General features: G+C 70.5%; 104 protein-coding genes and 3 pseudogenes (2 of these 107 only partly in view). 49 read left to right on the forward strand and 58 right to left on the reverse strand.

What is annotated here, in order from left to right:
- Window positions 1-95, forward strand: the 3' portion of a protein-coding gene (locus tag EV375_RS13485; RefSeq protein WP_165434729.1) for an ANTAR domain-containing protein. It extends 133 nt beyond the left edge of the window; 95 of the gene's 228 nt are visible here — the last part of the coding sequence; its start codon lies off the left edge, out of view; its stop codon occupies window positions 93-95.
- Window positions 96-182: 87 nt separating this feature from the next.
- On the opposite strand, the gene EV375_RS29700 is transcribed toward EV375_RS13485, so the two are convergent.
- The 8 genes from EV375_RS29700 to EV375_RS13525 all read right to left on the reverse strand — a co-directional run bounded on the left by EV375_RS29700 (window position 183) and on the right by EV375_RS13525 (window position 8429).
- Window positions 183-362, reverse strand: a complete 180-nt coding sequence (locus EV375_RS29700; protein ID WP_130301825.1) for a hypothetical protein — start codon at window positions 360-362, stop codon at window positions 183-185.
- 128 nt (window positions 363-490) lie between these two features.
- A complete protein-coding gene (locus tag EV375_RS13495) occupies window positions 491-1465 on the reverse strand; it encodes an SPFH domain-containing protein (protein WP_130299657.1) in 975 nt (324 codons plus the stop codon).
- 173 nt (window positions 1466-1638) lie between these two features.
- The gene (locus EV375_RS13500) at window positions 1639-3882 is read right to left on the reverse strand and encodes an ABC transporter permease (RefSeq protein ID WP_486588462.1); all 2244 of its coding nucleotides are present in this window, start codon (window positions 3880-3882) and stop codon (window positions 1639-1641) included.
- A 227-nt stretch (window positions 3883-4109) separates the two neighbouring features.
- On the reverse strand, window positions 4110-4877 hold the full coding sequence (locus EV375_RS13505) for an ABC transporter ATP-binding protein (RefSeq protein WP_130299659.1): 768 nt from the start codon (window positions 4875-4877) through the stop codon (window positions 4110-4112).
- A complete protein-coding gene (locus EV375_RS13510; protein WP_130299660.1) occupies window positions 4874-5401 on the reverse strand; it encodes a PadR family transcriptional regulator in 528 nt (175 codons plus the stop codon). The genes EV375_RS13505 and EV375_RS13510 overlap by 4 nt, the downstream gene beginning before the upstream one ends.
- 202 nt (window positions 5402-5603) lie before the next feature.
- Window positions 5604-7055: a catalase gene (locus tag EV375_RS13515; protein ID WP_130299661.1), complete on the reverse strand. Its 1452-nt coding sequence runs from the start codon at window positions 7053-7055 to the stop codon at window positions 5604-5606.
- A 205-nt stretch (window positions 7056-7260) separates the two neighbouring features.
- Window positions 7261-7560 (reverse strand): DUF397 domain-containing protein, encoded by a 300-nt coding sequence (locus tag EV375_RS13520; protein WP_130299662.1) that lies wholly within the window; start codon window positions 7558-7560, stop codon window positions 7261-7263.
- Window positions 7557-8429: a Scr1 family TA system antitoxin-like transcriptional regulator gene (locus tag EV375_RS13525; protein WP_165434731.1), complete on the reverse strand. Its 873-nt coding sequence runs from the start codon at window positions 8427-8429 to the stop codon at window positions 7557-7559. The genes EV375_RS13520 and EV375_RS13525 overlap by 4 nt, the downstream gene beginning before the upstream one ends.
- Before the next feature lie 166 nt (window positions 8430-8595).
- On the opposite strand from EV375_RS13525, the gene EV375_RS13530 reads away from it, so the two are divergent.
- Window positions 8596-10686, forward strand: a complete 2091-nt coding sequence (locus tag EV375_RS13530; RefSeq protein ID WP_207228105.1) for an alpha/beta-hydrolase family protein — start codon at window positions 8596-8598, stop codon at window positions 10684-10686.
- Window positions 10687-11009: 323 nt separating this feature from the next.
- On the opposite strand, the gene EV375_RS13535 is transcribed toward EV375_RS13530, so the two are convergent.
- The 4 genes from EV375_RS13535 to EV375_RS13550 form a co-directional block, all read right to left on the reverse strand.
- On the reverse strand, window positions 11010-12581 hold the full coding sequence (locus EV375_RS13535) for an AI-2E family transporter (RefSeq protein ID WP_130299664.1): 1572 nt from the start codon (window positions 12579-12581) through the stop codon (window positions 11010-11012).
- Window positions 12582-12786: 205 nt separating this feature from the next.
- Window positions 12787-13467, reverse strand: coding sequence for an aggregation-promoting factor C-terminal-like domain-containing protein (locus tag EV375_RS13540; RefSeq protein WP_130299665.1), 681 nt, complete (start codon window positions 13465-13467; stop codon window positions 12787-12789).
- 478 nt (window positions 13468-13945) lie between these two features.
- Entirely contained in the window at window positions 13946-15268 is a 1323-nt protein-coding gene (gene phoH2, locus EV375_RS13545; protein ID WP_130299666.1) for an RNA 5'-3' helicase PhoH2, read from the reverse strand.
- Between the two features lie 371 nt (window positions 15269-15639).
- Complete coding sequence (locus EV375_RS13550) at window positions 15640-16440, reverse strand: isoprenyl transferase (RefSeq protein WP_130299667.1); 801 nt, start codon at window positions 16438-16440, stop codon at window positions 15640-15642.
- Between the two features lie 83 nt (window positions 16441-16523).
- Between EV375_RS13550 and mgrA the strand changes: the two genes are divergently transcribed.
- Both mgrA and EV375_RS29110 read left to right on the forward strand, forming a co-directional pair.
- Complete coding sequence (gene mgrA, locus EV375_RS13555; protein WP_130299668.1) at window positions 16524-17576, forward strand: L-glyceraldehyde 3-phosphate reductase; 1053 nt, start codon at window positions 16524-16526, stop codon at window positions 17574-17576.
- A gap of 683 nt (window positions 17577-18259) precedes the next feature.
- Complete coding sequence (locus EV375_RS29110) at window positions 18260-18436, forward strand: hypothetical protein (protein ID WP_165434732.1); 177 nt, start codon at window positions 18260-18262, stop codon at window positions 18434-18436.
- Between the two features lie 166 nt (window positions 18437-18602).
- On the opposite strand, the gene EV375_RS13565 is transcribed toward EV375_RS29110, so the two are convergent.
- From EV375_RS13565 to EV375_RS13620, 12 genes are all read right to left on the reverse strand, one after another.
- Window positions 18603-19355: an OmpA family protein gene (locus tag EV375_RS13565; RefSeq protein WP_130299670.1), complete on the reverse strand. Its 753-nt coding sequence runs from the start codon at window positions 19353-19355 to the stop codon at window positions 18603-18605.
- Between the two features lie 4 nt (window positions 19356-19359).
- Window positions 19360-19941, reverse strand: coding sequence for a hypothetical protein (locus EV375_RS13570; protein ID WP_130299671.1), 582 nt, complete (start codon window positions 19939-19941; stop codon window positions 19360-19362).
- A gap of 32 nt (window positions 19942-19973) precedes the next feature.
- Window positions 19974-20507, reverse strand: coding sequence for a hypothetical protein (locus tag EV375_RS13575; RefSeq protein WP_130299672.1), 534 nt, complete (start codon window positions 20505-20507; stop codon window positions 19974-19976).
- 65 nt (window positions 20508-20572) lie between these two features.
- The gene (locus tag EV375_RS13580) at window positions 20573-20770 is read right to left on the reverse strand and encodes a hypothetical protein (protein ID WP_130299673.1); all 198 of its coding nucleotides are present in this window, start codon (window positions 20768-20770) and stop codon (window positions 20573-20575) included.
- 295 nt (window positions 20771-21065) lie between these two features.
- Window positions 21066-21965 carry a type II secretion system F family protein gene (locus EV375_RS13585; protein ID WP_165434733.1) on the reverse strand — a complete coding sequence of 300 codons (900 nt, stop codon included), beginning with the start codon at window positions 21963-21965 and terminating at the stop codon, window positions 21066-21068.
- An 11-nt stretch (window positions 21966-21976) separates the two neighbouring features.
- Entirely contained in the window at window positions 21977-22921 is a 945-nt protein-coding gene (locus EV375_RS13590) for a type II secretion system F family protein (RefSeq protein ID WP_130299674.1), read from the reverse strand.
- Between the two features lie 210 nt (window positions 22922-23131).
- On the reverse strand, window positions 23132-24484 hold the full coding sequence (locus EV375_RS13595) for a TadA family conjugal transfer-associated ATPase (protein WP_207228107.1): 1353 nt from the start codon (window positions 24482-24484) through the stop codon (window positions 23132-23134).
- 31 nt (window positions 24485-24515) lie between these two features.
- Window positions 24516-24875, reverse strand: a complete 360-nt coding sequence (locus EV375_RS13600) for a TadE family protein (protein ID WP_486588731.1) — start codon at window positions 24873-24875, stop codon at window positions 24516-24518.
- Window positions 24876-25020: 145 nt separating this feature from the next.
- A complete protein-coding gene (locus tag EV375_RS13605) occupies window positions 25021-27090 on the reverse strand; it encodes an AAA family ATPase (protein ID WP_130299677.1) in 2070 nt (689 codons plus the stop codon).
- 16 nt (window positions 27091-27106) lie between these two features.
- A complete protein-coding gene (gene cpaB, locus EV375_RS13610) occupies window positions 27107-27838 on the reverse strand; it encodes a Flp pilus assembly protein CpaB (protein ID WP_130299678.1) in 732 nt (243 codons plus the stop codon).
- Window positions 27839-27841: 3 nt separating this feature from the next.
- A complete protein-coding gene (locus EV375_RS13615; protein ID WP_207228109.1) occupies window positions 27842-28939 on the reverse strand; it encodes a hypothetical protein in 1098 nt (365 codons plus the stop codon).
- A gap of 215 nt (window positions 28940-29154) precedes the next feature.
- Window positions 29155-30531, reverse strand: coding sequence for an Nramp family divalent metal transporter (locus EV375_RS13620; RefSeq protein WP_130299679.1), 1377 nt, complete (start codon window positions 30529-30531; stop codon window positions 29155-29157).
- Between the two features lie 202 nt (window positions 30532-30733).
- Here EV375_RS13620 and EV375_RS13625 point away from each other — a divergent pair, with 202 nt between their 5' ends.
- On the forward strand, window positions 30734-31774 hold the full coding sequence (locus EV375_RS13625; RefSeq protein WP_207228111.1) for a chitinase: 1041 nt from the start codon (window positions 30734-30736) through the stop codon (window positions 31772-31774).
- A gap of 221 nt (window positions 31775-31995) precedes the next feature.
- Here the strand turns inward: EV375_RS13625 and EV375_RS13630 are convergent, their stop codons facing one another.
- From EV375_RS13630 to EV375_RS13650, 5 genes are all read right to left on the reverse strand, one after another.
- On the reverse strand, window positions 31996-32898 hold the full coding sequence (locus tag EV375_RS13630; RefSeq protein ID WP_130299680.1) for a trypsin-like peptidase domain-containing protein: 903 nt from the start codon (window positions 32896-32898) through the stop codon (window positions 31996-31998).
- 161 nt (window positions 32899-33059) lie between these two features.
- Entirely contained in the window at window positions 33060-34526 is a 1467-nt protein-coding gene (locus tag EV375_RS13635; protein WP_130299681.1) for a GntT/GntP/DsdX family permease, read from the reverse strand.
- Window positions 34527-34701: 175 nt separating this feature from the next.
- On the reverse strand, window positions 34702-35115 hold the full coding sequence (locus tag EV375_RS13640) for a RidA family protein (protein ID WP_130299682.1): 414 nt from the start codon (window positions 35113-35115) through the stop codon (window positions 34702-34704).
- Window positions 35112-35876 (reverse strand): IclR family transcriptional regulator, encoded by a 765-nt coding sequence (locus tag EV375_RS13645; protein ID WP_130299683.1) that lies wholly within the window; start codon window positions 35874-35876, stop codon window positions 35112-35114. Before EV375_RS13645 ends, EV375_RS13640 begins: the two co-directional genes overlap by 4 nt.
- Entirely contained in the window at window positions 35873-36961 is a 1089-nt protein-coding gene (locus EV375_RS13650; RefSeq protein ID WP_486588463.1) for a sugar kinase, read from the reverse strand. Before EV375_RS13650 ends, EV375_RS13645 begins: the two co-directional genes overlap by 4 nt.
- Window positions 36962-37079: 118 nt before the next feature.
- Here EV375_RS13650 and EV375_RS13655 point away from each other — a divergent pair, with 118 nt between their 5' ends.
- On the forward strand, window positions 37080-38351 hold the full coding sequence (locus tag EV375_RS13655) for an alanine racemase (RefSeq protein ID WP_130299685.1): 1272 nt from the start codon (window positions 37080-37082) through the stop codon (window positions 38349-38351).
- A gap of 40 nt (window positions 38352-38391) precedes the next feature.
- A complete protein-coding gene (locus EV375_RS13660) occupies window positions 38392-40032 on the forward strand; it encodes a D-aminoacylase (protein ID WP_130299686.1) in 1641 nt (546 codons plus the stop codon).
- Between the two features lie 163 nt (window positions 40033-40195).
- Here the strand turns inward: EV375_RS13660 and EV375_RS13665 are convergent, their stop codons facing one another.
- Both EV375_RS13665 and trhA read right to left on the reverse strand, forming a co-directional pair.
- Complete coding sequence (locus EV375_RS13665; RefSeq protein ID WP_130299687.1) at window positions 40196-40576, reverse strand: VOC family protein; 381 nt, start codon at window positions 40574-40576, stop codon at window positions 40196-40198.
- 297 nt (window positions 40577-40873) lie between these two features.
- Entirely contained in the window at window positions 40874-41509 is a 636-nt protein-coding gene (gene trhA / locus EV375_RS13670) for a PAQR family membrane homeostasis protein TrhA (RefSeq protein WP_130301829.1), read from the reverse strand.
- A gap of 470 nt (window positions 41510-41979) precedes the next feature.
- Between trhA and EV375_RS13675 the strand changes: the two genes are divergently transcribed.
- Window positions 41980-43818, forward strand: coding sequence for a phosphoenolpyruvate carboxykinase (GTP) (locus EV375_RS13675; RefSeq protein ID WP_130299688.1), 1839 nt, complete (start codon window positions 41980-41982; stop codon window positions 43816-43818).
- 238 nt (window positions 43819-44056) lie between these two features.
- Window positions 44057-44464 (forward strand): SCO4983 family protein, encoded by a 408-nt coding sequence (locus tag EV375_RS13680; protein WP_130299689.1) that lies wholly within the window; start codon window positions 44057-44059, stop codon window positions 44462-44464.
- Window positions 44465-44631: 167 nt separating this feature from the next.
- Here the strand turns inward: EV375_RS13680 and EV375_RS13685 are convergent, their stop codons facing one another.
- The gene (locus EV375_RS13685) at window positions 44632-45843 is read right to left on the reverse strand and encodes a pyridoxal phosphate-dependent aminotransferase (RefSeq protein WP_130299690.1); all 1212 of its coding nucleotides are present in this window, start codon (window positions 45841-45843) and stop codon (window positions 44632-44634) included.
- 133 nt (window positions 45844-45976) lie between these two features.
- Between EV375_RS13685 and EV375_RS13690 the strand changes: the two genes are divergently transcribed.
- Together EV375_RS13690 and EV375_RS13695 are read left to right on the forward strand one after the other, a co-directional pair.
- Window positions 45977-47551: an MFS transporter gene (locus tag EV375_RS13690; RefSeq protein ID WP_130299691.1), complete on the forward strand. Its 1575-nt coding sequence runs from the start codon at window positions 45977-45979 to the stop codon at window positions 47549-47551.
- Between the two features lie 38 nt (window positions 47552-47589).
- Entirely contained in the window at window positions 47590-48273 is a 684-nt protein-coding gene (locus EV375_RS13695; protein WP_130299692.1) for an acyl-CoA-like ligand-binding transcription factor, read from the forward strand.
- A 70-nt stretch (window positions 48274-48343) separates the two neighbouring features.
- Here the strand turns inward: EV375_RS13695 and EV375_RS13700 are convergent, their stop codons facing one another.
- Together EV375_RS13700 and EV375_RS13705 are read right to left on the reverse strand one after the other, a co-directional pair.
- Complete coding sequence (locus tag EV375_RS13700; protein WP_130299693.1) at window positions 48344-50401, reverse strand: thioredoxin domain-containing protein; 2058 nt, start codon at window positions 50399-50401, stop codon at window positions 48344-48346.
- A gap of 178 nt (window positions 50402-50579) precedes the next feature.
- Window positions 50580-51752: a hypothetical protein gene (locus EV375_RS13705; protein WP_130299694.1), complete on the reverse strand. Its 1173-nt coding sequence runs from the start codon at window positions 51750-51752 to the stop codon at window positions 50580-50582.
- A 109-nt stretch (window positions 51753-51861) separates the two neighbouring features.
- Here EV375_RS13705 and EV375_RS13710 point away from each other — a divergent pair, with 109 nt between their 5' ends.
- Window positions 51862-53028, forward strand: coding sequence for a cystathionine gamma-synthase (locus EV375_RS13710; protein WP_130299695.1), 1167 nt, complete (start codon window positions 51862-51864; stop codon window positions 53026-53028).
- Between the two features lie 151 nt (window positions 53029-53179).
- Here EV375_RS13710 and EV375_RS13715 read toward each other — a convergent pair whose 3' ends face one another.
- From EV375_RS13715 to EV375_RS13725, 3 genes are read right to left on the reverse strand one after another with little or no spacing between them, the layout of a single operon-like run.
- Window positions 53180-53428 (reverse strand): hypothetical protein, encoded by a 249-nt coding sequence (locus tag EV375_RS13715; protein WP_130299696.1) that lies wholly within the window; start codon window positions 53426-53428, stop codon window positions 53180-53182.
- A complete protein-coding gene (locus EV375_RS13720; RefSeq protein WP_130299697.1) occupies window positions 53425-54030 on the reverse strand; it encodes a sigma factor-like helix-turn-helix DNA-binding protein in 606 nt (201 codons plus the stop codon). Before EV375_RS13720 ends, EV375_RS13715 begins: the two co-directional genes overlap by 4 nt.
- A gap of 45 nt (window positions 54031-54075) precedes the next feature.
- Window positions 54076-54642: a MarR family transcriptional regulator gene (locus EV375_RS13725; protein WP_130301830.1), complete on the reverse strand. Its 567-nt coding sequence runs from the start codon at window positions 54640-54642 to the stop codon at window positions 54076-54078.
- Between the two features lie 173 nt (window positions 54643-54815).
- On the opposite strand from EV375_RS13725, the gene ilvA reads away from it, so the two are divergent.
- The 3 genes from ilvA to EV375_RS13740 all read left to right on the forward strand — a co-directional run bounded on the left by ilvA (window position 54816) and on the right by EV375_RS13740 (window position 58221).
- Window positions 54816-56060: a threonine ammonia-lyase gene (gene ilvA / locus EV375_RS13730; protein ID WP_130299698.1), complete on the forward strand. Its 1245-nt coding sequence runs from the start codon at window positions 54816-54818 to the stop codon at window positions 56058-56060.
- Between the two features lie 242 nt (window positions 56061-56302).
- The gene (locus tag EV375_RS13735) at window positions 56303-57358 is read left to right on the forward strand and encodes an ATP-binding cassette domain-containing protein (RefSeq protein WP_130299699.1); all 1056 of its coding nucleotides are present in this window, start codon (window positions 56303-56305) and stop codon (window positions 57356-57358) included.
- Window positions 57355-58221, forward strand: a complete 867-nt coding sequence (locus tag EV375_RS13740) for an ABC transporter permease (RefSeq protein WP_130299700.1) — start codon at window positions 57355-57357, stop codon at window positions 58219-58221. Before EV375_RS13735 ends, EV375_RS13740 begins: the two co-directional genes overlap by 4 nt.
- A gap of 134 nt (window positions 58222-58355) precedes the next feature.
- Here EV375_RS13740 and greA read toward each other — a convergent pair whose 3' ends face one another.
- Together greA and EV375_RS13750 are read right to left on the reverse strand one after the other, a co-directional pair.
- Window positions 58356-58853 carry a transcription elongation factor GreA gene (gene greA, locus EV375_RS13745; protein WP_055485721.1) on the reverse strand — a complete coding sequence of 166 codons (498 nt, stop codon included), beginning with the start codon at window positions 58851-58853 and terminating at the stop codon, window positions 58356-58358.
- A 131-nt stretch (window positions 58854-58984) separates the two neighbouring features.
- Window positions 58985-59443: a DUF4307 domain-containing protein gene (locus tag EV375_RS13750; RefSeq protein WP_130299701.1), complete on the reverse strand. Its 459-nt coding sequence runs from the start codon at window positions 59441-59443 to the stop codon at window positions 58985-58987.
- A 113-nt stretch (window positions 59444-59556) separates the two neighbouring features.
- On the opposite strand from EV375_RS13750, the gene mca reads away from it, so the two are divergent.
- From mca to EV375_RS13780, 6 genes are all read left to right on the forward strand, one after another.
- On the forward strand, window positions 59557-60426 hold the full coding sequence (gene mca / locus EV375_RS13755) for a mycothiol conjugate amidase Mca (RefSeq protein WP_130299702.1): 870 nt from the start codon (window positions 59557-59559) through the stop codon (window positions 60424-60426).
- Window positions 60427-60430: 4 nt separating this feature from the next.
- Entirely contained in the window at window positions 60431-60724 is a 294-nt protein-coding gene (locus tag EV375_RS13760; protein WP_130299703.1) for a hypothetical protein, read from the forward strand.
- Window positions 60725-60755: 31 nt separating this feature from the next.
- Complete coding sequence (gene msrA, locus EV375_RS13765) at window positions 60756-61421, forward strand: peptide-methionine (S)-S-oxide reductase MsrA (RefSeq protein ID WP_130299704.1); 666 nt, start codon at window positions 60756-60758, stop codon at window positions 61419-61421.
- 228 nt (window positions 61422-61649) lie between these two features.
- The gene (locus EV375_RS13770) at window positions 61650-62003 is read left to right on the forward strand and encodes a hypothetical protein (RefSeq protein WP_130299705.1); all 354 of its coding nucleotides are present in this window, start codon (window positions 61650-61652) and stop codon (window positions 62001-62003) included.
- Window positions 62000-62272: a hypothetical protein gene (locus EV375_RS13775; protein ID WP_130299706.1), complete on the forward strand. Its 273-nt coding sequence runs from the start codon at window positions 62000-62002 to the stop codon at window positions 62270-62272. Before EV375_RS13770 ends, EV375_RS13775 begins: the two co-directional genes overlap by 4 nt.
- Window positions 62273-62476: 204 nt before the next feature.
- The gene (locus EV375_RS13780; RefSeq protein WP_130299707.1) at window positions 62477-62968 is read left to right on the forward strand and encodes a GNAT family N-acetyltransferase; all 492 of its coding nucleotides are present in this window, start codon (window positions 62477-62479) and stop codon (window positions 62966-62968) included.
- Window positions 62969-63653: 685 nt separating this feature from the next.
- Here EV375_RS13780 and EV375_RS13785 read toward each other — a convergent pair.
- Complete coding sequence (locus EV375_RS13785; protein ID WP_130299708.1) at window positions 63654-64376, reverse strand: FCD domain-containing protein; 723 nt, start codon at window positions 64374-64376, stop codon at window positions 63654-63656.
- 239 nt (window positions 64377-64615) lie between these two features.
- Here EV375_RS13785 and EV375_RS13790 point away from each other — a divergent pair, with 239 nt between their 5' ends.
- The 4 genes from EV375_RS13790 to EV375_RS13805 all read left to right on the forward strand — a co-directional run bounded on the left by EV375_RS13790 (window position 64616) and on the right by EV375_RS13805 (window position 69067).
- Window positions 64616-65836: an aminotransferase class V-fold PLP-dependent enzyme gene (locus EV375_RS13790; RefSeq protein WP_130299709.1), complete on the forward strand. Its 1221-nt coding sequence runs from the start codon at window positions 64616-64618 to the stop codon at window positions 65834-65836.
- Between the two features lie 68 nt (window positions 65837-65904).
- Entirely contained in the window at window positions 65905-67206 is a 1302-nt protein-coding gene (locus EV375_RS13795; protein ID WP_130299710.1) for an ABC transporter substrate-binding protein, read from the forward strand.
- Window positions 67164-68234 carry a carbohydrate ABC transporter permease gene (locus tag EV375_RS13800; RefSeq protein ID WP_130299711.1) on the forward strand — a complete coding sequence of 357 codons (1071 nt, stop codon included), beginning with the start codon at window positions 67164-67166 and terminating at the stop codon, window positions 68232-68234. The genes EV375_RS13795 and EV375_RS13800 overlap by 43 nt, the downstream gene beginning before the upstream one ends.
- A complete protein-coding gene (locus tag EV375_RS13805; RefSeq protein ID WP_130299712.1) occupies window positions 68231-69067 on the forward strand; it encodes a carbohydrate ABC transporter permease in 837 nt (278 codons plus the stop codon). The genes EV375_RS13800 and EV375_RS13805 overlap by 4 nt, the downstream gene beginning before the upstream one ends.
- Before the next feature lie 269 nt (window positions 69068-69336).
- Here EV375_RS13805 and EV375_RS13810 read toward each other — a convergent pair whose 3' ends face one another.
- A complete protein-coding gene (locus EV375_RS13810) occupies window positions 69337-70428 on the reverse strand; it encodes a DUF5937 family protein (RefSeq protein WP_130299713.1) in 1092 nt (363 codons plus the stop codon).
- A gap of 19 nt (window positions 70429-70447) precedes the next feature.
- Window positions 70448-72022, reverse strand: coding sequence for an AbgT family transporter (locus EV375_RS13815; RefSeq protein WP_130299714.1), 1575 nt, complete (start codon window positions 72020-72022; stop codon window positions 70448-70450).
- 242 nt (window positions 72023-72264) lie between these two features.
- On the opposite strand from EV375_RS13815, the gene EV375_RS13820 reads away from it, so the two are divergent.
- The 5 genes from EV375_RS13820 (at window position 72265) to EV375_RS13840 (ending at window position 79091) form a co-directional block, all read left to right on the forward strand.
- Window positions 72265-74175 carry a CocE/NonD family hydrolase gene (locus EV375_RS13820; RefSeq protein WP_130299715.1) on the forward strand — a complete coding sequence of 637 codons (1911 nt, stop codon included), beginning with the start codon at window positions 72265-72267 and terminating at the stop codon, window positions 74173-74175.
- Between the two features lie 275 nt (window positions 74176-74450).
- On the forward strand, window positions 74451-76115 hold the full coding sequence (locus EV375_RS13825; protein WP_130299716.1) for a PP2C family protein-serine/threonine phosphatase: 1665 nt from the start codon (window positions 74451-74453) through the stop codon (window positions 76113-76115).
- Window positions 76112-77173, forward strand: a complete 1062-nt coding sequence (locus tag EV375_RS13830) for a cobalamin-dependent protein (protein WP_130299717.1) — start codon at window positions 76112-76114, stop codon at window positions 77171-77173. Before EV375_RS13825 ends, EV375_RS13830 begins: the two co-directional genes overlap by 4 nt.
- Before the next feature lie 651 nt (window positions 77174-77824).
- On the forward strand, window positions 77825-78478 hold the full coding sequence (locus EV375_RS13835) for an ATP-dependent Clp protease proteolytic subunit (protein ID WP_130299718.1): 654 nt from the start codon (window positions 77825-77827) through the stop codon (window positions 78476-78478).
- A gap of 1 nt (window position 78479) precedes the next feature.
- The gene (locus tag EV375_RS13840) at window positions 78480-79091 is read left to right on the forward strand and encodes an ATP-dependent Clp protease proteolytic subunit (protein WP_130299719.1); all 612 of its coding nucleotides are present in this window, start codon (window positions 78480-78482) and stop codon (window positions 79089-79091) included.
- 365 nt (window positions 79092-79456) lie between these two features.
- Here EV375_RS13840 and EV375_RS13845 read toward each other — a convergent pair.
- A pseudogene (locus EV375_RS13845) lies at window positions 79457-79855 on the reverse strand (helix-turn-helix domain-containing protein); the annotation flags it as partial.
- 161 nt (window positions 79856-80016) lie between these two features.
- Here EV375_RS13845 and EV375_RS13850 point away from each other — a divergent pair.
- The 3 genes and pseudogenes from EV375_RS13850 to EV375_RS13860 all read left to right on the forward strand — a co-directional run bounded on the left by EV375_RS13850 (window position 80017) and on the right by EV375_RS13860 (window position 81393).
- Window positions 80017-80601 (forward strand): DinB family protein, encoded by a 585-nt coding sequence (locus EV375_RS13850; protein ID WP_486588464.1) that lies wholly within the window; start codon window positions 80017-80019, stop codon window positions 80599-80601.
- A 101-nt stretch (window positions 80602-80702) separates the two neighbouring features.
- Window positions 80703-80795: pseudogene (locus EV375_RS13855) on the forward strand (MerR family DNA-binding transcriptional regulator); the annotation flags it as partial.
- Between the two features lie 229 nt (window positions 80796-81024).
- Entirely contained in the window at window positions 81025-81393 is a 369-nt protein-coding gene (locus tag EV375_RS13860; protein WP_130299720.1) for a low affinity iron permease family protein, read from the forward strand.
- A gap of 333 nt (window positions 81394-81726) precedes the next feature.
- Here EV375_RS13860 and EV375_RS13865 read toward each other — a convergent pair whose 3' ends face one another.
- Complete coding sequence (locus EV375_RS13865) at window positions 81727-82281, reverse strand: hypothetical protein (RefSeq protein WP_130299721.1); 555 nt, start codon at window positions 82279-82281, stop codon at window positions 81727-81729.
- 842 nt (window positions 82282-83123) lie between these two features.
- Here EV375_RS13865 and EV375_RS13870 point away from each other — a divergent pair.
- Window positions 83124-83654 carry a type 1 glutamine amidotransferase domain-containing protein gene (locus tag EV375_RS13870; RefSeq protein WP_130299722.1) on the forward strand — a complete coding sequence of 177 codons (531 nt, stop codon included), beginning with the start codon at window positions 83124-83126 and terminating at the stop codon, window positions 83652-83654.
- A 136-nt stretch (window positions 83655-83790) separates the two neighbouring features.
- Here the strand turns inward: EV375_RS13870 and EV375_RS13875 are convergent, their stop codons facing one another.
- Entirely contained in the window at window positions 83791-85038 is a 1248-nt protein-coding gene (locus tag EV375_RS13875) for an Ig-like domain-containing protein (RefSeq protein WP_165434734.1), read from the reverse strand.
- 231 nt (window positions 85039-85269) lie between these two features.
- Window positions 85270-85833, reverse strand: coding sequence for a hypothetical protein (locus tag EV375_RS13880; RefSeq protein ID WP_130299724.1), 564 nt, complete (start codon window positions 85831-85833; stop codon window positions 85270-85272).
- 127 nt (window positions 85834-85960) lie between these two features.
- On the opposite strand from EV375_RS13880, the gene EV375_RS13885 reads away from it, so the two are divergent.
- Entirely contained in the window at window positions 85961-86299 is a 339-nt protein-coding gene (locus EV375_RS13885; RefSeq protein ID WP_130299725.1) for a hypothetical protein, read from the forward strand.
- Between the two features lie 36 nt (window positions 86300-86335).
- Here the strand turns inward: EV375_RS13885 and EV375_RS13890 are convergent, their stop codons facing one another.
- The 6 genes and pseudogenes from EV375_RS13890 to EV375_RS13915 all read right to left on the reverse strand — a co-directional run bounded on the left by EV375_RS13890 (window position 86336) and on the right by EV375_RS13915 (window position 94959).
- Window positions 86336-87559 (reverse strand): aromatic acid exporter family protein, encoded by a 1224-nt coding sequence (locus EV375_RS13890; RefSeq protein WP_130299726.1) that lies wholly within the window; start codon window positions 87557-87559, stop codon window positions 86336-86338.
- A 243-nt stretch (window positions 87560-87802) separates the two neighbouring features.
- Window positions 87803-89350, reverse strand: coding sequence for a histidine ammonia-lyase (hutH, locus tag EV375_RS13895; protein WP_130301832.1), 1548 nt, complete (start codon window positions 89348-89350; stop codon window positions 87803-87805).
- A 737-nt stretch (window positions 89351-90087) separates the two neighbouring features.
- Window positions 90088-91302, reverse strand: a pseudogene (locus EV375_RS13900) (GGDEF domain-containing protein); the annotation flags it as partial.
- Window positions 91303-91517: 215 nt separating this feature from the next.
- The gene (locus tag EV375_RS13905) at window positions 91518-92327 is read right to left on the reverse strand and encodes an enoyl-CoA hydratase-related protein (protein ID WP_207228113.1); all 810 of its coding nucleotides are present in this window, start codon (window positions 92325-92327) and stop codon (window positions 91518-91520) included.
- 117 nt (window positions 92328-92444) lie between these two features.
- Entirely contained in the window at window positions 92445-93689 is a 1245-nt protein-coding gene (locus EV375_RS13910) for an adenylate/guanylate cyclase domain-containing protein (protein ID WP_130299727.1), read from the reverse strand.
- 331 nt (window positions 93690-94020) lie between these two features.
- The gene (locus tag EV375_RS13915; protein WP_130299728.1) at window positions 94021-94959 is read right to left on the reverse strand and encodes a biotin--[acetyl-CoA-carboxylase] ligase; all 939 of its coding nucleotides are present in this window, start codon (window positions 94957-94959) and stop codon (window positions 94021-94023) included.
- Window positions 94960-95134: 175 nt separating this feature from the next.
- On the opposite strand from EV375_RS13915, the gene EV375_RS13920 reads away from it, so the two are divergent.
- The 4 genes from EV375_RS13920 (at window position 95135) to EV375_RS13930 (ending at window position 97947) form a co-directional block, all read left to right on the forward strand.
- Window positions 95135-96727: an acyl-CoA carboxylase subunit beta gene (locus EV375_RS13920; protein WP_130299729.1), complete on the forward strand. Its 1593-nt coding sequence runs from the start codon at window positions 95135-95137 to the stop codon at window positions 96725-96727.
- A gap of 14 nt (window positions 96728-96741) precedes the next feature.
- Window positions 96742-96993 carry an acyl-CoA carboxylase epsilon subunit gene (locus EV375_RS13925; RefSeq protein WP_055485753.1) on the forward strand — a complete coding sequence of 84 codons (252 nt, stop codon included), beginning with the start codon at window positions 96742-96744 and terminating at the stop codon, window positions 96991-96993.
- Window positions 96994-97114: 121 nt separating this feature from the next.
- Window positions 97115-97252 carry a morphogenic membrane protein MmpB gene (gene mmpB / locus EV375_RS29115; RefSeq protein WP_165434735.1) on the forward strand — a complete coding sequence of 46 codons (138 nt, stop codon included), beginning with the start codon at window positions 97115-97117 and terminating at the stop codon, window positions 97250-97252.
- Between the two features lie 47 nt (window positions 97253-97299).
- Window positions 97300-97947: a Maf family nucleotide pyrophosphatase gene (locus tag EV375_RS13930; RefSeq protein ID WP_130299730.1), complete on the forward strand. Its 648-nt coding sequence runs from the start codon at window positions 97300-97302 to the stop codon at window positions 97945-97947.
- 115 nt (window positions 97948-98062) lie between these two features.
- Here EV375_RS13930 and EV375_RS13935 read toward each other — a convergent pair whose 3' ends face one another.
- Window positions 98063-98578 carry a hypothetical protein gene (locus EV375_RS13935; protein ID WP_486588465.1) on the reverse strand — a complete coding sequence of 172 codons (516 nt, stop codon included), beginning with the start codon at window positions 98576-98578 and terminating at the stop codon, window positions 98063-98065.
- A gap of 379 nt (window positions 98579-98957) precedes the next feature.
- On the opposite strand from EV375_RS13935, the gene EV375_RS13940 reads away from it, so the two are divergent.
- On the forward strand, window positions 98958-100733 hold the full coding sequence (locus EV375_RS13940; protein WP_130299731.1) for an ATP-binding protein: 1776 nt from the start codon (window positions 98958-98960) through the stop codon (window positions 100731-100733).
- Window positions 100734-100823: 90 nt separating this feature from the next.
- Here the strand turns inward: EV375_RS13940 and EV375_RS13945 are convergent, their stop codons facing one another.
- Both EV375_RS13945 and EV375_RS13950 read right to left on the reverse strand, forming a co-directional pair.
- Window positions 100824-101798, reverse strand: a complete 975-nt coding sequence (locus EV375_RS13945; protein WP_486588732.1) for a DeoR/GlpR family DNA-binding transcription regulator — start codon at window positions 101796-101798, stop codon at window positions 100824-100826.
- 157 nt (window positions 101799-101955) lie between these two features.
- On the reverse strand, window positions 101956-103416 hold the full coding sequence (locus tag EV375_RS13950) for an NAD(P)H-quinone dehydrogenase (RefSeq protein ID WP_130299733.1): 1461 nt from the start codon (window positions 103414-103416) through the stop codon (window positions 101956-101958).
- Window positions 103417-103526: 110 nt separating this feature from the next.
- On the opposite strand from EV375_RS13950, the gene EV375_RS13955 reads away from it, so the two are divergent.
- The 3 genes from EV375_RS13955 to EV375_RS13965 all read left to right on the forward strand — a co-directional run bounded on the left by EV375_RS13955 (window position 103527) and on the right by EV375_RS13965 (window position 107457).
- Complete coding sequence (locus EV375_RS13955; RefSeq protein ID WP_130301835.1) at window positions 103527-103964, forward strand: gamma-glutamylcyclotransferase family protein; 438 nt, start codon at window positions 103527-103529, stop codon at window positions 103962-103964.
- Between the two features lie 844 nt (window positions 103965-104808).
- On the forward strand, window positions 104809-105627 hold the full coding sequence (locus EV375_RS13960) for a purine-nucleoside phosphorylase (protein WP_130299734.1): 819 nt from the start codon (window positions 104809-104811) through the stop codon (window positions 105625-105627).
- A gap of 81 nt (window positions 105628-105708) precedes the next feature.
- Entirely contained in the window at window positions 105709-107457 is a 1749-nt protein-coding gene (locus tag EV375_RS13965; RefSeq protein ID WP_130299735.1) for a phospho-sugar mutase, read from the forward strand.
- Between the two features lie 36 nt (window positions 107458-107493).
- Here the strand turns inward: EV375_RS13965 and EV375_RS13970 are convergent, their stop codons facing one another.
- From EV375_RS13970 to EV375_RS13980, 3 genes are all read right to left on the reverse strand, one after another.
- Window positions 107494-107985, reverse strand: a complete 492-nt coding sequence (locus EV375_RS13970) for a hypothetical protein (protein WP_130299736.1) — start codon at window positions 107983-107985, stop codon at window positions 107494-107496.
- Window positions 107986-108210: 225 nt separating this feature from the next.
- Window positions 108211-108627, reverse strand: a complete 417-nt coding sequence (locus tag EV375_RS13975; RefSeq protein WP_130299737.1) for a hypothetical protein — start codon at window positions 108625-108627, stop codon at window positions 108211-108213.
- Window positions 108628-109142: 515 nt separating this feature from the next.
- A complete protein-coding gene (locus EV375_RS13980) occupies window positions 109143-109943 on the reverse strand; it encodes a PH domain-containing protein (RefSeq protein WP_130299738.1) in 801 nt (266 codons plus the stop codon).
- Between the two features lie 125 nt (window positions 109944-110068).
- Between EV375_RS13980 and deoC the strand changes: the two genes are divergently transcribed.
- From deoC to EV375_RS14010, 6 genes are all read left to right on the forward strand, one after another.
- Entirely contained in the window at window positions 110069-111076 is a 1008-nt protein-coding gene (gene deoC, locus EV375_RS13985) for a deoxyribose-phosphate aldolase (RefSeq protein WP_130301836.1), read from the forward strand.
- Window positions 111077-111083: 7 nt separating this feature from the next.
- Entirely contained in the window at window positions 111084-112523 is a 1440-nt protein-coding gene (locus EV375_RS13990; RefSeq protein WP_130299739.1) for an aldehyde dehydrogenase family protein, read from the forward strand.
- Entirely contained in the window at window positions 112516-113562 is a 1047-nt protein-coding gene (locus EV375_RS13995) for an aldehyde dehydrogenase family protein (protein ID WP_486588466.1), read from the forward strand. The genes EV375_RS13990 and EV375_RS13995 overlap by 8 nt, the downstream gene beginning before the upstream one ends.
- A 112-nt stretch (window positions 113563-113674) precedes the next feature.
- Window positions 113675-113932 carry a type II toxin-antitoxin system Phd/YefM family antitoxin gene (locus tag EV375_RS14000; protein ID WP_254665959.1) on the forward strand — a complete coding sequence of 86 codons (258 nt, stop codon included), beginning with the start codon at window positions 113675-113677 and terminating at the stop codon, window positions 113930-113932.
- Window positions 113929-114180 carry a type II toxin-antitoxin system RelE/ParE family toxin gene (locus tag EV375_RS14005; RefSeq protein ID WP_130299740.1) on the forward strand — a complete coding sequence of 84 codons (252 nt, stop codon included), beginning with the start codon at window positions 113929-113931 and terminating at the stop codon, window positions 114178-114180. The genes EV375_RS14000 and EV375_RS14005 overlap by 4 nt, the downstream gene beginning before the upstream one ends.
- A 63-nt stretch (window positions 114181-114243) precedes the next feature.
- Window positions 114244-114293 carry the 5' end (the start) of a hypothetical protein gene (locus EV375_RS14010; RefSeq protein ID WP_486588467.1) on the forward strand. Its footprint extends 586 nt past the window's final position, so only the first 50 of its 636 coding nucleotides appear in the window; the start codon lies at window positions 114244-114246; its stop codon lies off the right edge, out of view.

Genomic DNA, 114293 nt, shown 5'->3' on the forward strand with positions numbered 1-114293 from the left:
AAAATGTCCTGGTGGTTGCCGAGCGGAACTCCCAGTCCCCGCCCGAGGCGCTGCGGGCCGCGATCACCTGTGCACTGCGCAAGGTCCTTCAGTAGGGGCCGGCGACAGCGGCCGGCGCTGCCCGCACTGTTTCGTGCGGGTGACTGCGCCCCGCCCTCCGTGAGCCGCACTGCGGGCCCGGGTCACTCCTCGCGCGGCGGACGGCCCCTGCGCGGGTGGGGCCGGACGTTGCGGGGCAGCCGCCGCGCCTCGGAGAGCGCCTTGCGCAGCAGGTAGTCGATCTGCGCGTTGGTGGAACGCAGTTCGTCGGCGGCCCAGCGCGCGATCGCCTCGTACATCGCCGGGTCGAGCCTCAACAGCACCTGCTTGCGCTGGCGTTGAGCTCTGCCAGTGCTCTCGCGGGAAGCGTCCGCGGGCCCGCCGTCCGTGCCGTCCGGGGACGGCACGGACTCCGCGGGTGGCGCGGACCCGTCGCGTTCAGGGGGGTCGGTCACTGGTAGAGGGTCCCCGTGTTCATCACCGGCTGCGGCGAGCGGTCACCGCAGAGCACGACGAGCAGATTGCTGACCATCGAGGCCCGGCGCTCCCCGTCCAGCTCGACGAAGTCCTGAGCCGCGATGCGGGTCATGGCGTCCTCGACCATGCCGCATGCACCCTCGACGATCGTCTTGCGGGCCGCGACCACCGCGCCAGCCTGCTGCCGCTGGAGCATGGCCGAGGCGATCTCCGGTGCGTAAGCGAGATGCGTGAAGCGGGACTCGATGATCCGCACTCCCGCCGCCTCCACCCGCAGGGTCAGTTCCGCGGCGAGCTTCTCCGTGATCTCCTCGGCGTTGCCGCGCAGTGAGAGGCCGTCCTCTTCGTGCGCGTCGTAGGGGTACTCGATGGCGATGTGCCGGACGGCCGCCTCGGTCTGGGTGGAGACGAACTCGACGAAGTCGTCCACCGCGAAGGTCGCCTGAGCGGTGTCCTTGACCTGCCACACGACGACCGACGCGAGCTCGATCGGGTTCCCGTAGGCGTCGTTGACCTTCAGGACGGCGGTCTCGTGGTTCCGCACGCGCGTGGAGACCTTGCGGCGGCTGGTGAGCGGATTGACCCAACGCAGCCCCTCCGTGCGGATCGTTCCCGTGTAGCGCCCGAAGAGCTGGACGACGCGAGCCTCGCCCGGCGCCACCATGTTCAGGCCGCACATCGCGAACACCGAGCCGATGAGCACCAGTACGCCGACGACGATCAGCGTCGCGCCCGTCCCCACCGTGCCGTCCGAGGCGAGGCCGCCGCCGAGCACTATGCCTCCGACGCCCAGGAGGAAGCCGATCAGGCCGAGGAGGAGGGCGAGGCCCCCGGGGATGCTGTGCGCGGTGACTTCGCGGACCTCGGGATCGGGCATGTCGGGAACGTCCTGCGGTTCCACGTCGGGCGTCTTCTTCGGTGTGCCGGGTGTCGGGTCGTGCGCTGACATAGGGGTTCCCCCGTATCCGTGTCGGGCGAGCGGCGGCGGGGTGCCGTCCTCACTGTCTAGCAAAGTGATATCACTTTAGCGCGAAAACACGGTTCCGGCCAGCATGGGGGCCTGGCCGGAACCGTGCGCCGGGGGCGGAGGCCCAGATCAACTCCCGAGGCCTCCCGGCGGATTCACTCCGTACGCAGGCCGTCCGGACGCATCATCCGCCACAGGAACGGCAGGCTGACCAGCGTCACAAGGGCAATCAGCGCGACACCGGCGCCTGCCGAAGGCAGGAAGACGAGCCAGTCCGCGTCCGTCCGACCGACGATGCGCAGCAGCACCCACCCGAGGCCCAGCCCGAAGACCACCGCAAGGCCGACGCCCAGCACGACCGGCACCGCCGTCTGCCACAGCACCGAGGCGCCGAGCGTGGAGCGCTTGGTGCCGAAGGCGACCAGGACCGACAACTGCCGCTTGCGCTCGCGCAGTTGCTCCAGCATGGAGACGGTCATGCTGGCGCCGATCAGCAGCAGCACCGCAACTGACGCCGCCATGATGGCCCGCCCGAGGGTGTCGAGCTGTTCGGCCGCCTCCTGGTCGGCCGACTCCCAGATGGTGTAGGAGGGGTCGACCTCGAAGACCGTGGTGCGCAGCCGCTCCAGGGCCGCACCGTTCCGCTCCGTCATGACCCAGCCGTTGAACGTCGGCCTCTCCAGCCGCTTCTGGGGAAGCACCGAGGGCGTGATCAGGACGGCCCCTTCCGCATGACCTTGAGGCGAGGGCAGCGCCCGCACCGTGCGGGCGGAGCCGGGGACCCGCCAGATGTTCCTCTCCTTCGCACCCTCGGGCGAGGCGCCGTCCAGAATCACCTCGGTGCCCCTGCCGACACGGTCGCCGGTCTTCGCCGGCGCCGGCGCCATGCCGGTGTCCTGGCCCGCCGTGGGGGGCACGAGGAAGACGTCACCGTCGCGGCAGTCGCCGATGCGGGCCGCCCCGCGCAGCGTCCCGCAGGTTCCGATCACGATCTCCACACCGTTCTCCAGGTCCCTGGCCTCCTGCCACGTCTGAAGGTGGCCGTGGGCCTTCGTCACGCCCTCGGTGCGCGTCAGCTTCCCGGCGAGGGCCTCGGAGTGGGCGAGCGTGGAGCTCGGGCCCCAGATGCTCAGCCGGGACTCGTTCCGCTGAAGATGCTCGTTGTGCTCCTGGTCCCGCTGCACGACGGAGAAGAGCAGCTGCAGCGCGATCGCCCCCGCCACCGCGACGGTGATGCCGCTGACCGCCCTGGAGGCATTGCCGCTGCTGAGCTGGAGACGGCGGGTGGCCAGCTGCCACGCGAGCGGCCCGCCGCGCAACCGTCCCACGATGCGCTCCACGAGCCACGGCAGCAGAAGCACCACTCCGCTGAGGAGCAGCACGACGCCGGCGGTGACCTGCACCTCACTGAAGCTGCCGCCACCGCCGCCCGCCAGGTCCACCGGAAGCAGCAGCGCCGTACCGCCCACCGGCGGAAGCAGCCGCCACCACAGGCGCCGCCTGCGCAACTGGCTCTTGCGCACCAGGCCCAGCGGCTCGATGGCGACGCCGCGCAGCGCGAAGATGGTCACGGCGACCGCCGTCGACGGGACGCCGGCGGCGATCAGCAGCCCGAGAGCAGGACCGGGCGTGACGTCCTCGGGGAAGACGCTGATGTCGAACAACTGGACGTCGCCGATGAAGACCCGCCCGAGCAGGAAGAACCAGCCGCCGAGCAGCAGCCCGACCAGCGCACCGACCAGCGTCTCCCCCGCCGCCATCCTGCGCGCGGCAGCGATGTCCGCGCCCACCAGCCTCAGGGCCGCGAGTCTGGCGTCGCGCTGCTCTCCGCCGAAGCGCACCGCGGTGGCGATGAAGATGGCGACCGGCATTATCAGCACCGCGCACGCCACCACCACGAGGAGGACCAGCACCGGATCCATCGGCTCCTCGTCCGCCGGACTGCCGAACCGGGTGACCCTCTTGGCTCCCTGGGAGACCGACAGGTCGTCCGCGCCCTTGTAGAAGGCGAGTTCGGACGGGCCCAGCAGGCCTTCGTCACCGATGGTGGCGGTGATCTTTCCGTCCAGCCTCTTGCGCAGCTCCGCGGCGCCGGGAGAGGCGAGGAGCTTCTTCAGCGCCGGCGAGACCACCAGTTCGCCGGGTGCCGGTATGCGGTCCAGCCCGGGGGGAGTGGCCGGGCTGGACCCCTCGGCCTGGAGCAGCCGCCCGTACAACTGGCGGCCGTCCCAGCGGTTGTTGGCGTCCTTGCCGAGGACCGAGTACTCGCTGCGCTCCACGTCGGCGGGGGCCAGGTTGAACGCGCCCGAGCGGGCTTCCTCACGGGTGTCCTGGCTCCGGACCATCTCCGGCACCGCCGCCGCGAGCAGCAGCACGGCGACACCCAGGGCGACTCCCACCGCCGTCAGCAGCGTACGCAGCCACCCCTGCCGCCCGCCGCTCGTCGCGAAGCGGGCACCCAGAGCGAGATCGCGAGCCCATTCCCGGGGACCGGCGGCACCGCTGCCACGCCTTCGCGCAGCGGTGCCGGTTCCTCCTGTCCGCCGGGCCGCTCCGGCTGGTCGTGCCGGTCCGGCCTCCCCGGGATGCTCGTCCGCGCTCTGTTCCTCACGCGTACCCGCGCCACTCACAGTGCCCCCGCCATGCTGCGGGCGCGGCCGTCCCTCACGACGACCTCGCGGTCCGAGTAGGCGGCGACGCGCGACTCGTGGGTGACGAGCACGACCGCCGCCCTGGTCTCGCGGGCGGCCTCGGTCAGCAGCTGCATCACGCGCTCGCCGTTGAGCGAGTCGAGCGCGCCCGTCGGCTCGTCCGCGAAGAGCACACGTGGGCCTGACGCGAGCGCACGGGCGACGGCGACGCGCTGGCCCTGGCCTCCGGAGACCTCGCCGGGGCGCTTGCGCCGTACGTCCTCGACCTCCAGGCGCTCCAGCCACGCCCCGGCGCGCGACTCGGCCTCCTTGCGCCCGAACCCGGCGAGACGCAGCGGCAGCGAGGCGTTCTCCAGGCACGTCAACTCGGGCACGAGCTGCCCGAACTGGAAGACGAAGCCGAAGTCTGAGCGGCGCAGGGCGCTGCGCTCCGCGTCGCTCATCGCGGACAGCTCCTGCCCGCGGTACGTCACCGTGCCGGCGTCCGGGGGGACGATGCCGGCAAGGCAGTGCAGCAGCGTCGACTTGCCGGACCCCGAGGGGCCCATGACGGCCACGATCTCACCGGGCCGGATGGCGAAGCCGGCGCCGTCGAGGGCGGTGGTCGAGCCGTAGGTCTTGTGCAGCCCGCTCGCGCTGAGCAGGAAATCCGTTGCGGTGCCCGCGTCCTGGGTGCCGGGGCCGGCCGCAGATGCCGCGGCTCCCTCGTGGCCCGGCGACGCGGTGGATGTCGTTGACGTCATTGGCGTACCTCCGTGGCGAGCTTGTCGAGCCTCGCGGCCGTCAGCTCCAGCCACCGCAGGTCGGCCTCGAGGTGGAAGAGCGCGTGGTCGCAGATGAGCTGGTCCGCCAGATCCCCACCCTGTTTGCGTCTGGTGAGCTCCCGCATCAGGCGCAGATGCTCCGCGCGCTGGGTGTCGAGCTGCTCGCCGGCGTCCCGCCCGGTGAGAAGGGCGAGCACGACCTTGGTGTAGAGGGTGCTCTGCAAGTACGGCTCCGGCTTCTCGGGGCGCGAGAGCCATTCGTCGACGTCGGTGATGCCCGCGTCGGTGATGGCGTACCGCTTCCGTTCGGGACCGCCGCCCGGTTCGATCCCGTCGACCTCGACGAGGCCGTTCTTCAGCAGGCGCGACATCGTCGAGTAGACCTGGCCGTAGTGCAGGGGGCGGTCGTGCCCGAAGCGTTCGTCGAAGGCCCGCTTGAGGTCGTAGCCGTGGCGGGGGCCGGACTCCTCGAGGAGCCCGAGCAGCGTGTGGCTGATGGACATGCGAGGACTATACTTCACGGGTATACATCCCGTGTATAGATTCCACAAAGAGGGCCCTGACCTGCGAACAACCCGTCAAGTCAGGGCCTTCGCCTGGGAGTTGCGGGGCCGGACACCCCGGCCCCGCAACAGCCCTCCCGGGCTCCGGCGGGCCCGGGCGGACGCCGTCGCACTCCGCCCCGCCCGGCCGGACTCGCCGGGATCAGCCTTCGCCGACGCTCGCGGCGATGCGGTCGCCGAGCTCCTTGTCGATGTTCCGCCAGTACTGCAGTGCGCGTGCGAGCACCGGCCCGCTGACATCGTCGAGCAGATGCCCGGAGACGTTGTTCACCAGCCGCTCCCGGGCCGCGTCGTCCAGGACCTTCCGCACCTGCGTGCCGGCCTGGCCCCAGTCGTCGTCGTCGCGGCGCAGCGCGTACGCCCCTCGGACCATCTCCTGCTCCTCCACGCTCCAGCCCGCCTCGTGGCCGAAGCGCGCGGTGTCCGCGCTGGGCCCGCCGTAGGAGTTGGGCGCGTACGGACGGGCGGTCCGCGGCGGCTCGTACCGCATCGGGCCGTCCTTGGCATAGGAGTTGACCGGCGAGTGCGCCCGGTTGGGCGGCAGCTGCGCGTAGTTGGGGCCGATCCGGTAGCGGTGCGTGTCGGGGTAGGAGAAGAGCCTGCCCAGCAGCATCTTGTCCGGTGAGGGGCCGATGCCGGGCACGAGGTTCGCCGGCTCGAAGGCCGCCTGCTCGATGTGGACGAAGAAGTCGTCGGGATTCCTGTCGAGCCTCATCCGCCCGACCTCGATGAGCGGGTAGTCGCCGTGCGGCCACACCTTCGTCAGGTCGAACGGATTGAACCGGTAGTCAGGGGCGTCCGCGAAGGGCATCACCTGCACGTACATCGTCCAGGTCGGCGCGTCGCCCTCGGCGATGGCCCGGAACAGGTCGCGGCGGTGCACGTCGGCGTCGTCCCCGGCGAGGCGGTCCGCCTCCTCCTGGGTGAGGAATTCGATGCCCTGGTCGGTCTTGAAGTGGTACTTCACCCAGAACTTCTCACCGCCGGCGTTGACCCACATGTAGGTGTGCGAGCTGTAGCCGTTCATGTGCCGGTACGTGCGGGGGATGCCGCGGTCGCCCATCAGCCACGTCACCTGGTGCGCCGACTCGGGCGAGAGCGTCCAGAAGTCCCACTGCATGTCGTGGTCGCGCAGGCCGCTGTCCTGGCGGCGCTTCTGGCTGCGGATGAAGTCCTGGAACTTGCTGGGGTCGCGCACGAAGAAGACGGGGGTGTTGTTCCCGACCATGTCGTAATTGCCATGCTTCGTGTAGAACTTGAGCGCGAAGCCACGGGGGTCCCGCCAGGTGTCCGGACTTCCCTGCTCGCCCGCGACCGTGGAGAAGCGTGCCAGCATCTCGGTGCTCCGCCCGGGCTGGAAGAGGTCCGCCTTGGTGAACTGGCTCACGTCGTTGGTGACTTCGAAGACCCCGTACGCCCCGGCGCCCTTGGCGTGAACCACCCGTTCGGGAACCCGTTCGCGGTTGAACTGGGCCATCTTCTCGATCAGATAGTGATCCTGGAGCAGGATCGGGCCGTCCCGGCCGACGGTGAGCGAGTGTTCGTCGCTCTCGACCGGGATGCCGGTGTTGTTGGTGGTCATGGGGTCCGGCATGGGGTTCCTCCCGTGAACGGGTTGCTGCTCGGGCGCCGACTCCTCGCGCTCGTGCACTGCGGACCGCGAGAACTTGGACACAGTCCAACCCTGTACCCCGTCAAAGAAAACGAAACCACCAGGCACCCTTGTGCCGGGCATCACTCCGCTCCCCGCAGTCCTGCCCGCTTCCCCGGTCCGCTCCGAGAGCCTCACAGGGCCGGCCTCACCCCTTGAGCGCGCGGACGAAGGCCGCCCAGGCCGCGGTCTCGAAGAACAGCACTGTTCCGCAAGGGCACTTGCTGTCCCGGACGGGAACGACGCCGCCACCGCCGGCACCGTGAGCGACCTCGACGCAGTTGCCGCCCTCCGCGTTGCTGTAACTGGAGGTCTGCCAGCGCGCGCGACCAGCGCCGCCGCCCGCAGCGTGCACGGAAGGGCCTGCCTTCGCCCGGGGGGCCGTGAGCGCGCTGCGGCCCCCCGCGGCGGTGTCCGCGGCGGTGTCCGCGGCGGCCCGTGCGGTCATGGTGCGTCTCCTTCCAGGCCTCCGGCTCCCTCCGCTCCCCCGGCTCCCTCCGTGCCGTCCATCAGCCGCCGGACGAAGGCCTCGGAACGGTCCGGCGGAAGCGCCGAGTCGCGCAGCACGTCGCAGGAGAGGCGGAGCCTGTCCACGTCATCGCCTTCCTCGACCAGCTCCCCCGACCAGGCACCCTCGGTGTAGGCCACCGTGCAGCCGTCCGGCATCCACAGCACCGTCAGCGAGCTGCCGAGCAGATGCTGCAGACCGGACGCGAACGGCAGCACCTGAAGCCTGACCCGCGGCAGCCGCGAGATCTCGAGCAGACGCTCCAACTGCCGCCTCCAGGCCGCCGGATCGCTCAGCCCGCGCCGCAGCACGGCCTCGTCCAGAACGGCCACGAAGCGCGGCGCGCTGTCACCGACGAGCAGACCCTGACGGCCGACGCGGGCGGCGGCCTGCTCCTCCAGCTCCTGCTGGTTGCCCAGCCGCGCCGTTCGGAGCTGTTCGCGTGCGTACTCCTCGGTCTGGAACAGCCCGGGCACCGTGGCCGCCGCATATTCGTGGCGTGCGACGGCCCGTCGCTCCAGCTCCATGAAGCGCCTGAACCGCTCGCGGAACACGGTGTCCCGGGCCAGCTCCCACAGCTCGACGAGGTGCCCGCCGGTGCCGTACACCTCGTCCAGGGCGGCGAACACGGCGGGCGTACCGAGCCGTTCGCCGTTCTCCAGCTGCCGCAGATACGCGGCTTCGCAGGCCGTGCCCGCCGCCAGCTCCTCCAACGACCTTCCCGAGCGCTTCCGCAGGCGTGCCGCCTCCGCCGCCAGTACGAGCCGGGCCGACGGCCTGCGCCCGTGGCCGGACTTCCGTGCGGGCATCGCGATTCCCCCTGATTGCACTGCGGGACGGGCTTCCACATCAGCCCTACCGAGCGGGGGTGGGCGCGAACAACCCGTTTTCGGGACGGATATGCACTCAACCCGTGCGCCGCCCACTGCGTCAGCCGTAACGGTGACCAGGTTCCGGTATGGGGTGGGGGCGGACATGGGGTACAGGACGGAGGAGAGACCTCCGGCCGACCGGCCCGCCGCGGGCACGGCCGGCGGCACCGGGACGGGCCGGGGCAGCGGCCGGGGCAGGGACAGGAGCTCCGGGGAGGCGCCGGGCACCGCCCCGCGCACAGGGCCCGGGCAGGTCGACGGCGGGAGACCGCCGCAGCCGGGGCATCTGCCGGGACCTCGTCGCCCGGAACATCACCCGGGTGAACATCACCCGGAACAGGCCCCGGAACGCCGGCACCGGGGCGGGCCGCGGCCCACCGGCCCGCCCCCGCCCCGGAACCGCCGGGCGCCGCGCCGGCTGGGGCGGCTGGGGCGGGTCCCCGCCGTCTCCGGGGCCCTCGCCGTGGCCCGCCGCCCGTACCGTCCGCACACCGACCCGGCCCGCGTCGTGCGGCGCTGGCCGGACCTGAGCGGTACATGCCTGGCCACCGTCTTCTTCTGGCTCTCCCTGACACCGTCCCTGGTGCCGCGCCCTTGGCTGCTCCAGGGCGTCATCGGCGGGATCACCGCCGCGATCGGCTACGGCATCGGCACGCTGCTCGGCCGGCCGGCACGGGTCGCGCTGCTGCCCGTCTGCCGGCGGTACCTCCCGCGTCTCGTGAGCGAGCGGGCACGGGCCCGCGCATGGCAGGCGTACTACGTCTCCGCCCTCGGGCTCACCGTCCTCGCCCTCTCCGAAAGCGCCCGCATGCAGCGGAAGTTGAGGGCACTCCAGGACCTGCCCGAGACGCTGACGTGGCACTCCATGATGATCACCGTGATGGCCATGGTGCTGTGCGGCCTGCTGCTGCTCCTGGCCCGCGCGGTCCGGCTGGGCACCCGGACGCTGATACGGGCCCTGTGCCGCTTCGTGCCGCGTCCGGTCGCCGTCGTCGCCGGACTGCTGATCAGCGCGACGGCGGTGGTCGTGGGCACACGGGACGTCGTCTTCGACCGCGGAGTCGTGGACGTGGTGGCGGAGGTGGCGGAGAGCACCGACCGCGGCACCAAGGACGGCGTCGTCCAGTCCGGTTCCCGCTTCGCCTCGGGAAGCCCGCACTCCCTGGTCTCCTGGGACGAACTGGGCTACCAGGGCCGCAACTTCACCGGTTCCACGCCCACGGCCCGCCGGATCAGCGAGGTCACTCACCGCCCCGCCAAGGCCCCGGTACGGGTGTACGTGGGCAGGCGCGCCTTCGAGGGCGGCGGCCCGGGGGAGGCCGAAGCCTACGAGGCGGGCGCCGAGTTGGCCGTCGCCGAGCTGGAGCGCACGGGCGGGTTCGACCGTGAGGTACTGGCGATCGCGGGCACGACCGGCATGGGCTGGGTCAACTCGACCGACGCCGAGCCGCTGGAGTATCTGCACGGCGGCGACACGGCCATCGTCGCGATGCAGTACTCCTACCTGCCGAGTTGGCTGTCCTTCGTCGTCGACAAGGAGCAGGCCGGACGGGCCACGCGGGCGCTGGTGAAGGCCGTGCGGGCGCGCTGGCTGGAGGAGCCGGCAGCCGGCCGTCCCCGGCTTGTCGTCTTCGGCGAGAGCCTGGGCGCGTACGGCATCGAGGCGGCTTTCGACGGCCCCGGCGATCTGCTCTCGAAGGTGGACGGCGCCGTACTGGCAGGCACACCCGGGTACTCACCGATCCGCAAGGAGATCACCGCCCACCGCGACGCCGGCAGCCCCGTGTGGCGGCCGCAGTACGAGGGAGGCAGGAACTTCCGCTTCGCGCAGTGGCCTGCGAAGGACCTGACCCGCCCGCGTGGCCCGTGGCAGAAGCCGCGGGTGGTCCATCTCCAGAACGCCTCCGACCCGATCGTGTGGTGGTCCTGGGACCTGGCGATAGAGCGGCCGCGGTGGCTACGCGAACCCCTGGGTCCGGACATCACGGACGAGGTCCGCTGGTTCCCCTTCGTCACCTTCTGGCAGACGACGGTCGACCTGGCCGTCTCGTACGACGTCGACGCCCCGCACGGACACCGCTACGGCACCGGCTCGGTCGAGGCGTGGACCGCCGTCGCACCGCCCGACGGCTGGGACGCCGCGGACCACCACCGGCTGAAGCGGTACATGGAGCGGCGGAAGGCGCCGTACTGAACCGGCCCGGCACGGAGGGAGATCCCGGCAGAGCGGCGGGCGGGAGACCGGCGGCGCGGAGGGAGAAGCCGGGCCGGGCGACACGGAGGGACAAGCCAGGGCCGGGCGGCGCCGAGGGACAAGCCAGGGCCGGGCGGCGCCGAGAGAGAGAAGCCGGGGCCGGGCGGCACGTCCGCCGCATCCGTACCGAAGCGGAGGGCCCGCACGGAACCTCCCGCCGCACCCCGACGGCCGCCCGCACGGCGGCGGTTCAGCGATACGCGGGAGGCCCGGCGCCGCCACCGCGGGTGCCCGGCGCTGCGTCCGCGGTCCCGGGCACCGGCCTACTTCTGCGGCCGGTCGGGACCGTCCGGCTCCCCGTTGCCCGGGCCGGACTCCGGTGGCGGCGGCCCGTCCGCGGACTCCGTGGGAGGTGCGCCCGGCTCCGTCGCGGCACCCGTACCGCGCCCTGCCCTGCCGGCCTTGCCCTTGCCCTTTTCGGTCCTGCCGGTGCCCGGCTTTTCCGTTCCGGCGACGTCGCCGCCTTCTGCACCGCCGCCGCCGTCGCCCGGCCCGGCACCGCCCGGCCCGCCACCGGCCGCGACGCCCGGCCCCGGCGGTCCGCCCGCGGCTGGAAGCGGCGTGCCCGCGGCCTGAGCCTCGGAGTACGCCCGCAGATAGCTGGTCGCCGTGTTGAGCACCGCGACGAGAGGCACGGCGACGACCGCCCCGGGAATCCCCGCGATGAGGCTGCCGCCGGTGACCGCGAGCACCACCGCCAGCGGATGCACCCGCACCAGCCGGCCAAGGATGAAGGGCTGAAGGACGTGACTCTCGATCTGCTGCACGAGGAGCACCACACCGAGTACGAGCAGACCCGTGAGGGGTCCGTTGGTGACGAACGCGACCAGTACCGCCAATGCCCCCGAGACGACGGCACCGACGATCGGCACGAACGCGAAGATGAAGATCAGGACGGCGAGCGGCACCGCAAGCGGCACCTCGAGGATGTAGATGCCGACACCGATGAAGATCGCGTCGATGAGAGCGACGATCACGGTCCCGCGTACGTATCCGGTCAGCGTGACCCAAGCCTGCGGACCGGCGCCCGCGACGCCCTCACGTGCTCCGCGCGGCACCAGCTTGAGGAACCACCCCCAGATGCCGCGCCCGTCGTAGAGCAGGAAGAGAGTGATGAACATCGTCAGCACCGCGCCGGAGAGGAACTCCAGCAGGACGGTGACGCCGGTGAGCCCGGCGGAGGTAACCTCCTGGCTGTTGTCCCCCAGCCACTGGCTCAGGTTCTCGGCGACGTTGTTCACCTGGTCCTCGGACACGTGGAACGGGCCCTGGATCGCCCAGCGCTTCCCCTCCTCGATGGCGTCCTGCACCCGCTCGGTGAGGGTGGGCAGGTTCTCCGTGACCTGCCAGACCACGAACCAGCCGATGAGGCCCATCACGACGAAGCCGGTGATGAAGGTGATCGCGGTGGCGAACCCGCGCGCGACGCCGTGACGCTTGAGCCGGGCGACCGTCGGCTGGAGCAGCGCGGTCACGAGCAGCCCGGCGGAGAACGAGAGCACGAGCAGGCTGATCGAGCTGATCACCTGTATCAGCACCCACACGACACCCGCGAGAACCAGCAGCCGCCACCCCGCCTCGGCCGCGACGCGCATGCCCCAGGGCACCGCCGTTGCAGGCGCGGGCCTGCTGCCCCCCGTGCCCGCCGGACGTTCCGGGGGTGTGGCGGGCGGTCCCGCCGGCGCCGGTGCAGAGGGAATCTCCGGCCTCGGGTCCGGCCCGCCCCCGGGGCTGGTTCGCGCCCGTTCCTTCGCCAGCTGCTCCTCGCGCCGTTCGGCGATGCGTGACGCCATGCGCGCCACGCTGTCCCGGAGCCTGTCCACCCTGCTCGTCATCCGCTTCCTCCGCCCCCGGGCAATGACCCGCTGCCGTTGAGTGACGACGTTACCGGCGTGAAGGTTGCTTCCGGGACGGGAGCCCGATGATGTTCACCACCCGGTCACGGCAAGCGCTCACCCCCGTCCCGGGCCCGGGACGGGGGTGAGCGGCGAAGCTTGTGAAGTTGTACGGCTCAGCGCCGGGCCGCAACGGCCGTTCCGGTCAGTACCAGTTGTTGGCCTGCCAGAAGTCCCAGGCACCGCAGGGGCTGCCGTACCGGTCGTTCATGTAGTTCAGGCCCCACTTTATCTGGGTGGCGGGGTTGGTTTGCCAGTCGGCTCCGGCCGAGGCCATCTTCGAGCCCGGCAGCGCCTGGACCAACCCGTAGGCGCCCGAAGAGGCGTTGCTGGCACGGTAGTTCCAGCCGGACTCGCGCTCGACGATGTTCGAGAAGCACTGGAAGTCGCCGCTGCCGACGATCTTCTGGGCCATCGACTTGACTTCGCCGATCGAGTAAGAGGCCTGAGCGGGGAAGTCGCCTGCGTCGGCGCGGGCGGCCGAACGGCTCGCGGCGGCCTTCGCCTCGCGCTCCTTGGCCGCCTTCTCCGCTGCCGCCTTCTTGGCTGCTGCGTCCTCGGCTGCCTGCTTGCGCGCTGCTTCCTCGGCGGCCTTCCTCGCCTCCGCGTGCGCGGTGTCCGCCTGCTGCGTCAGGGAAGCGGTCTGTACCCGGGCCTGCTGACCCGCCGGTATGTCTTCGAGGAGCGTCGAGTCAGCGGCGGTGGCCTCGACATCGTTCGTCGTCTGACCCTGCTGACTTCCGGAGGCCACACCGACGACAGCGCCGACGGTGGTGACCGCGGTGGCGGACGCCACTGCGAATCCCCGGACGGAGATCCGAGTCACACGGTTTCCTTCCAACGTGCCCGCTCGAGTGACCTCGCGGGCGCCGATCGTGCCCCTGGCACTGACCTCCGCAGAACGTGGTCACCGGAGATACGGGCCCGTGGACCCTCCTTGGGCGGGGAGGGCCGCGTGGTTCTTCGGGCGGCATACGGCGTGACTGCTTTTCAGTTCTGTACCGCTCTGTGGTGCAGCACCATCGCTGGTGCCGGTGTGCCGTATGCGGGGCCTGACAGGAACCACACCCTGCCGGACGCGAGTGGGCTGAGGCAATTCCACGTTGAGTGGGATAGGTCACACCTGGTTTGCCTGTCACATTGCCCGGAAAGACTCGCGCGCGGCCACCCCGGAGGCTAGTCTGCCTCGGCTTCATCGTCCCCCGAACGAGGGAATGATGAAGGACAGGCCCCTGAACAGCGCTGACGCCGACCGCCCTTGAGGACGGCCGGCGCACGGCACCCGTCAAACCGGGGAACTCCCCTCAGATGTGGGCCTCTTCGAGCATCTCGGTCACAAGCGCAGCGATCGGGGACCTTTCGGACCTGCTGAGCGTGATGTGCGAGAAGAGCGGGTGACCCTTCAACTTCTCCACCACGGCGACGACTCCGTCGTACCTGCCGACGCGCAGATTGTCCCGCTGTGCGACGTCATGGGTGAGAACGACCCGCGAACCGGCGCCGATCCGCGAGAGGACGGTCAGGAGCACGTTCCGCTCCAGCGACTGCGCCTCGTCGACGATCACGAACGCGTCGTGCAGCGACCGGCCTCGGATGTGCGTCAGCGGCAGCACCTCCAGCATGCCCCGCTCCACGACCTCCTCGATCACCTCCCGGCTGGTGACCGCCGAGAGCGTGTCGAAGACGGCCTGCGCCCACGGGTTCATCTTCTCGGCCTCGGTGCCCGGCAGATAGCCGAGGTCCTGGCCACCGACCGCGTACAGCGGACGGAAGACCATCACCTTCCGGTGCTGGCGGCGCTCCAGCACCGCCTCCAGCCCGGCGCAGAGCGCGAGCGCACTCTTGCCCGTACCGGCGCGGCCTCCCATCGAGATGATGCCGACCTCGGGGTCCAGCAGCATGTCCAGAGCGATGCGCTGCTCGGCGCTGCGGCCCTTGATGCCGAACGCCTCGCGGTCACCCCGCACAAGCTTGATCCGGCCCTGCGGCGTGACCCGCCCCAGCGCCTTCCCCTTCTCCGAGTGGAGCACCAGGCCCGTGTGGACGGGGAGTTCGGCGGCCTCCGCCACGAAAACGCTCTCGGCGGCGAAGAGTTCGTCGATCTCCTCCCCCGGCAGTGTCAGCTCGGACATGCCGGTCCAGCCGGACTCCGTGATCGCCAGCTCCGCGCGGTACTCCTCCGCGTGGAGTCCGACGGACGAGGCCTTGATGCGCAGCGGCAGATCCTTGGAGACGACGGTGACGTCGAACCCCTCTGCCTGGAGGTTCCTCGCCACGGCGAGGATCCGGGAGTCGTTGTCCCCCAGCCGGAAACCGGCGGGCAGGACCCCCGGGTCCGAATGGTTCAGTTCGACGCGGAGCGAGCCGCCCACGTCGCCGATCGGAATGGGGGCGTCCAGGCGGCCGTACTTGACGCGGTATTCATCCAGCCTCCTCAGCGCCTGCCGGGCGAAGTAGCCGAGCTCCGGGTGATGCCGCTTTGCCTCCAACTCGGTCACGACGACGACGGGCAGCACGATTTCGTGCTCCTCGAAACGGTCCATCGCCATCGGGTCTGCGAGCAGCACGCTGGTGTCGATGACATACGTGCGCCGGTCGGCTTCGTTGCGCTTCTTGCTTGTCACCACGGGTGGACGAACCCCCTCGGAAGAGGTCGGGGTGCGACGGCGTCGCAAGGGAAGAGACCGGTCCGGACCCGCGCGGAGCGGGCCGTGCACCGGCCCTCCGCGACATCCCAGTCGCCGCAGAAGTCCTGCGGCGGTCCGTGGTCTGCAATCGGGCCTCCCGGCGGCGGGGGCCTGTGGAGGGCACCCAGCCATGAGGGGATATTCCCCTGGGTGAGCGCAAGCATGCAATGGCACAGGCGGAGCGCCCCGCCAGGGTGATCCCGGGGACCCGTACCGGGGACACCGGCCCTGCTCACCGGCGAAAACGCGCTCGCACGCCGGGCGACGCGACCCTCAGAGCTGCCGCGCACCGGGGCTCCGAGGGGCTCGTGTCAGTTCCCGTAGCGCCGGTGCCGGGCCGCGTAATCACGCAGGGCACGCAGGAAATCGACCTTGCGGAAGGCCGGCCAGAAAACTTCGCAGAAGTAGTACTCCGAGTGGGCGCTCTGCCAGAGCATGAAACCCGACAGCCGCTGCTCGCCGCTGGTGCGGATGACCAGGTCCGGGTCGGGCTGGCCACGGGTGTAGAGGTGCTCGGAGATGTCCTCGACGGTCAGCGTCTCCGCCAGCTCCCCCAGGCTCGCACCGCCGGCGGCCCGGTCCGAGAGCAGCGAGCGGACGGCGTCGGTGATCTCCTGGCGGCCGCCGTAGCCGACAGCCACGTTCACCAGCACCCCGTCCACGTCGCCGGCCTTCTCCTCGGCCTTCTTCAGCACCTGCTGCGTACGGTCGGGGAGCAGGTCCAGCTGGCCGACGTGGTGGACGCGCCAGCGGCCGTCGTCGGCAAGGTCCCGCACGGTGTCCTCGATGATGCCGAGCAGCGGCAGGAGCTCGTTCTCGGCGCGGTTGAGATTGTCCGTGGAGAGCAGCCACAGCGTGACGACCTTGACGTCCGTCTCCTCGCACCATCCGAGCAGTTCGCGGATCTTCTCCGCGCCCGCCTGATGGCCCTGCTCCGTCGTGCCGCCCGAGGCCCGGGCCCAGCGCCGGTTGCCGTCCAGGATCACACCGATGTGCTTGGGCACCTGGTCGGTGTCGAGGCGGTACTCCACCCGGCGGGCGTAGAGCCTGTACACCAGGTTGCGAAGCTTGTTGTAAATGACCAGCCCCTCCTTCGGCGAGTCCGGGACCATTGCACCTTACTGCGGGTGAAGCCCCTGGATGAAGCCGGGCTGCTCCCGCCCTCGGCAATCCGCCCTGCTGATAGGAAGGGGCCATGACGGACGACTCCTCCCTGCACCCGCACCGCGCGGACGACGCCCGCTACGACTCCATGGAGTACCGGCGTACCGGCCGCTCCGGGCTGAAGCTCCCGGCCGTCTCGCTGGGCCTGTGGCACAACTTCGGCGACGACCGTCCGCTGGAGACGCAGCGCGCGATCCTGCGCCGTGCCTTCGACCTCGGCGTGACCCACTTCGACCTCGCCAACAACTACGGTCCGCCGCCCGGCTCCGCGGAGCTGAACTTCGGCAAGCTGATGGACCAGGACTTCCGGCCGTACCGGGATGAGCTCGTCATATCGACCAAGGCGGGCTACCCGATGCACCCCGGCCCCTACGGCGACTGGGGTTCACGCAAGTATCTGCTCTCGTCGCTGGACGCCTCCCTGGGACGCATGGGCCTGGACTACGTCGACATCTTCTACTCCCACCGCTTCGATCCGGAGACGCCGCTGGAGGAGACGATGGGGGCGCTCGCCACCGCCGTGCGGCAGGGGAAGGCCCTGTACGCCGGCATCTCCTCCTACAACTCCCGGCGCACGCGCGAAGCCGCGGCCCTGCTGCGGGAGATGGGCGTGCGTCCGCTGATCCACCAGCCCTCGTACTCGATGCTCAACCGGTGGACGGAGGAGGACGGGCTGCTCGGCACCCTGGAGTCGGAGGGCATGGGCTGCATCTCCTTCGCGCCGCTCGCGCAGGGTTTGCTCACCGACAAGTACCTCCAAGGGGTCCCCGAGGGTTCACGCGCCTCGAAGGGCACGTCCCTGGACCCGGGCCTGCTGACGGCGGAGGTACTGCGGCGGCTGCGCGGGCTGAACGACATCGCGGCGCAGCGCGGCCAGTCGCTCGCGCAGCTGGCTCTGCGGTGGGTGCTGCGCGATCCGCGCATGACGTCGGCCCTCATCGGCGCCAGCAGCGTGCGGCAACTGGAGGCGAACGTGGCGGCACTGGAGGGACCGGAGCTCACCGACGAGGAGCTGCGGGAGATCGACTCGTACGCCGTCTCCGAGCCCGGCACCAACATCTGGGCCCGGAGCAGCGAGAGCTGACGCGGCCCGCGCGCCCCGCACCCACCCGGCGCCAGGGCACCGCCCGACCGGGCAGTGGGGCGGAGAGTGGGCCCGGAACGTAAAGCGGGCCGGTCCGTGGGGGGATACGGACCGGCCCGAGGGGGGGTTCCCACCCTAGCGCCTGCCGCGGGTCCGGCCCGGTACGAACCGCCTGGCCCGGAGGACATTCCGTGGCCGGGGCGGGCCTGTCGGGGCCTGCACGCAAGCCTTCCGGGGAGTCCGCACCGGTGAGGGCGCCGATACGCAGTACCCCGAAGGGCGACCTCCGCGACGCACGCCGACTTGACGCGGGGCCGGGGCCGGGGCCGGGGCCGGGGCCGGGGCCGGGAACCGTGGCAGAGGCGCGGGCTCCGGGGGCGCCGGCTCCGTCTCCTCCGCCGGTTCCGCTGGTTCGGCTGCCCGCTTCTCGTCTTTCCGCGTCGTTCGCCTGACGTCCCGGTGAGGCATGCCTCACGGCCGGGGCCGGTTCCCGGGGGGAGAGTGCCCGCGCGTGACGCCCGCGCCGGCATGATCCTTGCGGTGAAGGCGCCGGTCAGGGCGGTTACGGGACAGTCGTCGCGCCTCGCCCCATGAGGGGTTTACATGAGCTGAGTTGGCGTCACGTGACCTAAATCGCCCACTATTTGGTCGAGGCTGTCAGTGGGAGGCCCTAGTCTTTACCCATGTCCACTTCCCAGCCACCAGTTGCCGACGGTCAGACAATCGCCCAGGCCAACGAGGCGATCCGGGAGTATGTCTCCGGCCGTACGATCTGGTCCCAGGCTGACCTCGCGGAGCTGGACCGTCTGCGTACGGACTGGAGGCGCGCCGTCCAGGCGGCGGTCACGCGAGCGGCCTGAGCCCCGCGTCCCCGCACGGGCCGGGCGCCCCTTCGGCGCCGGGCCCACCGGCCGCCCTCCGGCGGCCGACCGGCCGCCAGCGTACGGACCCCGGCCCCGCACTCTCGAATCCGGCCGGAGCGGGCCCCGGCGGGCATGACGCCGAGACGTTCCGCGGCCCCCGTGCTCAGTCCTGACGGGGGAATGACACCTCGACGCGTCGGTTCTTCTTCCGGCCCTCCTCGCTGCTGTTCTCCGCGATCGGGTAATCCTCGCTGTAGCCGCGCACGTTGAAGGCGATCGAAGAGTTCAACTCCTCGGCCAGCGCCTTCTGCACGGCGTCGGCCCGCTTCTTCGAGAGCGTCTTCCCGTGCTCGTAGGAACCCAGGTCGTCGGTGAAGCCGAAGACGTTGATCTCCTTCGCCTGCTGCGAGCCGATCTCGTCGGCGATCTCCTGGATGCGTGACCGGGCGCCGCTGTCGAGCTTCGAGCTGTCCTTCGGGAAGAGCACCTCGGCCTGGAGCGTGAACTTCGTCTTCTCCGTGCTGTCTTCGCGGCGTTCCTCACCGCTCAGGTCCTCGGTGACGAACTTGATGTCGAGCACTCGCGACGGCGCGAGCTTCGCCCCGTCGGCGAGCTTGAGCCCGGCGGCCTGCGGGTCGACCTTCACCGGCGGCTTGGAGTCCCCGATGTTGTCCGGCGGTTCGCTGTAGTCCGGTGCCGGCGCGCCTCCCTCCCCGGGAAGGGAGGGAGCGGTGGTGGGGATGGTCGTGGGATCGTCCGCGCCGGGCAGGGACGTCGGCCCGCTGGGGACCTTGACCGTCGGTTTCGGCGTCGGGTCGTCGGCCCGGGCGCCGCTCGCGCAGAACGTCGTCAGCAGCACGGCCGAGGCGGAGGTGCACAGGACGGTGCGCAGCACGTGCGCGGCGGGGGGTCTCATCTCGTCACTCACCTGACAGCTTCACGCTGGCGCTGGGCATGTCCGCCACCTGGAAGTCCACCGACGTGGTCGACGCGGGCGGAGCGGGGAACTGGGCGTACCACTCGGACGTCTCGCCCTGGTCGAGACCGCCCGTGAATCTGGTGCACAGGCAGTGCCCGTTGGTGTCGCGGAGGATGAAGTAGCGCTTCTTGCCCTTCTTGTCGACCATCGTCGCCCCGGCCATGGAGAGCCCGTTGTTCTTGAGTTCGGACTCCTCGCTGGCCCATCCGGGCAGGACGACGACCGACGGGCCCTCGTTCTTCAACGTCCCCTTGAACGTGGTGAATCCGGAGTCGTCGCGCTGAGCGGAATTGATGGTCAGGGTGAAGTTTCCACCCTTGCCGCCCTTCACCTGGGCGAGCACTTCGCCGGTGCCGTCCGAGCCGCCGCCCTTGCCGTCCTCCTGGGAGGCGCCGTCCGGCTTCTTGCCCTCGTCCCCGCCGTCGTCCCCGCTGCTGCAACCGGCCACTGCGAGCACCAGGCCGGTGGTGACCGCCAGCGCGGTCGTCCGTCCACGGGCTCTGAAGGCGCGCCGAATGGTCATGGATAGCTCGTCCCCTGTTCGTCGTCGGCGACTCAATCGACCAGCACCACCGAGAACAGATCCGACGGTCTCAGCTCGAGGTCGAGATCGTCCGGGTCGATGGTCAAGTCCTCGCCGTCACACGTGATTTCGATCAGCTTGCCGTCGTCCTTGAGCTCGCACCGGGGCTTGATGACGGCGGTCGCGCCGGCCTCGGCCTTCTTGTTGTCGGCGCCGGGGACGATCGTGTCACCGGTGTCGAATCGGGTGCGGACCTTCACCGTGTACCCGTTGTGGCCTTCCGCGGTGACGGCGTCGCAGCTGATGACGTCCGAGCGGTTGCGGTCGGCGAAGTGGTCGGCCTCGCCGCAGCCGTCACCGAAGAGGGAGCCCAGACCGTCGAGGATGTCCTCCAGGGACTTGCCCTCGAGGATCGCGTCGAGGAAGTCCTCGAAGAGCTCGTCCCGGTCGTCCTGTGCCGCGGCGATCGCGGCGGCGTCCGCCGCCGACTGCCCTCCGTTGCGGACCGTCCCCGCCTGGGCGACGGCGAAGAAGGCGAAGGCGAGGAAGAGCAGGCCGGCGATCACGGCGCCGTAGAGGATGACCGTGGCCCCCTCGTCCCCGGCCCCGTAGCGTCTGCTCAGTCGCCCGGCTACAGGATGCTGTTGACCGCCTTCGCGATTGCACCGGAGATGGCGGTGTCCAGCCCGAGTCCCCGGATCGCCAGGATGATTCCGGCGACGATGATCACGATGCCCGCGTATTCGATCGCCCCCGCGCCTCTGTCCGACCATCGCCCGTGCAGTCTGTCCACGACGCGGTGGCGCCAGTGGAGCATGGCCTTCGACATCACGATCTCCTTCGCTGATGGCCGGGTCGGGACGCGACGGCACGCCCCCGGCCTGTCTGCTGTAGTTCTGCACAGTCCTGACGCCGGTGAAACGGGCCGCCGCGCGGCGGAGGCCGGGCAGGGCGGTGACGAGCCGACGACCAGTCATTCCGGCTTCCCCTCCGCTGCGTCGCCCGCTGTTGTTGTCCGAATGCAGACTGTGCCACATCGGCCGCCTCCGATTAAGGGGTGAGCGGAACGCCTGTGGAGTTTGGCGGAATCGCTTGTGGCGCCCGGCCGTTGGGCTGTCATCACGTCACCCGTTCAGTACGGAACCGAAGTCGGTGTCCGACCCGAGCAGGAACGTGGCCACGATCAGCAGCAGCGTCCCCGGCAGCAGGAAGGCGATGGTCGTCATCGTCGCCTTCGGCACCGTCTTGGCGGCCTGCCGCCGGGCGTTCTGCGCGTCGGTGCGCCGCATGTCCGTCGCGATCTGGATGAGCGTGTCCGCGATGGGCGCGCCGAGTTCCTCGCCCTGCTGGAGGGCGGTGACGAACTGGTCGACCTGCTCGCTGTCGTTGCGCTTGCGCAGCTCGTCGAAGGCGGCCCGGCGGCTGACGCCGAGGTCCATCTGCCGCAGCGTGATGCGCAGTTCGTCGGCCCATGGGCCCTCGTAGTGCTCGGCGACGCGTTCCAGCGCCTGGCGGAAGCTGAGTCCCGCGGAGACGACGACGGCGAGAACGTCGAGGAAGTCGGGGAGAGTCCGCTCGATGACGCGCCTGCGGTCGCGGACGGCCTGCCGGATTCCCAGCTCGGCGGCCGTGAAGCCGAAGGCGAGCACGATGAACGCGAACAGCCAGCTGTCGGCGGCGAATCCGACGATCGCCATGACGACGCCGAAGACTCCGTACGCGGCGCGGCGCGCGGCGTAGCGGTGGATGGTCAGGCCGCCCGGGTTGCCGGCCCGGTCGATCTTGCGGCGCTTGGCGTTGACGCGCTCCTCGCCCATCAGACGCAGCACGAGCGGCGCGAGGGGCATGCCGAGACGGTCGACCGCCGCCTCGCGGGCCGTCGTTCGCGTCGCGCCGACCTCGAGCGCGACGGCGAGGTCGCTCGGCAGCTCGATCTGGGCGCGGTACATGCGTATGCCCGCGATGGCCCCGTACACGGCGAGGCCGACGGCGGCGGCGAGGAGGAAGGGCAGAACTGCGCTCACGGGACTCCTCCTCAGATCTCGATCTTGCCGAGGCGGCGGATGACGAAGAAGCCCGTGGCGAAGAGGCCGACGGCCCCGACGATCGCGAGCTGGCCGACCGCCGACCCCGTGACGCGGGCGAGAGCGCCCGGCATCATCGAGTTCATCATCAGCATCGCGCCGAGACCCAGCACGGGCACCGTGAAGGCGGTCGCATTCACTTCGGCGAGCATGGTGCGCACTTCGCGGCGGGTCTCCTTGCGCTCCTCGAGGGTGTCGGTGAGGTTGCGCAGCGACGCCACAAGAGTGCCGCCCGCGCGGTTGGCGAGGACCAGCGTCGTGACGAGGACGACGAGTTCACGCGACGGGAGGCGCTCGGCGAGTTCGTTCAGGGCGTCCTCGACGGAGCGGCCGACGGCCAGCTGATTGTTGACGAGAGTGAGTTCCTCTCCCGCCGGGGCCTCCAGCTCGTCCGCGGCCATGCCGAGCGCTGTGCGCAGCGCGAGCCCCGCCGAGGTGGCGTTGGCGAGGATGCGCGAAAGCTCAGGGAGCTGGCTGATGAACTGCTCGGTGCGGCGCTGGCGTTGGTGACCGAGGAAGGCACTCGCGGCCAGCACGCCCAGGATCGCGGCGATCGGCCCGAAGAAGGGCGCGAGGACGGACGCGGCGACGAGCCACAGGCCGGCGACGACGACGCCGACGTAGACCGTGAACTCCCCCGGCGTGATGTCGAGTCCGGTCGCGGCCAGTCCGCTCTGCACTCGGCCGCCCAGCCGGGTGCGGCGCAGCCGCTTGTCCACACCGGTGAAGACACGGCGCCGGCCGGGCGGCAGTTCGCGGCCCGCGGATTCCTCGGCGAGGCGCTCGAGGAGCTCCTTGTTCTGTGCGCGCCCCGACGCGAACGCCATGACCGCGGCGACGGCGAGCGCGCCGGCCAGCAGGAAGGCGCCGAGCGCGAGTTGTGCGGTGGTGTCCATGACGTGGTCCTGGGTCCTGTGGTCCGTCCTGGGTGCGGTGATGGTCCTGCGAGCGTGCGGTTCGTGCGTGCGGTTCGTGCGTGCGGTTCGTGCGTGCAGTTCTGCGTGCGTGCGGGTTCCGCATGCGGTCGCGGTGCGCGGTTCGCGGTTCGCGTGCCTGCGTGCCGTGTTCCGTGTCTCCCGGTGGCGCTCCGGTGGCTCCGGGGCCCTCTACACCGCCTCCCTCGTTGCCAGTTGGCCGGCGTCGTCCGCGACTCCGAAGGTCGGCGGCACGGGCTCACTCACCATGTGGAGGCGGTTGGCGGCACGCCTCGGGACGGGCAGATGCTGGAAGCTCCCGTGCACCTTGCCGTCCGAGGACATGGGCTCGGCGTCGAACCGGGCGACCGAGGCGATGCGGAAGACCTCGCGTCCGTGCGAGGCGAGAAGAACGATCTCCACGACCTTCCGCGAGCCGTCGGGGAAGCGCGCAAGCTGGATGATCACGTCCACGGCGGAGTTGATCTGGTCCTGCAGCGCCTCGAAGGGGATCTCGACCTCCGACATGGAGGCCAGGGTCTGAAGGCGCATCAGCGCGTCCTCGGCGCTGTTGGCGTGCACGGTCGCCAGGGAACCGTCGTGCCCCGTGGACATGGCCTGGAGCATGTCGAGCGTCTCCCCGCCGCGCACCTCTCCGACGATGATCCGGTCGGGCCGCATGCGCAGCGAGTTGCGTACCAGGTCGCGGACGGTGACCTGGCCCCGGCCCTCGACGTTGGGCGGCCTCGTCTCCAGCCGGATGATGTGCCGCTGCTGGAGCTGGAGTTCGGCCGCGTCCTCGACGGTGATGATGCGCTCGTGGTCAGGGATGAGCCCGGAGAGCGCGTTGAGCAGGGTCGTCTTTCCGCTGCCCGTTCCTCCCGAGACGATCACGTTGAAGCGAGCGCGGATGAAGCCCGACAGCAGCGCCACCATGTGCTCGTCGAGCGTGCCCATCGCGATCAGTTCGTGCAGCGCGTAGGCGCGGGGGAAGCGGCGGATGGTGAGGGTCGGGCCGGTGAGGGACAGCGGCGGGACGATGACGTTGACGCGCTCGCCGGAGGGCAGCCGGGCGTCGACCATCGGATTCGACTCGTCCACACGCCTGTTGACGGTCGAAACGATGCGCTCGATGGTCTGCATCAGCTGCTCTTCGGAGGCGAATCGGACCGGCACCTGCTCGACGTGGCCCGCCCGCTCGACGAAGACCTGATCCGGCCCGTTGACCATGATCTCCGTGATGGAGGCGTCCTCCAGCAGTGGTTCGAGCACACCGAGCCCGAGAGCCTCGTCCACGACGCGCCGGATGAGCAACTCCCGGTCGGCCGTGGACAGTACGGGACCCTCGCGGCTGATGAGGTGTCCCAGCACCCGCTCCAGGCGGGCCCTGCGCTCCTGCGAGGGAAGGGCGGACATCTCCGCGAGGTCTATCTCTTCGAGGAGCTTCGTGCGGTAGGCGGACACCATGTGGGCGGTGCCGCCGTCGGCCGCGGCCCCGGTGCGCGTCCGGGACTCAGGCGTGGTCATACGGGCCCGCAGACTCAACTCCGGCCTCCTCTCTGTGCGTTCGCGATGGTCAGTCGCGCGGCATGGTCGCGGAGCGGGTCGCGTCGCCGAAGTCGTCGACGCCGGGCACCACGGACGGAATGGTGACGTTGGTGGTCACCCGCACCTCGTCCTCTCCCTCTCCGAGGTCGAAACTGGCGCGGGAGGCCGTCCACTTGGACATGGCCGCCTTGCCGGTAGCCGCGTAGTCCTCGGCGATGTCCTCCTGGCTCGCGATGCGGGCGGCGGCGCGGGCACCGGTGCCGGCCTGCTGGATGGTGTAGCCCGCGACGCCGAGCTGGATCGCGCCCATGGCCACCAGCAGGAGCAGCGGCATCATGCCTGCCAACTCCAGGCTGGACGCACCGCGTTCACGCTCCCCGCCCCTCACACCGGCGGCCCGCGGACGCAGGATTCGCGCCGCCCGCGCCCGCGCCCGTACCGGGGCAGGTGCCGATGCCGGTGCCGGGGCAAGTGCCGGTGTCGGTGCCGTCGGGGGCGTTGCTGCCGCCGGTGCCGTGCGTCTCATGCGGTGCTCACTTCCCCTCCTCCGCGGCGCCGGCGGTGCCGCTGATACTGAAGGGAAGCTTCCCCGCGCCGGGGAAGAGGACGGGCGCCGACAGGTCGACGTCCGCCTTCCACAGGTGGCCGTCGAGACGGCAGCTCACCGACGAGTTCTCCCGCCACTCGGCGGGCAGGTGCTTGGTCGCCGCGGACTCGCAGGCGCCCTCCGGGTCGCCGCCGAGCGCGGCCGCCGTCGCGGCGCGTGCCGCCTCGTCGGCGGCGTTTCCGGCGAGCGAGAACGTGTAGCCGACGAGGACGCACTGCCACAGGACGGCCAGGACGGCGAGCACGATCGGCGCCATTCCCGCGAACTCCACGGTCACGGAGCCCTTGTCGCCCCACACGCTCGTCTCGCCCTCGTCGTCGAGGTCGTCGGCCGGCTGTCGGGCCGGCCGTCCTCCCGGGACGTGCCCGATCTCGGGGCCCACCGGCCCCACGCGGGTACGGGTGTGGAAGGGCGCCGCGCTGTTGGGCTCGTGCGGCCTGCGGTGGTCGCGGTACTCGTTGCCCGCGGGAGCCGCCGGCGCCTCTCCGGGCATGACGTGGTTGCCGCCCGACGTGCCGGGCGGCAGGGCCTGCGGACCGTTCGCCGGGGCGCCGCCCTGCCTTGCCTGAGGGGTGCGCGGCGGGGGAAAGGGGGCGGGCGGAGTCGCCGGGGGACGTGGCGCCGCGCGGCCGGCCTGGTCCGGCCGGCCCTCGGCTCCCTGGTTTCCCTGCACCGCCTGGACCTGGGAACTCCCCGGACCGCCCGGGGGCAGCGCGCGCCCCTCCGGCTCGGAGGCGGAGTCGGACAACGCCTGCTTGGACTGTCCGCTGTGGCCCTTCACCGCCTTGGCACTGTGCTTGCCGCCGCCGCTGCTGCCGGCCTCCGCCGGCGTGACGAGGCCCAGTTCGGCCGCGAACGACCACAGTGCCTGCTTCACCGAGCTCTTGGCGTCGAGGTCCTGGATGCGTCCGGCGTCGACGGCGCCGTGAAGTTCCTTGTAGCCGGCGGGAATCGTCGTCCCGGCCACGGACGTGCCGACGATGCGGGCGACGAGCCCCGGGTGGATCTCGGTGAAGCGCGAGGTCCGGTTGACGAGGGTGAGGGTCTCCTCGGCCTTGCGGATCTGAAGCCGGTCCCACATCCGGACCATGCGCTTGGCCGCCCGTACGGAGATCACGTCAGGTGTCGTCAGCAGCACCGCGTTGTCCGCGGTCTCGATCGCGGCGGCGTTGGCGGCGTTGAGCTGTGTGCCGCAGTCGATCACGACGATGTCGTACCGGGCCTTGAGCGCGGAGATGATCTGCCGTGCCGCTCGGTCGTCGACCTCCTCGCCGCGCTCGCCCTCTCCGGGGGCGAGCAGCAGCCCGAGCCCCGACTCGTGCGCGAAGAGCGCGTCCTGCAGCACACGGTTGGAGATGTCGGCGATGCCCGCGAGGTCTGCCGCCGAGCGGCGGAACTGCACGTCCAGGAACGAGGAGACGTCCCCGGACTGAAGATCCATGTCCACGAGGGCCGTGCCGCGCCCCGACGCCTGTGCCGCGAGGGCCAGTTGGACGGCGGTGAGCGTCGTGCCGACGCCTCCCTTCGCTCCCGTCACGGCGACGACGGTCCCGCCCGGGCCGACCGTCTCCTCGGGCAGGGTGCCCAGATGCTTGCGCACGCCGACCGCCCATGAGGCGGCGGCGCCGACCCGCGCGGCCAGATCGTCGTAACTGAGGGGGAGCCCGAGGACGCCGCGCGCCCCGGCGTCCATCGCCGCCGAGTACAGCGGCTGGCTGGTGTCGCGGGTGATGAGGATGACGCCGACGGCGGGGAAGCGGAGCGCGATCTCACGGATCAGCTCCAGCGCGGGCATCGGGCGGATGAGTTCGTGGACGAGCACGACCTCCGGAAGGTCCGCCACGGTGCCCTCGGACAACCGCGCGAGCGAGTCGAGCAGTTGGGTGGAGTCGGCGGCGGCCGGCACCGGCTCGCTGTCCGGGAGCTGGCTGAGCAGACCGCTGACCGACCGGGCTGCTTCCTGGTCGCTGACGGCTGGCTGGATGCGGGTGACCATGGGCTGATTCCCTGCCTCACTTGTCCCCGGTGAGCGTGTACGTCTTGTCGCTCTCTGGGATGTCGTTGCCGTCGCCGGGTGCCACGAGAGCGAGCCGGACGTGCTCCGCGAAGGACTCCGCGTAGGCGACGCGCTGCGCGTCCGCCGTGGAGAGCGCGAAGGTGATGGGGACCCCGTCCCGTTCACTCAGCCGGGAGCGGTCCTCCCCGCCGGAGTTCTCCTTGAACGGGGTGAGTTTCCCGACGTCGATGACCTTCGCGTCACTGACGATGACCTTCGACTGGTTCGGTGACCTGCCCTTGCCCGCGGTCTGCTGCTCGCCCTCGAAGGTGGCGAATATGTTGACCCGGCTGCCCGGGTTGATCTTGCCGGCGACTCCCGTCTCGGCGTCGATCATGATGGCGATCTCCTGCTGGCCCGGCTTGAGTTCGGGCCGCTGGTCGATCATGTCCGTCTGCAGCAGCGACCCTTTGCGGAGCTTGTTGGCGGCGACCTTGTCGCGCACCTCGTCGAGGTCTGTTACCGCGGTGTCCGGCAGCCAGCGCTTCGGTACGGACACCTTCTTGAACTGCCCCTCGTTCAGGGACTTGTAGGGGGGAACGTCCGCCTTGAGCTCGTAGGCCGTCGTCTCGGGGCCGACCCTCGACTCCACGTCGCGTATGAACGCCAGCACGCCCCCGAACGCCGCGAGGGCGCACAGGACGGAGACGACCAGCAGGATGACGCCACGGCGCTGGCGTGAATTCATGGACTACAGACCTCGGGGATCGGCGACAACGGCGTGACTGGGGTGCGAGTCGGAGCGTGCGGCGGCGGCCGCGTGCCTCTGCTTGAGGAACGTGCCGAGACCGGAGCCCCTGCGGGAGCTGTCCGCGCGGTCTCCGGCGGTGCCGGAGGAGGAACCGGAAGCGGAGCCGGAACCGGACCCGGCGGCCGAGCGGGAGGAGAGCGAGGAGCCGGAGCGGCCACGGGCGGGCGCCGGGCGCACCGCTGCCGCTTTCCGCGAACCGGCACCGTACGGCGCGGGCGCCGCGCAGAACGCGCAGCGGTCGCCGATGAGTTCGAGGCCGCACCAGTGGCACTCGTCGCGTCGCACCGAGGAGACCAGCCGGTACAGCACCGAGACGTCCGGGATCGCGGCGGCGAACTCGACGAGCCTGCCGGTCCCCCACCAGCGGGCCGACTCCCCCGGCAGATACGCCTCCTGCACATTGCCGACGCGCCACTGCGGGGCGAGGGAGGCGGTGACCCAGTCGGAGTTGAGCTGGCCGTTGGCGTAGGTGAGATGCGTGGGGAACTGGGGCCCGGTGAGCGCGGCCCTGACCACGCCCCGCGCGCCGCTGTCGGTGCGCACCAGCTGCGGCGTGGGCGTGGCCAGCACCGCGAACTGCGCCTTGGGGTTCCAGGACCTGGCGGCCGTCGTGTAGGAGAGCGGCAGGTGGTCGAGCTTCGCGACGGAGCTCAGCAGCGCGCCCGCGTAGATGTAATGCGCGAGGAGGCGCACGGAGGCGCCCAGCACCCCGGGGCTGAACTCGCACAGCGAGAGCTGCCTCAACTGCCGTACGAGGACTGCCGTGCCCAGCGGCGGGAGGGCCGTCGGCATCAGGGCGACCCGGTCGCTCTCCAGGACGGAGCGGATGGCGTGGAGCCTGTGCAGAAAGGGCTTGGGCAGCGTCGTGGGGTGGACGACGATCAGGTGACCGTTCTGGTCGATCAGCCGCTGCGTCTGGGCGACCGCCACGTCGAACGGCTGCTCGTCCGGCGGCTGGAAGACATGCGCCCGCGGCGTGTGCCGGTCCGGCGGGGGCAGCATGTGGCCGTGGCCGGTGACTGCTATTGCAGTGGTCATCCCCGCCCCCGAGCTCCAAGTCGGACCCTTCCGGCCCGAGTTCCCGATCGCCGATGCCGATCTGACGACACCACACCTTACGGGCGGGAGCCCTGCCTCGGAACAGCTTCGGCCCCTGCCGCTCTACCTCCATACCCCGCGCCGTCCGTAGGTCAATCGGCTCGCGGGCCGGCACTCGTCCCGGGCGGGGACGAGTGCCGGGTCCTCGGCGCCTCCTACCAGGGAATCTCCCTGACCTGCTGCACGCACAGCACGATGAAGAGCATCCCCGAGACGAAGAGCATCACGTTGCTGACGATGCCGTTGCGCCATTCACGCGGAGTGCGGTCCGAGTTGAGCAGCCACAGGAGAGTGAGCGCGAGGAACGGCATGAAGAACGCGCCGAGCACGCCGTAGACCACGACGAGCAGGAACGGCTGCTCCAGCCAGAGCAGGGCCATCGGCGGGAAGGTCAGCCACAGCAGGTACGCGCGGAAGGGCAGTGACCGCTCGCGCTGACCGCCGGCCACGGCCCGCACCCCCTTCTCGCCGGTGCCGTCCTCGCCGTCCTCGCCGTCCTCGCCGCCTGTGGCGCGTGAGGCACGCAGCCGCTCCACGAAGTCGGCGAACATCAGGCTGACTCCGTGCCACACGCCGATCAGCGACGTGAAGGACGTGGCGAAGAACCCGACGAGGAAGAGGGTGGAGGTGAACGAGCCGAAGCGGTCGGCGAGAACCTTGTCGAGGTCGGCCAGGCCCTTGTCGCCCTCGGCGATCGCGATGTTCGCCGAGTGCAGCAGCTCGGCGCCGACGATCAGCATGGCGACGACGAAGACGCCGGTGGTGATGTAGGCGACGCGGTTGTCGAGCCGCATCATCTTCATCCAGCTGCTGTCGGTCCAGCCCTTGGCGTTCACCCAGTACCCGTACGCGGCCATGGTGATGGTGCCGCCGACCCCGCCGATCAGGCCGAGGGTGTAGAAGACCGAGCCGTCCGGCAGGGCCGGCACCAGCCCGGTGAAGGCGGCCCCGATGTCGGGCGAGACGAGTACCGCGACGTAGACGACGACCACGAACATGACGCCGATCATGGCCGTCATGACCTTCTCGAAGACGGCGTAGCGGTTGAACCAGACGAAGACGAGGCCCACGAGGCCGGTGATGATCGCCCACGCCTTGAGGTCGAGCACGCCGGGGAAGAGCGCGTCCAGGGGAAGCCCGGCGGAGGACATGGCCGTGCCGCCGTAGACGAAGCCCCAGATCACGACGTACACGGCGAAGTAGACCGTGGTCCAGGAGCCGAGCGAGCGCCAGCCCTCGAAGATGGTGCGGCCGGTGGCCAGGTGCCAGCGGCCGGTCGCCTCGGCGAGCGCGACCTTGACGATGCAGCCGATGACCGCCGCCCACAGGAGGGTGTAGCCGAACTTGCTGCCCGCGATCAGGGTGGCGACCAGGTCGCCGGCACCGACTCCCGTCGCGGCCACGACGATGCCGGGGCCGATCAACTTCCAGCTTGCCTTGCGTACTTGCGGCCGGGTCTCCGCCTGAGACCTGCCGGGCGAGTCCGGGGTGGAGGCGGATGCTCCGCTCTGCTCGCTGTCCTCGGTTGTCATCACTGACCGCCTTCGTGCTCGTCCCCTCAAGAGGTCCTGCCCGGCGCATCCAATATCCCGAGGACGATCAGCACAAGAGCTGGGACAGCCGCCGAAAGCCTTGACAAGGGAATTGGTCTGGACCATCTTGTCGTCAAGCGCAGGGCCCGCGCACCACGTTCGAGACCTTTCCTCCCCATCTCCCCCCACTCCGGAGGCAGTTGTGGCACGCGCAAGATTCCTGTCCCACTCCTACGCACGCCCCCGCGTCGTCGCCGCCGTCACGGCGGGCGCACTGACTCTGTGCGGACTGCTCACAGCCGGTGCCGCCCACGCGGGCGCAGCACCGGCGGCCGGCAAGGCTCCGGCCGTCGGAGCGTCCGCCGTACCCGCGCACGCCGTGACGGGGTACTGGCAGAACTTCGACAACGGCGCAACGACCCAGAAGCTCTCCGACCTGCCCGACGACTACGACATCATCGCCGTGGCCTTCGCCGACGCCACGGGCACACCGGGCCAGGTGGACTTCCGGCTGGACCCGGCGACCGGCTACGGCTCGGAGGACGACTTCAAGGCCGACATCAAGGCGAAGCACGACGAGGGCAAGTCCGTCATCGTCTCGGTGGGCGGCGAGAAGGGCGCCGTCAGCGTGGCCGACGAGGCCTCCGCCGGCGCCTTCGCCGACAGCATCGTCTCCCTCATGGACGAATACGGCTTCGACGGAGTCGACATCGACCTGGAGAACGGCCTCAACTCGACCTACATGACCAAGGCGCTGGACGCCATCCACAGCAAGAAGAGCGATGTCGTGGTGACGATGGCCCCGCAGACCATCGACATGCAGTCCACCTCGACCGAGTACTTCAAGACGGCGCTGAACATCAAGGACTACCTGACGGTCGTCAACATGCAGTACTACAACAGCGGTTCCATGAACGGCTGCGACGGAAAGACCTACGCCCAGGGCGGCGTCGACTTCCTGACGGCACTCGCCTGCATCCAGCTCGAAGGCGGCCTCGACCCCTCCCAGGTGGGCATCGGCACACCCGCCTCACCGAGCGCCGCGGGCTCGGGCCACGTCGAGCCCGGCGTGGTGACGGACGCCCTGGACTGCCTCGCCGAGGGCACCAACTGCGGGAGCTTCAAGCCGGAGAAGAAGTACCCCGGCATCCGCGGGGCGATGACCTGGTCGACCAACTGGGACGCGGCCAACGGCAACAAGTGGTCGGGCACGGTCGGCCCGCACGTGCACGGGCTGCCGTAGCCCCGGGCCCGCGGCCGCTCCCCCGCCGGGGCAGCCCGCAGGCCGCTGCGGAGTGTCCCCGGCCTCCCCGTTCGCACAGGACGCCCCCCCGGAGAGCGTGTCCGGGGGGCGTCGTCCGTCCTCGGCCGTGTGCGGAGGTCACCGCCGGGCCGGCGCCATGGTGCCGCCGCACCACACCGCCGGCCGGCAGCTGCCGGGCTCCGTCACAGGCGGCCCGGCGCTTACGGCTTCGGCAGCTTGCAGTCAGGCAGGCTCAGGTCGACTTTGTTGCCGGCCGCGATGCAGCTGGTGAGGGTGTGGGTCTGCTGCCCGTAGGCGATCCCCTCGTGAACGGTGACCTTGCCGTCCTTGTCCACCTCGCACGGGTTGTTGAGGGTGCACTCCTCGCCGTCCTCGTTACGGGTGTTGTTGATCCCGACGATCTTCCCGGACGAGTCGTCGATGACCGGAGAACCCGAGGTGCCGCCCTTGGTCTCGCACTCCTTCGTGTAGCGGATCGAGTCCTTCATGGTCCAGCCGTCCTCGCGCAGCTCGGGCACGAAGGCGTCGATGGAGCAGCTGAAGGTCTCCTTCCAGTACCCGGAGACCACCGTCATGGCGGTGCCCTCCTCCGGGTGCTCCGCCTGGACCTCGAGCGGGTCGATGCCCGTGTCGCTCTTGATCTCCTCGTACGTGGCGTCGAGTTCGTAGAGTGCGACGTCGGTGTCCGTCATCGTCCCGTAGGCGATCTTCGTGGAGGTCAGCGAGCCGGCGTCGCCGCCCTGAGCGTCGAGCAGCGTGAAGTTGCGCTTCACGTCCTCGTCGACGATGACCTGGCCCGGCTCCGGCATGCCCGCCTCGCGGCAGTGGCCGTTGGTGAGCACGAGCCCGGGGTCGGACGCCTTGGACTCGGGCATCTTCACCAGCGAACCGGAGCAGTTGCTCAGCGCGACCGTGCCCGCGAAGTCCGGCGCGGCGGCCTTCTCGGCAGTCCGGGAGGCAGTGTCGGCGGCGGCGCTGCTGGCGGCCTCGGCCTTGGAGGCCTTGGAGGCCTCGGCGGCGAAGGCGGGCGCGGGGGCGACGGCGGTGACGGCCGCGGCTCCGAAGAACGCCGTGGCCAGGATGCCGGCGAGAGGTCTTTTCATGGTGGGGGGTTCCTCTCCTTGAGCGAATCGATGTGACGGTGATTCGTCGGGGGTGACGCCGTGCATTCTTGGGCAGGAGAGGCACCCCCACAAGACCCCAACGGAGCCCCCAGAAGCGGATGATGATGTTCCGCCAGGGGGCGCCGTCGCGAGGGATCCGTCTAGACGAACGGACTGATCAGCGCCGCCACGGCGAAGCCGGCCACCGACAGGACGGACTCCAGCACCGTCCACGACTTGAGAGTGTCCCGCTCCGAGATGCCGAAGTACTTCGAGACGATCCAGAATCCGCCGTCGTTGACGTGCGAGGCGAAGATCGAACCCGCCGAGATCGCCATGATGACGAGCGCGATGTGCGGCTGCGAGTAGTCACCGGAGGACAGCAGCGGAGCCACGATGCCCGCCGTGGTGACGATCGCGACCGTCGCGGACCCCTGAGCGACCCGGAGCACGAGCGAGAGCAGGTAGGACAGCACGATGACGGGAAGTCCCGCGTCGCCGAAGGTGTCCGCGAGCGCCTGGGCGACGCCGCTGCCGTCCAGCACCGCACCGAAGACCCCGCCCGCCCCGACGACGAGCAGGATGTTCCCGATCGGCTTCAGCGAGGCCGTCGAGACGGTCTCCAGCGACTGACGCGACCAGCCGCGCCTCAGGCCGAGCTGCCAGTACGCCAGCAGCAGCGCGATCGTCAGCGCCACGAAGGGGTGCCCGAAGAACTCGATGACCGAGCGGAGCGTCGAGGGGTCGAGCGCGATCGAGGAGAACGTCGCCAGCAGGATCAGCACGAGCGGGGTGCCGATGATGCCGAGCACCACGGCGAGCGAGACGGGCCGCTCGGTGGAGACCCCCGCCGCCTTCTGGTCGGCCGCGACGGCCGCCTTGGCCTCCTCGGCCGCCTCGACCATGTCGTGCGGCACCTCGACGAAGAGGCGGTTGCCGATCCAGGCCGCGTACGCCCAGGCGGCGAGCACCGCCGGGATGCCGGTGACGACGCCCATCAGGATGATCCAGCCGAGGTCGACCTTCAGCAGTCCCGCGGCCGCCACCGGCCCGGGGTGCGGCGGCAGGAAGGCGTGCGTCATCGACAGGCCGGCGAGCAGCGGCATCGCGTAGAGGACGATCGATTTCCCGGAGCGCTTGGCCGCTGCGTAGACGATCGGCGCGAGGACGAAGATGCCGACGTCGAAGAAGACCGGGATGCCGAAGATGAGGCCGGTGAGGCCCATGGCCAGCGGTGCGCGCTTCTCCCCGAAGAGGGCCAGCAGACGGCTGGAGAGCGCTTCGGCTCCACCGCTGACCTCGAGTATCGCGCCCAGCATGGTGCCGAGCCCGATGATGATGGCCACGTGGCCGAGGATGCCGCCCATGCCGTCCTCGATGAGGGAGACGGCGTCGGACTTCTGCACGGTGCCGAAGAGTTCGGTCACGGAGAGCCCGGCGGCGAGGCCGACGGCTATGGAGACGCCCAGGAGCGCCACGAAGGGCTGCAGCCGGACTTTGATGATCAGGAACAGCAGCAGCAGGATGCCCAGGGCGGCGACGGTCAGCAGGCCTGGGGTGCCGCCTATGAGCGCGAGCAGGCCGCCTGTGTGTGGTGGCGCCTTCTCGGGCGCGGATGCGAGCAGCATGGTGGACCTCGGGATTTCTGTGTCAACTGCCGTGACTCTTCGGGGGAACGGGGACGCGTGGGGGTGTGGCGTGTGGGAGCGCGGGGGTGCGGCATGCGGGGTACGGCGCCCGCTCGCGGCGGCGCGCCGGGGACCGGCAGGGCGGTGCCCTGCCGGTGGCGGAGCCCGGTCCGGCTCAGCCCAGGACGGCGAGTGCGTCGATCTCGACGAGCAGCCCGGCCGGCAGGCCGACGTAGACGGTCGTACGGGCCGCCGGGGCCTCGGTGAGGTCCGCGAAGTACTCGTTGTAGATCTCGTTGAACTCCGCGAAGTGCGCGGTGTCGGTCAGGTAGACGCGGATCATCACCACGTCCTCCCAACTCGCCCCGCCCTCCTGGAGGATGGCCTCGACATTGGCGAAGGTGCGCAGCGTCTGTTCACGCAGCCCCGGGCCCACCGGCTCCGGCGCCCTGCCCGGGACGGCGGGCGCGAAGCCGACCTGCCCCGCGACCTGGAGGATGTTTCCCTTGCGCACGCCGTGCGAGAACTTCGCGGGCGGAGTGGTGTGGGTGGGGGGTGTGAGGGCCGTCTTGGCCGGCTTCTCGCTCATGGCTGCCGTTCCGTGGATGGGGTCTTTCCGGAGTACTCGTCGCTGATGGCGTCGGCGGTGCGCCGCACCAGCGGGAGAAGGGTGAGGAGTTCCTCGGCGCTGACGACGACGTTGGGTGCCGATACGGACATGGCGGCCACGGCGCGCCCGTCCGGGCCGCGCACCGGGGCGCCGACGCAGTTGATGGACTCCTCGTGGCCACCCAGGTCGGTGGCCCAGCCCTGCTCGCGCACCTTCGCCAGTTCGGCGAGGAACGCCGCGGAGTCGGTGATCGAACGGGACGTGTAGCGGGGGTAGTCGAGCCGCTCGGCGATCGACCGGCGCTCGCGCTCGGGCAGATCTGCCAGCAGCAGCTTCGCGACCGCGGCGACGGTGATGGCCACCGGCTTGCCGATCCGCGAGTACATCCGCACCGGGTAGCGGCTCTCCACCTTGTCGATGTAGAGGACTTCGTCCTCCTCGTGGACGGCGAGGTGGACGGTGTGTCCCGTCCTCGCGTTCAGCTCCACGAGGTGCGGATGGGCGACCTCGCGCACGTCCAGGTTCTCCACGGCCTGCTGCGCGAGCGCGAAGAGGCGCGTTCCCAGCCGGTAGCGCTGGTCGGGCTGGCGGTGGACGATGCCGTGCTCGTGGAGCGTGCGCAGGAGCCGCAGGGCGGTGGACTTGTGCACGCCGAGCCGGTTCGCGACCTGCTCGAGGTTCGCCGGCCCCTCGGCCAGCAGGGGCAGGATGCTCAGTGCCCGGTCGACGGTCTGGCTCATGATGCGTCCGCCTTCCGCGTGTTCCACCCCTGGGCGAGGTGCAGGGCCCGCCAGTCCTCGTCGTCCAGGGCGGCCAGCCGGTCGGCGACCTCGCGCGACGGGGGCTCCGCGAGATCACCCGGCACCGTGAGGGCGGCCGCCGCGGTGAGATGACCGTGCCGCAGCCGCTCGCGAAGGGGCAGCCCGCGCAGCGTCGCCGAGAGGAACCCGGCGGCGAAGCCGTCGCCGGCGCCGACGGCTCCCGCGACGTCGATCCGCAGGGCCGGCTCGAAGTGGACGGTGTCGGCGGCCGCGCCGTCTCCGTCCTCGTCGCCGCGCACGAACGCCGTCGCTCCCTTGCGTCCCTGCTTGACGACGAGCACCGCCGGTTCGGGCAGCCGTTCCCTGATCTCTTCGGGCCCGCCGGTCACGCCCCACGCCGCGGCTGCCTCGTCCTCGCCGGCGAAGACGAGGTCGCAGCCGCGGGCGAGTTCGAGGAGCACGCCGGGGCCGGGTGCGGGATCGCCGTCCGGGCGGTCCCACAGACCGACGCGGTAGTTGACGTCGAAGGAGACGAGCGGACGGTACGGGCGCGGGCCCGTGAGCAGTCTCATCAGCTCCAGGCACTCCTCGGACAGCGCCGCGGTGATGCCGGTGACGTGCAGCACGGAGGTGTCGTCGACGGACGTGAGGTCCACGGTGCGGGGCGACATGGCGGAAGCGGCCGACCCGGCGCGGTAGTAGACGACCTCGGCGGTGCCGCCGCCGGCAGCCGCGCCGGATGCGTCGAGGGTGGTGGGCCGCTCGCCCTCCGTGCGGAAGTAGATGCCCGTGGGGCGTCTCGGGTCGCGTCCGACGAAGCCGACGTCGACCCCGCGGGCCGCGACGGTCTCCACCAGGTGGTCACCGAATCCGTCGGCGCCGACGCGGCTTACCCACCGCACGGAGTGGCCCGAACCGGCAAGCGCGCAGGCCACGTTGGACTCCGCCCCGCCGATGGCCCGGTCGAACGACGGCACGTCCGCGAGCCGTCCGGCCTGCGACGGCAGGAACGTGACCATGGATTCGCCGAGGCAGACGACGTCGGTACTCACCACTGTCGGCATGCGCTCCCTCATCGATTGACGGGTGTTCGGCGGGATGCTAAACAGCTCTGAGCGAAATACGCAATGTCTGTTGCAAATAGTGCAACGACGAGGCTCATGCAACGGAGTAGGAGTCCATATGGCCGGCGCGGACCCTCTCGCCTCCCTCGCCGAAGAGCGCATCGACCACCGCTTCAAGGGGCTGCCTCCGGATGCCGCCGGCTCCACCGTCGCCGCACTCACCGCGGAGGGCCGCAACCTCTTCACCGGCGGTTTCACCACACCGGTTCTCGCGCTGTCCGCGGAGCGCCTGGAGCACAACCTCGGCCTGATGCGGACCTACACGGAGCGGCACGGCCTCGCCTTCGCCCCGCACGGCAAGACCTCCATGGCTCCGCAGCTCTTCCACCGCCAACTCGCCCACGGCGCCTGGGGGATCACCCTCGCCGTGCCCCATCAGGTGCGTGTGGCCAGGGCGTTCGGAATCCAGCGGGTCTTCCTCGCCAACGAACTCGTCGACCCCGCCGCGCTCCGCTGGATCTCCCGGGAACTCGACACCGACCCGGACTTCCGCATCGTCTGCTACGCCGATTCCACCGAGGGCGTGGCACAGATGAACACCGCCCTGAAGGAGGCCGGGGCGACGCGCCCCGTCGACGTCGTCGTCGAACTCGCCGCCGGCGAAGGCGCCCGCACCGGAGCCCGCACCGAGGCCGACTGCGAGGCGGTCGCCGACGCCGTCGCCGACGCGTCGACGCTGCGCCTGGCCGGCGTCGCGGGCTACGAGGGCGAAGTCCCGGGCGCCTCACCGGAGACGGTCACGGCATGGCTGCGCCGCCTGACCGCGCTGGCCGTCGACTTCGACGCCGCCGGACGCTTCGACGGGCTCACCGAGATCGTGCTCAGCGCCGGCGGCAGCGCGTGGTTCGACGCGGTCGCCGACGTCTTCGCAGAACTGCCGCCGCTCACGCTGCCGGTGCTGAAGCTGCTGCGCTCGGGCGCCTACGTGTCGCACGACGACGGCGCCTACCGCGAGAAGACCCCCTTCAACCGCGTCCCCGAAGAGGGCGCGCTCCAGGCGGCGTTCACGCTCTGGGCGCAGGTTGTCTCCCGCCCCGCTCCCGGCCAGGCGTTCCTCAACGCGGGCAAGCGCGACGCCGCTTTCGATCTGCACCTGCCGCAACCGCACACCGTCCGCGCCTGCGACGGCACGACGAGAGCGGCGGACGGCATCACCGTCACCGCCCTCTCCGACCAGCACGCCTGGGTCCGCACCGAAGCGCCCCTGGAGGTCGGGGAATGGGTGGGCCTCGGCCTGTCGCACCCTTGCACGATCTTCGACAAGTGGCAGCTCATCCCCGAGACGACCGCGGACGGCACCGTCACCGGCTACGTCCGCACGTTCTTCTGACAGCCGGACGGCCCGCACCGGCTCCGAAGGGACCGCCCTCATGGACCTGCTCATCCGCAACGCCGACGTCGTCGACGGCTCCGGGACGAGCGCCCCGTACCGCGCCGACGTCGCCGTGGAGGACGGCCGGATCACCGCCGTCACACGCGAGTCGGACGGCGCGGGCGCGCGGGCGGCCGGAGCCCGGCGGACACTCGACGCCACGGGCCTCGCCCTCGCTCCCGGCTTCATCGACATGCACGCCCACTCCGACCTGGCCCTGCTGCGCGACCCCGACCACTCGGCGAAGGCAGCTCAGGGCGTCACGCTCGAAGTCCTCGGCCAGGACGGGCTCTCCTACGCCCCGGTGGACGACCGCACCCTCGACGAGGTGCGCAGCGCCATCACCGGCTGGAACGGCAGCCCGCCCGGGGACGCCTCCGTCGACTTCGACTGGCGCACCGTCGGCGAGTACCTGGACCGCATCGACCGCCAGGGCACCGCCGTCAACGCCGCCTACCTCGTGCCGCAGGGCAGCGTCCGCATGCTCGCCGTCGGCTGGGACGACCGGCCCGCGACGCCCGCCGAGACCGAGACCATGCGGCGCCTGGTCGCCGAGGGCCTGGAACAGGGCGCGGTGGGCATGTCCTCCGGCCTCACGTACACGCCCGGCATGTACGCCTCCGACGCCGAACTCACCGAACTGTGCCGCACGGTGGCCGCGCACGGCGGCTACTACTGCCCGCACCACCGCTCCTACGGCAAGGGCGCGCTCCAGGCCTACGAGGAGATGGTCGCCCTCACCCGGGAGGCGGGCTGCGCCCTCCATCTCGCCCACGCCACCATGAACTTCGGCGTCAACAAGGGCAGAGCGCCCGAACTGGCGGCCCTCCTGGACCGTGCGCTCGCCGCCGGCGCGGACATCACCCTGGACACGTATCCCTACACACCCGGGTGCACGACACTGGTGGCGATGCTGCCGAGCTGGGCGAGCGCGGGCGGCCCGGAGGCCGTCATGGCGAGGCTCTCGGACGAGGAGACGTGTTCGCGCATCCGGCACGTCATGGAGGTCGAGGGCGCCGACGGATGCCACGGCGTCCCGATGGACTGGGACACCATCGAGATCTCAGGTGTCAGCGACCCCGCCCTGGCCGGCCATGTCGGCAGGACCGTCGCGCAGTCGGCGGCGGAGGCCGGCGAGGAGCCCTTCGCCACGGCCCGGCGTCTGCTGATCGAGGACAGGCTCGGCACGACGATCCTCCAGCACGTGGGCCACGAGGAGAACGTGCGCCACATGATGCGCCACCCGGCCCACACCGGCGGCAGCGACGGCATCCTCCAGGGCGCGAAGCCGCACCCGCGCGCGTACGGGACCTTTCCGCAGTATCTCGGCCGCTACGTACGGGAGTTGGGCGTGCTCTCCCTGGAGGAGTGCGTCGCCCACCTCACCTCGCGCCCGGCCGCACGGCTGCGCCTGCCCGACCGGGGCCTGGTCCGGGAGGGCTACCGGGCGGACCTCGTCCTGTTCGACCCGGCCACGGTCGCCCCGGGCGCGACGTTCGAGAACCCGCGCGTGCTGCCCACCGGCATCCCGCACGTACTGATCGACGGCCGCTTCGTCATCGAGGACGGACGCCGCACCGATGTCCTGGCCGGGCGCTCGGTCCGGCGCACACCGCGGCAGGCGGCCTCGCCGCGCTGACCGCACCGGCCCGCGGCGGGGCCCCGTTCGTGGGTTTCCGGCGCAGCCCTCCCACAACGCGAGGCCCTGGGGCTGCGGTCCGGGGAGACCCCGTGCAGCTGTCGCCGCGGCCCACGGAGAACCGAGCGCCAGGCGTCAGGGACCCGACCGCGGGTCAGAGCCGTCAGAGCGGGTTGAGGCGGGCCTTGAGCAGGCAGAACTCATTGCCCTCGGGGTCGGCGAGAACGTGCCAGGGCTCCTCGCCGGTCTGGCCGATGTCGGCCGGGCGCGCCCCGAGCTTCAGCAGGCGTTCGAGTTCGGCGTCCATGTCGCGGTCGGTGGCGTTGACGTCGATGTGCAGCCGGGGCTTTCCCTTCTCCGGTTCGTCCCTGCGGCTGAGGATGATCGTCGGCTGCGGGCCGCCGAACCCTTCGCGGGGCCCGATCTCGAGGGTGCCGTCCTCTTCGCGATCGAGCACTACGAAGTCCAGGACCTCGCACCAGAACCGCGCCAGCACCTCGGGCTCGCGGCAACCGAGCACGAGCTCACTGATACGACAAGCCATACGAACCTGCTCTCAGGGTGGGAACTGACTGCCGGGGCGGCCGCGCGCGGAGCTCTTGGCTCCCGGAAGTGGGCACAGGCTCGAGACCGTAACGGGCGGGGCGAGCAGGTGCGAAGGGTTTTTGAGGGGCATCCCCGGGCCGCAGAACCGGAGTTGAGGTCTCCCCGGGCCCGTGAGGACCGGGCCGGGCAGGCCCTGCGACCGGCAGGTGCGTGCCGGACGCCGCCCGGGCGGCCCGGCGTCCGTACCGGCCCCGGGTCCGCCGGGGCTTGCGGCCGCGCCCGCCGGGCGCGAGGGCTACGCGTGCTGGTAGGCCACCAGCGAGATCCCCACGTAGTGCACGACGAACGCGGCCAGTGTGAACGAGTGGAAGACCTCGTGGAACCCGAACCAGCGCGGTGACGGGTTGGGCCGCTTGATGCCGTAGACGACACCGCCGACGCTGTACAGCAGGCCGCCGACGACCACGCACACCAGCACGGCGATGCCGCCCTCGCGCAGGAAGTCGGGCAGGTAGAAGACGGCCGCCCACCCCATCGCGATGTAGCACGGCGTGTAGAGCCAGCGCGGAGCGCCGACCCAGAACACGCGGAAGCCGATACCGAGGAGAGCCGCGGCCCAGATCCCCCACAGCAGCGGCGATCCGGGCCCGTCGGGCAGGAGCAGGATCGTCAGCGGCGTGTACGTCCCGGCGATGATCAGGAAGATGTTGGCGTGGTCGAGGCGCCGCAGTACGGCGTTGGCCCTCGGCCCCCACTCCCCCCGGTGGTAGAGGGCGCTCACGCCGAAGAGCAGACACGCCGTCAGCGTGTATACGGCGCAGGCGATGCGGCCTCGGGTGCTGTCGGCGAGCGCGGTCAGGAATATCCCGGCGGCGAGCACGGCCGGGAACATCCCGGCGTGCAGCCAGCCGCGCAGTCGTGGCTTGATCATCGCGGGGATCGCGGCTGCGCTCCGGGACGCAGCCGAAGTGACCGCCGCGGCGGCCGACTCCAAGGTGGCGGCGGCAGAACTGCCGGTGCTCTCCGGCTTATGGGTGCCGTCCGCGCCGTCTTCGGAGTCCGCGCAGTTCACAGGCTCAAGCGGAGGGGGCGCGTCAGTCATACGGCCCATCGTAGCTACGGGGCCGTAGCCGGCGACATGCTCTTTCGAGGCCACAGGCCGCTCATCGGAGTGGTGATGGACACATCCTTTCCATCTGGACAGGCGGCCGATACGCTCCCATGCTCAGAGGAGCAAGGGTGACACCGGATGAGCGAGCCGCGCAGACTCACCATCACAGCACCAGCACCACCACGAACGCATCCGGGTCGCGGCCCCCAAGGGGCGAGTTCAAGCACGAAGCCGAAAAAATGCGGATACCAGTGCAGTTGTCCGCCGAACCCTCAACGTCTGGAGAGATCGTGGCGCGCAGTTCTGCGGCTCCCGCCATCAACCCCGTTCCCACCCGCCACCAGGAGCTGGTCTCCTGGGTCGAGGAAATCGCCGCTCTCACAGAACCGGACCGGATCGTCTGGTGCAACGGCTCCGAGTCGGAGTACGAGCGCCTGTGCGAAGAGCTCGTCGAGAAGGGCACGTTCACCAAGCTGGACCCGGTGAAACGGCCGCACTCCTACTACGCCGCCTCCGACCCCAGCGACGTCGCACGCGTCGAGGGCCGCACGTTCATCTGCTCCGAGAAGGAGGAGGACGCCGGCCCGACCAACCACTGGAAGTCCCCCGACGAGATGCGGGCCGTCTTCCAGGGCGAGAACGGTGAGGGAGGAATCTTCCGCGGCTGCATGCGCGGCCGCACCATGTACGTCGTCCCCTTCTGCATGGGCCCCCTCGGCTCCCCGCTCTCCGCCCTCGGCGTCGAGATCACCGACTCCGCATACGTCGCCGTCTCGATGCGCACCATGACGCGCATGGGACAGCAGGTCCTCGACGAGCTCGGAGAGGACGGCTTCTTCGTCAAGGCGGTCCACAGCGTCGGCGCCCCGCTGGAGGCCGGCGAGCAGGACGTGCCCTGGCCGTGCAACAACACCAAGTACATCTCCCACTTCCCCGAGAGCCGCGAGATCTGGTCCTTCGGATCGGGCTACGGCGGCAACGCGCTGCTCGGCAAGAAGTGCTACGCGCTGCGCATCGCCTCCGTCATGGCGCGCGACGAGGGCTGGCTCGCGGAGCACATGCTCGTGCTCAAACTCACCCCGCCGCGCGGTGAGTCCAAGTACGTCGCCGCCGCGTTCCCCTCGGCCTGCGGGAAGACGAACCTCGCCATGCTCGAGCCCACCGTCAAGGGCTGGACCGTGGAGACCATCGGCGACGACATCGCGTGGATGCGCTTCGGCGAGGACGGACGGCTGTACGCCATCAACCCGGAGGCCGGCTTCTTCGGCGTCGCCCCCGGCACCGGCGAGCACACCAACGCCAACGCCATGAAGACCCTTTGGGGCAACTCGGTCTTCACCAACGTCGCCCTCACCGACGACGGCGACGTGTGGTGGGAGGGCATGACCGAGGAGACGCCCGCTCACCTCATCGACTGGAAGGGCAACGACTGGACGCCCGAGTCGGGGACTCCGGCGGCCCACCCCAACGCCCGCTTCACCACCCCGGCAGGGCAGTGCCCGATCATCGCGCCGGAGTGGGAGGACCCGAGGGGTGTGCCCATCTCCGCGATCCTCTTCGGCGGCCGCCGCGCCACGGCGGTGCCGCTGGTGACGGAGTCCTTCAGCTGGCAGCACGGCGTCTTCCTCGGCGCGAACGTCGCCAGCGAGAAGACCGCCGCGGCCGAGGGCAAGGCCGGCGAGCTGCGCCGCGACCCGTTCGCGATGCTCCCCTTCTGTGGCTACAACATGGGCGACTACTTCGCCCACTGGGTGAACGTCGGCAAGAACGCCGACCAGGCCAAGCTGCCGAAGATCTACTACGTCAACTGGTTCAAGAAGGACCAGGACGGCAAGTTCGTCTGGCCCGGTTTCGGCGAGAACAGCCGCGTGCTCAAGTGGATCGTGCAGCGGCTGAACGGCGAGGCGGAGGGCGTCGAGACGCCCATCGGCGTTCTTCCCACGAAGGAGGCCATCGACCGGGACGGCCTCGACATGACGGACGCGGAGCTCGACTTCGTGCTCGAGGTGGACAAGGAGGTCTGGCGCGACGAGGCCGCGCTGGTCCCCGAGCACCTCAACACCTTCGGTGACCACACGCCGAAGGAACTGTGGGACGAATACCGCGCGTTGGTCGAGCGGTTGGGCTGACGGCCGCCGCCTCCCGGCTGCACAATGGCGCCCCTCACCGTCGGGTGAGGGGCGCCATTTGTGTGCGGGCACGGTCCGTCCGCAAGCGCCGCGGACATGTGCGTGCCGGTCCGTCGCCGTTCCATGCGTTCCATGTGACGGAAGCACTTGTCGTCCGGGCTTTAAATGTACATGGCTCAACTTTAGACCGAGTCTAAGTTAGGCTGTCATCCAGGCGACGCGACGCAGGAGGCCGACCGTGTACGAACCGATCCGCAGCAAGTCGGTACATGCCATGGCCGAGGCAGACTTCCCCCACCGCACGCGGGAAGAGGAGCTGGACATCCGTCTGGCCGGTCACCTCACGGCACTGCTGACGGTGACGGACGAGCTGCGGGCCCTCACGCCGTCCGACGAACTGGACGAGGCCGCGGAGGAGCTGGCCGCCCAGGTCACGCGCCTGCGCGACGGTACCGCCCCCCTTCGGGCAGCGCCGTCGGAGCACCTCGCGGACCCGGCGCACATCGACTCCCTGCACCACAGGGCCCACACCCTCGCGGGCCACGCGGTCGTGATGGCCACGTACCGGAACGACGAACCCGCCATCGTGGTGGCCAGCCAGTCCCGCGACTTCCACGCCTCGGCCCTCGGGCTCACGACTGCCTGACCGCGAGGCACTGAGAGCACATACGTGCACCGGGGTGCGTTGAGGTGCATGAGCTGAACTGAACCGAGGAACGTCGAGCTGCGCCGACGGCCACCGACGGCGGGAGATTCGGGCCGCACTCGTGCCGCGCGGACACGCGCGCCGGCGCACCCGCGAGGAAGCGGGGCTCAGGGCTGGCTGTAGCCCTCCAGGAAGGCTCCGATGCGCGTCACCGCGTCCTCCAGTTCGTTCACCGGCGGCAGGTTGACGATGCGGAAGTGGTCGGGGTCGGGCCAGTTGAAGCCCGTGCCGTGGACGATCATGATCTGCTCGGCGCGCAGCAGGTCGAGGACCATCTCACGGTCGTCCTTGATCTTGTAGACCTTGGGGTCGAGCCGCGGGAACGCATAGATCGCACCCTTCGGCTTCACGCACGTCACACCGGGGATCTGCGTCAGCAGCCCGTGGACCATGTCGCGCTGCTCCAGGAGCCGCCCACCGGGCAGCACCAGGTCGTTGATCGACTGCCGGCCGCCGAGCGCGGCCGCCACCACGTGCTGCGCGGGCATGTTCGCGCACAGCCGCATGTTGGCGAGGATCGTCAGCCCTTCGATGTAGCTCTGCGCGTGGCTCTTGGGCCCGCACACCGCCATCCAGCCGCTGCGGTACCCGGCCACCCGGTAGGCCTTCGAGAGCCCGTTGAAGGTGACGGTGAGCAGGTCGGGGGCGATGAGAGTCGTGGGCGTGTGCGTCGCGCCGTCGTAGAGGATCTTGTCGTAGATCTCGTCGGAGTAGACGATCAAGCCGTGCCGCCGCGCGATGTCCGTGAGGCCGCGCAGCATCTCCTCGTCGTACACCGCCCCGGTGGGGTTGTTCGGGTTGATGACCACGAGCGCCTTGGTGCGGTCGGTGACCTTGCTCTCGACATCGGCCAGGTCCGGCATCCAGTCCGACTGCTCGTCGCAGCGGTAGTGCACGGCCTTGCCGCCGGAGAGGGAGACCGACGCCGTCCACAGCGGGTAGTCCGGGGCCGGCACGAGGACTTCGTCCCCGTCGTCGAGCAGGGCCTGCATCGACATCTGGATCAGCTCGGATACGCCGTTGCCAAGGTAGATGTCCTCGACGGAGAGCTCGATGCCCTGCGTCTGGTAGTGCTGCATCACCGCGCGGCGCGCGGAGAGAAGCCCCTTCGCGTCGCCGTAGCCGTGGGCCTCGCCCACGTTGCGGATCATGTCCTCGAGGATCTCCGGCGGGCACTCGAACCCGAAGGGCGCCGGGTTGCCGGTGTTGAGCTTGAGGATGCGGTGCCCTGCTGCCTCCAGCCGCATCGCCTCTTCGAGGACGGGGCCCCGGATCTCGTAACAGACGTTTGCGAGCTTCGCCGACTGGATCACCTGCATTCCGCCACCTTACGGGCCGACCTGGAACGCGGCCACGTGTTATTGGCCACCCGGGGCACGGCTGGGCACCCGTCTTGACAGGTCAATTTTTTTGAGAGTCACTGTCAAAAGACACTGACCTTCGGAGTTGACCATGACGACACAGCCCGACCCACGCCGCTGGTGGGCGCTCGCAGCTCTCGGCACGAGCATGCTGGTGCTGGGTTTCGACCTGACGATCCTCAACGTCGCCCTCCCGGCGATGGGACGCCAACTCGGCGCCGGAACAGGGCAGATGCAGTGGATCGTGGACGCGTACGTCGTCGTCTTCGCCGCCGCGATGCTGCCGGCGGGACTCCTCGGTGACCGCTTCGGACGGCGGCGGCTGCTCGTCACGGGTCTGACCGTCTTCCTCGCCGCCTCACTGCTCGGCGGTCTCGCCGACGACGCCGGGTGGGTCATCGCGGCCCGTACCCTCATGGGCCTCGGAGCCGCCCTGGTCACGCCGCTCGCGCTGTCGGTGATCCCTTCCCTCTTCGAGGACGAGGGCGAGCGCACCAAGGCCGTCGGCATCATCACCGCATCGGTGGCCGGAGGCATGCCGCTCGGGCCCGTCCTCGGCGGCTGGCTCCTCGACCACTTCTGGTGGGGTTCGGTCTTCCTCGTCAACGTGCCGCTCGCCGCGCTCGGCATTCTCGTCTGCCTCACGCTGCTGCCCGAGTCCCGTGACGAGTCGGCACCCCATGTGGACGCGCTCAGCGCGGTGTTGAGCGTGGCCGGCCTCGGCTCCCTCGTCTTCGGCATCATCGAGGGACCCGCGCGAGGGTGGAGCGACCCGTACGTCGTCGGGACTCTCGCGGCAACGCCCGTGCTGCTGGCGGCGCTCGTGCTGCGGGAGCGCCGCGTCGAGCGGCCGATGCTGGACCTGAAGCTGCTGTCACGCCCCGCGTTCGCACGGAACGCGTTCACCGCGACACTGATCACCCTCGTGCTGGCGGGGCTGCTGTTCGTGCTGCCGCAGTACCTCCAGGCGGTGCTCGGCGTCGACGCGTTCGGCACCGGGCTGCGCCTGCTGCCGCTGATGGCCGGCCTCCTCGTCGCGGCCCGCGCATCGGGTCCGCTGGCCGCACGGTTCGGCTCCCGACCGGTGATCAGCACAGGGCTGGTGGTGCTGGCGTTCGCCGCCTTCCTCGGTGCCCGTACCGAAGTGGGCGACGGATACGGGCTGACGGCCACCTGGCTGACGATCACCGGGTTCGGCGTCGGCTTCGCGATGGTGCCGGCCATGGACGGTGCTCTCGCGGCGCTGCCCGCCACGCACGCGGGAAGCGGTTCCGGGCTGCTGATGACCGTGCGTCAGACGGGCGCCGCCATCGGTATCGCGGCGCTGGGGAGCCTGCTGTCCGGCACGTACACCGCCCGGCTCGCTACGGACGGACTGCCCGCGGCCGCCGCCGAGGCGGCCGGGGACTCCGTGATCGCCGCCCACGCCGTCGCCGCGAGGCTGCACTCGGCGGAACTGGCGGCCTCGGCGGACGCCGCCTTCGTCGACGGCATGACACAGGTGCTCTCGGTCTGCGGTGCCGCCGCGCTCGCAGCGGCGTTGACCACGGCGCTGCTCCCGGCGGGGAACCGCCGGCAGGCACCGGAAGCGGGAGCCGCGGAGGCGGCCGGCAAGGCGGAGGAGGGGCCGGGGTCCGGCTCCGTGCGCTCCGCACACGGCTCGTAGCTGGCCCCGGTGAGCCCGGATGGCCGACAATGAGGCCCATGGCCCCTGCACGTACCGAGTCCTCCGCCGTCTCCGAGTCCCGTCCGGGGCTGCGCGAGCGGAAGAAGATCAAGACCAGGCAGGCGATCCGGAAGGCCGCCTACCGGCTCTTCGACGAGCAGGGCTACGCCGCCACGTCCGTCGAGCGGATCGCGGAGGAGGCGGAGGTCTCCCCCAGCACAGTCTTCCGCTACTTCCCGACCAAGGAAGACATCGTCCTCACCGACGAATACGACCCGCTGATGCACGACGCGCTGCTGGCCCGTCCCGCCGACGAGCCGCCGGTCACCGCGCTGCGCAAGGCCATGCTGGAGGTGATCGGGCAGAGCATGCGCCAGGAGCCCGGCCGCGAGCCCGCCGAGGCCCACCAGCGGATCCGGCTCGTGCTGGAAGTGCCGGCGCTGCGTGCCCGGATGACCGAGCAGATGTCGCAGACGGTGCGGATCCTGGCGGAGGCACTGGCCGGGCGGACCGGGCGGGACGCGGACACCCTCGAACTGCGGGTGTGCACAGGGGCGTTGGTGGGTGCCATGTCCGAGGCGATGTTCTTCTGGGCCGGGAGCGACGAGCCGGAGGAGGACCTCTTCGCGGTCGTCGACCGGGCGTTGCGCGTGGTGGAGCGGGGAATCCCCCAGGCCCTCGGCGCCCGGAGGGCGGGGGTGCCCCGAGGCCCGCATGGCTGAGGGTGAAACGCCCCGGACCCCCGCACCCCGGACCCCGGCCCGGCCCGGCCCGGCCCGGCCCCGGGGGAGCTCAGTTCCGCAGTGACTGCTCCAGCGCCTCGGGGTCGACGGTCGGAGCGTCGCACGTGAAGTTGCGGCACACATAGGCCGTCGGGTTCCCGTCCAGCAGCGGGCGGTCCCGCAGCAGCGGCACGTCGAGCGCCGTCGGGGAGCCCGGCTCGCCCAGGGCGACCACCGCTCCGGGCGCCGTCGCCAGCAGCGCCGTACGGTGCAGCGTGCCCGTGCCGGGGTCCGTGTGCGGGCCGACCACGGCGATCTCCCTCGGGCCGTCCAGGGCGGCCTCGGCCGCGGCGAGTCCCCACCCGATGAAGCGCGGGGCGCGGGACGCCAGTGCACGCACGATTCCGAGCGCCCGCTCCGCGGCCTCGCGGTGACGTGAGCTGCCGGTGTACGCCGCGTACGAGAGGAGGGCCTGCGCGGCGGCCGTCCAGCCCGACGGGGTGGAGCTGTCCGTGGGGTCCTGCGGGCGGCGGATGAGTGCTTCGGCGTCGTCGGCGGTGTCGTAGAGCGCGCCATCGGCATCCGTGAAGTGGTCGAGCACCGTCTCCAGCAGCACTCCTGCGCTGTCGAGCCAGGCGGCCTCTCCAGTCACCGAGTAGAGACTGAGCAGGCCCTCGGCCACGTCCGCGTAGTCCTCCAGCACGCCGGCGCCGGAGCCAGCCGTCCCGTCGCGCGAGGTGCGGGCGATGCGGCCGTCGCCGTTCAGGTGCACGCGGGTCAGCAGGTGTGCGGCCGCCGAGGCGGCCTCGATGAGGTCGGGACGGTCGAAGTAGGCGCCGGTCTCGGCGAGCGCGGCGACGGCCAGTCCGTTCCACGCCGCGACGACCTTGTCGTCGCGGGCGGGACGCGGCCGCCGGTCGCGGGCGCTCAGCAGCCTCTCCCGTACGGAAGCGGCGCGGGAGTCGTCGGAGGGGTGCGCCCCGTCCGCACCCGGGAGGGCGCGGTCCCGGAGTTGAAGGACGGAGGCGCCCTCCTCGAAGGTGCCCTCGTCGGTGACGCCGAAGTACGCGGCAGCCCACTGCCCGTCCTCCTCGCCGAGGACGTCGGTCAACTGGGCGGGCGTCCAGACGTAGTAGGCGCCCTCGCGGTGGCTGCCGTCGCCGTCGTCGCTGTCGGCGTCGAGCGCCGAGGCGAACCCGCCCTGGGGCGTGCCGAGTTCGCGGACCATGAAGTCCGCGGTCTCCAGGGCGACCCGGCGGGCCATGGCGGAACCGGTGCTCCGCCAGGCGTGCGCGTAGACACGGCACAGCAGGGCGTTGTCGTAGAGCATCTTCTCGAAGTGCGGCACGACCCAGCCCGCGTCGACGGAGTAGCGCGCGAATCCGCCGCCGAGCTGGTCGTAGATGCCGCCGCGGGCCATCGCCTCGCAGGTCCTCCGGACCATCTCCAGTGCGCCCTCCGAACCGGTGCGGGCGTGGTGGCGCAGCAGGAACTCCAGCGCCATGGACGGCGGGAACTTCGGGGCACCGCCGAACCCGCCCCGTTCGGCGTCGAATTCACGAGTCAGTTCCAGCAGCGCCGTGGCCGGCTCCTCGGGGCCGGGCGGCTGCGGCTGGTCGTAGCGGATGCTGCGCGCGGCGAGGTCCCGCACGATCCGGCCGGCCACGTCGGTGACCTCCTCGCGCCTGTCGGACCATGCAGTGGCGACGCCTTCGAGCACCTGCCGGAAGGAGGGCATGCCGTGGCGGGGAGCGGGCGGGAAGTAGGTGCCGAAGTAGAACGGTTCGGCGGCGGGCGTGAGGAAGACGGTCATGGGCCATCCGCCCTGGCCGGTGGCCGCCTGCACGGCCTCCATGTAGACGGCGTCCACGTCGGGACGCTCCTCCCGGTCCACCTTGACGGGGACGAAGTGGGAGTTGACGTATCCGGCCGTGGCCTCGTCCTCGAAGCTCTCGTGGGCCATGACGTGGCACCAGTGGCAGCTGGCGTAGCCGACGCTGAGCAGCACCGGCACCCCCCGCGTGCGCGCCTCGTCGAAGGCGGCCTCCGACCAGGGCCACCAGTCGACCGGGTTGTCCGCGTGCTGAAGGAGGTACGGGCTCGTCTCGTCCGCGAGTCGGTTGGCCATCCGTCCATCGTGCCTGACGTGCCCCCGCGCACCCACAACCGCGCCCCCGGCGGAGGTCTTCGCGGGTGCTTCCGCCCTCCGGACGGCTCATCTCCGTGCGGCCCCGCGGCCCTCACGGCGGACCTGTCCGGCGGTCGCGCCGTCCACGTCGGAGCCGGCCGCCTCGAAGCCGCCCGCCTCAGAGCTGCGCGCGGTCGCCGCCCGTCGCCTCCCAGCCGGAGACGGCCAGGGCGCGGTACGCCGAGTAGTGGCTCGCCGGGTCGCCCGAATCCGCCCACGGGAGCGCGCCCACGTAGCCGTCGACGACGTGCAGCGCCTCCATGGCCTCGCCGTACCGCTCGGCACGTACGAGGAAACAGACCAGCAGGTGCAGGACGTGCGGCCGCACGGGATGGTCGGCCTCGACCTGGTCGACGGCGAACTCCGCGGCCTCCACGGCCTTTTCGATCTCCGCGCTCTGGTAGAGCCCGCGCACGACGTTGACCTCCGGCAGGTGCTCGTAGGCCGCGAAGAGCGGAAGCGCGGGAAGCAGCGTGCCCTCGGGGGCGTGGGCGGCGGCGGACTGCGCGAAGGCGTCGGCCTCGGCGCGCGATCCGCAGCCCTTCTCCGACCAGTACGGCAGGGCAGCCAGATGCGCACCCATGTGGTTCGGGGCCTTGCGGCGCAGCGTCGCCCACAGTTCCTCGAAGTCGGCGCGCCGGTACGAGAGATGGCGCGCGATGAACAGTTCGGTTATGTGCGGCGTGGGGTCCTCTGGAGCCAGCCGCGCGGCCTCCTCGCAGACCGTGCGTGCCTCTTCCAGGATGATGCGGTGGTCGGCGGAGGAGGGGTCGGCGACCGCCTGCCACACCAGGAACTGGGCGTAGACCTGGGCGCCGCCGGGGTCGGCGGGCTGCTGCGTGCGCCACTCGCGAAGCCAGCGCGCGTCGCGCAGGCCGGGTTCCTTGCTGAAGGAGACGCCGCCGGCCGAGCCGCCCCTGCCCGTGGCCGGTGAGTCGGGTGCGCCGAGCGCACGCGCCTGCGCCAGTTCCATCGCCGCGGCGCCCGCCATCGACTGCACCCGCTGCCAGCGCAGTTCCCACTCGTCCCCGGTGAGGGCCAGCAGCCTGGCGACCGGCTGCCAGTCCTGGGTCCGCTGCGTCTCGTCCAGCGCCTCGGTGAACTCCCGGTCCGGTCCCGGCAGTCGCACGTCGAGCTGCTCGGTCGGCACGAAGCCGTATCCGGCGCCCGGGTCGACGGCGCGTGAGATTCCCCGAGCTCCTTCCAGACGCTGCCGCCGGCGACGCATCGCGGGGACGACCAGGACGCCGAAGATGGCGGTCAGCGCGATCAGCACGAGCAGGGCTTCCATGGCTGCGTTCTCCCCGTTGGTACGCGGACGGGACGTGACAGGAGTAATCCTTCGGAGCGGTTCGCCTGAGCCGCTCTGACTACACCGTACGGCGCATTACGCTCGCCCCATGAGCGACCAGCGCGACAGCGGGCACACGCCCCAGAGCTTCGAGACCCTCGCGATCCACGCGGGGCAGACCGCCGACCCCGCGACGGGCGCGGTCGTACCGCCCATCTACCAGGTCTCCACGTACAAGCAGGACGGCGTCGGCGGCCTGCGCGGCGGCTACGAGTACAGCCGCTCCGCCAACCCGACGCGTACCGCCCTCGAGCAGAACCTCGCCGCCCTGGAGGGCGGGCGCAACGCCTTCGCGTTCGCGTCCGGGCTGGCCGCCGAGGACTGCCTGCTGCGGACCCTGCTCGTGCCCGGGGACCACGTGGTGATCCCGAACGACGCCTACGGCGGGACGTTCCGCCTCTTCTCGCGCGTCGCCGAACGGTGGGGCGTGGAATGGTCGGTGGCCGACACTTCGGACCCGGCGGCGGTACGGGCGGCACTCCGCGACCGTACGAAGGCGGTGTGGGTCGAGACGCCGTCCAACCCGCTGCTGGGCATCAGCGACATCACGGCGCTCGCCCAGCTCGCACACGGCGCAGGAGCACGGCTGGTCGTCGACAACACCTTCGCGAGCCCCTATCTCCAGCAGCCCCTCGCCCTGGGGGCGGACGTCGTCGTCCACTCGACGACGAAGTACATGGGCGGCCACTCGGACGTCGTCGGCGGCGCCCTCGTCCTGGACGAGTCGGAGCTGGCCGCGGAGATCGCCTTCCACCAGAACGCGATGGGCGCGGTGGCCGGCCCGTTCGACTCGTGGCTGGTGATGCGCGGCACGAAGACCCTGGCCGTACGGATGGAGCGGCACAGCGCGAACGCGTCCCGGGTGGCGGAGATGCTCCAGGCGCATCCGCGGGTCACGCACGTCTACTACCCGGGGCTGCCCTCCCACCCGGGCCACGAGACGGCGGCGAAACAGATGCGGGCCTTCGGCGGGATGGTCTCCTTCCGGGTGGCGGGCGGCGAGGAGGCGGCGGTCCAGGTGTGCAACCGTGCGCAGCTGTTCACGCTCGGGGAGTCGCTGGGCGGCGTCGAATCGCTGATCGAGCACCCCGCGCGCATGACGCACGCGTCGGCGGCGGGCTCCGCGCTGGAGGTCCCGGCGGACCTGGTGCGGCTGTCCGTCGGAATCGAGTCGGTGGAGGACCTGCTGGCGGATCTTCAGCAAGCGCTGGGCTGAGCAGTCAGCTCGTCCGGGTCTGCGCACGTCCGGGTCTCCGCTGGGCCGCGGAGACCCGGACGACAAGTGATCGGGACGACAAGAGATCCGTACTGACGAGAGGCCCGGCCAGGGTCCAGCGCCGGGTGAGCGGCCCGGCACGGGCCCGGCGCTACCAGCCGACCGGCGGCGTCGTCCGCGCCGGCTCGCCCACCCAGGGCTGCGCGACCGCGGCCCATACGGCGACCGCCACGGCCACGGCGAAGAACACCCACAGCACAAGCGCCGCGGTGCGCCGCCGCTGGGCGATGCGCAGCCCGCGGGCCAGGGCCCGCGCGGCCAGGTCCGCCGGCACGGGGGCCGGAGGCACGGACTCCAGGATGCGGCGGACCTGCGTCTCCTTCCGGTCGGGAAGCCTCATGCGGCCCCCCTCGGCTCACGCCCCGCACCGTCGCCGTGCCGCACGGCCCCGGCGGCGGCCGACACCCTGTGCCGCAGACCGGTGGCGATGCGGGACGCGATCCTGGTGGCGGCAGGGGGCTCCGCGTCCGGAACCGCACCGGTGGGGGTCCCGCCCCCGCGTGCCCCCTCACGGCTGAGGACCGTCGCCATGCCCCGGGTGCACAAAGCCCGCACCCGTTCGACGGGCAGTCCGAGAGCCGCGGCGACCTGCTCCTCGGCGACCCCTTCGTACAGCCGCAGCACCAGCATCAGCCGCTCCTGCGGGGGCAGCCCGGCCAGCAGCCCGCCGCGGGGGCGCCTGTAGCGCCGGGCGGTGTGTGCGAAGTGGGCGGCGAGGTCCTGGCGGGTGTGCTCGTAGGGGTCCTCGCCGCGCAGGCGGTCCCAGTCCGCGTACGTACGGGAGAGGGCGCCGGCGAGCAGTTCCCGCGCTGCCGGGGCGGAACCGAACGGCTCGCCGGTGAGCAGCGTGGCGGCATGCAGCAGTCTGCCGGCCGCGCCCGCGACGAACGCCTCGAACTCCCGGGCCCGGCGGCGTTGCTCTCGCGCCCGCCGCTCTCCCACCTGCGCCTCCCGTACCGCAATAGGACGGCAGGCGCACTGATCAAATCAAGAGGCCGGTACTTCCGGAGTCTCCGTGGAGGGGTGGATGCCCTGCATGGCTGTGTTGAAGCGGGTCAGGAGCCGGCAGAAGGTCTCTCGGTCCTCTTCGGTCCAGTCGTCGGTGAGCACCGCCATCAGCTCCCGCCGTGAGGAGCGCACCTGGTTGAGGCGGGCGATGCCGTGCGGGGAGAGCTTGAGTACGACGGCTCGGCCGTCGTCGGGGTGCGTGGTGCGGGTGACCAGGCCTCCCTCGACGAGCGGCGCGACCTGCCGGGTCACGGTCGAGGAGTCGATCCCCATGCCGGAGGCGAGCGCCTTGACACCCATGGGGCCGTTCCGTTCGAGCCTGTTGAGCAGCAGGTACGCGGCACGGTCCATGGAGTTGCGCGCCTGGCCTATGCCTCCGAGGCGGGTCTGCTCGGCTCGGCGTGCGAAGACGGCGACCTGGTGCTGCATGGCGTCCAGGACGCGCCCCTCGGATGTGCCGGCACCTTCGGGGCTCTCGTGGTGTTCTGCTGCGTCATGCCCGGTACGGGGCTGATCCGGGGCCTGATCTGTGCTGTTCACTGTCATCATGTCCGGTTGCATGGGCATGCCGAGGCGCTCGCTTCTTCGGGAAGTTCCACGGAAAAGACCTGATTCTGCTGCCCAGCGTAAACGGAGCACGCTCCACCCGTACCTGTGCTGCATGAACAGGGCCGTTACCTACCAGCACCCGCGGCGCCGCGAACTGCGACACTGGCGCCATGGTCTCCCCCGCCCCCGACGCCACAGGCGTACCGGCGTCCGTCACCGTCGAGGACGTGCGTGCCGCGCAGAAGACACTCGCCGGAGTGGCCCGCACGACGTCCCTGGAAGGCAGCCGGCACCTCACCCGCCTCGTCGGATCCCCCGTGCACCTCAAGTGCGAGAACCTGCAGCGCACCGGCTCGTTCAAGCTGCGCGGCGCGTATGTGCGCATCGCCGGGCTCTCCCCCGAGGAGCGTGAGCGCGGCGTGGTCGCGGCGAGCGCAGGCAACCACGCGCAGGGCGTCGCGCTGGCGGCCTCCCTGCTCGGCGTCGCGTCCACGGTCTTCATGCCGGAGGGCGCCCCGCTGCCGAAGGTCGCCGCGACACGGGAGTACGGCGCGGAGGTGGTGCTGCGCGGCCAGGTCGTCGACGAGACGCTGCGGGCTGCGCAGGAGTACGCGGAGGAGACGGGCGCCGTCTTCATCCATCCCTTCGACCACCCCGACGTGGTGGCCGGGCAGGGCACGATCGGGCTGGAGATCCTCGAGCAGTGCCCCGAGGTGCGCACGATCGTGGTGGGGGTCGGTGGCGGCGGGCTCATCGCCGGCATCGCGGTGGCGGTGAAGGAACTGCGGCCCGACGTACGGATCATCGGCGTGCAGGCGGAGGGTGCGGCGGCGTATCCGCCCTCGCTCGCAGCGGGCAGGCCGATGGCGCTGGAGACGGTCTCCACGATGGCCGACGGCATCAAGGTCGGGCGGCCGGGAGATGTGCCGTTCAAAATCGTTGGCGGCCTCGTGGACGAGGTCCGTACGGTGTCGGAAGACGCTCTCTCCAGCGCGTTGTTGCTCTGTCTGGAGCGGGCGAAGATGGTGGTCGAGCCGGCAGGGGCCAGTCCCGTGGCGGCCCTGCTCTCGCGGCCGGAGTCGATCGAGGGGCCCGTCGTCGCGGTGCTTTCCGGGGGCAACGTCGACCCTCTGGTGCTTCAGCGGACGCTGCGTCACGGCATGGCGGCCGCGGGACGCTATCTGTCCCTTCGGCTGCGGCTGACCGACCGGCCGGGGGCGCTGGCTGCGCTGCTGAAGGAGTTGTCAGTGGCGGACGCTAACGTCCTGGACGTGGGCCATGTTCGGACCGATCCGCGGCTCGGGCTCGACGAGGTGGAGGTGGAGCTGCACTTGGAGACCAAGGGGCCGGAGCACTGCGACGACGTCAGGAACCAGCTGCGAGCGGCCGGATACACGGTCGTTCTGACCCGCTGAGACCCTCGGCCGACCGCGAGAGCCGACCCCGGCTTTCTGCGCTCGAAAGCCCTGGCCCGGCCACCTGCGCTCCGCGTCGGAGCACTCGCGACTGTCGCGAGTTTCGAACTGGTTGACGCGATGTATCGCGTTCACACATACTACTGGCCTACCGGTCCTCGGTACGGCTTTGCGACCTCATGCCGGATATCTCCGGCCTGTTCGACATTCACTGTTACTTCTCCACATCCGGGAGCCCATTTATGCCAGGCGCCATTTACGCCGAGGGTCTCGTGAAGACCTTCGGCGAGGTGAGGGCGTTGGACGGCGTCGACCTCGACGTCCCAGAGGGCACTGTTCTGGGCCTGCTCGGCCCCAACGGCGCCGGCAAGACCACTGCCGTGCGGGTGCTCACCACCCTCATCCGGCCCGACAGCGGCAAAGCTGTCGTGGCCGGACTCGACGTCCTCGAAAAACCCAACGAGGTGCGGCGTTCGATCGGCCTGTCCGGCCAGTTCGCCGCCATCGACGAATACCTGACCGGCAGGGAGAACCTGCAGATGGTCGGCCAGCTCTACCAGCTCTCCGCGCGCGACGCGAAGCGGAGGGCGGGCGAACTGCTCGAGCGCTTCAACCTCGCGGACGCGGCTGACCGCACGGCCAAGACGTACTCGGGCGGCATGCGCCGGCGTCTCGACCTCGCGGCGGCGCTCGTCGTCCGTCCGCCCGTGATGTTCATGGACGAGCCGACGACCGGTCTCGACCCGCGCAACCGTCTGCAACTGTGGGAGGTCATCGAGGAGTTGGTGGCCGGCGGCACGACGCTCCTGCTCACCACTCAGTATCTGGAGGAGGCCGACCGCCTCGCCCACGACATCGCCGTGGTCGACCACGGCAAGGTCATCGCCCGCGGCACCTCCGACCAGCTCAAGGCCCAGACGGGCGGCGAGCGCGTCGAGGTCGTCGTGCACGACCGCGGCGAGATCGCCACGGCCGAGGCCGTCCTGGCCAAGCACGGCATGCCGGGCACCGGCCCGGAGGGCGTCACCGTCGAGCAGCACACCCGCAGGCTCACGGTCCCGGTCACCGGCGGCGCGAAGCTGCTCGCCGAGGTCATCCGCGAACTGGACGGCCGCGGCGTCGAGATCGACGACATCGGCCTGCGCCGCCCCACTCTCGACGACGTCTTCATCACCCTCACCGGCCACGCCGCCGAGGACCGCGAGGAGAACGGCGCCACGGAGGCGGCCGACGGCCCGGCCGCGGACAAGAAGCAGAAGCGCAGGAGCAGGAAGCAGAAGAAGGAGACCGTCAAGTGACTGCCACGACCACGGCACCGACGGCACCCACGCCGGCCGCCCCGGCCGGAGGCGGCCTTCGCCAGTCCGTGCGCGACTCCCTGACGGTCGCCAAACGCAACCTCATCCGGATGCTGCGCATCCCCGAGGTCATCGTCTTCGGGCTCTTCCAGCCCATCATGTTCGTGGTGCTCTTCAGCTACGTCTTCGGCGGTTCCATCAACCTGCCGGGCGCGGGCCTCGACCCGGGGCTCTACCGCGAGTTCCTGATGGCCGGCATCTTCGCGCAGACGGTCACCTTCGCCACGGCGGGAGCGGGCGCGGGTATCGCCGAGGACATGCACAAGGGCCTCATCGACCGCTTCCGTTCGCTGCCCATGGCCCGCGGCGCCGTGCTCACGGGCCGCACGCTCGCCGACCTCGTACAGACGGGGCTGACGCTGATAGTGCTGGCCCTCGTCGCACTGCTCGTCGGCTGGCGCACCCACGAGAACGGGCTGAAGGTGCTGGCGGGATTCGGCCTGCTGCTCCTGCTCGGATACGCCTTCACCTGGATCGGCGCGCTGATCGGCCTGACGGTCCGCACGCCCGAAGCTGCCACCTCCGGCGGTCTGATCTGGCTCTTCCCGCTGACGTTCATCTCGAACGCCTTCGTCCCGTCGCAGAACATGCCGGCGGTGCTGCGGCACTTCGCCGAGTGGAACCCGTTCAGCGCCACGGTGCAGGCCTGCCGCGAGCTCTTCGGCAACCTCCCGCCGAACTACCCGGTGCCGGACGCGTGGCCCATGCAGCACCCGGCGTGGGCGTCGCTGATCTGGTCGATCCTGATCATCGCGTTCTTCCGCACCCTGGCGGTCCGCAAGTACAAGTCCGCAACAGCCTGACAGGCGACTGCACACACCTGTGGGCCCCGGCCACATCGAGCGGACGGGGCCCACAGGGCTGTCTGATTCGGTGTCGGTCTCCGGTCCGGTGCTCCGCCCGGGCCGTCCGCGGACCTCCGCGGACGGCCGGCGCCTCAGCCCTGGTACGGCTTCGCCTCCAGGATCCTCACCGACGCCATCTTGCCGTTGGGCAGTTCGTACTCGGCGTCCGTACCGACCTTCTTGCCGTTCACGCCGCTGCCCAGCGGGGACTGCGGCGAGTACGTCTCGATCTCCGAGCTCGCGTACTCGCGCGAAGCGAGCAGGAAAGTCACCGTGTCGTTCTCGTCACCGTCGAAGGCGATCTTCACGACCATGCCGGGGGCCACGACTCCCGTGTCCGCGGGAGCCTCGCCGACCTTGGCGTTCTCCAGCAGCTGTTCGAGCTGCCGCACGCGCAGCTCCTGCTTGCCCTGCTCCTCCTTGGCCGCGTGGTACCCGCCGTTCTCGCGGAGGTCACCCTCTTCGCGAGCTGCCTCGATCTTCTTGGAGATCTCGGTACGTGCAGGACCCGACAGGTACTCCAGCTCGGCCTTGAGCTGGTCGTACGCCTCCTGGGTGAGCCAGGTGACGTTGTCGCTGGTCTGGGTCACAGGTGCTCCTCGTCGGTACTGGGAATAAAAACATCGCCCTGCCCAGAGGCTGCGCCTTCGGGGTGGGGCGGAAACTACGAGCCTAACAATTCAGGTGGAAAAGGGAAGAAGGTCGAACGCTGCGTACGGTCTCAGTGACCTTCGGTTTCCCGCGGTTCGCAGCCCACCAGCTCGGCGCTCGTGGCACGCCTCGTGGTCCGTACCGTGACGATCTGGTCCACCTGCTCCGCGCGGCCGGTGACTGTCGCGTCCTTGCGTCCGACCTCGCCACCGTCGGCGGCACGCGTACGCAGCGTGCAGACACCCGCCGCCTCGGCGTCCTTGCGGACCTCGAGGTGCACTTCCACCGTACGGCCGGAGACCACCTTGAACTTGATCACCTGGCCACTGACCGGCTGCCCGCCGACGTAGTCCGCGCCGATCCAGCCGAGCCCGGCGAGAGACAGCACTGCCAGCACCCAGCCGACGATCTTCAGCTTCCGGTCGGTGCGCGCATCGCGCCCCGCGCCTGACGCCCCGTACCGCCCCTCGGGCAGACCGCCGGCGCCGGGGGCACGCTCACCACCGTCCGCGCGTCGCACGTCAACCATGGCGGGGTCCGCTTTCGTCGCATCGAAGGGCGTGGGATATCGGGAATACATCGGGATGCCGATTCGGTCACTATAGGTGGCGCCCGCCATGACGAGTTGACGAGGATCGAGTCTTGACTGAGCAGCTGCGACTGATGGCCGTACACGCCCACCCCGACGACGAGTCGAGCAAGGGCGCGGCGACGATGGCCAAGTACGTTTCCGAGGGGGTGGACGTGCTGGTCGCGACCTGCACAGGAGGCGAACGGGGCTCCATCCTCAACCCCAGGCTCCAGGGTGATCCCTACATCGAGGAGCACATCCACGAGGTCCGCAAGAAGGAGATGGACGAGGCCCGGGAGATCCTCGGCGTGAAGCAGTCCTGGCTCGGCTTCGTCGACTCCGGGCTGCCGGAGGGCGATCCGCTGCCGCCGCTGCCGGAAGGCTGTTTCGCCCTCCAGGACGTCGACGTGGCGGCCGGTGCGCTGGTGCGCCTCATCCGGGACTTCAAGCCGCACGTGATGACCACGTACGACGAGAACGGCGGCTACCCGCACCCCGACCACATCATGACCCACAAGATCTCGATGGCGGCCTTCGAGGCAGCGGGCGACCCGGAGAAGTATCCGGAGGCCGGCCCTGCCTGGCAGCCGCAGAAGATCTACTACAACCAGGGTTTCAACCGCCCCCGCACCGAAGCCCTGCACAAGGGCCTGCTGGAGCGCGGGCTGGACTCGCCTTACGGGGAGTGGCTGGAGCGCTGGAAGTCGATGGGCCGCGAACGCACGATCACCACCTACGTGCCGTGCGGCGAATTCTTCGAGATCCGCGACAAGGCGCTCATCGCGCACGCCACGCAGATCGACCCCGACGGCGGCTGGTTCCGCGTCCCGCTGGAGTTCCAGCGGGAGGTGTGGCCGACGGAGGAGTACGAGCTCGCCAAGTCGCTCGTGGAGACCTCACTACCCGAGGACGACCTCTTCGCGGGCATCCGCGACAATTGAAGGCATGACCCTGACGAGTCCGGCCCAGACCGCCGTCGTCCAGGTCCTTCCGCTGGCGAAGGACCTGGACGAGAACAAGGTGACGCCAGGCGTTCTCGGCTTCGTCGTCTTCGCCGTGATGGGCATCGCGGTGTGGATGCTGATGAAGTCGATGCACCGGCACATGGAGAAGGTCGACTTCGAGGAGACCCCTCCGGACGGCGCGGACGACGGGAAGAAGCCCGCCGTCTCCGCCCCGCCTGCCCCCTCCTCGTCCGCGCCTGCCCCGGAAGGGAAGAGTTCCGGGCCCGGCGTCTGACCGGTAAACGACGTACGACGGGAGTTCCGCCATGCTTTTCGGCAGCCACAAGAACCACCTCCCGACCGCGGACGAGGCCCTTCCGGGGCGCCCCGACCGCGAGTTCAGCGTCCCCGAGCGCCACACCGTCCTCGGCAACCCCCTCCTGGGCCCCTACCCGGAGGGCCTCGAGGTGGCCGACTTCGGCATGGGCTGCTTCTGGGGAGCCGAGCGGATCTTCTGGCGCGCCGACGGCGTCTGGACGACCCTCGTCGGCTACCAGGGCGGCCACACGCCGAACCCGACGTACGAAGAGGTCTGTTCGGGCATGACCGGGCACACCGAGGCGGTACGGGTGGTCTTCGACCCGTCGAAAATCTCGTACGAGAACCTGCTCAAGCTCTTCTGGGAGTCCCACGACCCCACGCAGGGCTTCCGCCAGGGCAACGACACCGGCACCCAGTACCGGTCGGCGATCCACACCCACGGCCCCGCTCAGCAGGCAGCGGCCGAAGCCTCGCGGGACGCCTACCAGAAGGTCCTCACCTCCGCCGGCCACGCGGCCATCACCACGGAGATCCTCCCCGCGGGCGAGCGCCCCTTCTTCCCGGCCGAGGGCTACCACCAGCAGTACCTGGACAAGAACCCGGCGGGCTACTGCGGGATCGGCGGGACGGGCGTGAGCTGCCCGGTGGGAGTGGGGCCGGCTGAGGGGTGAGCTCCCGGAGGTGGGCGGCGTCGTTCCCGCAGCCCGGGCGGCGCTGCCTCGCTGCTGCGATCGGCGCCGCGTGCGACGGTCCGCACAAGGAGGCTGCTCGTCTGGCTCGTTCGTCACTTCGACATTCCGTCGCAGACAAGTGCATGAGGGCACTCGTCGGAGTGACTATGCGCTGATCCCGCTCGGTACCCTGTAGCAGAGATCGGACTCTCGTCCATGGGAGCAGCCATGTCGACCCCCGCCGCCGAGCAGCCACTCGTACCCCAGCCTCCAGCCACGGTGTCCGCCCTGCGGCAGGCGTTGGCTCAGATCGCCCCCGCCGCGCTACCGGCTTTTACCCGAGAACTCGACCTGGCGGCCGATCAGTCCCGGCACGGCGGCGATCTCGCGCCGTTGCAGCGCTTCATCGCACAGTGGGCCGTCTACGTGCATATCCAGCGGCAGCCGGAGCTCGCCGACGAATTCCGGCGCTGGGAAGACCGCGCTGAATCCGGTGACGCGGTGCAAGCCAGACGAGCCGCGTCCGAGCTCGGCCGACTCCTCGATGAAGCACACGCCGCGCTCGAGCTCCCGCCGCAGTGAGCAGCAAATGGCGCTGGGAGTACGACCCGGACCACGCCAACGTGGCCGGTGGAGTCCCGAAGCATGTGGTTGCGGAGGTGGAACGCCTTGCCGGACAGCTCGTCGAACTGGCCGAAGTGGGCGTCGACATCAGCGATTTCGGTAACGGACCACGCCCTGGCGGTCTACGCAGAATGGACGCAGCGGGCGGCTGGTTCTACTTCCTCGTCGCACCACGGGCCAGCCTGATCGTCGTCGTCCGGATTCTCCCGCCGTTCATGGACCTATAGGCTCCGCCGGGACGCGATGAGTGACTGTGCCTTGCGGTTCGCGTACCGAAGCAGACCGGGGACAACTCCCCCGTCGATCCTGGCCCGTTATCGCCCCGACATACCCGCCCCCGCCGATCAACGCGTAGGCGGATCCTGAGCACGCACTGCATCGCCACAGAAACTCGCTCGCAAGAGACGAAGGCCGTCGCTAACGTGTGACGGATGGAAATCCGGGCGTTCGAAGAGCGTGACTGGTCTCAGGTCTGGCCCATCATCGAACAGATTGTCCGCAAGGGAGACACCTTCTCCTACGACCCCCTCCAGGACGAGGCACAGGCACACGACATGTGGGTGGTACAGCCCCCGGGACATGTCGTAGTGGCCGTGGATGGCCGGCGCGTGCTTGGCACCTCGAACATGTACGCCAACCGGCCTGGTCCCGGTTCCCACATCGCTAGCGGCAACTTCATGGTGGCGCCGGAGGCACGCGGCCACGGCGTCGGTCAAGCGATGGGAGAGTATCTGCTCAAATGGGCATCGGCCTGCGGCTTTTCGGGCGTGCAGTTCAACGCGGTCGCGGCTTCCAATACGCCCGCCCTCAGGTTGTATGAGCGTCTCGGCTTCACGATCGTCGGTACCGTCCCCGGTGCGTTTCGCCATCCGGTGCTGGGGCCGGTCGGACTGCACGTCATGTATCACGACCTGAGCGCTTGATTTCAGTCGCCGGCTGGCCCCCAGGAGTCAGAGAGCTGAGCGACAATCATGGGATCCACAAGGGTGCAGTTCCCGGTGTCCTACGCAATCCAGGACAGGAGTTGCAAGATCTCGGCGGCCGCCCCGAAGAGCGCGTTGCCCACCTCGCCGCTGTAGTTCGCGTTCAGGAGACCGACTGCGTCGCAAATCGCAGATACGCAATTGTGCAACTAGCGCTTCCCCCAAGAAAGGACACAAGAAACTACCAGTGCCAGGCCAATGATTCCCACGCCTAGTTGCCATCCCGCCTGGACCAGAGAATCGCCGTTCATCATGGTCCGTATGGATCCGGCGGCTCCTCCCACTGAAAGGCAAACCCCCAGGACGAATGATCGGTGCCCCGTCGGACGCAGGGCTTGAGCGATGCCGCGGCCCTGGCTCGTCCAACGGCAAATCGCCGCTCGCCTCGTCGAGTTGGTCATGCGTCACATTGGTACACCCTCGTGGGGACGGGCGTGAGCTGCCCGGTGGGAGTGGGGCCTGCCAAGGGGTGACTCCGGCTGTCGCGGAACATGGGCCCACGGAGGCGGTTGCCGGCGCCTCGCCTCCGCCTCTGAACGTGACACCGCACCTGCGTGCGCGACGAGAACAGCAAGAGCCGTAGTTCTACGGGGAGTTCCACGGGGTGCCCGGCAACTCCGCGTTCTCACCCGGTCCGAGTGGCCTCGGAGCGCCCCTGCCCGTCCTCCTCCACCGGTGGCATGAAGGCCCGGAGCCACCGCTCGGTCTGGGCGACGTGGGCCTCGGCCGCACCGGAGGCCGCGCCCGGGTCCCGGTCGGCGATCGCGGTGGCCAGTACGCGGTGATCCTCGTCGCTCTTGCGGCGCAGCTCCGGGCCCTCGGGGAGGGTGAAGACCTGGTACTTGCGGGAGCGGGCGCGGAAGACCGCGAGCAGCGAGGCGAGGGTGGGGTTGCCGCCGGCCCCGGCGATCTCGGCGTGGAAGCGATGGTCGAGCTCCGATGCCTCGGTGGGATCGTCGGTGGCGTCCATGGCCTCTATCAGCGAGAAGAGCGTACTGACCTGCTCGGGAGTGGCGCGTGCGGCCGCCTTGGCTGCGACGTGGCCTTCGAGTACCCGTCGGATCTCGTAGACCTCCAGCAGCCCGGAAAGCGGCAGCAGTTCCAGCGTCAGAGAGAGGCTGCCGATCACGTCCTCCGGCCGGAGCGGGGAGACGTATGTGCCGGAGCCGTGCCGCGGCTCCAGCGCGCCCAGCGCCGCCAGCATCCGTACCGCTTCGCGCAGCGGCCCCCGGGACACGCCGAGTTCCGCGCAGAGCTCGCCCTCGGCCGGGATGCGCTCACCCGCCTCGAGGCGCCCCGTAGCGATCATGTGCCGTAGGCCGTGGAACGCCTTGTCGACCGCGGACATCGGACTCCTCCCATGACGGTCCGGCGATGCCGCCAGACGGGGCCACTGTAGCGAGTCATCAGATGTCTCAGAGATTTCGATCACAAGTCATCTGATGATTCCTTGCTCTCGACCCTTGCATGTCCGAAAAGAGGCGTGTCAGGATCCCGAGTCATCTTATAAGTCCTGGGATGCTCTGGCCCTCTTCGGTTCTTCGCCGGGCTCTCGGGGCGCTCAGGTTCCGGCAGATGTGGAGTCTTGTGAGCGAGACCGAGGTCACCGCCGCGCCCCACCCGCTGCTGCTGCCCGACGGCCGGCCGGCAGCCGGGGCATGGTCTCTCGACCCCGCCATGAAGCACTTGAACCACGGTTCGTTCGGGGCGGTTCCGCTGGTGGCGCAGGAGCGGCAGAACGCGCTGCGCGCGGAGATGGACCGCTCCCCGGTGGTGTGGTTTCCCGCGCTGCCGCAGCGGGTGGCCGCCACCCGCGTCGAGCTCGCCGGTTTCCTCGATGTCGCACCCGACGAGCTCGCCCTCGTACCGAATGCCAGCGCGGGCGCCAGCACCGTGTACGCCGGGCTCCCCCGCCGCCGCGGCGGCGAGATCCTCGTCACCGACCACGGCTACGGAGCGGTGACCATGGGCGCCGAGCGGCTGGCGCGACGCTGGGGCGGTACGGTCCGCACCGCCCGGGTGCCGCTCGACGCGGACGAGCAACAGGCGTACGAGGCCGTGGCCGGTGAGATGTCCGCCGCCACCGACCTCGTCGTGGTGGACCACATCACCTCCGCAACCGCGCGCCGGTTCCCCGTGGCGCGCATCGGCGCGGAAGCACACCGCCGCGCCATCCCGCTGCTGGTGGACGGCGCACACGTGCCCGGCCTGATCGACGCCCCGCTGGAGGGCATCACCTGCGACTTCTGGGTCGGCAACCTGCACAAGTGGTGCTGCGCGCCGCGGGGGACCGCCACGCTGGTCGCCCGCGGCCCGCTGCGCGAGCTGCTCCACCCGCTGATCGACTCGTGGGGTGCCGCCGACCCGTACCCCGAGCGCTTCGACCAGCAGGGCACGGTGGACGTCACCAGTTATCTGGCGGCGCCGGCCGCGCTCGGCTTCATCGAGCGCACCTGGGGCTGGCCGACCGTCCGCCGGTACATGGACGACCTTGCCGACTACGGCGCGCGGATCACCGGCGCGGCACTCGCCGAGCTGACCGACGCAGGCGGCCCCGTCGACGTCGGCATGCCGGTGCCCGGTATGCGGCTGGTGCGGCTGCCCGAAGGGCTGGCCGCAAACCGAATCGAGGCCGACGCCCTGCGCGACCGGGTGGCCCGCGAACTGGGCGTCGAGGTCGCGTTCACCAGTTTCGGAGGTGCGGGCTACATCCGCCTCTCCGCGCACGTCTACAACACCGCCGCCGACTACGAGCACTTCGCCGAGGCATGCGTCCCCGCACTCGGCAAGTGGGCCCGCGAGCGGTAGCGGTGCGCACCCCCGGTCCCCCGGCCGCCGCTCCCGGCGCGGCGCACATCAAGGAAGAGGTCAGCACGATGAGAAGAAGGACGGCAGCCCTGGCACTCGGAACCGCCGCCGCGATGGTCATGACCGGCTGTTCCGCCATGGGCGGCGGCGACGGCGGCACGGTCACCATCAACATGGCCGAGAGCCTCACGAACCCCACCCGCACGGACCTGTTGAAGGACCTCATAGCGGAGTTCGAGGCGGAGAACCCCGGCGTCAAGGTCAACCTGATCTCGCCGCCGACCGAGCAGGCCGATCAGAAGCTGCGGCAGATGCTCCAGTCCGGCACCGGCGTCGACGTGCTCGAAGTGCGCGACATCACCGTAGGACCGTGGTCGACCAACGGCTGGCTCCACGACATGAAGAAGGACCTCAAGGGCTGGGACGGCTGGCAGGAGATGACGGACAACGCCGTCAACGCGGCCGAGGACGAAAAGGGCCGGACGTACTTCGTCCCCTACGGCTTCTACGGCCTCAGCCTTTTCTACCGAACCGACCTGATCAAGCAAGCCGGCTTCAGCAAGCCGCCGTCCACCTGGGACGACCTGCTGAAGCAGGCCTCCGCCATCCACGACCCGGGCAAGCGCCGGTACGGCTACGCCTTCCGCGGTGGCACCAACGGCAACAGCAACGTCACCGCCGCCATCTCGGCGTACGTCGCCGGGAAGATCGACCCCCGGAACGGCTACAAGCTCAAGGACGGCAGCACCATCTTCTCCGCCCCCGAGGCGCAGGACGCCGTCGAGACGTACTTCGGCCTCTTCAAGAAGGCCTCCCCCAAATCGTCCGTCTCCTGGGGCTACCCGGAGATGGTCGAGGGATTCTCCAACGGCTCCACCGCCTTCCTGCTGCAGGACCCCGAAGTGATCGCCACCGTCCGGGAGTCCAGCACTGTCTCCAAGGAACAGTGGAGCACTGCGCCACTGATGACGGGGCCGAGCGGCAAGACGGTCCAGCCGCTGGCCACCGCCGGCTGGGGCATCGCGAAAGGCAGCGACCACAAGCCCGAGGCCCTGAAGCTGCTGAAGTTCCTCTCCGAGGGCAAGGCGTCGACCACGTTCAGCAAGAAGAACAGCCTGGTGCCGATCCTGAAGTCGGCGGGCGAGGACGACTTCTACAAGACCGGTCCCTGGGCGAGCTACGTGACGATGACGGAGAACCCGGACACGTACCTCAACGTCACCCAGCCGCGCGGTGTCTCCTGGTGGACCGAGTGGGAGCAGAAGGCCGACGCCGACGTGCAGAAGGTGCTGCTCGGCAAGATGACGCCCAAGAAGCTGCTGGCCGAATGGGACGCCTTCTGGACCGCGAAGTGGGCGAAGGAGAAGTAGCCGTGCCCGCCGCGTACCCGACGAAACAGACGAGGAAGCCGGCGACGGGGCGTCCCTCCCGCAAGGAGGGCGCCCCGCCCGGGCGCCGCACGGCACCTGGGCGGCGCAAGCCCGAGTTCAGCAACCGCCGCGGTCTGCTCATCGCTGCCTTCCTGGCCCCGGCCGCGATCTTCGTCGCGGTGTTCACCTACTACCCGGTGTTCGCGGGCAGCCAGATGGCCTTCCGCAACTGGAAGCTCACCGACCTCACCGACACGTCCTGGGTGGGTCTGAAGAACTTCCGGGACGTCTTCGGCGACCCGGCCTGGGGCACCGTGGTGAGCAACACAGCAGTGTGGGTGTTCGGCTCGATCGTCCCGCAGCTTCTGATCGGCTTCGCCCTCGCCCTGTGGCTGCGCCGGAAGTTCCGCTTCCGCGGCCTCTACCAGGCACTGGTCTTCTTTCCCTGGGCGATCTCCGGCTTCCTCATCGGCATCCTCTTCCGCTGGCTCTTCAACAGCGAGTTCGGGGCCGTGAACGACCTGCTGCAGAAGGCCGGTGTGATCGATGCCCCGCTCGCCTGGCTGGCCGACCCGGACAGCGCGATGGCCGCCGTACTGGTCGCCAACATCTGGTACGGCGTCACCTTCTTCGCAATCATGATCCTCGCCGCACTGCAGTCCATCCCGGACGAGCTGTACGAAGCCGCCGCTCTCGACGGTGCCGGCAAGGCGCGCACGCTGTTCCAGATCACCATTCCGTACATCCGCACCACACTCGCGCTGACGGTGCTGCTGCGGATCATCTGGATCTTCAACTTCCCCGACCTGATCTTCGGCATGACCGGTGGCGGACCGAACAACGAGACGCACATCGTGACCACCTGGATGATCCGGATCACACAACAGGGCGACTACGGCAGGGCCTCCGCGCTCGGCCTGCTCATCGTCGCGTCGCTGCTCGTCTTCGCGGTGTTCTACCTCCTGGCCACCCGGGAGAAGAGCAGCCGGGCCACGCGCAAGAGCCGGCGGGACGGGGTGAGCTCGTGATTCGCAAGGAGACCGCGGGCGGCCGGGCAGTGAAGTTCGCCTTCCTGGGCCTGTGGCTGGTCTTCACCGCCTTCCCCCTCTACTGGATCACCATCACCTCGCTCAAAGCACCCGGGGACATCTTCACCTTCCCGATCGCCTACTGGCCCGAGACGTTCTCGCTGGAGAACTACCGCGGGCTGTTCAGCAAGGCGAACTTCGGCACGTACCTCGTCAACAGCCTGATCGTCGCGGCCCTCGCGGGTCTCACGGCCACGGCGATCGCAATGCTCTCGGGATACGTGCTGGCCCGCTTCGAGTTCCGTTCCAAGTCCGCGCTGCTGATGGCCGCCCTGGTCACCCAGATGATCCCGGCGTTCATCGCGCTGGGTCCGCTGTATCTGCTGATGACCGACCTGAAGCTGGTCGACAACCGGCTCGGGCTCATCCTCGTCTACATCGCCGTCTGCATCCCGTTCTGCACGGTGATGCTGCGCGGCTTCTTCGAGAACATTCCCGACGCGCTCGAGGAGGCCGCGATGATCGACGGCCTGTCCCGGTTCGGGGCGCTGTTCCGGGTGCTGCTGCCGGTGATGCGGCCCGGCATCATCGCCGCGTTCGTCTTCAACTTCATCAACTGCTGGAACGAGCTGTTCCTGTCCGTGACGCTGATGAACAGCGATGCGAACAAGACCATCCCCACGGCCCTGAACGGATTCATCTCCAGCTTCAACATCGACTGGGGCTCGATGTCAGCGGCCGCGGTGCTGACGATCCTGCCGACGATGGTGCTGTTCGCCTTCGCCAGCCGGCACATCGTCCAGGGCCTCACCTCCGGCGCGACCAAAGGCTGACCCCGGCGGCGCCCTGCAACGGCGGGGCTGCCGGCGTACGCCGCCGGTGCGGGACGACCGTGCGCCTGCCCTTGGTCACCGTGCCCCCGAACCCGACCGTGGGTCCGGGGGCGCGGGACCTCAACGCCCGTGGCCCGAGGCGGACTTCGCGGAGCTCATCGACGGAGGCCGGGACCCCTGCCGGGGCCGGGGCAAGTGATCAGGTGCTGTTCGAGCGGAGGACGGACGCAGAGTACGTCCGCCGGGTACAGACGCCGCCGGGCAGCGATTCACCGCATCACGGTTGCGAGGACGTCGTCGCCCAGCCGCCGTATGACATCCGTGGCCAGCCGGTGCCGCACCAGCTTTCCGTCCCGGGTGGAGCGCACCAAGCCCGCTTCGCGCAGCGTCCGCAGGGCGCGGGATACCTGCGGTTCGCTGGAGCCGAGCCGGACGGCCAGCTCCGAGGTGGTGATGGGCTCGCCCAGCAGGTGGCGGCACAGCTCCATCCGCGTCGGAGAACCCAGAGCCAGTAGCCGGTCGTGCAGATCCCGAAGGCTCAGCGCCCCGGCCGGGGCGGTACCGCGCGCCGCGTACTGCACCACAACGCACGACGAATGCTCCTTCTTGACCGTCAGATGCGGCCACACCCGCGTGGACGGGACGAGGACGAGCGAGCGCGGGGCGACCTTCACCTCGTCGATCTGGAGCTTGTCCAGCTTCACCCGCTCGCCCGGCCCGACTCTGTCCGCCGTCGGCAGCAGTTCGGCGAGCACCTCCGCGGGCGGCCAGGTCGCCAGCCGACGGCGCACCTCACGCGCGTGGTGCTCCAGGCTCGGGCGCAGGGCGCGCCAGTCCGCCGCGAAGAATGCGGTGTCGGCGGCCCGCAGCAGCGCCAGCAGCCGGTCGCGCATATCCGTGGGCGCCGCCACCAGATGCCGCGCCAGCTCGCCGCGGGCGTACGAGCGGCGCACGCAACGGCGCACGTACTCCTCCGCGGCGGCGGTGCCGTGGCGCAGCTCGCGGGCCGGCGGCATGGGCTGCACGAGAGCACCGAGCACTCCGGGCGCCACCAACTCGACGAATTCCTCCACCGGCAGAGCCGCTATCCCCGCCAGTTCTTCGTCAAGGCTCGCGGCGAGCGGCAGCGTACGGGGAAAGAAGAGGCGGCAGCGGAAGCGGACCCACAGCGGGGCGAACACCGAGAGCTCGTCCCGCAGTTCGGGGCGCGTCGCGATGGCCCGCGCCGCCCAGCCGGTGGCCTCCGGGTGGTGCTCGGGTTCGGCGAGCACATGCAGGCTCGCCATCAGTTCCGACAGAGCGGAGGGCCCTGCCACGAGGTCCGTGGCACTGAGCCCTCCGACGTCGAGGACGATGCTCACTCGGCCAGCGTACGGCTGCTCAACGCACCGGCGCCCCTGGGCCGAGCGGGATTCCCAGCAGGTACCAGACGAAGAACAGCAGCACCCACACCGCCAGCATGATCATGGCGACAGGCAACGTGAAGGAGACCAGGGTGCCGATGCCGGCCTTGCGGCGGAGGGTCTGCAAGTAGCCGACGCAGAGCACGAACGAGGTGCTCATCGGGGTGATGGAGTTGGTGCAGGAGTCGGCGATGCGGTAGAGCGCCATGGTCGTTGCCGGGTTGGTGCCGAGCAGCAGGAGCATCGGTACCAGCGCGGGGGCCACCAGAGCCCACAGGGCGGAGCCGGAGGTGATGAGGAGGTTCATGAGGGCTACCGCGGCGATCAGCACGGAGAACAGCACCAGGGTGGGGGCGCCCAGCTGCTTCAGGAAGCCCGCCCCTTCGACCGCGACGACCGTGGCGATGTTGGTCCACTTGAACAGGGCGACGAACTGGGCGACGGCGAAGAAGAGCACCAAGAGCGGTGCGATGAACCGCACCCCCTCCGCCATGGCTTCCGGTATTGCGCGGTTCCCGCGGATCCGCCCTGTGAGCCGCCCGTACACCGCGCCGACGAGCAGGAAGAAGGCCGTGAGGAAAACGGAGATGGCGTTCATGAAGGTGGACTCCACGAGCGCGCCTCCTTCGCCGCGTAGCGGCGACGAAGCGGGCAGCAGCGCGAGCCCGACCAGCGACGCGTAGCCGACGACAGCCAGAGCGGTCAGCTTCAGAGCCCGCACCTCGGTGTCGTCGTCGACCTCGGCGGCGACGACCTGCTGGGATGCGATGGCTTCCAGGTCGTCGTCGGGTATCAGATGGTGCTCGCGCTTGGCGAGGATCTTGTCGACGACCAGGGCGATGGTGCCCGCGAGTACGAACGCCGAGACCGTGGTGAAGTACATGTTGTCCGTCGCACGGACCACCGCGTCCTCGTCGACGAGCTGCGCGGCCTCGGTGGCCACAGAGGCGAACAGGGCGTCTCCCGGAGCGATCAGCGGATTGGCGTCGCCTGCGGCGTTGATCGAGACGAACGCGACGATCATGCCGAGCATCGGAGAGCGGCCCACGGCGCGGAAAGCCACTGCCCCGAGGGGGATGAGCACCACGTACGCGGAGTCGGAGAGGAACTTCCCCAGCACGCCGCCCAGGGCCACCCCGAGGACGACCATGCGCGGGGAGAGTCCGGACAGCATGCGGCGGGCGAGGGCTTCGAAGAGTCCCGAGCGCTCGGCGACCGCGACACCGAGCATCACCATCAGCACGGTGCCGAGCGGCCCGAAGAGGACGTAGGACTCCTGAGCTCCGCTGATCAGGTCCCGTACGGCATCCGCCGACAGTGCGCTGCGTACGCCGACCATGTCGCCCGAGGAGGGGTCCTTGACCTTGAGGTCGGCAGCGTTCAGGGCCCAGCTGGCGACGGTGACCACCCCGCACAGGATCCAGAACAGCCAGAACGGATGCGGCAGCGCATTCCCCGCGCGCTCAACCAGATCGAGGAACCGCGAACCACGGCCCCCCTCGTCAGGCTCGACAGCCTGCACTTTCTGGGTGGGATTGTCGGTTGTACTCATAGCGATCTCCTGGGGAGCGACGAATGAGGGCACGGCGCGGCTGCTCATGGGCGGGCTGCGGGAAAGCGGGGGAAGGCCGGGCACGATCGGTGCGCGGGTGCCGCCGTGGTGGGGCACGGGGCCGTCTGGGTTGCGCGTCACAGTAGGTCGCGTATTCGGCTCCGTCACCGTCTGGCGGAACAGTTGACCTGATGACGTCAAGTGATCGCCCATGACGTCGCCCCCTGTCTAGCGTCACGGGCGTGACCTGTTACGACACCCCTGCCCTCAGCCCCGAGCCCCTCCAAGGGGGCACCCTGTGGCGCCGCACCCTGCGCATCCCGATGCGGGACGGCGTCGGTCTCGCCACCGACCTGTACTCCGCCACACCGGAACCGGATGCAAGCCCACTGCCGGTGCTTCTCGAACGGACTCCTTACGGGCGGCGCAAGCCGCGCGAATCGGATCAGGACCGCAGTGACGCGCCTGTCCCGCAGCCGGAGGACATCGCCCGGTACTTCACCGACGGCCGTTACCACGTCGTACGGCAGGACTGCCGGGGCCGCGGCGACTCCGGGGGGACATTCGTGAAGTATCTCGGCGAGGGCCCGGACGGGGCGGACACGGTCGCCTGGCTGAGGGAGCAGCCGTGGTGCGACGGGAGGGTCGTGATGACCGGAGTGTCCTATTCCGCGCACGTCCAGGCGGCCGCGGCCGCCGAGGGAGTGGCCGGGCTTGCGGCGATGTTCCAGGACTCGGGGGGCTTCTCCTCCGCATACGACGCGGGGATGCGAATGGGCGGCGCCTTCGAGCTCAAGCAGGTGACGTGGACGCTGCGGCACGCCATGAGCAGTCCGGAAGTGGCGGCGGACCTGGTACTGGCCGAGGAGCTGAGCCGGCTTGATGTGGCGGGCTGGTTCAGGGCGATGCCGTGGCGGCCGGGCCGCTCGCCGCTGCGGCATCTGCCGGAGTACGAGGACTACCTGCTGGAGCAGTGGCGGCAGGACGCCTTCGGGGACTACTACCGCAACCCGGCGATCTACGGGCGCGGCTTCTACGAGCGCTTCCCGGACGCACCGAGCCTGCACATGGGCAGCTGGTACGACCCCTACGTCCGCTCCACCATCGAGAACTTCACCGCGCTGCGGCAGCTGAAATCGGCACCCGCGTACTTGGTGATGGGCCCGTGGACGCACGGTCACCGCTGCAAGACCCATGCCGGAGATGTCGACTTCGGCCCACGGGCCAGACTGGACGGCAACCTCGCCCCGTCGTATCTGGAGTTCCGCCGCCGCTGGTTCGACCGGGCGCTGGGGCGAAACGGCAGCGGGAGCCCGGAGCCCGGGAGCGCCCCCGCCGTCCAGTACTTCCTGATGGGCGGCGGCGACGGACTGCGGAACGCGGACGGGCGGATGCGCCACGGCGGCGAATGGCGCACGGACACGCAGTGGCCCCCCTCGTCGATGGCCCCCGTCGCGCTGTACCTCGACACCGGCGGCGCGATCACCACCACCCCGCCGACGGCGGCCGCAAGGTCGGTGACATACGACTTCGATCCGCGCAGCCCGGTGCCGACCATGGGCGGCCAGATCACCTCGGGCGAGCCGGTGATGTCGGGCGGGGCGTACGACCAGAACGCCCCGGACTCCCGCGTGTTCGGCGCAAGTGAGCCGTATCTGCCGTTGGATTCCCGCCCGGACGTGATCAGCCTGACGACGCCGCCGCTGAAGCGGGACGTGGTGCTGGCCGGTCCGGTCACGGCAAAGCTCTTCATATCCACCACGGCCCCGGACACCGACTTCACCGTCAAGCTGATCGACGTACACCCGCCCAACGCGGACTATCCGCACGGCTTCGCCATGATCCTCACCGACGGCATCTTCCGTTGCCGCTTCCACCGCTCCTACGAGAGGCCGGAGCTGCTCACCCCGGGCGAGGTGTACGAGATCGACGTGACCGCCCCCGACACGGCGAACCGCTTCGGCGCCGACCACCGCATCCGGCTGGACATCTCCTCCAGCAACTTCCCCCGATTCGACGTCAACACCAACACCGGCGAACCGGAGGCCGACGTCCGCCGTACCGCCGTAGCCGCGAACACCGTGCACATGGATGCCGAGCACCCTTCCCACGTGCTGGTGTGGCTGGAGGGAGGGCGGACGGCACTGACGTAGTGCCCGCCGGAAGGACTGATCGAGAAGGACTCGGTGTGCACCCTTGCTGAAGCCCCCCCGCATCCCTACACCCGAGGAGAGTCCGCCGACACGGGCGTGAGCTGCCCGGTCGGAGTGGCGCCGGCGGGCGGTTGACGTCCGCACTCGAGCCGGCGTCGCAGCACCCGTAGGGAGCCGGGCCACCACTTGCATCAACCACGAGGAGCAAACAGGAGCAGAACCGGCAACACGGGCACTGTAGGCGCAGCAGCTGAACGCGCACGAGGTGGTGGCCGATGACGGACGAGAGTGACCGCTGGGACGCACGGGGCAGACCCAGGGCGGAGCTCGGCGAACTGCTGGATCTTGTCGAAGAGGCAGTCGTCGTGTGCGACCGGGCCGATGGGACGGTCCGTGGATTCAACCGTGCCGCGGCCTGCCTCTTCCCCCGGCTGCGCCCCGGAGAGCAGCTGAGCACGTCCGCGGTCGCACCTCTCGCTCATGCCGCCGCCCGACGGGCGGAGCGCTTCTCCACCACTCACGAGGGCCGCACGCTCCGCGGTCGCCTGCAGAACGTCAACGGCGACGCGGTGTGGCTGGTCCGTGACGTGAGCGGTGCCGGGGAAGCCGAGACGTCCCTCGTCGACGAACGCGACAGATCGGCCTTCCTGGAGGAGACCACCCGGCGTCTGGGCGCCTCGCTCCATCACACCCGTACCGTCCGCACGGTCGTCGAGCTCGTGATCCCGAAACTGGCGGACGTGTCCGTGGTGGTGCTGCCGGTGACAGGGCGACGTACGGGCTGGCATCGGGCGGGTCCGGGCGAGGCGCGGTCCTTTGGGGAGGTGCCCGTTGAGACCCTCGAACGGGTGCCGGAGGTGAGCGACGCGCTGTACGGGCTCCAGCCGCGGCCCACCGCGGTACGCGCCCACGAGATGGGGACCCTCGGCGACGTCGTGCCGGGGGACCTCCTTCAGGCCAAGGACGTGCTCGTGGCCCAGCTCGACGCAGGGGGTCTGCCGGCCGGCGCGCTGATCATGCTGCGGGGTCCGGAGCGTGACCGTTTCGACGACGTGGACATCGAACTGGCGCGCCAGTTCGCCGACAGGGCCGGACTGGCGCTGGCGACAGCGGCGCTGTACTCGCAGCAGGCCCACACCATCGCCGTCCTTCAGGACAGCCTGGCTCCGGAACCGCTGCCCTCGGCGGACGGCCTGCAGCTCGGCGCCGCCTACCGCCCGGCCGCGGAGGCACTGCGCGTCAGCGGCGACTTCTACCACGTGGCCCCTTGCTCCTCGGGCGGGGTCACGTTCTTCTTCGGTGACGTATCCGGCAAGGGCGCTGAGGCCGCGGTGCTGGCAGGGCACGTCCGGCAGAGCATGCGGACCCTGACCCTGGTGACGAAAGGCGCCGAGCCCCTGCGCGACCTGCAGTTGCTCAACAACATCGTCATCGATGAAGGCCATCGCTTCACGACCCTGATCTCCGGCTTCGCCCGCCCAGGCCACGACGGCTCCGTGACGGTGGGGATCGCCGGCGGCGGCCACCTCCCCCCGCTCGCACTCCGCGACGGCGGACGGGTGGAGGAAATCGTCTGCGAAGGAACGCTCATCGGCGCGGTGCCCGATCCCAGCTTCAGCAGTACGGAGTTCCGCCTCGAACCAGGTGAGCTGATGCTTCTCTACAGCGACGGGGTGACCGAGGCACGGGGCGGGGTGAGCGGGCGGGAGATCTACGGCGACGAACGCCTCGTCAACGCGCTGGCCGGCTGCGCCGGCATGCAGGCGGCGTCGGTGGCGGAGCGTCTGGAGCTCCTCACGACCGAATGGCTCGCCGGACGCCCCCACGACGACATCTCCATCCTGACGCTGCAAGCACCTCCCCGCCATGACTCCTCGCCGCACCGGCAGCCCGAGGAATCCGGCGGGCCCGCGGGCACCGGTTTGCGGACGAACCGATGAGCGGCACCGGGATCACCGACGCCGTACGCGCGGACTTCGACGCCTGCCTGGCGGGTGCGGACGAGGACGGTGCGCTCGAGCTGGCCACCAGTCTGTTGACGAGCGGCGTGAGCGCTGAGGACGTACTGCTCGAACTGGTGGCACCGGCACAGATCGAGGTCGGTGCCAGGTGGGAGTCCGGAGAGTGGACGGTGGCACGGGAGCACGCCGCCACTCATGTCAGCAGGCAGGTCGTGGACGCGGTCGCGTCCGCCGCCCGCAACACCGCCCGCTTCCCCTCCGGGACCGGCTCACAGGGCCACGTGCTGGTGGCCTGCAGCGACGGCGAGTGGCACATTCTGCCCTCCCGCATCCTCGCCGAAGTGCTGCGACTGCACGGCTTCCACGTGCGCCCGCTCGGCGGGTCGGTGTCGCCCCACGAGCTCTTGTCCGACGTACAGCAGAGCGGCCCCGACGTCGTTGCGCTCTCGTGCACGCTGCCGGGGAACCTTCCGCTCGCGTACCGGCAGATCGAGGCATGCAGATGGGCCGGTGTTCCCGTCATGGCGGGCGGGCCGGGGTTCGGCCCCGGGGGCGTCTGGGCGGACGCCCTGGGTGCGGACCTGTACGCGGCCGACGCCCGCGGCGGCGCGGATGCACTGCGTCGCCGCTGGCCACCGGTGCTGCGTGGGGAGTCGTCGATCCAGACCGGTGCCGTGGAGGCGTACGCACAGCTCGTCCGGCAGCGTCCCGTGCTGGAGCGCCTGGCTCACACGCCGTGTGAGCCGTTCCCCGGCTTGCGAGAACGCTCCGGACAGGAGCACGAGGAGAGCGCCGAGCTCCTCGGGCGGCTGCTGGACGCCCTGGCCGCGGCGGTCTTCGTGGATGACGCGCGTGTGTTCACCGGTCAGCTCGACTTCGCCCGGAGATACCTCTTGACCCGCTCGGTGGACCCCCGCTGCCTTCTCGCGATGACGGATGCGCTGGCCGACCGGCTAAGCGGGTCTCCCCGGGCCCTCGACAAACTCGCGGCGGGGCGCCGGACCCTCGTCGAGCAGGACGGCACCCGCCGTCCCTGACGGACGAGCACGGCGGCGAGCGCGACGTGGGACGGCACCCTCGTGGGAACGGTCATGAGCTGTCCGGCCGGGGTCGCCCTTGCGCCGCCGATCGCTCCCCGACGGCGACCTGGGGGCACCGCGTCCGGCTGACGCCGCGTGCAAGACACGGGCCGTACGCCCCGCCCGGAGAGGCCCCCGCACACGCGGAACCCCCGGAAATCCCGGTCGACGCTCTCACGTCTTCCAGAATTTTCGGGGGATGCGAGCCGGTGAACAGACAGATGCTCCGTATCGAAGCTCTGCTTTTGTTCACCGACCCAATTGCCAGGATTACTCCGATTTGCTCCGCGGTCAAGGGATGCCGGTACCTGCGTGGAAGCGGGCTGCCGAGACGGAGCTCGGGGCGCGGCAGTCCCGGCCGAGGCCCCTGCCGTCTGAGGGAGACCTCGATGAGACAGCCCGCGCAGCCCGCCGCCTGCCGCGGGCCCGGCAGGCGGCCGGCCACGCCCCGGCGACCGGCGGCACCCACGCCGTGACCTGCGGGAACGATGTGCTCTGCCCTGGGCGAATCTGCTGCGGGGCGAGATCCCTGATCCGACGGGCCGGACGGACCGACAGTGGGGTGAGCGCCGCGGACCGCACCGGGGCGCACGACGATCAGGAGGACCCATGTCGCCACTCGCCGTCCCACCGGACCGCCCGTCGCCCCCACGTGCCGAGGAAGGGGGGAACATTCCGTCGCGGTTCGACGACCACCTGGCCGCCCAGCTCCTCACGCAGCGCATCGTCTTCCTGAGCAGCGAGGTCGACGACACCTCCGCGAACCGCGTCTGCGCGCAGCTGCTCCTGCTCTCCGCCGAGGACTCCCGTACCGACATCAGCCTGTGCGTCAACAGCCCGGGAGGTTCGGTCACCGCGGGGCTGGCGATCTACGACACGATGCGGCTGGTCCCCAACGACGTCTCCACGCTGGCCATGGGCTTCGCCGCGAGCATGGGCCAGTTCCTCGTCACGGTGGGAGCGGCGGGAAAGCGCTACGCCCTGCCCAACTCGCGGATCATGATGCACCAGCCCTCCGCCGGCATCGGCGGACCTGCGGCGGACATCGCGATCCAGGCCGAGAACCTCCAGTACATGAAGAAGGCCATCGAGCGGATCACCGCCGAGCACACCGGTCAGAGCGAAGAGACGATCGCGCGGGACGGCGACCGTGACCGCTGGTTCACGGCCGAACAGGCCCTGGAGTACGGGATGGTCGACCGGGTCGTGCAGTCGCTGGACGACGTCCGCCCGGCCGCACCGAAGCGGAGGGTGGGTCTCTGAGATGAGCCAGTACACGATCCCGACCGTCGTGGAGCGCACCCCGCACGGAGAGCGCGCGTACGACATCTACAGCCGGCTGCTCTCCGAGCGCGTGATCTTCCTCGGTACGGAGATCGACGACGGGGTGGCCAACGTCGTCATCGCGCAGCTGCTCCATCTGGAGTCCTCGGCGCCCGAACGCGAGATCGCGATCTACATCAACTCGCCCGGGGGCTCCTACACTTCACTCACCGCGATCTACGACACGATGACCTTCGTCGGGGCGCCGATCTCGACGTTCTGCGTCGGCCAGGCCGCTTCGACCGCCGCTGTGCTGCTGGCCGGAGGCGATCCCGGGCGGAGGTTCGTACTGGAGCACTCCCGCGTGCTGCTGGGGCAGCCGGCGAGCGGCGGCAGCCGTGGCACCGTCTCGGACCTGAGTCTCCAGGCCAAGGAGATGCTGAGGATCCGCTCAGAGGTCGAGGAGATCCTCTCGCGGCACACCCACCACGAAGTCACAGTCCTCCGGGCGGACATGGACCGCGACAAGGTCTTCACCGCGCACGAGGCCGTCGCGTACGGGCTGGCCGACGAAGTGCTCAGCCGACGGCAGTTGGCGGCCGGAGCGGCCTGACCGGGCGTCGTACGACGGCAGTTGGCGACGGCGACGCGGCAGTTGGCGACGGCGACGCGTGACCTGACGTCGTGGCACGGCACCGGGGGCACGGCACGGGGGGGCGTTCCTCAGGCCGTTCCTCAGGCCGTTTCTCAGACCCTCCCCCGGAGCGTTCTTCAGGCGGCGAGGCGCACGTCACCCGGCCGCGGAGCCGCCGGCCGGGTGCCACCCCTCCGCGTGCTCAGCGTCGACACGGACGTGGCAGGGCCGCCGTCGCTCTCCTCGTCGGCCGCGCCGCTGCCGGGGAGAGCCCCGCCGGGCACCCGGAGCACGTCGGCCGGCGAAGCGGCGGGAGCGGACGGCCGCACCCGGCGGACCACCGACGGACGGCCGGGCCGCGCACGGCGTTCCCGCTCCCGTTCCAGCTCGCCCTGGACCAGGCCCAGCACGTCGGCCAGGCTCAGCCCCAGCGCCTGTGCGGCAGCGGCAAGCACCTCGGACGAGGCCTCCTTGCGCCCCCGTTCGACCTCGGAGAGGTACGGCATGGAGATGCGGGCGGCCTCGGCAACGTCCTTGAGGGTTCGCCTCTGACCGAGCCGCTCACCGCGCAGCACGCCGCCGACGACGTGCCGCCAGAGCGGCTCCTTGGCCGCGGGGCCGGCGGCTTCCGGCGCTGCTTCGCGGACTGCGGTGCCTTCGGGGACTGCGGCTTCGGGGACCGGCACGGCGTTTGCCGGACGCAGCGGAACGACGCGGGGCCTGCCGGGCGTGTGGGTGCTCACCACTTCAGATTAGGAGCACCGCGCCGAGCCGGAAGGGGGCGGCGGCCACTTCCGCCACCGGCGAAACGAGCCGAAGCCACGCGCACTTCACCGCGGCGCCCCGGACGACCGCGGTCGGAAAACCCGTGGCGGCGCACGCGTGTTCGGCGGAAGCTCAGGGGATGGAGACCGGCGCGGAGTCAGCAGCGGAGAAGGAAACCGAACGACGCTTCGGGTGGTCGGACATGTTCGTGCACCCCGACGAGGACCCCCGTTCCCAGGAGGGATTCGAGGACGAACGGGCCTCGCTCACCGGATTTCTGCACGACCAGCGGCTGACGCTGCAGATGAAGTGCTCCGGTCTCGACGCCGCGGCGCTGGCCAGACGCTCCGTGGAGCCGTCCGACATGTCCTTGCTGGGCCTGGTGCGCCACTTGGCAGGGGTCGAGCAGAACTGGTTCCGGCGCGTGCTGGCCGGACAGGACGTGCCACGGCACTACCGCTCCGAGGCCGACCGCGACGGCGACTTCCACGGAGCGGTCGCGGATCCGGACGTCGTCGCAGAGGCGTGGGAGACATGGCGGGCCGAGGTCGCCTTCGCTGAGCGGTTCGTGCGGGACTCACCGGACATGGACTTCACCGTCACGCACGAAGGGGAGCCGCTCACCCTCAGGGACGTCCTGGTGCACATGATCGAGGAGTACGCCCGCCACAACGGCCACGCGGACCTGCTGCGCGAGCGCATCGACGGACGGGTCGGCCAGTAGCGACGCCGGCGGCGGCGCCCGCTCCTCGCACGGGACGTTCCGCAGCGGTGCGCTCGGCCTCGTGTTGACCTTGCCGTTGCGTCAGGGTCTTCAATCAAGGCATGCAAATCGGCGAACTCGCCGCCCTGGCCGGGGTCTCGACCAGGACCGTGCGGCACTACCACCGCCTCGGGCTCCTCCCCGAACCCGTACGGCCTCGTCCCGTACGAACGTGGTGATGGAACTGGCGGAGCCGGTCACGGCAGTCCGTCCGCTGGGCAGTGAGGCAAGGGTGACCTCGGTCCGGTTCTCCTGCGACGAACCGGGCCCCGCGCTCGAAGCGTTGCGGGAGAAACCGGCGGCCGGAGTGCGCGCGGGAGGGTGAGCGGCGGTCGCCGGGTACACGCACGTCATCCAGCCGGCACCTACAGGAACGGGATGTACATGACCATCCAGCACCCCGCAAAGCGGGGCGGTGACAAACGGGGCCGCTTCGAGCGCATGGCCGAGACGGCTTCCAACGTCACCGGCTCGCCTGCCTTCTACTGCTTCTGCGTACTCCTGATCCTCACGTTCGTCGTCGTGCATCTCCTGCACGTGCCGGTGACGTGGATGATCTTCGTGGGCGACATGATGGCGGCCGTGAGTCTGCTGCTCCTCGCCCTGCTCAAGAACACCGAACGGCGCGCGGAGCACGCGCTGCAGCGCAAGCTGGACGCGATAGCCGCGGTGGTTCTCGAGCAGCACGAGGGGGGTTCTCACAAGGCCCACGAAAGGCTGCGGGAGGCGATACGCATGGACGAGAACGTGTGAGGATCCGCCCCCGTCGCGCCGTCGCGACGACGAGCCGGCCCGGCCCGTCGCGGTACGCAGCTCCGCGGGGCGGCCGACGGCACCGGTGGCTCCGGTGCCGTCCGCCAAGGAACGGGCGACGGCCTGCGCACCTGGATCAGGACGTGGATCAGGACGCCGACAGGACGGCCGCTCGCCTCGTTCCGCATGGAGGAGCCCGGTTGTCCCCGGGGGGTCCCCCGGCGAAGCCAGGGGGACTGACGGCCCGGGCGGTGCCCCAGCTCCCGCAGTTCGCATTCCCCCGCGGCCGGCAGCGGCCGCGTATCACCCGTGGTGGAGCCGGAACCGGGTGCGTCAGCTGTTGGCAGCCGTGTCGATCATTTCCCGGGCCTTGGCCTCGCTCTGGTCGTAGCGCTCGGGGAAGGCGGAGCGCTGGACGCTCTGGGCGAGCTGACCGGCGGTCATGCTCGGGTCCTCCTGGTCGTTCGGGATGGCCTGGTCGAGGAACGCGTTGGTCGCGTAGACCGGGTCCATGATCTGCTCGGGAGTGCCCCAGCCGGCGCTGGGCCGCTGCTGGAAGACGCCGAGCGAATCGCGGTCACCGCAGTTGAGGTTGTTCATGTGGGACTCGACCCAGCCGGCCTCGAACGCGGCGAGCATCACCTTGTCGTTCACGCCGCGCTGCGTCGCGACGTCGTGGACGGTGTTGATGATGGCGGCGTCGAAGTCCGGCGGTACGGCGCACTTCTCGTCCAGGATCTCGGCGTTGGCCCGCTTGTCGCCGGCCTTCACGTCGGCCTCGCCGGCGCTTGCCTGCACGGCCAGTCCGCCGGCGACGAGCACGCCCGCGGCAAGGGCCGTGGCGCTGCGGATCACCGTCTTGCGTCTGATCTTCCCGGTGAACGTCATCAGGTCTTTCCTTCCAGGTGGGGGGCAAGAACGCGCGTAGATGCGCATCCCTGCTGGCGCGGAACCCTGTAACCCTCGCCCCTCCCCCGGACCTTCGAGCGACCTGCGGAAGTGCGAGCAACCGATTTCGCTGCGGGACCGTACTGTTTTGACGGTGACGCGTCAACGGACGCTGGTTTTCACACTCCGGACACAAGGAGCGCATCCCAAAAAGGCCCCAGGAAGCGGAAGATGACGCGTCAACCTCCACGGCCCCGGCCCGGAAACCGCAGGTGACACCCCCAGACATGCACGCAACCGGTCCCCCGGCACGCCTCGGCGGTCCGCATGCGGTGATCATCCGAAGCCCCGCCCGGCTCACAGTCGTGACACCTGTCATCGCGTAGCCGTATAGGCCATCGATCCATTTTCTTGTGGCGCACACCGACCTGGGTTACGCACCACGGCCCGGCCGCAGCCGCACACGGAACGGCTCCGCACCGAACCGAAGGGACGCCCCTGACATGAACGGGCCGGAGACGACCGCACCCGAGGCAGCCGCCGGGCGGGACCGCACACCGGAGCGACTCCGGACCGCGCACCGGCCGCAACGCCGCGCCCCCTCGCGCCTTCTGGGCGGGCAGGCCGAAGGCGACGGACAGGCCCGTCGTGCCGTTCCCGATGAACCGCTTTCCCCCGACGAAGCGGACCGGGCGGCCTGACGCGCCGCTCCGTCACAGACGGTCACCCGGCCTGCCCGCCCGCCGCGCACGCCGGGCATGACAGGCGCCACACCGGGGACCCGGGCTGCGTGACCGATGAAGTCCCTCGCGCCGCAGGCGGCGCGGAAGGAAGTGGCCAGAATGCGCATCGCCTTTCTCATGGCTCCCGAAGGGGTCGAGCAGGTTGAGCTGACGGAACCGTGGAAGGCCGTGAAGGACGCCGGGCACACGCCCCGGCTGGTGTCGACGACGGCGGGCCGTGTACAGGCGTTCAACCACCTCGACGAGGCCGACACCTTCCAGGTGGACCAGACGGTCGACGAGGCCGCGGCGGAGCAGTACGACGCGCTTCTCCTGCCCGGCGGAGTGGCCAACCCGGATGCGCTGCGCCTCGACGACGACGCGGTGCGACTGGTGAAGACGTTCTGTGAGAGCGGCAAGCTCGTCGCGTCGATCTGCCACGCCGCGTGGACGCTGATCGAGGCCGACGTCGTACGCGGCCGCACCCTTACCTCGTGGCCGAGCCTCGAGACCGATCTGCGCAACGCCGGCGCCCACTGGGTCGACGAGGAGGTCGTCGTGGACGAGGGCACGTACACGCTCGTCACCAGCCGGAAACCGGGCGACCTCAAGGCGTTCAACGACGCCGTGGTGACCCAACTCTCCGGCTGAGACGGAGACTTGGCCACCCCCGCGAGGTCCTTGAGGACCTCGAGAAAGCAGGAGGGGCGGGGCATCCGGTCGTGTGACCGGTGCCCCGCCCCTCCTGCGCCTGCCGCGTTGCGTTACGCGAGGGCCGGGCCGGAAATCAGACGGCCGAGCCGGCCGTCCACTCCGCCCAACTCATGTTCCAGCCGTTGAGGCCGTTGTCCGGCTGAACGGTCTTGTCCGGCGAGCCCTTCACCTCGACGACGTCGCCGATCATCGAGTTGGAGAAGAACCAGGCTCCGGGGGCGCTGTTGTCGTTCGCACCACGGGTGTCCTTCAGGCCGACGCAGCCGTGGCTGGTGTTGCCCGAACCGAACGGCGCGCCCCAGTAGTTGCCGTGGATGAACGTGCCGGACGTCGACAGGCGCATGGCGTGGGGGACGTCCTTGATGTCGTAGCCCTCCTCGCCCTTGCGCCCGAAGCCCACGGTGTTGCCGTCCATCCGTGTCTCCTTGTGCTTCTCGGAGATCACCATCTTGCCGTTGTACGTCGGGTTCTTGTCGCTGCCGGCCGAGATGGGGATGGTCTTGAGCTTCTTGCCGTCGCGCACGACGGTCATCTGGTGGCTGTCGACGTCGACGGTGCTGATCTGCGAGCGGCCGACGTTGAAGGTGACCTTCTTGTTCTGCACGCCGGTCAGGTTCTGCGCACCCTTCACACCGTCCAGCTTGAGGTCGAGGGTGATCCTCGAGCCGGGCTTCCAGTACTCCTGCGGGCGGAAGTCGAGGCGGGTGCCGTCGAACCAGTGCCCGACGACCTGCTGGCCGCTGGTCGAGCTGACCTTGATCGCGGACTGGACGGCCTTCTTGTCCGTGATCGGCTTGTCGAAGTTGATCGACACCGGCATGCCCACGCCGACCGTCTGGCCGTCCTCACCGGCGTAGGTGCCGATGAAGCTGTTGTCCGGCGAGACCGTGGTGAAGGTCGAGTTCTCGACGGCCTTGCGGCCACCACTGTCCTTGGCCTGGGCCGTGATCTTGTACCGGGTGGCCCGCTCGAGCTGCTGCTGCGGCTTCCACGACTTGCCGTCGTCCGACATGGTGCCGGCGACACTCGTGCCGCCCTCGACGGCCGTCAGCTTGACCGCGGTGAGTTTCCCCTTGCTCACCGCGACGTTGCCGCCGGTGTTGATGCTCGCCCCCTCGGACCCGTTCCTGGAGGCGATCCTTATTCGGGCCTCCGAACTCTTCTTGCTGCGCGCCTCCGAGTTGGCGTTCTTGGCGTCGTCGCCGCTGCCGCCGTCGCCGGACGAACCGCATGCGCCCAGCGCGAGTACACCGCCGAGCACCGCGGCCGCAGCCGATACAGCCTTGCGGTGCCTACCCAGCGTTGTCACAGGCCTCTCCATTTGCCCTCGAATCCCAAGCTCCCCGAATCACCGCGTACATCCCCCGCCGGACCAACCCGGACATGTTCGGACGCGCTCTACGGGATGGAACGCTCCCCGGCAGGTGACCGGTTCCGCGAGTTACAAAACTGTGTTCCGGGACACGCCCCTGTGGCAAATCAACTTGAGAAAAGTCTGTGACCTGCGGAAATGTCCCGGCGGACAATCCGTCAGCTCTGTGACGAGGGACACTCAGCGGCGCACGCCGTCCAGACCGCGGAACTCACCGCTGACGTCCTCGCGGAAGTCCTGCTCCAGGTCTTCGAGCGGCTCGTCGAAGTCCGCGGGACCGCTCTCGTCGGGGAGACCGGCCGCGGAGTTCTCGCCGTGCTGGTCAAGGGGGTATTCGTTGTCGTGCTCGCGGTCGTACCCGTGGGTGTGTTCGTGGTCGTGCTCCTCGTCGTCGAGGCCGCCCGCCCCTTCGAGGAACGAGAACGCGTCGAGATCGTCCGCGTCCATCTCTTCGCTGCCCCAACTGGCGTGCGCGAGTTCGACTCCCGGCAGCTCCCGTACGAGGTCGAAGGGGTCGACCAGACAGGCGAGCGCCTCCCCCGCGTCCCCGCGGATGACCTCCTCGGCGTCCGCACGCTCCTCGTCCGGCATCAGCTCGTCGCGGGCGACGTGATCAAGGGCCGACCTGGTCAGAACGTCCGCGTCGGCGATCTCGACGACCAGATCGACGCGGAGCCGGATGTGCGGCGAGGACTGTGCGGATGTGTCGGACAGTTCGGTACGCGTTGTCTCGTCGGCAGCCATGTCCGGAGCGTAGGACGGAACGGAGGCTCGGCTTCCGTACGACCCGCGGCTGTCTATAACATCAGCCACCGTGCCGCCAGTTCATGGCGCGGCCGGACGACGACAGCGCTTGGAAGGGGCTTGTTCCGTGCCCGCAGCCGGACGATCCAGCATCTCCGCTCACCGCCGGTCCCTGATGACGGCCACCGCGGCCGGTGCGGTGCTGTGTGCCCTCTGGTTCGTTCCCTCCGCGAGGGCCACCCCCGACACCCCCGGCCCGGGCGGGGCGCACCCCGCCGCGACGTCGTACTCGGACTCCTCCCCCGCGCCGCACGCGACGGACGCCGCCGCCGACCGTGCCCGCCGGACGTCCGCCGCCGAGCGGCCGGGGGACGGCGTCACCTCGCCCTTCTTCCTGAGCGCGCTCGGCGTGGCCGGAGCGGGCGGCGCCATGATCATGCGGGCACGGCGCCGGAAGGCCGGCTAGGGACTGTCCCGACCAGGGCATGTCCGGCGACAGACCCTAGTCGCAGGGTGAGCCCTGGCTGTCGACGGACTTCTGAAGCACGTCGCACGTGTACTGGCACTCGTCCATCAGCCGCGTTGCCTCCGCCAGCAGGATCCCGTACGGGCGAGAGGGGTCTCCCACCGGCAGCGAGTTCTCCTCCGCCGCCTCGACGAGACGCCTGCGGGACTCCTGCGCCTGCTCGGCCGCCTGGCACAGCTCGGGTGCCTGCTCGTGCAGACGGTCCTCGTCGATCTTGCTGAACAGGTCGGTTATGTTCGCGAGTGTGCGCAGGAAATCGCCGTAGTTGCGCAGGAATTCGCCGTAGGCCTCGCCGTCCTTGCTGTCGTGCCACTGGTCCAGACTCCGGACCATGGAAGCCAGCTGGTACGTGACCCGCTCCAGGGCGTTGATGACGGCCCGGTACCCCGCGAACGTCACGCGGCCCTGATTGCGTTGCAGGAGCCGCCGCGGGTTGTAGTACGTGCTCTCCACCGCGGTGCGCACCGCCGACTGGGCCTGGCTCACGATCGGCCCCAGCTGCGACGCCCGGTGACGCCAGTGCCTGGTGCGCTCCTCCTCCAGGTGCTGGTTGCGCAGCGCCGGATACATGTCGCTGATCAGTTCGCACAGCGCGTGGGCGAGGGTGTGTATGCCGCTCTCGGCGCTGCGGTAACGCATCGGCGGCATCACCAGCAGGTTGACCGCGGCTCCCACTCCGCATCCGACGAGGACGAGCAGGATGATCTGGCTGAGCTGGTTGAACTTGTCGCCGGGGGTGGTCGCCGAGACGTAGGTGGAGAATGCGAAGAACGCGGCTGTCGCCACCTGCGATCCCTGTGAACCCAGCGGACGCCACCGGCCGATGGCCATCGCCGCGAGCGCCACGAGGGCGAACGTCACCAGCCCGGGCCCGGCGAGGAATCCGAACAGCCCTTGCAGGGCCACACCGAGCGAGACCGCCCCCAGGTAGCGCAGCGACTGAAGAAGCGACTGGTAGACGGTGACCTGCATGATCAGCACCGCTGAGAACGGCGCGAACGCGGGCGACTGCGCTCCCATGAGCTGCCTGGCGATGTACCAGGCGATGAGGGCGGCCAGTGTGCTCTTGCCTATCAGCGCCAGGGTGTGCCGCTCATGTCCGTCCGAACCCACCGCACGCCGCAGCCACTGCTGTATGCGGGCGACCCGCCCTTGGGAAGCCTCCTGCGTCCGCTGCGGCAGCGCCGTCTCCTGTGCCATCGCCTCTCCTGTTGGTCACGGGTGGAACGAAAGCGATGCGTACCCCTTCATGGCACTTTTGCGCACGCCCGGCGGACCCGGCGCCGGCGATTACGTCACACTTGGACGTCACCCACTTCCGGGTGCCTGGGAGCAGACCCGGAAGCTGGGATTCCGGACCGGCGTCAGGTCGTCGTCCCGTGGGGCTCGGGCCATCCCGTGGGGCTCAGGCGGGTCCGTGGGGCTCAGGCGCGTCCGTGGGGCTCAGGCCAGCTCGCCCGTCACCGACTCGGCCGCCCGCACCAGCGCTCCCGTCCCGACGAAACGCTCGGCGACCGCCAGGTCCGGTGCGAGGAACCGGTCGGGCCCCGGCCCGTCCACGCCGGCCCCGCGCAACGCGTCCACGATCGCGCGGGACGCCTCGCCCGGCGTCAGCCTCGCGTCCGCGGCACGCAGTTCGACGGCACGCGCCGCGGCGTACAGCTCGACGGCGACGACCCGGGTCAGGGCGTCGACCGCGCTGCGCAGCTTGCGGGCCGCGGACCAGCCCATCGAGACATGGTCCTCCTGCATCGCGGAGGAGGGGATCGAGTCGACGGAGGACGGGACGGCCAGCCGCTTCATCTCGCTGACCAGGGCGGCCTGCGTGTACTGGGCGATCATCAGGCCGGAGTCGACACCGGCGTCGTGCGCCAGGAACGGCGGCAGGCCGTGCGAGCGGTTCTTGTCCAGGAGGCGGTCGGTCCGGCGCTCGGCGATCGACGCGAGGTCGGCGGCGGCCACGGCGAGGAAGTCGAGCACGTAGGCCACGGGCGCCCCGTGGAAGTTGCCGTTGGACTCCACGCGCCCGTCCGGCAGCACGACCGGGTTGTCGACGGCCGAGGCGAGTTCGCGCCGGGCGACCGTCAGGGCGTGCGCGAGCGTGTCCCGCCCGGCACCCGCGACCTGCGGGGCGCAGCGCACCGAGTACGCGTCCTGGACGCGCGGAGCGTCGTCCTGGTGGTGGCCGGTCAGTCCCGAACCGGCAAGCACCTTCAGCATGTTGGCCGCCGAAGCGGCCTGGCCCGGGTGTGGACGGATGGCGTGCAGCTCGGGTGCGAGGACCTTGTCCGTGCCGAGCAGCGCCTCCAGGGTGAGCGCGGCGGTGATGTCCGCGGAGGTGAACAGGCGGGCGAGGTCCGCGCAGGCGAGCAGGAGCATGCCGAGCATGCCGTCCGTCCCGTTGAGGAGGGCGAGCCCCTCCTTCTCACGCAGTTCGACGGGCGTGATGCCGTGTGCGGCGAGGAGTTCCGCGGCGGGCCGGACGGTCCCGTCGGGACCTTCCGCGTCGCCCTCGCCCATGAGCGTCAGTGCGCAGTGGGAGAGCGGGGCGAGATCTCCGGAGCAGCCGAGGGAGCCGTACTCGTGCACGACGGGGGTGATGCCGGTGTTGAGCAGATCCGCGATGGACTGCGCGACCTCGGCCCGTACGCCCGTACGCCCTGAGGCGAGGGTCTTCAGGCGCAGGAACATCAGCGCGCGCACGACCTCACGCTCCACGCGCGGGCCCATGCCGGCCGCGTGCGAGCGCACGATGTTGCGCTGGAGCTGGGCGCGGAGGCCGGGGCTGATATGACGCACCGCGAGCGCCCCGAAGCCGGTGGAGACTCCGTAGACGGGCTCGGGCTTGGCGGCCAGTTCCTCGATGTGCCGCCGGGAGGCGTCGAGTGCTTCCAGCGCCTGGACCGACAGCTCCACACGGGCGCCGTCCCGGGCGACGGCGATGACGTCTTCGGGGCTCGTGCCGGAGTCGCCCAGCACCACGGTGTGCATACTCATATTCAGGCAGCCTAAAGAGTGAATCGATTCCTGTCACGGCCGGGGTGCGCGGACGGGGACGCGGGAGGGTGCGGGGCCCTCCCCTACGGCTTTGCCGCGGGGAGACACCACGGCGGGGTGCGCCGTGGGGCCGCGGAAGCGGTGCGGTGAACACCTGGGCGGACGTGAGCAGATCCGGGGCCGGCCGCTCACACCTCGGGGCTCCGGACGCGCGGTCCCTGCCGGTCCGGCAGGCGGGAGCCGCCGGAGGGATCGATGGAGTGCCGGCGGGAGGGGCTACGGGAGGAGTCCGTCCCGTCGGCGCAGGGGCCGCGCACGGTCGCGGACTCGTCGGGACGTCCGGTGCGTATCTGCCGGCCCTGCGGGTCCGCATGACCCGGCCTTCGCCCCTCGGCCTCCCCGACCTGCGGGTTCCGGCCCTGCAAGTCCCGGTCCTGGTCCCCGTCCCCTTCCCGGTCCTGAGCCTCGTCCCCTTCCCGGCCCTGGGCCTCGTCCCCTTCCCGGTCCTGAGCCTCGGTCCCGTCCCCGTCGTGGTCCCCGTCCCCTTCCCGGCCCTGGGCCTCGGTCCCGTCCCCGTCGTGGTCCCCGTCCCCTTCCCGGCCCTGAGCCTCGTCCCCTTCCCGGCCCTGGGCCTCTCCGCCCCGCGGGTGCGTGCCCTGCCGGCCTCGCAGGTCCGGCGGCTGCTGCTGGCCGTGCCCGCCGGCCTCCCTGACCCCTGCCTCGTCCGGCTTCGGAGTGTGACCGCGGAAGTGGCGGCGGTCGCCCACCGGCGGTGCCGGTGCTGCCTCCTCGGCCTCCGAGGCGTCGGCGAGACGCACGACGGGATCCTCGGTGCCGCCCTGGCGACCCGCTACCACCGGTCCGAGCGCACGCGCGGCCTTCGCCCTGTACTGCGCGGCGTCGGCAAGCCGGAAGAGGCGGGCCGCCGAACGTATCCGCCCTATCCGGTCTCCTGTGGAGGCGACACCGCACGAGACACCGTCGCCGCCACGCAGTCCGAGCGCGTTGCGGCAGACCTCCTCCGCGGCCCGTACAACCTGGTCCGCGGGCGGTCCGACCGTCAGCAGGCAGAACTCGTCGCCACCCAGGCGTGCAGCCAGCGCCCCCGGAAGCTTCGCCCCGGACATCGACAGCACCATCCCGAACCGTTCCAGCAGCCGGTCGCCGGCGGCATGGCCCAGCTCGTCGTTGACGCGCTTGAGGCCGTTGAGGTCGCAGACGACGAGGCTCACCACGGTGCCGTCCTCACGGTGGCGCTCCAGGCCGTCGTCCAGCTTGCCCTCGATGGCCCGGCGGTTGGCCAGACCTGTCAGCTGGTCGGTGTAGGCAAGGCGGCGCACCTCTTCGAGCTGCTCGTTCTGCGCGATCCCGGCGGCGATGATCTCGGCCAGTATGGCCGCGAAGTGCGCGTCGGAACGGTCGAAGACCGGTGCCCCGGAACGGCGGGCCACATACAGCTCGCCCCAGGCACGCCCGCGCAGCACTATCGGCGCCACGACGCAGCAGCCGCGGCCACGGCGGCGCAGGGCGGCCACGCGCGCATTGCGGGGAGTGCTGCCGGACCGGCCCGGCCGTTCGCGCCCCTCCCCCTCGGCGGTCTCGATCCAGGCGAGCGGCTCCTCGGCGCCGTCCGCGGCCCACCGTTCCGGCAGCGGCTCGGTGATCTCGGGGAAGTCGTGCACCGGGTAGGACTCGTCCTCGGGGAACTCCTGCTCCCCCGGGGCGAGTTCGCCGACGTTGACCAGTACGTCCAGGCGTCCGCGTGCCCGGTCCCAGGCGGAGAGAGCGGCGAAGGCGGCGTCCATGGCGGCGCACGCCCGCTGGGCCGCGGCGTGCGCGACCTCACGGCGCGTCGAGTGGCGGGGGTGCGCCTCGCAGAAGCGCTGCGCCCCTGCCATGCCCTGCGCCAGCTCGACGACAGCCCGCAGCCGTTCGTCCTCTCCCATGAGAGCCAGGCTAGGACGAGTCAGGGCAATCTTCTCGGGCCGGTCCGGTCCGTCCGGCAGCACGTACGGCGGTCCGTGCCGTGTGCCGACGGCCGCACGGCGGGCACGAGAAGCCCGCGCGCAGACCTGCCGTACGGGTTACTCCGGCACGGCTCCGCGGGACACCAGGGCCCTCAGCGGCGTTGCGCCGGGGCGCCCCGCCCGCCGTCAGCGCCTCACTCCCCCGGCCACTGCGGCTTCCGCTTCTCGTTGAAGGCCGCGACGCCCTCCGTGCGGTCCCCGGAGAAGGCGACGGTGCGCCAGGCGGCGTCCTCGATCTCCAGCCCGGCCCACAGGTCCAGTCCCCAGCCCGTGCGCAGCGCCCGCTTCGCGGCCCGCAGGCCCACCGGTGAGTTCCCGGCGATGCGGCCGGCCAGCGCGAGCGCCTCGGCACGGTCCGCTCCGTCCTCGACGAGTTCGTCGACGAGACCGAGCTCGCGTGCCTCGGCCGCCTCGACCCGGCGCGCGGAGAAGATCAGCTCGGCCGCGCGGGCCGCTCCGACCCTGCGGGGCAGCAGCTGTGTGCCGCCACCGCCAGGGATGACGCCGACGGAGACCTCGGGCAGCCCCACGACGGCCGTGGAGTCGGCGACGATCACGTCGCAGGAGAGCGCCAGCTCGAAGCCTCCGCCGAGCGCGAAGCCGTGCACGGCGGCGATCGTCGGCATCGGCAGGTCCAGCACACCCGTGTAGGCGGCGCGGGCCGTCGGGCGGTGACGACTGAGATCGGCGTCGCTGAGGGCATTGCGCTCCTTGAGGTCCGCGCCGACGCAGAACGCCCGGTCGTTGCTGGAGCTGAGCACCGTGGCGTGCACGTGCCGGTCCCGGCCGAGATCGGTGCACGCCTCGACCAGACCGGCGGCGAGCTCGGCGGACACGGCGTTCATGGCCTTCGGCCGGTCCAGTACGAGCTCGGCGACATGGGTCCCGGAGTCCTTGCGGACCACGATCCACTCGCCGAAACGCTTTTCAGTCACCGTGCTCATGCGGCCCTCCGGGGTTGACGCGCGCTCAGGACGGACGCGCATCAGATTACGGTCCGCCTCCGGCCGGCCGGCACACAGGACGGAGAGCTGAGCCGAAGTGAGCGAAGTGAGCGCTTTTCAGCGGCGGTTGAGCATCCAGGGCTCGACGACTCCGAGGCCGCGCACGGGACGCTGGTACAGCGGCTGCAGGGCGTAGCGGTAGTCCGAGAGGTCCTCGGTCTCCTTCTCCGACTCCGGTGCGTCGCCCGAGGCGACGAGTTCCGCGCGGAAGGCGCCGTCCACGAGGACTCTGTCCTTCGGCGCTATCGACGTCAGCCTGCTCGCCAGGTTGACGGTGTTGCCGAAGACGTCGCCCATGCGCGTCGTCATCGTGCCGAAGGCGATGCCCACACGCAGTTCGGGCATCGTCGGATCGTTCGCCATGGTCTCGATCAGCCGCAGGCCGATCTCCGCGGCGGTGCCCGCGTCCTCGGCCACGTAGAGGATCTCGTCGCCGAGGGCCTTGATCAGGCGGCCGCCGTTCGCGGCGACCAGGTCCGCCGACGTCGTCTCGAACGCCTCGACCAGCTCGCCGAGTTCGTCGTCCTCCAGACGTCGCGTCAGGCGTGTGAAGCCCACCAGGTCGGCGAAGGCGATCGCCTGCCGCCGGGCGACGGTGTCCTCGTCGTCCAGGGCCTGGACGACGCGGCCGGTGGCCGCTGCGAGCTGACGCCGCCACACGTAGACCAGGAACTCCTCCAGCTCGGGCAGAAGCAGCTGGACCAGCGGATAGGTGACCTCGTTGCGCGTCATGCCGGGCTCGGGCGGCTCCGTGAGACCCATCAGGAAGGAGTCGATCTGCCAGTCGGCAAGCCGTGAGGTGGTCTGCCCGGTCGAGCGGGCGACCTGCACGGCCGTCGCCTCACTGAGCAGGCCCGCCTCCACGAGGCCCGCGAGCCGCCGCAGCGCCAGCACGTCCGCCTCGGTGAGGGCCTTGGCCTGCCCGACGTCGGCGAAGCCCATCGCACGCCAGAAGCGGGAGGCCAGCTCCATCGAGACTCCGGCCGCCCGGGCCGCCTGGAAAGGGGTGTACTGCCGCTTCGAGCCCAGAATCAGCTGCTCGATGCGCAGGGCGCTGGGGTCGTCCTCGTCGTCGGCGGCGCCTTCGGGGTCCGTGCCGTCGGTGTCGTCCGCCCCGGACCCGCCGGCCGCGCCGGGCGAGCCCGGAGAGCCCGGAGAGCCCGGAGAGACGGAGAATTCGAGTGCCGCGCCGCCGGACCGGCCGGCCGGGGCCTCATCTGCGGGCCCCTGTCCGCTTCCCGGCTCCGGCGCCGACTGCGATCCGGACGTACGCGCGGGAATGTCCGGTTCATCGTCGGCCACTGTCCGCCCCTCGCCCGGTCCGGTCGTCCCTGCGCACTGCCCTTCCGTCCTCTTGCTGAGATCTTCCGGGGATCACCGGGACGCCTCACATCCGTGTCCCCTCCGCCGCGCCAACCATACGGCAGCAGCGCGCTGAACTGGTCCCTCTGCGAACGGCCCATCAGAAGCGGACCACCGGCTCGGCGCAACACCTACCCTGTGCGGCCGGTCCCTGTGAGGGTGTTGTCCGGCCCGAGCCGGTTGCCGGGCCCGTTGCCGAGCCGGTTGCTGTCACCCGTGGCAGTTGCCCGTGGCTGTGAGGCGCCCGCGGGGGTGCCGGGAACCCCGGCGGTCACGCCTCCCCACCGTCGTCGCTCCCGTGGCCCCCGTGACCGCGCAGATGCACGATGTCGCCCGCCGCGACGGGCCGCTGCACCCCTTCCCCGGTACCGATCACGAGCCGCCCGTCGCTGTCGACGGCCACCGCCTCGCCGACGAGTTCCCCGCCTCCGGGGAGCTCCGCCCGCACATGCCGGCCGAGCGTCGCGCACCCCGCCGCGTACGCCTCCAGCACGCCGGACGCGGCGGGATCTCCGTCGGCGGCGGCCCAGCGCCCGTACCAGTCCTCGACGGAGCGCAGCACCGCGCGCAGCAGCGGATCGCGGTCGGCGGCCTGTGCTCCGGCGAGGACGAGCGAGCCGGCGGTGGGCACGGGCAGCTCCGGTTCGCGCAGCGAGACGTTGAGGCCGATACCGAGGACGATTCCCGCGCCGCCCGGCCCCCTCGTCCCGTCACCCCGGCCCTGCGCCGAGCCCACGTCGGTGCGTTCCGCGAGGATGCCGCCGGTCTTGCGCTCCTCACCCCCGATGTCCACGAGGACGTCGTTGGGCCACTTCAGCTTCGTGTCCACTCCCGCCGTGCGGGCCAGCGCGCTCGCCGTCGCCACCCCCGCCAGCAGCGGCACCCACCCCCAGCGGTCCTGCGGCACAGGCGGCACGAGAAGCATCGACACGAAGAGACCGGAGCGCGGGGGTGCGCTCCACCCCCGCTCGAGCCGGCCGCGGCCCGCCGTCTGCTCCTCGGCGACGAGCACGGCACCCTCGCGCGCGCTTCCGTCGCGTGCGCGCGCGACGAGGTCGGTGTTGGTCGAGCCGGTGCGCTCGACGACGTCCAGCGACGTCCACACACTGTCCGCTCCGGTCAGTGCGCGGCGCAGCGCGGCGGCGTTGAGCGGGGGGCGGCCGAGGTCGGACCAGCGGCTGCCCGGGTCTCCGGAGGGGTTCGGCGTCATGCCGTCAGCGTAGGCCCGCCCCCGGTGCCGCCGCCCGCCCGGCGGCGGCCGTGCCGCGGCAGGCAGCCGCGCCGCAGCAGGTAAGAGTGTGGCCAACGCCGCACCGACGAACGGCTTCTTCGCGGATAGCCTACGAAACGGTAGCCGCACGCTGACGAGTAGGAGCCGCACGCAGATGTCCGAGCAGGAGAGCCCAGACATCCACACGACCGCGGGGAAGATCGCGGACTTCGAACGCCGCGCTGCGGAGGCGACGCACGCGGGTTCGCAGCGCGCGGTGGAGAAACAGCACGCCAAGGGCAAACTGACAGCGCGTGAGCGGATCGATCTGCTGCTCGACGAGGGCAGTTTCACAGAGCTGGACGAGTTCGCCCGGCACCGCTCCACCAACTTCGGCCTGGAGAAGAACCGTCCGTACGGCGACGGTGTCGTCACGGGCTACGGCACGGTCGACGGCCGTCCCGTGTGCGTGTATTCGCAGGACTTCACGATCTTCGGCGGCTCGCTCGGCGAGGTGTACGGGGAAAAGATCGTCAAGGTCATGGACTTCGCCCTGAAGAACGGCTGTCCGATCGTCGGGATCAACGACGGCGGCGGCGCACGCATCCAGGAAGGAGTCGTGGCGCTCGGCCTGTTCGCGGAGATCTTCCGCAGGAACGTCCACGCGTCCGGCGTCGTCCCGCAGATCAGCCTCATCGTCGGCCCGTGCGCCGGCGGGGCGGTCTACTCCCCGGCGATCACCGACTTCACGGTGATGGTGGATCAGACGTCGCACATGTTCATCACCGGGCCCGACGTCATCAAGACGGTCACCGGCGAGGACGTCGGCTTCGAGGAACTGGGCGGCGCCCGCACGCACAACGCCACCTCCGGCGTCGCGCACCACATGTCGGGCGACGAGAAGGACGCCATCGAGTACGTCAAGGGCCTGCTGTCCTACCTCCCGTCGAACAACCTCTCCGAGCCGCCGGTCTTCCCCGAGGAGGCCGACCTGGAGACCTCGGACGAGGACCGCGAGCTGGACACGCTCATCCCGGACTCCGCGAACCAGCCCTACGACATGCACTCCGCGATCGAGCACGTACTCGACGACGGTGAATTCCTCGAAACGCAGGCGCTGTTCGCCCCGAACATCATCACCGGCTTCGGGCGGATCGAGGGCCAGTCGGTGGGCGTCGTCGCCAACCAGCCGCTGCAGTTCGCCGGCTGCCTCAACATCGACGCCAGCGAGAAGGCGGCGCGGTTCGTGCGCACCTGCGACGCGTTCAACGTGCCCGTCCTCACCTTCGTCGACGTTCCGGGGTTCCTGCCGGGCACGGACCAGGAGTACGACGGCATCATCCGGCGCGGCGCCAAGCTGATCTACGCCTATGCGGAGGCGACGGTGCCGCTGGTCACCGTGATCACGCGGAAGGCCTTCGGCGGCGCGTACGACGTCATGGGTTCCAAGCACCTCGGCGCCGACCTCAACTTCGCCTGGCCCACCGCACAGATCGCCGTCATGGGTGCGCAGGGCGCCGTCAACATCCTCCACCGCAAGCGGCTCGGCAGCGTCGAGGACGAGGAGGAACGGGAGCAGCTGCGGGCGGAGCTGACCCAGGAGTACGAGGACGCGCTGCTGAATCCGTATGCCGCGGCCGAACGCGGGTATGTGGACGCTGTGATCATGCCGTCCGAGACCCGTCGCCACATCACCCGCGGTCTGCGCACGCTCCGTTCGAAGCGCGAGCAGCTGCCCCCGAAGAAGCACGGCAACATCCCGCTGTGAGGAGGCCGTTCGCCATGCTCGACCCGACGACAGAGGAGCGGGGGGAGAACCCGCCGTTCCCGCCGATCAAGGTGGTGCGGGGCAACCCGACCCCGGAGGAACTGGCCGCCGCGCTGGCGGTGGTCCGGGCGCGGGCGGCCGCGGTGGCCTCGCAGGCGCCGGCTTCCCGCACCGCGCAGGAATGGTCGGACCCTGCCCGTACGGTCCCGCGCCGTGTGCCTCACCCGGGCCCGAAGGCGTGGCGAACGACGTTCTGGCCCGCCTGAGGCGGCCCCGGCTCCTTCCGCGCCCGGACGGCCCGCAGCCGCTCCGGGCGCGGGCACGTGCGGGCCGGAATGAGTACGCGTACTCAGGCGCCGCACCGGCGTCCGCCGCAGCATGGAATTCATGCTGTGGTCGGACCCCCGCGACGAGCCTCCCAAGGAGATGCGCGCGACGCTGGTGATGCTGCGGCGCCTGTACTGGCTGCTGCCCGTCGTCGTGATCGCCTCCGTCGTGCTGGCCAACGTGCGGCCGGACGCCTGACAGCCGTACCGGCGGACGGCTCCCGCCGGGTCTCTACGATTGCGCCCATGGCCTCTTCTTCCTCACCTTCTTCGTCGCAGCAGCCGCAGCCCCGGCAGCCCGTGCGCCGGCTCGTCCTCGCCTCCGCGTCCCCGGCCCGGCTGGGTCTGCTCGAGCAGGCGGGCCTCTCGCCCGAGGTGATAGTCAGCGGCGTGGACGAGGACGCGCTGTCCGCACCCACTCCCGGCGAGCTGGCGCGAGTACTGGCCGAGGCGAAGGCACAGGCCGTCGCGGCGCTTCCCCGTGCCGCGGACGCGCTCGTGATCGGCTGCGACTCCGTGCTGGAGCTGGACGGCGAACCGCTGGGCAAGCCTGCCGACGCCGAGGAGGCGACGGCGCGCTGGAAGGCGATGCGCGGCCGCTCGGGCGTGCTGCAGACGGGGCACTGCGTCCTCGACACCCGTGACGGCAGAAGCACTTCGGCGACGGCGTCCACGACCGTGCACTTCGGCGAGCCCACCGACGAGGAGATCGCCGCCTACGTGGCGACGGGCGAACCCGTGCACGTCGCGGGCGCGTTCACGCTCGACGGCCGCTCCGCGCCGTTCGTCAGGGGCATCGAGGGAGACCACGGAACGGTGATCGGGCTGTCGCTGCCGCTGCTGCGCGATCTCCTCGCGCAACTGGACGTGCGCATCACCGACTTGTGGTCCTGAAAGCAGCGGGGAGCAGTCGTCCGGGGCCCTCCCGGGCCACCCGGGCCTCTCGGGGGCGGTGCGCTCGTGCTGGAGGCCCGGCCCCCGGCCCTGGAATCCCGCCCTCGTTCCGCTTCTACGGTGCAGAGGGCTCCGGATGCGGACCGCCCGACGGCGGCGGCGAGTTGTCCGTCGCGGGCTGCGAAGTCCCCTCCCCGGCCCTCTCCTCGACGCTGTAGGACAGCAGGGACCACACGATCAGTCCCAGCACCACCATCATGAACAGGAACGCGAGCCAGCCGACCAGCCCGACGGACACCGCGCCCAGCAGGCCGTGCACCACCGCGGCGCTGATGAGCAGGATTCGCAGCATTCCCACGGGGGCCCGGTCGCGGATCGCCGTACTGGCCAACACCACCGCGCACAGCAGCAGATAACCGCCGAAGAGCGCACCCGCGATCACGGCGGAGAGCGACATCGAGCGGGGTTCGAGTCCTGCCATGGACATCTGCTGTTCGTCCACGACCATGCCGAGGAAGATGTGCAGCAGAACGAGGCCGACTGCCTCGACCACCAGTATCAGCGCCGCGGCCGCGGTCACCGATCGTCGGAGCCCCACCTCGCCCACCCACTTCCGCCTTCTGTCGCCCATGGCCCGATGTTGGTCGTTACCTGGAGTACGCCGCCATGGCACCGTGAACGCTACTTACGGGTATCACCGTGGGCAAGAGGCCCGGCAGGAAGCAAAGTTTCCCCTCGCGATTCATAGGAACCCCACAAAGACCAGGCCGTCGGCCGCCGGGGCCCGAGCGGAGACCTTGACCACATCAGGAGATCCCCGAGCTGCACCGGAAACCCGGCGTACCTTGGGATGACGGGAAAGACCGAGGGCTGCGGCGGCCGCATGTCACAGTCCGTGTGGGAAAGCTCACGCCTGTGGGCGACTCGGCCAGTGGTGTGGTCAGTACCTAAACTCGCACCACTCACCACATCAAATCCACTTGCGGCGCAGCGCCAAGTAGGGAGTCATCGTGCGCAAGGTGCTCATCGCCAACCGCGGCGAAATCGCTGTTCGCGTCGCCCGTGCCTGCCGGGACGCGGGGATCGCCAGCGTCGCCGTCTATGCCGAGCCGGACCGGGACGCGTTGCACGTCCGGGTTGCCGACGAGGCGTTCGCACTGGGCGGTGACACTCCGGCGGCCAGCTACCTGGACATGGACAAGGTCCTGAAGGCAGCGGCCGATTCGGGTGCAGACGCGGTGCACCCCGGCTACGGATTCCTCTCCGAGAACGCCGACTTCGCCCAGGCCGTGCTGGATGCGAACCTGACCTGGATCGGTCCGCCGCCGGACGCGATCCGCTCGCTCGGCGACAAGGTCGCTGCGAGGCACATCGCCGAACGTGCGGGTGCGCCGCTGGTGGCCGGCACGAAGGACCCCGTCTCCGGCGCCTCTGAGGTCGTCAACTTCGCCGAGGAGAACGGGCTCCCCATCGCCATCAAGGCGGCCTTCGGAGGCGGCGGCCGCGGCCTGAAGGTCGCCCGGTCGCTGGACGAGGTCGAGGAACTCTACGAGTCCGCGGTGCGCGAGGCGGTGGCCGCGTTCGGGCGTGGCGAATGCTTCGTCGAGCGCTACCTGGACCGCCCGCGGCACGTGGAGACGCAGTGCCTGGCCGACAAGCACGGCAATGTCGTGGTGGTCTCCACGCGTGACTGCTCGCTGCAGCGCCGCCACCAGAAGCTGGTCGAGGAGGCCCCCGCACCGTTCTTGACCGACGAGCAGAACGCCGAGCTGTACCGCGCGTCGAAGGCCATCCTCAAAGAGGCGGGCTACTCCGGCGCCGGCACCTGCGAGTTCCTCGTCGGTCAGGACGGCACGATCTCCTTCCTGGAGGTCAACACCCGCCTCCAGGTGGAGCACCCGGTCACCGAGGAAGTCACCGGCATCGACCTGGTGCGCGAGATGTTCCGCATCGCCGACGGCGAGACGCTGGACTACGACGACCCGCAACTGCGCGGACACTCCTTCGAGTTCCGTATCAACGGCGAGGACCCGGGCCGCAACTTCCTCCCCGCGCCCGGCACCGTGACCACCTTCGCGCCGCCGACCGGCCCGGGCGTGCGGCTGGACGCGGGCGTCGAGTCCGGCAGCGTCATCGGCCCCGCCTGGGACTCGCTGCTCGCCAAGCTCATCGTCACCGGCGCCACCCGCCGCCAGGCCCTCGAGCGCGCCACACGCGCCCTGGAGGAGTTCAACGTCGAGGGCATGGCCACCGCCCTGCCCTTCCACCGCGTCGTGGTGCGCGACCCGGCCTTCGCACCCGAGGTCAACGGCCGCGAGCGCGCCCACTTCGACGTCCACACCCGGTGGATCGAGACGGAGTTCGTCAACGAGATCAAGCCGTTCGCCGCACCCGGAACGGACGCGGAGGAGGACGAGAGCGGCACCCGCGAGACCGTCGTCGTCGAGGTCGGCGGCAAGCGGCTGGAGGTCTCCCTGCCCTCGTCGCTGGGCGCGACGGCGGCACCGGCCGGCGGCGGCGTCAAGAAGCCCAAGCGCAAGGCCGCGAAGAAGGCTGGCGGCGCAGCCTCCGGCGACGCCCTCGCCTCCCCCATGCAGGGCACCATCGTCAAGGTCGCAGTGGAGGAGGGCCAGCAGGTCGAGGAGGGCGAACTCGTCGTCGTACTCGAAGCGATGAAGATGGAACAGCCCCTCAACGCCCACCGCTCCGGCACCGTGAAGGACCTGCACGCCGAGATCGGCGGCTCCATCTCCGCCGGAACCGTCATCTGCGAGATCAAGGACTGAGTCACCGCGCCGGGCCGTCCAGGCCGGGCTCGTACGGCTGCGCCCGCCGCCCCTCACCAGGGCGGCGGGCGCAGCCGCGTGCTAGGAACCTCAGCGGCGCCTGGGAGCCAGATCCGCCACGCGGCCCGCGACGGACGACTGCTCGGGCAGCGCGGGCGCGCTGCGCAGCTGCGGCGGCTGCGAACCGCCGCCGCCCGGCGGGAGGTTGCGCCGCTGGCCCGGCATCGGCACGTCCCGGCGCCCCTGCCCCTTTTCGCTCCCGGCGCCACGTGCGCCCGCGCTCTGCACGGGGCCCGGCGCCTCGGCGGCGCCTGCCGGAGTCATGCCGGCGACGGTGATCTGCACGCCCTGGTCGGCCAGCGCCTGCAACTCCGTTCCGGCACGGTCGTCCTGGGGCGGCGGCTTGTCCGTCACCAGGCGCGTCATCACGTCCGTGGGAACGGTCTGGAACATCGTGTCGGTGCCGAGCTTCGTGTGGTCGGCCAGGACGACGACCTCCGCCGCGGCCTGCACCAGCGCCCTGTCGACGCTCGCCGAGAGCATGTTGGACGTGGAGAGCCCCCGCTCGGCCGTGAGCCCGCTGCCGGAGAGAAAGGCCCGCGAGACACGCAGCCCCTGGAGGGACTGTTCGGCGCCGCTGCCGACCAGCGCGTAGTTCGAACCGCGCAGAGTGCCTCCCGTCATCACCACCTCGACGCGGTTGGCATGCGCCAACGCCTGTGCAACGAGCAGGGAGTTGGTGACGACCGTCAGACCCGGCACACGGGCCAGTCTTCGGGCCAGCTCCTGCGTGGTCGTCCCGGCGCCGACGACGATGGCCTCACCCTCCTCCACAAGACCCGCCGCGAGGTCGGCGATGGCCGTCTTCTCCGCTGTCGCCATATGGGACTTCTGGGGAAAACCGGTCTCGCGGGTGAAACCACCGGGCAGGACGGCGCCGCCGTGCCGGCGGTCGAGCAGTCCTTCTGCCTCCAGGGCACGCACGTCTCGGCGCACGGTCACTTCGGAGGTCTGGACGACGCGGGCGAGCTCACGGAGCGACACGGCTCCGTTGGCGCGCACCATTTCCAGGATCAATTGGCGACGTTCTGCAGCGAACACGGGACTGACAGTAACCCCAACGACCGTCTGGTTTCAGCAGTTTTCGTCGATTTTTGGAAGTTGTCCATAGCTGCACTTGCTGCGTGGTATAGACAGAACTGCACGAAACCGCTCGGCCGGTTCAGCCGTCCTGTGCCGTCTTCCGCGTGTGCAGTTGCCGCGCGACCTCGCCGATCGACCCGGTCAGCGACGGATACACGGTGAAGGTGTTCGCGATCTGCCCCACCGTCAGGTTGTTGTCGACCGCGACCGACAACGGATGGATCAGCTCGCTCGCACGCGGCGCGACGACGACACCGCCCACCACGATGCCGGTACCCGGCCGGCAGAACAGCTTCACGAACCCGTCCCGGATGCCCTGCATCTTCGCCCGCGGATTGCGCAGCAGCGGAAGCTTGACGGACCAGGCATCCATCCGTCCGCTGTCCACGTCGGCCTGGCTGTAGCCGACGGTGGCGATCTCCGGGTCGGTGAAGACATTCGCCGAGACCGCCTTCAGGTTCAGCGGCGTGACCGTCTCCCCGAGGAAGTGGTACATCGCGATCCGGCCCTGCATCGCCGCGACCGACGCGAGCGCGAAGACGCCGGTGCAGTCACCTGCCGCGTAGACGCCGGGAGCGGACGTACGGGAAACCTTGTCGGTCCAGATGTGCCCCGAGTCCTTCAGCCGGACCCCGGCCTCCTCCAGACCCATGTCCGCCGTGTTGGGCACGGCCCCCACCGCGACCAGGCAGTGGCTTCCCGTGATCGTGCGGCCGTCCTGCAGCTCCACCTCGACCTTGTCACCGACGCGCTTCGCGGAGGCGGCGCGGGAACGCGCCATCACGTTCATGCCCCGGCGCCTGAAGACGTCCTCCAGCACCGCGGCCGCGTCCGGGTCCTCACCGGGAAGCACCCGGTCACGCGACGAGACCAGCGTGACCTGCGAACCCAACGCCTGGTAGGCACCCGCGAATTCGGCGCCCGTGACACCCGAGCCGACCACGATCAGCTCCTCGGGCAGCTCCTCCAGGTCGTACACCTGCTTCCAGTTGAGAATCCGCTCACCGTCCGGCTGTGCGTCCGGGATCTCACGCGGATGCCCGCCGGTGGCGACCAGCACGGCGTCGGCCGCCAGCCGCTCCTCAGCACCGCCCGCCACGTCCCCGACCGGGGTGACGACCACCTCGCGCGAACCGTCCGGCGCCTGCGACGGCTCCAGCCGGCCCCGGCCGCGCATCACACGTACGCCCGCACGCGTCACGGAGGCCACGATGTCGTGCGACTGCGCCAGCGCGAGGCGCTTCACCCTGCGGTTGACCTTGCCCAGGTCGACGCCGACGACGCGGGCGGGATCGTCCGGGTCGTGGGTGCTGTCCTCCACGCGGATGCCGAGCTCCTCGTACGAGGAGTCGAAGTTCGTCATCACCTCGGCCGTGGCGATGAGGGTCTTGGAGGGCACGCAGTCGGTCAGCACCGACGCGCCTCCCAGACCGTCGCAGTCCACAACCGTCACTTCGGCGCCGAGCTGCGCCGCCACGAGGGCGGCCTCATAGCCGCCGGGTCCGCCACCAATGATCACGATCCGAGTCACATGCTCCATTGTCCCGCACATGCTTGCGGGTACGTGCCGCGCCCCCGCGCGGGCAGGCACCCCAGCGCCACCCGCTCGCCACCACCGCCGCGACGAAGGACTCCCGTACCCTCGTCGTCATGTCCCTCTACGCCGCTTACGCCGCGAACCTCGACGCGCGGCTGATGTCGCGCCGAGCCCCGCACTCCCCGCTGCGCGGCACCGGATGGGTCAATGACTGGCGTCTGACCTTCGGCGGCGAGCAGATGGGCTGGGAGGGCGCGCTGGCGACGATCGTCGAGGCCCCGGTGGCACAGGTCTTCGTGGCGCTGTACGACGTCGCGCCCATGGACGAGGAGTCCCTGGACCGCTGGGAAGGCGTCGGCATGGGCATCTACCGGCGCACGAAGGTCCGCGTCCACACGCTCGACGGCGAGACGACGGCCTGGTGCTACGTCCTCAACGGCTACGAGGGCGGACTGCCCTCCGCCCGCTACCTCGGCGACATCGCCGACGCGGCGGAATCGGCGGGGGCACCGCACGACTACGTGATGGAAATCCGCAAGCGGCCCTGTTAAGGCGGGGGTCGGCGGGTCCGGCAGGTCCGGCAGGTCCGGCGGGTCCGGCGGGTCCGGGTGTCGCGGGGGTTGGCCGTGTTCGCTTCGGGTTCGTGGTTGGTGCTGCTCCGGCTCGTGCGGGGTGCGGGTGGGGTTCGTGGTTGGTGCCGGGGGCGGGCCGTTCCGGCGGGTGTCCCGGGGCGGCATGATTTACCTCCCTGAACCGGATGGGTTTCTGTACGGCCCTGCATATAGCGGTCCGCAAATCACGTTTAAGCCCCGTGCCCCCCGCCTGCACGTCCCGCCCCCTCCCGCCCGTCTCGCGTCTGCCGCTCTCGTCCGACCTCCTCGCCCCTCCGGAAGTCCGGTTGACTGGCGGGCCCCCGCCCACCGGCGGCCCTCTGACGCCACTCGCGCAGGTTCGTCCGGTGGCTCAACTCCCCTGCCCTGCGGACGGGTTCACCGAGCCTCGGGGGTGCGAGCGGGCCCGGTGTCCGTCCACCCTGTGCGGCGCGATCGGCCGCGCTCATTCAGGATGACGGGCACCGGCCCACAGCCCGGTGTGGAAGAGGGGGTCTCAAGGACCCCCGGGGGAGAGCCACTGGACCGGCGGGAGGGGGCGGGACGCGCAGGGGGGCATGGACGGGCCATTGGGGTCTCCCCAGCGAAGCGTGGGGAAGTGATTTGCGGACCGCCATATGGAAGGCAGCACGAAGAGCCTTGACGGTTCAGGGAGGTAAATCATGCCGCCCGGACTTGCCTCCCGGAGCGGCACGCCCCCGGCACCACCCACCCACCCCAGGCGCACCCGCCCAACCGCCCGCCCCCTCTACGCGCGTAGGCTCGAAACCGCTACGCTCATCGCGTGAACGAATCAGCCTCGAACACCGCCGATGACCCGTACCGCTCCGCCGATTCCGCCGCCGTGCGGCTGCGGGAGTTGACGGGTACGGACAGCCACGACGTCGTTCTCGTGATGGGCTCCGGATGGGTGCCCGCCGCGGACGCGCTCGGGGTCCCCGATTCCGAGTTCCCGGTGACGGAGCTGCCCGGTTTCCCCGCGCCGGCCGTCGAGGGCCATGCGGGCACCGTGCGCTCCCACGAAGTGGGCGACAAGCGGGTGCTGGTCTTCCTCGGCCGTACCCACTTCTACGAGGGGCGCGGTGTCGCCGCCGTCACCCACGGCGTGCGTACGGCGGTCGCGGCGGGCTGCAAGACCGTCGTGCTGACGAACGGCTGCGGCGGCCTGCGCGGCGACATGGTCCCGGGTCAGCCCGTACTCATCAAGGACCACATCAACCTCACAGCCACCTCCCCCATCGTCGGCGCCAACTTCGTCGACCTCACCGACCTCTACTCGCCCCGCCTGCGCACCCTTTGCCAGGAAGTCGATCCGTCGCTGACGGAGGGCGTCTACGTCCAGTTCCCCGGCCCTCACTACGAGACGCCCGCCGAGATCGGCATGGTGCGCGCGATCGGCGGGGACCTGGTGGGCATGTCCACCGTGCTGGAGGCGATCGCCGCCCGTGAGGCGGGCGCGGAGGTGCTCGGCATCTCGCTCGTCACCAACCTCGCGGCGGGCATGACGGGTGAACCCCTCAACCACGAGGAAGTGCTTCAGGCGGGCCGCGAATCGGCCGCCCGCATGGGTTCGCTGCTGGCGCAGGTGCTGGGCCGGATGTGAGCGGCCGGGGCGCCGGCAGGGCGGCCCCGGAGCTTCCGCCGCGTGGGCCCGTGCCCGGACGCAGAAGAGAGAGGCAGAGCTGTGCAGCACGATGTGACGGAGCTGGTCGCCCGCGCCCGGGCCTGGCAGGCCGAGGATCCCGACCCGGAGACCCGCGAGGAACTGGCGAAGCTCATCGAGGCAGATGGGGGCTCCCAGGCTGAGGAGACCGGGGAAGCGTCCCCCGGGACAGGGACGGAACTGGCGGCCCGTTTCGCCGGCACCCTCCAGTTCGGTACGGCGGGCCTCCGCGGCGAACTGGGCGCGGGGCCCATGCGGATGAACCGTTCCGTCGTGATCCGTGCCGCCGCCGGGCTTGCCGCGTATCTGCGCGGGCAACTGCCGGAACCGAGCGGTCAGGAGGGCCCCGGCCTCGTCGTCATCGGCTACGACGCCCGTCACAAGAGCTACGAATTCGCCCGCGACACGGCGTCCGTCGTGACCGGCGCCGGACTGCGCGCCGCCCTGCTGCCGCGGCCGCTGCCGACTCCCGTGCTCGCGTTCGCCGTCCGCCGGCTGGAAGCCGTGGCGGGTGTGATGGTCACCGCCAGCCACAACCCGCCGCGGGACAACGGCTACAAGGTCTATCTCGGTGGGGGCTCGCAGATCGTCCCGCCCTCCGACGGCGCGATCGCCGCACGGATCGACGCGGTCGGACCGCTCGCCGGCGTGCCACGCCCGGAGTCGGGCTGGGAGGTGCTCGGCGAGGACGTCGTCGAGAGTTATCTGGCCCGTACGGGGGCGGTGCTGACGGAGGGCATGCCGCGGGACGTGCGGACGGTGCACACCGCGCTGCACGGCGTCGGCTCGGGCACACTGCTCGAGGCCTTCCGCCGGGCGGGCTTCCCCGAGCCGGTGCCGGTGCCCGAACAGGCAACGCCCGACCCGGACTTCCCCACCGTCTCCTTTCCGAATCCGGAGGAGCCGGGGGCCATGGATCTCGCGTTCGCGACGGCGCGCGCCACCGCCGCCGAGTCCGGTCCGGTGGACCTCGTCATCGCCAACGACCCGGACGCCGACCGCTGTGCCGTCGCCGTCCCGGACCGCGCCGCCGAGGGCGGCTGGCGCATGCTGAGCGGCGACGACGTCGGCGCGCTGCTCGCCACGCACCTCGTTCACAAGCGGTCGCGGGGTACGTTCGCCACGTCGATCGTCTCCTCCTCCCTGGTCTCGCGGATCGCCCGTGCCGCGGACCTGCCGTACGAGGAGACCCTGACCGGCTTCAAGTGGCTCGCGCGGGTCGACGGGCTGCGTTACGCCTTCGAGGAGGCGCTGGGCTACTGCGTCGACCCCGAGGGCGTTCGCGACAAGGACGGCATCACGGCGGCGCTGCTCGTCGCCGAGCTGGCAGCCGAACTCAAGCAGGCCGACCGCTCGTTGACGGACCTGCTGGACGATCTGGCCGTCGAGCACGGCCTGCATGCGACCGGTCAGCTCTCGGTGCGCGTCGAGGACCTCTCGCTCATCGGCTCGGCGATGGAGCGTCTGCGGGCGTCCCCGCCGGCCTCGCTAGCGGGCCTGGCCGTCGTCTCCTCGGAGGATCTGAGCGAGGGTTCCGACCTGCTGCCGCCCACGGACGGGCTCCGGTACCACCTCGCGGGAGACCCGGGTGCGGGTGTGGAGAAGGCCCGCGTGGTGGTGCGCCCCAGCGGTACGGAGCCGAAGCTCAAGTGCTACCTGGAGGTCGTCGTCGCGGTCCGAGACCAGGCGGCACTGGCGGCGGCGCGCTCGTCGGCCGGGTCGGTGCTGGCCGCGCTGAAGGCCGATCTGGCGGCCGCGGCGGGCGTCTGACGGCGCGGTCCCCCGGCCGCCGTCCTCGGCACGAGGTCAGCGGGCCTGCCGCGCCGCCTGGAGGTTGCCGTTGACGACTCGGGCCGCGCGGGCGGCGTCGTCGACGGTGATGACGAAGTCCCTGCCGCTCTCGAGCCGCAGCCACAGCGCGTCCCCCGCCCGGAGGGAGACGGCGCTGCGCTTCGGCAGCCGGCGAAACCCCCAGCCTCCGAGTTCCATGGGGCGTGCCTGCTTCGCGGACGCTTCGGTGACCCTGGTGAGCGGAACGCGGCGGCGCAGCGGCGGAGCGAGGACCGACCGGACGGCGACCTCGCGGCCGGTGACCGAGACCTCCAGCCATCCCACCGCGAGGAGCGCGACGGCGGCGGCGAGAAGTCCGAGGAACGTGTACGCCCTGTCGTTGAAGAGGGAGGCCAGGACGAGGAAGGCGATGGCGAGCAGGCCGCCGCCGATGAGCATCCACGGGGCGGCGACCCGGTGGTTCCACTCGGCGGGCCTGCGGTTCCTGCGCTGTGGGCTCCCGCTCATGCTCTCTCCTCCGATCGCCGGTCTCCGGTGTTCCACCGAGGCCGCAGTGCCGGGTTCCGGGCGGCCGGACGGCACCGTCGTGGCGCGCACGCGCACGCCGCCCCGCGCGACATCTCCCCGCTCATCGGCGCGGCAACCGTGCTCGCGCTGTGGAGAAAGAAGGCCCGCCGGGGGCTTCCGAAGAAGCCCCCGGCGGGCCGGAGACCGGGCTCGGCCGCGGTGGGGTCAGCGGCCGTACGCACCGCCGCTGAGGGCGCGCGTGCCGCGCGGGCAGTAGACGACCACGCGCCTCGCGTCCGACATGGCCGTCGGTGTGACGTAGCGCCGGCCGTCAGAGCAGTCGACGTAGGCGCGCCAGCGCAGGCCCGAGCACGAAACCACGGAGGCCCGCCCCGAGACGTAGGTGTTCCAGCAGTGCAGGGAGTCGGACGAATTCGGCTCCACGGCCGAGGCGCCACCCGGCATCGACACAGCGGACCCGGCGCGCATGACGCCGGTGTGCGGGTCGGCCTGCGTGTATGTGGCGCGGTCCCAGACCGGGGCCGGAGCGTGGGCTTGGGCAGAAGGCGCCATCACTCCGCCGAACCCGAGCGCCAGCGCGGCACTCGCCCCCAGCGCTGCCAGAGATTTTCTGATCTTCACTTCTGTCTCTCGCTTTCTCGTTGCTCGGCCGGCTTGGCCGAATGCCCGGTGAAGGGCTGCGCTCAGATTCCCCACCGAATGGCAACGAAACAAGAGAACTCGATTCTGCTGACGATATGCATTTGGCTTCCGAGTTGGCCGTTTCCCCGTGCGGACGTTCAGAGAATCGATTCGCCGGATTCACGGCCACCACCGGGATTTCACCCGCACGAGCGAGCCGTGAGACAGGTTCGCGAACCCATTACGTCCCAGGTGGAAACGAGTACGCCCGGTGCGTCAACTCGCCGACGTGGTGGACGAATTCACGGCAGCTCACCGAGCACCACCACTCCGCGCGGACCGGGACGCGAAATCGTCCCGTGCCCGTAGCACAAGAATGAGAATGCCACCGTCAGACACCGCCGCCGGTTTCTCTTCGCAGCAGAAAGCGTACATTTCGAGGATGCCGCGCACAGCTGCGCGTCCGCAGCAGTTCCGGCGAATTCCCCCGGAACGGCCCAGTTGCTGAACGCGCCTCAGCTCGTCGCGTAGAGGGCAGCGAGGGCGATGGCACCCGCGAGGGCGGGTGCCGCGATCTCGTAGGCCCAGCGGACGGTGACCTCGCCCTGCGCTTCGGGCCTTTCGCCGTGGTCGGCGGCGAGGGTGCGCAGCTCGTCGATCGCCTGGTCCGACGCGGCGCGCTTCTCGCCGCCGCCGTCGGCGCCGGGCACGCCGCCCAGCCCGAACAGGCCGGTGGGCCGTGCCAGGGCGCCGGCGGTGTGCCCGTCGGCGGCGGCACGCTCTGCGCGGTCGGTCTGGCGGGCGGCGCGTTTGCGAGCGCGCAGCGAGACCGGGATCGACCAGAGCTGGTACTTGGCGCCGTCTGCCACGACCTCGCTGGAGTAGCCCGCGCGCAGTGCCTCGACCGTGCCCCACGGGACCGTGATGGTGCGGAAGGGGTTCCGCACACGCATCCGCTGCTGTCCCGCGTACACGGCGGGGCGCAGCGTGAACGCGACGACGAGCGGGACGGCGAAGAGGAGCCCGGAACCGGCGGACAGGCGGGTGCGGGCGTCCCCGTTGACGAGGGCGTCCGTACCGAGCCAGACGGCGAGGAGGAGCAGCAGGACGCCGCCCGCCAGGGCTCCCGGCGAGCGGTAGCAGCGGTCGGCGTACGCCTGCGGCGCCGGCTGTGCGGCGGGCTCCGTGCCGGACTCCGGTGCGGACGCGTCTCCGGGCGCGGCGGCCCGGGCGCTGTCGGCGGTCTCGCGCGGGGCCTTCTCCTCCTGCCCGCTGCCGGATCCGGCTTCACCCTCGGGTCGGGACTCGCTACTCATGACGCATGATTCTGCCGGACCCCCCGTACGGGGGACGTTGCGGCTCGGCATCGATCCGTCCCGTCCCGCAGGAGACCGCCCCCTACCCGTCGAGCTACGCGTGTAGATATGCTGCCCTGGTGACCATGTCTTCAGCGTCCACAGCCACAGCGTCCACCGCCACCGCACCGGCGTCCGCGCTCGCGGACGTGACCGCCTCCGACGCCTCGTTGCGCCGCTATCTGCACGGCCTGCCCGGCGTCGACGCGGTGGGGCTCGAAGCCCGCGCCGCGGCCCTCGGCACACGTTCGATCAAGACGACCGCCAAGGCGTACGCCCTCGACCTCGCGATCTCGATGATCGACCTGACAACCCTCGAAGGGGCCGACACCGCCGGCAAGGTGCGGTCCCTGTGCGCCAAGGGCGCCAACCCCGACCCGGGCGACCGCACCACGCCCCAGGTCGCGGCGATCTGCGTCTACTCCGACATGGTCGCCACCGCGAAGCGGGCCCTGGCCGCGGGCGGCGGAGCCGGGATCAAGGTCGCCTCGGTCGCGACGGCCTTCCCCTCCGGGCGCGCGGCGCTGTCCGTGAAGCTAGCCGACACCCGTGAGGCGGTCGCCGCCGGCGCCGACGAGATCGACATGGTGATCGACCGAGGTGCCTTCCTGTCCGGCGGCTACGGCAAGGTCTTCGAGGAGATCCAGGCCGTGAAGGACGCCTGCGCGCGGCCCGGGGGAGGGGAACCCGCACATCTCAAGGTGATCTTCGAGAACGGTGAGTTGTCGACGTACGACAACATCCGCCGCGCCTCGTGGCTGGCGATGCTCGCGGGGGCGGACTTCATCAAGACCTCGACCGGCAAGGTCGCCGTGAACGCCACACTCCCGAACACGCTGCTGATGCTGGAGGCGGTGCGGGACTTCCGCGCGGCCACCGGCACCCAGATCGGTGTGAAGCCGGCCGGCGGCATCCGTACCGCCAAGGACGCCATCCGGTACCTGGTCGTCGTCAACGAGACCGCCGGGCCGGACTGGCTGCACCCCGACTGGTTCCGTTTCGGCGCTTCCAGCCTGCTGAACGACCTGCTGATGCAGCGACAGAAGCTGAGCACCGGCCGCTACTCCGGTCCCGACTACGTGACGGTGGACTGAGGCAGAGATGACTGAGCAGATCTTCCAGTACGCACCCGCGCCCGAGTCCCGCGCGATCGTCGACATCGCACCGTCCTACGGGCTGTTCATCGACGGCGAGTTCCGCGAGGCGGCAGGCGGCAAGGTCTTCAAGACGGTCTCCCCCGCCACCGAGGAGGTCCTCTCCGAGGTCGCGCAGGCGGACGCGGAGGACGTCGACGCCGCGGTGCGCGCCGCGCGTGCGGCGTTCCCCGGCTGGTCGTCGCTTCCGGGCGCCGAACGCTCGAAGTACATCTTCCGCATCGCCCGCATCCTCCAGGAACGCTCCCGTGAACTGGCCGTCCTGGAGACCCTGGACAACGGCAAGCCGATCCGCGAGACGCGCGACGCCGATCTGCCGCTGGTCGCGGCGCACTTCTTCTACTACGCGGGATGGGCCGACAAGCTCGCGCACGCCGGCCTGGGCCCGGACCCGAGGCCGCTCGGGGTCGCAGGGCAGGTCATCCCGTGGAACTTCCCCCTGCTGATGCTGGCGTGGAAGATCGCCCCAGCCCTCGCCACGGGGAACACCGTGGTGCTCAAGCCCGCCGAGACCACGCCGCTCTCGGCGCTCTTCTTCGCGGACGTGTGCCGCCAGGCGGGCCTGCCCAACGGCGTCGTCAACATCGTCACGGGCGACGGTTCGACGGGCGCCGAGCTGGTCGCGCATCCTGGCATCGACAAGGTCGCCTTCACCGGTTCGACCGCGGTGGGCAAGCAGATCGCCCGTACCGTCGCCGGTACGCGCAAGAAGCTCACGCTCGAACTGGGCGGCAAGGGCGCCAACATCGTCTTCGACGACGCTCCGATCGACCAGGCCGTCGAGGGCATCGTCAACGGCATCTACTTCAACCAGGGGCAGGTCTGCTGCGCGGGCTCGCGGCTGCTGGTCCAGGAGTCCGTCCAGGACGAACTGCTGGAGGCGCTGAAGCGGCGGCTGCGGACACTCCGCGTCGGCGATCCGATGGACAAGAACACCGATGTCGGGGCCATCAACTCCGCCGAGCAGCTCGCCCGGATCCAGGAGCTGGCCGACTCGGGTGAGGCCGAGGGCGCCGAACGCTGGTCCGCGCCCTGCGAGTTGCCCGGCAACGGCTACTGGTTCGCTCCCACGCTCTTCACCGGCGTGAGCCAGGCGCACCGGATCGCCCGCGAGGAGATCTTCGGGCCGGTGCTGTCGGTACTGACCTTCCGCACCCCGGACGAGGCGGTGGCGAAGGCCAACAACACTCCGTACGGGCTCTCTGCGGGCATCTGGACGGAGAAGGGCTCACGCATCCTGTCCATGGCGAACAAGCTCCGGGCGGGCGTCGTCTGGGCCAACACGTTCAACAAGTTCGATCCGACCTCGCCCTTCGGCGGCTACAAGGAGTCGGGATTCGGCCGCGAAGGCGGGCGTCACGGTCTGGAGGCTTACCTCGATGTCTGACAACTCGAAGCGGGCCGGGCAAGCCGGACGGTCCAGGAAGTCCGGGACAGCGGGCGCGGGCAAGGCCGCCGAGCCGGCAAAGACAGCTGCGGCAGGCGGCGCGTCCAAGTCGGGCAAGGCGGCCGGAACGGCCAAGTCCCCCGCGGCGGCGCGTACTTCCCTGCGCACGCCGGCACGGATCGACGTGTTGAAGACCTACAAGCTCTTCGTCGGCGGCAAGTTCCCGCGCAGCGAGAGCGGACGGGTGTACGAGGTGACCGACTCCGAGGGCAACTGGCTGGCCAACGCTCCGCAGTCCTCCCGCAAGGACGCGCGCGACGCGGTCGCGGCCGCGCGGAAGGCCTTCGGCGGCTGGTCGGGGGCGACGGCCTACAACCGCGGCCAGATCCTCTACCGCGTCGCCGAGATGCTGGAGGGACGGCGCGAGCAGTTCACGGCCGAAGTCGCCGCGGCTGAAGGGCTGTCGGCCGCGGACGCCGCCGCCCAGGTCGACGCGGCCGTCGACCGATGGGTCTGGTACGCGGGCTGGTCCGACAAGATCGCCCAGGTCGCCGGCGGCGCCAACCCCGTCGCAGGCCCCTTCTTCAACCTCTCCACGCCCGAACCGACCGGTGTCGTCGCCGTGCTGGCCCCGCAGGAGTCCTCCTTCCTCGGCCTGGCCTCGGTGCTCGCACCGGTCATCGTCACCGGCAACACGGCGGTCGTGGTCCCGTCGGAGAAGTCGCCGCTGCCGGGGCTGTCGCTGTCGGAGGTGCTGGCCACCTCCGACGTGCCGGGCGGCGTGGTCAACATCCTCTCCGGACGCACGCGCGAGGTCGCGGCGACGCTCGCCGCACACCAGGACGTCAACGCACTGGACCTGGCGGGCACCGCCGGGGACGCGGAGCTGGCGAAGGAGCTGGAGACGGCGGCCGCGGAGAACCTGAAGCGGGTGCTGCGCCCGCAGGAGGGGGACGCGGACTGGTCCGCCGACCCCGGCATCTCCCGGCTGCTCGCCTTCCTGGAGACGAAGACGGTCTGGCACCCGATCGGGGTGTGACGGCGGTGCCGCGGCGCGCGGGTGAGGGGCATCTGCCGTGGTTCTCCTGTGCCGGCCGGAAGGCCGGCACAGGAGACGCGTCACTTGGTCGCAGAAGTGTACACTTCTCAACATGAGTGACGCCTCCTACCCCATGACTGAAGCCCGCGCCCAGTTCGGCACCCTGGTCCGGCGAGCAGCCCACTCCCACGACCGCATCGCGATCACCGATCACGGACACACGGCGGCCATACTGATCAACCCCCAGGACCTGATGGATCTTGAGGACGCGGCGGCAATCGCGCGATACCGGGCCAAGGTCGCTGAAGGCACTGATGAGTACGTCTCGCATGAGGAGCTCGGCCGACGCCTCGGCCTGGTCGACGAGTGAAACTGAAGGTCATCTGGGAGGCCGAAGCCACCAGCGCCGCGACTCGTTTCCTCAAGGACGACCCCGACGGCCTGCACCAGGTCTATGAGGCAGTCGACCTCCTCGCCCACGAGCCCCGCCCGCCCGGCAGCGCCGAGCTGGGATCCCAGTACCTGCGCCGCATTCACATCGGCAGGTATCGCGTCGTCTACGAGATCTCCGAGTCGAGAATCGCCGTCGTGGTCATGCACCTTGGCCGCGTCGGCTGAGACCGGGACGGCGCCCGCACCGCCCTGTCGTCCTGCCGTGCGGATGCCCGACAATGGTCTCTCGTGACCGAACCCCGTGACATATCGCGCTCCCCCCGCGTCATTCTGCTCAC

The organism is Streptomyces sp. CNZ301 (assembly GCF_004217425.1).

Coding starts and splice junctions, on each gene's coding strand:
- EV375_RS13590 (WP_130299674.1), bottom strand. CDS start 22,921: ATGGACACCACCGCACAACTCGCGCTCGGCGCCTTCCTGCTGGCCGGC.
- EV375_RS13815 (WP_130299714.1), bottom strand. CDS start 72,022: ATGAGTACAACCGACAATCCCACCCAGAAAGTGCAGGCTGTCGAGCCT.
- EV375_RS13915 (WP_130299728.1), bottom strand. CDS start 94,959: ATGACGCCGAACCCCTCCGGAGACCCGGGCAGCCGCTGGTCCGACCTC.
- EV375_RS13835 (WP_130299718.1), top strand. CDS start 77,825: ATGTCGCCACTCGCCGTCCCACCGGACCGCCCGTCGCCCCCACGTGCC.
- EV375_RS13990 (WP_130299739.1), top strand. CDS start 111,084: ATGACTGAGCAGATCTTCCAGTACGCACCCGCGCCCGAGTCCCGCGCG.
- EV375_RS13935 (WP_486588465.1), bottom strand. CDS start 98,578: ATGGGCGACAGAAGGCGGAAGTGGGTGGGCGAGGTGGGGCTCCGACGA.
- EV375_RS14000 (WP_254665959.1), top strand. CDS start 113,675: ATGAGTGACGCCTCCTACCCCATGACTGAAGCCCGCGCCCAGTTCGGC.
- EV375_RS13995 (WP_486588466.1), top strand. CDS start 112,516: ATGTCTGACAACTCGAAGCGGGCCGGGCAAGCCGGACGGTCCAGGAAG.
- EV375_RS13970 (WP_130299736.1), bottom strand. CDS start 107,985: ATGAGCGGGAGCCCACAGCGCAGGAACCGCAGGCCCGCCGAGTGGAAC.
- EV375_RS13665 (WP_130299687.1), bottom strand. CDS start 40,576: ATGGCTTGTCGTATCAGTGAGCTCGTGCTCGGTTGCCGCGAGCCCGAG.
- EV375_RS13705 (WP_130299694.1), bottom strand. CDS start 51,752: ATGGAAGCCCTGCTCGTGCTGATCGCGCTGACCGCCATCTTCGGCGTC.
- EV375_RS13495 (WP_130299657.1), bottom strand. CDS start 1,465: ATGTCAGCGCACGACCCGACACCCGGCACACCGAAGAAGACGCCCGAC.
- EV375_RS13605 (WP_130299677.1), bottom strand. CDS start 27,090: ATGGTCACCCGCATCCAGCCAGCCGTCAGCGACCAGGAAGCAGCCCGG.
- EV375_RS13760 (WP_130299703.1), top strand. CDS start 60,431: ATGACCCTGACGAGTCCGGCCCAGACCGCCGTCGTCCAGGTCCTTCCG.
- deoC (WP_130301836.1), top strand. CDS start 110,069: ATGTCTTCAGCGTCCACAGCCACAGCGTCCACCGCCACCGCACCGGCG.
- EV375_RS13770 (WP_130299705.1), top strand. CDS start 61,650: ATGTCGACCCCCGCCGCCGAGCAGCCACTCGTACCCCAGCCTCCAGCC.
- EV375_RS13840 (WP_130299719.1), top strand. CDS start 78,480: ATGAGCCAGTACACGATCCCGACCGTCGTGGAGCGCACCCCGCACGGA.
- mgrA (WP_130299668.1), top strand. CDS start 16,524: ATGACGGACGACTCCTCCCTGCACCCGCACCGCGCGGACGACGCCCGC.
- EV375_RS13925 (WP_055485753.1), top strand. CDS start 96,742: ATGCTCGACCCGACGACAGAGGAGCGGGGGGAGAACCCGCCGTTCCCG.
- trhA (WP_130301829.1), bottom strand. CDS start 41,509: ATGATCAAGCCACGACTGCGCGGCTGGCTGCACGCCGGGATGTTCCCG.
- EV375_RS13615 (WP_207228109.1), bottom strand. CDS start 28,939: ATGACCACTGCAATAGCAGTCACCGGCCACGGCCACATGCTGCCCCCG.
- EV375_RS13580 (WP_130299673.1), bottom strand. CDS start 20,770: ATGTCGAAGGCCATGCTCCACTGGCGCCACCGCGTCGTGGACAGACTG.
- EV375_RS13525 (WP_165434731.1), bottom strand. CDS start 8,429: ATGCCCGCACGGAAGTCCGGCCACGGGCGCAGGCCGTCGGCCCGGCTC.
- cpaB (WP_130299678.1), bottom strand. CDS start 27,838: ATGAATTCACGCCAGCGCCGTGGCGTCATCCTGCTGGTCGTCTCCGTC.
- EV375_RS13710 (WP_130299695.1), top strand. CDS start 51,862: ATGAGCGACCAGCGCGACAGCGGGCACACGCCCCAGAGCTTCGAGACC.
- msrA (WP_130299704.1), top strand. CDS start 60,756: ATGCTTTTCGGCAGCCACAAGAACCACCTCCCGACCGCGGACGAGGCC.
- EV375_RS13785 (WP_130299708.1), bottom strand. CDS start 64,376: ATGTCCGCGGTCGACAAGGCGTTCCACGGCCTACGGCACATGATCGCT.
- EV375_RS13795 (WP_130299710.1), top strand. CDS start 65,905: ATGAGAAGAAGGACGGCAGCCCTGGCACTCGGAACCGCCGCCGCGATG.
- EV375_RS13715 (WP_130299696.1), bottom strand. CDS start 53,428: ATGAGGCTTCCCGACCGGAAGGAGACGCAGGTCCGCCGCATCCTGGAG.
- EV375_RS13950 (WP_130299733.1), bottom strand. CDS start 103,416: ATGGAGCATGTGACTCGGATCGTGATCATTGGTGGCGGACCCGGCGGC.
- EV375_RS13880 (WP_130299724.1), bottom strand. CDS start 85,833: ATGGCTGCCGACGAGACAACGCGTACCGAACTGTCCGACACATCCGCA.
- EV375_RS13850 (WP_486588464.1), top strand. CDS start 80,017: ATGGAGACCGGCGCGGAGTCAGCAGCGGAGAAGGAAACCGAACGACGC.
- EV375_RS29110 (WP_165434732.1), top strand. CDS start 18,260: ATGTCCACTTCCCAGCCACCAGTTGCCGACGGTCAGACAATCGCCCAG.
- EV375_RS13660 (WP_130299686.1), top strand. CDS start 38,392: ATGGACCTGCTCATCCGCAACGCCGACGTCGTCGACGGCTCCGGGACG.
- EV375_RS13640 (WP_130299682.1), bottom strand. CDS start 35,115: ATGAGCGAGAAGCCGGCCAAGACGGCCCTCACACCCCCCACCCACACC.
- EV375_RS13905 (WP_207228113.1), bottom strand. CDS start 92,327: ATGAGCACGGTGACTGAAAAGCGTTTCGGCGAGTGGATCGTGGTCCGC.
- EV375_RS13550 (WP_130299667.1), bottom strand. CDS start 16,440: ATGGTCCCGGACTCGCCGAAGGAGGGGCTGGTCATTTACAACAAGCTT.
- EV375_RS13655 (WP_130299685.1), top strand. CDS start 37,080: ATGGCCGGCGCGGACCCTCTCGCCTCCCTCGCCGAAGAGCGCATCGAC.
- EV375_RS13865 (WP_130299721.1), bottom strand. CDS start 82,281: ATGACGTTCACCGGGAAGATCAGACGCAAGACGGTGATCCGCAGCGCC.
- EV375_RS13875 (WP_165434734.1), bottom strand. CDS start 85,038: ATGGAGAGGCCTGTGACAACGCTGGGTAGGCACCGCAAGGCTGTATCG.
- mmpB (WP_165434735.1), top strand. CDS start 97,115: ATGCTGTGGTCGGACCCCCGCGACGAGCCTCCCAAGGAGATGCGCGCG.
- EV375_RS13870 (WP_130299722.1), top strand. CDS start 83,124: ATGCGCATCGCCTTTCTCATGGCTCCCGAAGGGGTCGAGCAGGTTGAG.
- EV375_RS13645 (WP_130299683.1), bottom strand. CDS start 35,876: ATGAGCCAGACCGTCGACCGGGCACTGAGCATCCTGCCCCTGCTGGCC.
- EV375_RS13945 (WP_486588732.1), bottom strand. CDS start 101,798: ATGGTGCGCGCCAACGGAGCCGTGTCGCTCCGTGAGCTCGCCCGCGTC.
- EV375_RS13630 (WP_130299680.1), bottom strand. CDS start 32,898: ATGAAAAGACCTCTCGCCGGCATCCTGGCCACGGCGTTCTTCGGAGCC.
- EV375_RS13535 (WP_130299664.1), bottom strand. CDS start 12,581: ATGACGAGCAGGGTGGACAGGCTCCGGGACAGCGTGGCGCGCATGGCG.
- EV375_RS13930 (WP_130299730.1), top strand. CDS start 97,300: ATGGCCTCTTCTTCCTCACCTTCTTCGTCGCAGCAGCCGCAGCCCCGG.
- EV375_RS13685 (WP_130299690.1), bottom strand. CDS start 45,843: ATGCAGGTGATCCAGTCGGCGAAGCTCGCAAACGTCTGTTACGAGATC.
- EV375_RS13750 (WP_130299701.1), bottom strand. CDS start 59,443: ATGGTTGACGTGCGACGCGCGGACGGTGGTGAGCGTGCCCCCGGCGCC.
- EV375_RS13570 (WP_130299671.1), bottom strand. CDS start 19,941: ATGACCATTCGGCGCGCCTTCAGAGCCCGTGGACGGACGACCGCGCTG.
- EV375_RS13635 (WP_130299681.1), bottom strand. CDS start 34,526: ATGCTGCTCGCATCCGCGCCCGAGAAGGCGCCACCACACACAGGCGGC.
- EV375_RS13700 (WP_130299693.1), bottom strand. CDS start 50,401: ATGGCCAACCGACTCGCGGACGAGACGAGCCCGTACCTCCTTCAGCAC.
- EV375_RS13695 (WP_130299692.1), top strand. CDS start 47,590: ATGGCCCCTGCACGTACCGAGTCCTCCGCCGTCTCCGAGTCCCGTCCG.
- EV375_RS13530 (WP_207228105.1), top strand. CDS start 8,596: ATGGGGTACAGGACGGAGGAGAGACCTCCGGCCGACCGGCCCGCCGCG.
- EV375_RS13955 (WP_130301835.1), top strand. CDS start 103,527: ATGTCCCTCTACGCCGCTTACGCCGCGAACCTCGACGCGCGGCTGATG.
- hutH (WP_130301832.1), bottom strand. CDS start 89,350: ATGCACACCGTGGTGCTGGGCGACTCCGGCACGAGCCCCGAAGACGTC.
- EV375_RS13505 (WP_130299659.1), bottom strand. CDS start 4,877: ATGACGTCAACGACATCCACCGCGTCGCCGGGCCACGAGGGAGCCGCG.
- EV375_RS13860 (WP_130299720.1), top strand. CDS start 81,025: ATGACCATCCAGCACCCCGCAAAGCGGGGCGGTGACAAACGGGGCCGC.
- EV375_RS13830 (WP_130299717.1), top strand. CDS start 76,112: ATGAGCGGCACCGGGATCACCGACGCCGTACGCGCGGACTTCGACGCC.
- EV375_RS13510 (WP_130299660.1), bottom strand. CDS start 5,401: ATGTCCATCAGCCACACGCTGCTCGGGCTCCTCGAGGAGTCCGGCCCC.
- ilvA (WP_130299698.1), top strand. CDS start 54,816: ATGGTCTCCCCCGCCCCCGACGCCACAGGCGTACCGGCGTCCGTCACC.
- EV375_RS13690 (WP_130299691.1), top strand. CDS start 45,977: ATGACGACACAGCCCGACCCACGCCGCTGGTGGGCGCTCGCAGCTCTC.
- EV375_RS13725 (WP_130301830.1), bottom strand. CDS start 54,642: ATGACAGTGAACAGCACAGATCAGGCCCCGGATCAGCCCCGTACCGGG.
- EV375_RS13515 (WP_130299661.1), bottom strand. CDS start 7,055: ATGCCGGACCCCATGACCACCAACAACACCGGCATCCCGGTCGAGAGC.
- EV375_RS13890 (WP_130299726.1), bottom strand. CDS start 87,559: ATGGCACAGGAGACGGCGCTGCCGCAGCGGACGCAGGAGGCTTCCCAA.
- EV375_RS13980 (WP_130299738.1), bottom strand. CDS start 109,943: ATGAGTAGCGAGTCCCGACCCGAGGGTGAAGCCGGATCCGGCAGCGGG.
- EV375_RS13735 (WP_130299699.1), top strand. CDS start 56,303: ATGCCAGGCGCCATTTACGCCGAGGGTCTCGTGAAGACCTTCGGCGAG.
- EV375_RS13650 (WP_486588463.1), bottom strand. CDS start 36,961: ATGCCGACAGTGGTGAGTACCGACGTCGTCTGCCTCGGCGAATCCATG.
- EV375_RS13780 (WP_130299707.1), top strand. CDS start 62,477: ATGGAAATCCGGGCGTTCGAAGAGCGTGACTGGTCTCAGGTCTGGCCC.
- EV375_RS13620 (WP_130299679.1), bottom strand. CDS start 30,531: ATGACAACCGAGGACAGCGAGCAGAGCGGAGCATCCGCCTCCACCCCG.
- EV375_RS13800 (WP_130299711.1), top strand. CDS start 67,164: ATGGGACGCCTTCTGGACCGCGAAGTGGGCGAAGGAGAAGTAGCCGTG.
- EV375_RS13520 (WP_130299662.1), bottom strand. CDS start 7,560: ATGACCGCACGGGCCGCCGCGGACACCGCCGCGGACACCGCCGCGGGG.
- EV375_RS13825 (WP_130299716.1), top strand. CDS start 74,451: ATGACGGACGAGAGTGACCGCTGGGACGCACGGGGCAGACCCAGGGCG.
- EV375_RS13920 (WP_130299729.1), top strand. CDS start 95,135: ATGTCCGAGCAGGAGAGCCCAGACATCCACACGACCGCGGGGAAGATC.
- EV375_RS13565 (WP_130299670.1), bottom strand. CDS start 19,355: ATGAGACCCCCCGCCGCGCACGTGCTGCGCACCGTCCTGTGCACCTCC.